Origin of the sequence: Streptomyces sp. NPDC046925 (assembly GCF_040644915.1) — a bacterium.
In the GTDB taxonomy this organism is placed as follows: Bacteria; Actinomycetota; Actinomycetes; order Streptomycetales; family Streptomycetaceae; genus Streptomyces.
This window is the reverse complement of sequence record NZ_JBEYWZ010000009.1, coordinates 108,083-220,758: the sequence shown is the minus strand read 5'-3', so window position 1 is coordinate 220,758 and position 112,676 is coordinate 108,083. Positions and strand designations below refer to the sequence as shown.

Annotated in this window: 101 protein-coding genes, 1 pseudogene and 1 riboswitch (2 of these 103 running past the window's edge); of the genes and pseudogenes, 49 read left to right on the top strand and 53 right to left on the bottom strand. The window is 71.0% G+C overall.

The features are described from left to right. The 4 genes from ABZ906_RS31350 to ABZ906_RS31335 form a co-directional block, all read left to right on the top strand. On the top strand, positions 1 to 801 hold the 3' portion of the coding sequence (locus tag ABZ906_RS31350) for an MBL fold metallo-hydrolase (protein ID WP_361388466.1). Its footprint begins 114 nt before the window's first position; the window shows 801 of its 915 coding nt (coding positions 115-915); its start codon lies beyond the left edge, outside the window; its stop codon occupies positions 799 to 801. A 354-nt stretch (positions 802 to 1,155) separates the two neighbouring features. After that, on the top strand, positions 1,156 to 2,274 hold the full coding sequence (locus tag ABZ906_RS31345) for a substrate-binding domain-containing protein (protein ID WP_361388463.1): 1,119 nt from the start codon (positions 1,156 to 1,158) through the stop codon (positions 2,272 to 2,274). 73 nt (positions 2,275 to 2,347) lie between these two features. Then, the gene (locus ABZ906_RS31340; protein WP_361388460.1) at positions 2,348 to 2,755 is read left to right on the top strand and encodes a TOBE domain-containing protein; all 408 of its coding nucleotides are present in this window, start codon (positions 2,348 to 2,350) and stop codon (positions 2,753 to 2,755) included. A 185-nt stretch (positions 2,756 to 2,940) separates the two neighbouring features. After that, positions 2,941 to 3,435, top strand: a complete 495-nt coding sequence (locus ABZ906_RS31335) for a molybdopterin-dependent oxidoreductase (protein WP_361184584.1) — start codon at positions 2,941 to 2,943, stop codon at positions 3,433 to 3,435. Here the strand turns inward: ABZ906_RS31335 and ABZ906_RS31330 are convergent. Continuing rightward, the gene (locus tag ABZ906_RS31330) at positions 3,416 to 4,300 is read right to left on the bottom strand and encodes a LysR family transcriptional regulator (protein WP_361388457.1); all 885 of its coding nucleotides are present in this window, start codon (positions 4,298 to 4,300) and stop codon (positions 3,416 to 3,418) included. The two genes, ABZ906_RS31335 and ABZ906_RS31330, sit on opposite strands and share 20 nt — an antisense overlap. Before the next feature lie 229 nt (positions 4,301 to 4,529). Here ABZ906_RS31330 and ABZ906_RS31325 point away from each other — a divergent pair, with 229 nt between their 5' ends. Continuing rightward, on the top strand, positions 4,530 to 5,282 hold the full coding sequence (locus tag ABZ906_RS31325) for a sulfite exporter TauE/SafE family protein (protein WP_361388454.1): 753 nt from the start codon (positions 4,530 to 4,532) through the stop codon (positions 5,280 to 5,282). Here the strand turns inward: ABZ906_RS31325 and ABZ906_RS31320 are convergent. Further along, positions 5,214 to 6,248: an AraC family transcriptional regulator gene (locus tag ABZ906_RS31320; RefSeq protein ID WP_361388451.1), complete on the bottom strand. Its 1,035-nt coding sequence runs from the start codon at positions 6,246 to 6,248 to the stop codon at positions 5,214 to 5,216. The two genes, ABZ906_RS31325 and ABZ906_RS31320, sit on opposite strands and share 69 nt — an antisense overlap. 433 nt (positions 6,249 to 6,681) lie before the next feature. On the opposite strand from ABZ906_RS31320, the gene ABZ906_RS31315 reads away from it, so the two are divergent. Both ABZ906_RS31315 and ABZ906_RS31310 read left to right on the top strand, forming a co-directional pair. Beyond that, positions 6,682 to 7,197, top strand: a complete 516-nt coding sequence (locus ABZ906_RS31315) for a lytic polysaccharide monooxygenase auxiliary activity family 9 protein (RefSeq protein ID WP_361388448.1) — start codon at positions 6,682 to 6,684, stop codon at positions 7,195 to 7,197. Between the two features lie 140 nt (positions 7,198 to 7,337). Further along, complete coding sequence (locus ABZ906_RS31310; protein ID WP_361388445.1) at positions 7,338 to 8,516, top strand: serine hydrolase domain-containing protein; 1,179 nt, start codon at positions 7,338 to 7,340, stop codon at positions 8,514 to 8,516. Positions 8,517 to 8,538: 22 nt separating this feature from the next. Here ABZ906_RS31310 and ABZ906_RS31305 read toward each other — a convergent pair whose 3' ends face one another. Together ABZ906_RS31305 and ABZ906_RS31300 are read right to left on the bottom strand one after the other, a co-directional pair. Next, on the bottom strand, positions 8,539 to 9,579 hold the full coding sequence (locus ABZ906_RS31305) for a DUF6745 domain-containing protein (protein WP_361388442.1): 1,041 nt from the start codon (positions 9,577 to 9,579) through the stop codon (positions 8,539 to 8,541). Positions 9,580 to 9,651: 72 nt separating this feature from the next. Beyond that, a complete protein-coding gene (locus tag ABZ906_RS31300; protein WP_361388439.1) occupies positions 9,652 to 9,978 on the bottom strand; it encodes a hypothetical protein in 327 nt (108 codons plus the stop codon). A gap of 226 nt (positions 9,979 to 10,204) precedes the next feature. Between ABZ906_RS31300 and ABZ906_RS31295 the strand changes: the two genes are divergently transcribed. From ABZ906_RS31295 to ABZ906_RS31275, 5 genes are read left to right on the top strand one after another with little or no spacing between them, the layout of a single operon-like run. Beyond that, positions 10,205 to 11,167 carry an STM4015 family protein gene (locus ABZ906_RS31295; protein WP_361388436.1) on the top strand — a complete coding sequence of 321 codons (963 nt, stop codon included), beginning with the start codon at positions 10,205 to 10,207 and terminating at the stop codon, positions 11,165 to 11,167. Positions 11,168 to 11,192: 25 nt separating this feature from the next. Next, entirely contained in the window at positions 11,193 to 12,437 is a 1,245-nt protein-coding gene (locus ABZ906_RS31290; RefSeq protein ID WP_361388433.1) for an STM4014 family protein, read from the top strand. Positions 12,438 to 12,474: 37 nt separating this feature from the next. Further along, a complete protein-coding gene (locus ABZ906_RS31285) occupies positions 12,475 to 13,281 on the top strand; it encodes an STM4013/SEN3800 family hydrolase (protein ID WP_361388786.1) in 807 nt (268 codons plus the stop codon). After that, complete coding sequence (locus tag ABZ906_RS31280; protein ID WP_361388430.1) at positions 13,278 to 14,639, top strand: STM4012 family radical SAM protein; 1,362 nt, start codon at positions 13,278 to 13,280, stop codon at positions 14,637 to 14,639. The genes ABZ906_RS31285 and ABZ906_RS31280 overlap by 4 nt, the downstream gene beginning before the upstream one ends. Before the next feature lie 50 nt (positions 14,640 to 14,689). Continuing rightward, a complete protein-coding gene (locus ABZ906_RS31275; protein WP_361388783.1) occupies positions 14,690 to 15,577 on the top strand; it encodes an STM4011 family radical SAM protein in 888 nt (295 codons plus the stop codon). Positions 15,578 to 15,606: 29 nt separating this feature from the next. Here the strand turns inward: ABZ906_RS31275 and ABZ906_RS31270 are convergent, their stop codons facing one another. From ABZ906_RS31270 to ABZ906_RS31235, 8 genes are all read right to left on the bottom strand, one after another. Then, complete coding sequence (locus tag ABZ906_RS31270) at positions 15,607 to 16,647, bottom strand: ATP-binding protein (protein WP_361388427.1); 1,041 nt, start codon at positions 16,645 to 16,647, stop codon at positions 15,607 to 15,609. Positions 16,648 to 17,049: 402 nt separating this feature from the next. Beyond that, entirely contained in the window at positions 17,050 to 17,337 is a 288-nt protein-coding gene (locus ABZ906_RS31265; RefSeq protein WP_361388424.1) for a hypothetical protein, read from the bottom strand. Between the two features lie 299 nt (positions 17,338 to 17,636). After that, positions 17,637 to 18,047, bottom strand: coding sequence for a hypothetical protein (locus tag ABZ906_RS31260; RefSeq protein ID WP_361184621.1), 411 nt, complete (start codon positions 18,045 to 18,047; stop codon positions 17,637 to 17,639). A 129-nt stretch (positions 18,048 to 18,176) separates the two neighbouring features. Beyond that, positions 18,177 to 21,035 (bottom strand): NHLP bacteriocin export ABC transporter permease/ATPase subunit, encoded by a 2,859-nt coding sequence (locus tag ABZ906_RS31255; protein WP_361388421.1) that lies wholly within the window; start codon positions 21,033 to 21,035, stop codon positions 18,177 to 18,179. 1 nt (position 21,036) lies between these two features. Further along, positions 21,037 to 23,319: an NHLP family bacteriocin export ABC transporter peptidase/permease/ATPase subunit gene (locus ABZ906_RS31250; RefSeq protein WP_361388418.1), complete on the bottom strand. Its 2,283-nt coding sequence runs from the start codon at positions 23,317 to 23,319 to the stop codon at positions 21,037 to 21,039. Next, positions 23,316 to 24,122, bottom strand: a complete 807-nt coding sequence (locus ABZ906_RS31245; RefSeq protein ID WP_361184628.1) for an HlyD family efflux transporter periplasmic adaptor subunit — start codon at positions 24,120 to 24,122, stop codon at positions 23,316 to 23,318. Before ABZ906_RS31245 ends, ABZ906_RS31250 begins: the two co-directional genes overlap by 4 nt. 124 nt (positions 24,123 to 24,246) lie before the next feature. After that, the gene (locus tag ABZ906_RS31240; protein WP_361040187.1) at positions 24,247 to 24,474 is read right to left on the bottom strand and encodes a type A2 lantipeptide; all 228 of its coding nucleotides are present in this window, start codon (positions 24,472 to 24,474) and stop codon (positions 24,247 to 24,249) included. Positions 24,475 to 24,829: 355 nt separating this feature from the next. Then, positions 24,830 to 25,849: a TauD/TfdA family dioxygenase gene (locus tag ABZ906_RS31235; RefSeq protein ID WP_361388415.1), complete on the bottom strand. Its 1,020-nt coding sequence runs from the start codon at positions 25,847 to 25,849 to the stop codon at positions 24,830 to 24,832. A gap of 498 nt (positions 25,850 to 26,347) precedes the next feature. Here ABZ906_RS31235 and ABZ906_RS31230 point away from each other — a divergent pair, with 498 nt between their 5' ends. Continuing rightward, positions 26,348 to 26,806 (top strand): Rrf2 family transcriptional regulator, encoded by a 459-nt coding sequence (locus tag ABZ906_RS31230; protein WP_361184632.1) that lies wholly within the window; start codon positions 26,348 to 26,350, stop codon positions 26,804 to 26,806. Between the two features lie 31 nt (positions 26,807 to 26,837). Here ABZ906_RS31230 and ABZ906_RS31225 read toward each other — a convergent pair whose 3' ends face one another. Next, positions 26,838 to 27,059 (bottom strand): hypothetical protein, encoded by a 222-nt coding sequence (locus ABZ906_RS31225; protein WP_361184635.1) that lies wholly within the window; start codon positions 27,057 to 27,059, stop codon positions 26,838 to 26,840. 228 nt (positions 27,060 to 27,287) lie between these two features. Between ABZ906_RS31225 and ABZ906_RS31220 the strand changes: the two genes are divergently transcribed. The 3 genes from ABZ906_RS31220 (at position 27,288) to ABZ906_RS31210 (ending at position 30,465) form a co-directional block, all read left to right on the top strand. Beyond that, a complete protein-coding gene (locus ABZ906_RS31220) occupies positions 27,288 to 28,529 on the top strand; it encodes an acyl-CoA dehydrogenase (RefSeq protein WP_361388412.1) in 1,242 nt (413 codons plus the stop codon). Between the two features lie 121 nt (positions 28,530 to 28,650). Further along, entirely contained in the window at positions 28,651 to 29,433 is a 783-nt protein-coding gene (locus ABZ906_RS31215) for a thioesterase family protein (RefSeq protein WP_361388409.1), read from the top strand. A 210-nt stretch (positions 29,434 to 29,643) separates the two neighbouring features. Continuing rightward, positions 29,644 to 30,465, top strand: coding sequence for an endonuclease (locus ABZ906_RS31210; protein WP_361388406.1), 822 nt, complete (start codon positions 29,644 to 29,646; stop codon positions 30,463 to 30,465). A gap of 67 nt (positions 30,466 to 30,532) precedes the next feature. Here ABZ906_RS31210 and ABZ906_RS31205 read toward each other — a convergent pair whose 3' ends face one another. Beyond that, on the bottom strand, positions 30,533 to 31,510 hold the full coding sequence (locus ABZ906_RS31205; protein WP_361388403.1) for an NAD(P)-dependent oxidoreductase: 978 nt from the start codon (positions 31,508 to 31,510) through the stop codon (positions 30,533 to 30,535). Continuing rightward, the gene (locus ABZ906_RS31200; RefSeq protein WP_361388400.1) at positions 31,507 to 32,682 is read right to left on the bottom strand and encodes a lactate 2-monooxygenase; all 1,176 of its coding nucleotides are present in this window, start codon (positions 32,680 to 32,682) and stop codon (positions 31,507 to 31,509) included. The genes ABZ906_RS31205 and ABZ906_RS31200 overlap by 4 nt, the downstream gene beginning before the upstream one ends. A 133-nt stretch (positions 32,683 to 32,815) precedes the next feature. Between ABZ906_RS31200 and ABZ906_RS31195 the strand changes: the two genes are divergently transcribed. After that, positions 32,816 to 34,012, top strand: coding sequence for a helix-turn-helix domain-containing protein (locus ABZ906_RS31195; RefSeq protein WP_361388398.1), 1,197 nt, complete (start codon positions 32,816 to 32,818; stop codon positions 34,010 to 34,012). A 30-nt stretch (positions 34,013 to 34,042) separates the two neighbouring features. On the opposite strand, the gene ABZ906_RS31190 is transcribed toward ABZ906_RS31195, so the two are convergent. From ABZ906_RS31190 to ABZ906_RS31155, 8 genes are all read right to left on the bottom strand, one after another. Beyond that, positions 34,043 to 34,777, bottom strand: a complete 735-nt coding sequence (locus tag ABZ906_RS31190) for an ABC transporter ATP-binding protein (RefSeq protein WP_361388780.1) — start codon at positions 34,775 to 34,777, stop codon at positions 34,043 to 34,045. 94 nt (positions 34,778 to 34,871) lie between these two features. Continuing rightward, positions 34,872 to 35,909 (bottom strand): ABC transporter substrate-binding protein, encoded by a 1,038-nt coding sequence (locus ABZ906_RS31185; RefSeq protein ID WP_361388395.1) that lies wholly within the window; start codon positions 35,907 to 35,909, stop codon positions 34,872 to 34,874. 45 nt (positions 35,910 to 35,954) lie between these two features. Next, a complete protein-coding gene (locus ABZ906_RS31180; RefSeq protein WP_361388392.1) occupies positions 35,955 to 36,824 on the bottom strand; it encodes an ABC transporter permease in 870 nt (289 codons plus the stop codon). Next, on the bottom strand, positions 36,821 to 37,930 hold the full coding sequence (locus ABZ906_RS31175) for an LLM class flavin-dependent oxidoreductase (protein ID WP_361388389.1): 1,110 nt from the start codon (positions 37,928 to 37,930) through the stop codon (positions 36,821 to 36,823). Before ABZ906_RS31175 ends, ABZ906_RS31180 begins: the two co-directional genes overlap by 4 nt. Positions 37,931 to 38,369: 439 nt before the next feature. Continuing rightward, positions 38,370 to 39,500, bottom strand: a complete 1,131-nt coding sequence (locus ABZ906_RS31170; RefSeq protein WP_361388386.1) for an LLM class flavin-dependent oxidoreductase — start codon at positions 39,498 to 39,500, stop codon at positions 38,370 to 38,372. Positions 39,501 to 39,516: 16 nt separating this feature from the next. Continuing rightward, the gene (locus tag ABZ906_RS31165) at positions 39,517 to 40,938 is read right to left on the bottom strand and encodes an NtaA/DmoA family FMN-dependent monooxygenase (RefSeq protein ID WP_361184660.1); all 1,422 of its coding nucleotides are present in this window, start codon (positions 40,936 to 40,938) and stop codon (positions 39,517 to 39,519) included. Between the two features lie 18 nt (positions 40,939 to 40,956). Then, positions 40,957 to 42,237, bottom strand: a complete 1,281-nt coding sequence (locus ABZ906_RS31160; protein WP_361388383.1) for an LLM class flavin-dependent oxidoreductase — start codon at positions 42,235 to 42,237, stop codon at positions 40,957 to 40,959. A 78-nt stretch (positions 42,238 to 42,315) separates the two neighbouring features. Then, entirely contained in the window at positions 42,316 to 42,444 is a 129-nt protein-coding gene (locus ABZ906_RS31155) for a putative leader peptide (RefSeq protein ID WP_361388777.1), read from the bottom strand. Between the two features lie 95 nt (positions 42,445 to 42,539). After that, positions 42,540 to 42,651: riboswitch (SAM riboswitch) on the bottom strand. Between the two features lie 551 nt (positions 42,652 to 43,202). Between ABZ906_RS31155 and ABZ906_RS31150 the strand changes: the two genes are divergently transcribed. Both ABZ906_RS31150 and ABZ906_RS31145 read left to right on the top strand, forming a co-directional pair. Beyond that, positions 43,203 to 43,964 (top strand): glutathione S-transferase C-terminal domain-containing protein, encoded by a 762-nt coding sequence (locus tag ABZ906_RS31150; RefSeq protein WP_361388380.1) that lies wholly within the window; start codon positions 43,203 to 43,205, stop codon positions 43,962 to 43,964. Between the two features lie 50 nt (positions 43,965 to 44,014). After that, on the top strand, positions 44,015 to 44,536 hold the full coding sequence (locus ABZ906_RS31145) for a DinB family protein (protein ID WP_361388377.1): 522 nt from the start codon (positions 44,015 to 44,017) through the stop codon (positions 44,534 to 44,536). A 110-nt stretch (positions 44,537 to 44,646) separates the two neighbouring features. Here the strand turns inward: ABZ906_RS31145 and ABZ906_RS31140 are convergent, their stop codons facing one another. Together ABZ906_RS31140 and ABZ906_RS31135 are read right to left on the bottom strand one after the other, a co-directional pair. Next, positions 44,647 to 46,599: a M13-type metalloendopeptidase gene (locus ABZ906_RS31140; protein WP_361184668.1), complete on the bottom strand. Its 1,953-nt coding sequence runs from the start codon at positions 46,597 to 46,599 to the stop codon at positions 44,647 to 44,649. Positions 46,600 to 46,658: 59 nt separating this feature from the next. Continuing rightward, entirely contained in the window at positions 46,659 to 48,923 is a 2,265-nt protein-coding gene (locus ABZ906_RS31135; protein WP_361388374.1) for an excinuclease ABC subunit UvrA, read from the bottom strand. A 262-nt stretch (positions 48,924 to 49,185) separates the two neighbouring features. On the opposite strand from ABZ906_RS31135, the gene ABZ906_RS31130 reads away from it, so the two are divergent. Together ABZ906_RS31130 and ABZ906_RS31125 are read left to right on the top strand one after the other, a co-directional pair. Continuing rightward, positions 49,186 to 50,331, top strand: a complete 1,146-nt coding sequence (locus tag ABZ906_RS31130; RefSeq protein WP_361388372.1) for a S1 family peptidase — start codon at positions 49,186 to 49,188, stop codon at positions 50,329 to 50,331. 182 nt (positions 50,332 to 50,513) lie between these two features. Then, the gene (locus tag ABZ906_RS31125) at positions 50,514 to 51,494 is read left to right on the top strand and encodes a DUF3048 domain-containing protein (RefSeq protein WP_361184675.1); all 981 of its coding nucleotides are present in this window, start codon (positions 50,514 to 50,516) and stop codon (positions 51,492 to 51,494) included. A gap of 122 nt (positions 51,495 to 51,616) precedes the next feature. On the opposite strand, the gene ABZ906_RS31120 is transcribed toward ABZ906_RS31125, so the two are convergent. Next, the gene (locus ABZ906_RS31120; RefSeq protein WP_361184677.1) at positions 51,617 to 53,860 is read right to left on the bottom strand and encodes an MMPL family transporter; all 2,244 of its coding nucleotides are present in this window, start codon (positions 53,858 to 53,860) and stop codon (positions 51,617 to 51,619) included. Positions 53,861 to 54,228: 368 nt separating this feature from the next. Between ABZ906_RS31120 and ABZ906_RS31115 the strand changes: the two genes are divergently transcribed. Next, positions 54,229 to 55,422 (top strand): hypothetical protein, encoded by a 1,194-nt coding sequence (locus tag ABZ906_RS31115; protein WP_361388369.1) that lies wholly within the window; start codon positions 54,229 to 54,231, stop codon positions 55,420 to 55,422. Positions 55,423 to 55,599: 177 nt separating this feature from the next. Then, positions 55,600 to 56,628, top strand: a complete 1,029-nt coding sequence (locus ABZ906_RS31110; RefSeq protein ID WP_361388366.1) for a tetratricopeptide repeat protein — start codon at positions 55,600 to 55,602, stop codon at positions 56,626 to 56,628. Between the two features lie 30 nt (positions 56,629 to 56,658). On the opposite strand, the gene ABZ906_RS31105 is transcribed toward ABZ906_RS31110, so the two are convergent. The 4 genes from ABZ906_RS31105 to ABZ906_RS31090 all read right to left on the bottom strand — a co-directional run bounded on the left by ABZ906_RS31105 (position 56,659) and on the right by ABZ906_RS31090 (position 59,754). After that, a complete protein-coding gene (locus tag ABZ906_RS31105; protein ID WP_361184682.1) occupies positions 56,659 to 57,048 on the bottom strand; it encodes a PPOX class F420-dependent oxidoreductase in 390 nt (129 codons plus the stop codon). A gap of 65 nt (positions 57,049 to 57,113) precedes the next feature. Beyond that, positions 57,114 to 57,497 (bottom strand): hypothetical protein, encoded by a 384-nt coding sequence (locus ABZ906_RS31100; RefSeq protein ID WP_361184684.1) that lies wholly within the window; start codon positions 57,495 to 57,497, stop codon positions 57,114 to 57,116. A gap of 92 nt (positions 57,498 to 57,589) precedes the next feature. Then, positions 57,590 to 58,075 (bottom strand): hypothetical protein, encoded by a 486-nt coding sequence (locus tag ABZ906_RS31095; RefSeq protein ID WP_361184687.1) that lies wholly within the window; start codon positions 58,073 to 58,075, stop codon positions 57,590 to 57,592. Between the two features lie 248 nt (positions 58,076 to 58,323). Then, the gene (locus ABZ906_RS31090; protein ID WP_361388363.1) at positions 58,324 to 59,754 is read right to left on the bottom strand and encodes a helix-turn-helix transcriptional regulator; all 1,431 of its coding nucleotides are present in this window, start codon (positions 59,752 to 59,754) and stop codon (positions 58,324 to 58,326) included. Positions 59,755 to 59,982: 228 nt separating this feature from the next. Between ABZ906_RS31090 and ABZ906_RS31085 the strand changes: the two genes are divergently transcribed. The 3 genes from ABZ906_RS31085 (at position 59,983) to ABZ906_RS31075 (ending at position 63,209) form a co-directional block, all read left to right on the top strand. Then, positions 59,983 to 61,326, top strand: coding sequence for a M64 family metallopeptidase (locus tag ABZ906_RS31085; protein ID WP_361388360.1), 1,344 nt, complete (start codon positions 59,983 to 59,985; stop codon positions 61,324 to 61,326). A 55-nt stretch (positions 61,327 to 61,381) separates the two neighbouring features. Beyond that, on the top strand, positions 61,382 to 61,888 hold the full coding sequence (locus ABZ906_RS31080) for a GNAT family N-acetyltransferase (protein ID WP_361388357.1): 507 nt from the start codon (positions 61,382 to 61,384) through the stop codon (positions 61,886 to 61,888). 85 nt (positions 61,889 to 61,973) lie between these two features. After that, complete coding sequence (locus ABZ906_RS31075; RefSeq protein WP_361388354.1) at positions 61,974 to 63,209, top strand: MFS transporter; 1,236 nt, start codon at positions 61,974 to 61,976, stop codon at positions 63,207 to 63,209. Between the two features lie 4 nt (positions 63,210 to 63,213). On the opposite strand, the gene ABZ906_RS31070 is transcribed toward ABZ906_RS31075, so the two are convergent. Beyond that, positions 63,214 to 64,200: a DJ-1/PfpI family protein gene (locus ABZ906_RS31070; protein ID WP_361388351.1), complete on the bottom strand. Its 987-nt coding sequence runs from the start codon at positions 64,198 to 64,200 to the stop codon at positions 63,214 to 63,216. Positions 64,201 to 64,350: 150 nt separating this feature from the next. On the opposite strand from ABZ906_RS31070, the gene ABZ906_RS31065 reads away from it, so the two are divergent. Together ABZ906_RS31065 and ABZ906_RS31060 are read left to right on the top strand one after the other, a co-directional pair. Beyond that, positions 64,351 to 64,998 carry an HD domain-containing protein gene (locus ABZ906_RS31065; RefSeq protein ID WP_361388348.1) on the top strand — a complete coding sequence of 216 codons (648 nt, stop codon included), beginning with the start codon at positions 64,351 to 64,353 and terminating at the stop codon, positions 64,996 to 64,998. A gap of 75 nt (positions 64,999 to 65,073) precedes the next feature. Beyond that, positions 65,074 to 65,808 carry a Clp protease N-terminal domain-containing protein gene (locus ABZ906_RS31060; RefSeq protein ID WP_361388345.1) on the top strand — a complete coding sequence of 245 codons (735 nt, stop codon included), beginning with the start codon at positions 65,074 to 65,076 and terminating at the stop codon, positions 65,806 to 65,808. On the opposite strand, the gene ABZ906_RS31055 is transcribed toward ABZ906_RS31060, so the two are convergent. Together ABZ906_RS31055 and ABZ906_RS31050 are read right to left on the bottom strand one after the other, a co-directional pair. Continuing rightward, complete coding sequence (locus ABZ906_RS31055) at positions 65,795 to 66,922, bottom strand: 2-oxoglutarate and iron-dependent oxygenase domain-containing protein (protein WP_361388342.1); 1,128 nt, start codon at positions 66,920 to 66,922, stop codon at positions 65,795 to 65,797. The two genes, ABZ906_RS31060 and ABZ906_RS31055, sit on opposite strands and share 14 nt — an antisense overlap. A 50-nt stretch (positions 66,923 to 66,972) precedes the next feature. Continuing rightward, the gene (locus tag ABZ906_RS31050) at positions 66,973 to 67,863 is read right to left on the bottom strand and encodes a (2Fe-2S)-binding protein (protein ID WP_361388774.1); all 891 of its coding nucleotides are present in this window, start codon (positions 67,861 to 67,863) and stop codon (positions 66,973 to 66,975) included. 501 nt (positions 67,864 to 68,364) lie between these two features. On the opposite strand from ABZ906_RS31050, the gene ABZ906_RS31045 reads away from it, so the two are divergent. The 4 genes from ABZ906_RS31045 to ABZ906_RS31030 all read left to right on the top strand — a co-directional run bounded on the left by ABZ906_RS31045 (position 68,365) and on the right by ABZ906_RS31030 (position 74,516). Continuing rightward, complete coding sequence (locus ABZ906_RS31045) at positions 68,365 to 69,570, top strand: ATP-grasp domain-containing protein (protein ID WP_361388339.1); 1,206 nt, start codon at positions 68,365 to 68,367, stop codon at positions 69,568 to 69,570. Next, positions 69,567 to 71,381 (top strand): IucA/IucC family siderophore biosynthesis protein, encoded by a 1,815-nt coding sequence (locus tag ABZ906_RS31040; protein WP_361388336.1) that lies wholly within the window; start codon positions 69,567 to 69,569, stop codon positions 71,379 to 71,381. The genes ABZ906_RS31045 and ABZ906_RS31040 overlap by 4 nt, the downstream gene beginning before the upstream one ends. A gap of 127 nt (positions 71,382 to 71,508) precedes the next feature. Next, the gene (locus ABZ906_RS31035; RefSeq protein WP_361388333.1) at positions 71,509 to 73,317 is read left to right on the top strand and encodes an IucA/IucC family protein; all 1,809 of its coding nucleotides are present in this window, start codon (positions 71,509 to 71,511) and stop codon (positions 73,315 to 73,317) included. Then, complete coding sequence (locus ABZ906_RS31030; protein WP_361388330.1) at positions 73,314 to 74,516, top strand: type III PLP-dependent enzyme; 1,203 nt, start codon at positions 73,314 to 73,316, stop codon at positions 74,514 to 74,516. Before ABZ906_RS31035 ends, ABZ906_RS31030 begins: the two co-directional genes overlap by 4 nt. 76 nt (positions 74,517 to 74,592) lie before the next feature. Here the strand turns inward: ABZ906_RS31030 and ABZ906_RS31025 are convergent, their stop codons facing one another. Beyond that, positions 74,593 to 75,546: a D-2-hydroxyacid dehydrogenase gene (locus tag ABZ906_RS31025; RefSeq protein WP_361184721.1), complete on the bottom strand. Its 954-nt coding sequence runs from the start codon at positions 75,544 to 75,546 to the stop codon at positions 74,593 to 74,595. Positions 75,547 to 75,705: 159 nt separating this feature from the next. Next, on the bottom strand, positions 75,706 to 76,239 hold the full coding sequence (locus ABZ906_RS31020) for a DUF2269 family protein (protein WP_361184723.1): 534 nt from the start codon (positions 76,237 to 76,239) through the stop codon (positions 75,706 to 75,708). Between the two features lie 239 nt (positions 76,240 to 76,478). Between ABZ906_RS31020 and ABZ906_RS31015 the strand changes: the two genes are divergently transcribed. Beyond that, positions 76,479 to 77,417 carry a helix-turn-helix domain-containing protein gene (locus tag ABZ906_RS31015; RefSeq protein ID WP_361388327.1) on the top strand — a complete coding sequence of 313 codons (939 nt, stop codon included), beginning with the start codon at positions 76,479 to 76,481 and terminating at the stop codon, positions 77,415 to 77,417. Positions 77,418 to 77,466: 49 nt separating this feature from the next. On the opposite strand, the gene ABZ906_RS31010 is transcribed toward ABZ906_RS31015, so the two are convergent. Beyond that, complete coding sequence (locus tag ABZ906_RS31010) at positions 77,467 to 78,195, bottom strand: class I SAM-dependent methyltransferase (RefSeq protein ID WP_361388324.1); 729 nt, start codon at positions 78,193 to 78,195, stop codon at positions 77,467 to 77,469. A gap of 396 nt (positions 78,196 to 78,591) precedes the next feature. Between ABZ906_RS31010 and ABZ906_RS31005 the strand changes: the two genes are divergently transcribed. Then, the gene (locus tag ABZ906_RS31005) at positions 78,592 to 79,419 is read left to right on the top strand and encodes a hypothetical protein (RefSeq protein ID WP_361184730.1); all 828 of its coding nucleotides are present in this window, start codon (positions 78,592 to 78,594) and stop codon (positions 79,417 to 79,419) included. A 98-nt stretch (positions 79,420 to 79,517) separates the two neighbouring features. Here the strand turns inward: ABZ906_RS31005 and ABZ906_RS31000 are convergent, their stop codons facing one another. Next, the gene (locus tag ABZ906_RS31000; protein ID WP_361388321.1) at positions 79,518 to 80,201 is read right to left on the bottom strand and encodes an alpha/beta hydrolase; all 684 of its coding nucleotides are present in this window, start codon (positions 80,199 to 80,201) and stop codon (positions 79,518 to 79,520) included. Between the two features lie 141 nt (positions 80,202 to 80,342). Here ABZ906_RS31000 and ABZ906_RS30995 point away from each other — a divergent pair, with 141 nt between their 5' ends. The 3 genes from ABZ906_RS30995 (at position 80,343) to ABZ906_RS30985 (ending at position 84,135) form a co-directional block, all read left to right on the top strand. Beyond that, complete coding sequence (locus tag ABZ906_RS30995) at positions 80,343 to 82,787, top strand: polysaccharide lyase 8 family protein (protein WP_361388318.1); 2,445 nt, start codon at positions 80,343 to 80,345, stop codon at positions 82,785 to 82,787. A gap of 293 nt (positions 82,788 to 83,080) precedes the next feature. Then, positions 83,081 to 83,527: a subtilase-type protease inhibitor gene (locus ABZ906_RS30990; RefSeq protein WP_361388315.1), complete on the top strand. Its 447-nt coding sequence runs from the start codon at positions 83,081 to 83,083 to the stop codon at positions 83,525 to 83,527. Between the two features lie 80 nt (positions 83,528 to 83,607). Continuing rightward, positions 83,608 to 84,135, top strand: a complete 528-nt coding sequence (locus tag ABZ906_RS30985; RefSeq protein ID WP_361388312.1) for a GNAT family N-acetyltransferase — start codon at positions 83,608 to 83,610, stop codon at positions 84,133 to 84,135. Between the two features lie 10 nt (positions 84,136 to 84,145). On the opposite strand, the gene ABZ906_RS30980 is transcribed toward ABZ906_RS30985, so the two are convergent. The 3 genes from ABZ906_RS30980 to ABZ906_RS30970 form a co-directional block, all read right to left on the bottom strand. Further along, positions 84,146 to 84,313, bottom strand: coding sequence for a hypothetical protein (locus ABZ906_RS30980; RefSeq protein WP_361388309.1), 168 nt, complete (start codon positions 84,311 to 84,313; stop codon positions 84,146 to 84,148). A 21-nt stretch (positions 84,314 to 84,334) separates the two neighbouring features. Next, positions 84,335 to 85,210 (bottom strand): TauD/TfdA family dioxygenase, encoded by an 876-nt coding sequence (locus ABZ906_RS30975; protein WP_361388771.1) that lies wholly within the window; start codon positions 85,208 to 85,210, stop codon positions 84,335 to 84,337. Between the two features lie 265 nt (positions 85,211 to 85,475). Next, positions 85,476 to 86,324: an SAM-dependent methyltransferase gene (locus ABZ906_RS30970; RefSeq protein WP_361388306.1), complete on the bottom strand. Its 849-nt coding sequence runs from the start codon at positions 86,322 to 86,324 to the stop codon at positions 85,476 to 85,478. 263 nt (positions 86,325 to 86,587) lie between these two features. Between ABZ906_RS30970 and lpdA the strand changes: the two genes are divergently transcribed. Together lpdA and ABZ906_RS30960 are read left to right on the top strand one after the other, a co-directional pair. Further along, a complete protein-coding gene (lpdA, locus tag ABZ906_RS30965; RefSeq protein ID WP_361388303.1) occupies positions 86,588 to 87,991 on the top strand; it encodes a dihydrolipoyl dehydrogenase in 1,404 nt (467 codons plus the stop codon). 148 nt (positions 87,992 to 88,139) lie between these two features. Next, entirely contained in the window at positions 88,140 to 90,296 is a 2,157-nt protein-coding gene (locus ABZ906_RS30960; RefSeq protein WP_361388300.1) for an MMPL family transporter, read from the top strand. 18 nt (positions 90,297 to 90,314) lie between these two features. Here ABZ906_RS30960 and ABZ906_RS30955 read toward each other — a convergent pair whose 3' ends face one another. Then, complete coding sequence (locus ABZ906_RS30955) at positions 90,315 to 91,121, bottom strand: isocitrate lyase/phosphoenolpyruvate mutase family protein (RefSeq protein WP_361388297.1); 807 nt, start codon at positions 91,119 to 91,121, stop codon at positions 90,315 to 90,317. A gap of 201 nt (positions 91,122 to 91,322) precedes the next feature. On the opposite strand from ABZ906_RS30955, the gene ABZ906_RS30950 reads away from it, so the two are divergent. The 4 genes from ABZ906_RS30950 to ABZ906_RS30935 all read left to right on the top strand — a co-directional run bounded on the left by ABZ906_RS30950 (position 91,323) and on the right by ABZ906_RS30935 (position 94,251). Next, positions 91,323 to 91,739 carry a YciI family protein gene (locus ABZ906_RS30950; protein WP_361388294.1) on the top strand — a complete coding sequence of 139 codons (417 nt, stop codon included), beginning with the start codon at positions 91,323 to 91,325 and terminating at the stop codon, positions 91,737 to 91,739. Next, the gene (locus ABZ906_RS30945; protein ID WP_361388768.1) at positions 91,736 to 92,971 is read left to right on the top strand and encodes a sigma-70 family RNA polymerase sigma factor; all 1,236 of its coding nucleotides are present in this window, start codon (positions 91,736 to 91,738) and stop codon (positions 92,969 to 92,971) included. The genes ABZ906_RS30950 and ABZ906_RS30945 overlap by 4 nt, the downstream gene beginning before the upstream one ends. 14 nt (positions 92,972 to 92,985) lie before the next feature. Further along, the gene (locus ABZ906_RS30940; protein ID WP_361388765.1) at positions 92,986 to 93,687 is read left to right on the top strand and encodes an SUMF1/EgtB/PvdO family nonheme iron enzyme; all 702 of its coding nucleotides are present in this window, start codon (positions 92,986 to 92,988) and stop codon (positions 93,685 to 93,687) included. Positions 93,688 to 93,897: 210 nt separating this feature from the next. Beyond that, a complete protein-coding gene (locus tag ABZ906_RS30935) occupies positions 93,898 to 94,251 on the top strand; it encodes a hypothetical protein (protein WP_361184757.1) in 354 nt (117 codons plus the stop codon). A gap of 18 nt (positions 94,252 to 94,269) precedes the next feature. On the opposite strand, the gene asnB is transcribed toward ABZ906_RS30935, so the two are convergent. The 4 genes from asnB to ABZ906_RS30915 form a co-directional block, all read right to left on the bottom strand. After that, positions 94,270 to 96,111, bottom strand: a complete 1,842-nt coding sequence (asnB, locus tag ABZ906_RS30930) for an asparagine synthase (glutamine-hydrolyzing) (protein WP_361388291.1) — start codon at positions 96,109 to 96,111, stop codon at positions 94,270 to 94,272. A 187-nt stretch (positions 96,112 to 96,298) separates the two neighbouring features. Further along, a complete protein-coding gene (locus ABZ906_RS30925) occupies positions 96,299 to 96,787 on the bottom strand; it encodes a cupin domain-containing protein (RefSeq protein ID WP_361388288.1) in 489 nt (162 codons plus the stop codon). A gap of 159 nt (positions 96,788 to 96,946) precedes the next feature. Then, positions 96,947 to 97,582 carry a TetR family transcriptional regulator gene (locus tag ABZ906_RS30920; protein WP_361388762.1) on the bottom strand — a complete coding sequence of 212 codons (636 nt, stop codon included), beginning with the start codon at positions 97,580 to 97,582 and terminating at the stop codon, positions 96,947 to 96,949. Between the two features lie 23 nt (positions 97,583 to 97,605). Continuing rightward, on the bottom strand, positions 97,606 to 99,084 hold the full coding sequence (locus ABZ906_RS30915) for an MFS transporter (RefSeq protein ID WP_361184764.1): 1,479 nt from the start codon (positions 99,082 to 99,084) through the stop codon (positions 97,606 to 97,608). Between the two features lie 222 nt (positions 99,085 to 99,306). Between ABZ906_RS30915 and ABZ906_RS30910 the strand changes: the two genes are divergently transcribed. The 5 genes and pseudogenes from ABZ906_RS30910 (at position 99,307) to ABZ906_RS30890 (ending at position 103,451) form a co-directional block, all read left to right on the top strand. Next, positions 99,307 to 100,194: a Gfo/Idh/MocA family oxidoreductase gene (locus tag ABZ906_RS30910; protein WP_361184766.1), complete on the top strand. Its 888-nt coding sequence runs from the start codon at positions 99,307 to 99,309 to the stop codon at positions 100,192 to 100,194. A gap of 440 nt (positions 100,195 to 100,634) precedes the next feature. Continuing rightward, a pseudogene (locus tag ABZ906_RS30905) lies at positions 100,635 to 100,871 on the top strand (helix-turn-helix transcriptional regulator); the annotation flags it as partial. 123 nt (positions 100,872 to 100,994) lie between these two features. Then, on the top strand, positions 100,995 to 101,456 hold the full coding sequence (locus ABZ906_RS30900; RefSeq protein WP_361185099.1) for a hypothetical protein: 462 nt from the start codon (positions 100,995 to 100,997) through the stop codon (positions 101,454 to 101,456). Positions 101,457 to 101,567: 111 nt separating this feature from the next. Further along, complete coding sequence (locus ABZ906_RS30895; RefSeq protein WP_361388285.1) at positions 101,568 to 102,608, top strand: PhlD; 1,041 nt, start codon at positions 101,568 to 101,570, stop codon at positions 102,606 to 102,608. 54 nt (positions 102,609 to 102,662) lie between these two features. After that, a complete protein-coding gene (locus tag ABZ906_RS30890; protein ID WP_361388282.1) occupies positions 102,663 to 103,451 on the top strand; it encodes a GNAT family N-acetyltransferase in 789 nt (262 codons plus the stop codon). Positions 103,452 to 103,510: 59 nt separating this feature from the next. Here the strand turns inward: ABZ906_RS30890 and ABZ906_RS30885 are convergent, their stop codons facing one another. From ABZ906_RS30885 to ABZ906_RS30855, 7 genes are all read right to left on the bottom strand, one after another. Next, positions 103,511 to 104,065, bottom strand: a complete 555-nt coding sequence (locus ABZ906_RS30885; RefSeq protein WP_361388279.1) for a DUF1062 domain-containing protein — start codon at positions 104,063 to 104,065, stop codon at positions 103,511 to 103,513. Positions 104,066 to 104,280: 215 nt separating this feature from the next. Further along, positions 104,281 to 107,217 carry a tetratricopeptide repeat protein gene (locus tag ABZ906_RS30880; protein WP_361388276.1) on the bottom strand — a complete coding sequence of 979 codons (2,937 nt, stop codon included), beginning with the start codon at positions 107,215 to 107,217 and terminating at the stop codon, positions 104,281 to 104,283. Positions 107,218 to 107,403: 186 nt separating this feature from the next. Beyond that, on the bottom strand, positions 107,404 to 107,673 hold the full coding sequence (locus ABZ906_RS30875; RefSeq protein WP_361388273.1) for a hypothetical protein: 270 nt from the start codon (positions 107,671 to 107,673) through the stop codon (positions 107,404 to 107,406). Positions 107,674 to 107,880: 207 nt separating this feature from the next. Then, positions 107,881 to 108,435 carry an isochorismatase family protein gene (locus ABZ906_RS30870; protein ID WP_361388270.1) on the bottom strand — a complete coding sequence of 185 codons (555 nt, stop codon included), beginning with the start codon at positions 108,433 to 108,435 and terminating at the stop codon, positions 107,881 to 107,883. Positions 108,436 to 108,499: 64 nt separating this feature from the next. Beyond that, on the bottom strand, positions 108,500 to 109,897 hold the full coding sequence (locus ABZ906_RS30865) for an MFS transporter (protein WP_361184784.1): 1,398 nt from the start codon (positions 109,895 to 109,897) through the stop codon (positions 108,500 to 108,502). Next, on the bottom strand, positions 109,894 to 110,358 hold the full coding sequence (locus ABZ906_RS30860) for a MarR family transcriptional regulator (protein WP_361388267.1): 465 nt from the start codon (positions 110,356 to 110,358) through the stop codon (positions 109,894 to 109,896). Before ABZ906_RS30860 ends, ABZ906_RS30865 begins: the two co-directional genes overlap by 4 nt. A 76-nt stretch (positions 110,359 to 110,434) precedes the next feature. Further along, positions 110,435 to 111,661, bottom strand: coding sequence for an acyl-CoA dehydrogenase family protein (locus ABZ906_RS30855; protein WP_361388264.1), 1,227 nt, complete (start codon positions 111,659 to 111,661; stop codon positions 110,435 to 110,437). A 167-nt stretch (positions 111,662 to 111,828) separates the two neighbouring features. On the opposite strand from ABZ906_RS30855, the gene ABZ906_RS30850 reads away from it, so the two are divergent. After that, positions 111,829 to 112,476, top strand: a complete 648-nt coding sequence (locus ABZ906_RS30850; RefSeq protein WP_361388261.1) for a TetR family transcriptional regulator — start codon at positions 111,829 to 111,831, stop codon at positions 112,474 to 112,476. Positions 112,477 to 112,499: 23 nt separating this feature from the next. On the opposite strand, the gene def is transcribed toward ABZ906_RS30850, so the two are convergent. After that, positions 112,500 to 112,676, bottom strand: partial view of a peptide deformylase gene (gene def, locus ABZ906_RS30845; protein ID WP_361184794.1) — the final stretch only. It continues 363 nt past the right edge of the window; the window shows 177 of its 540 coding nt (coding positions 364-540); its start codon lies beyond the right edge, outside the window — the gene reads right to left on this strand; the stop codon is at positions 112,500 to 112,502.

The following is a 112,676-nucleotide window of genomic DNA, read 5'->3' as shown; positions in this document are numbered from 1 at the left end:
CAGCTCACGCCGCGCGGCTGGCTGCCGGGCACCACCGACGAGGACTGGGCCGCCCGTCCCGAATATCTGGACGACACCGGCCACCTCGCGGCGGGCATCGGCGGCCTGCTCGTCGAACACGGCGACCGCGCGCTCCTGATCGACGCCGGTTTCGGACCGCAGTCCTTCCCGGCCGAGCCGGGCAGCGCGATCGGCGCCATCCGGGGCGGCGCGCTCCTGGACAACCTCGCCGCGCTCGGCCGCAGCCCCGAGGAGATCGAAGCGGTCGCCTTCACCCACCTGCACACCGACCACATCGGCTGGGCCTGGCACCCCGCACCCGACAGCGACGCCCCGCCCTTCACCCGGGCCGACTATCTGGTGGCCGAGCCCGAATGGTCACGGCGGCACCTCCTCGAGGCGCACGGCACCAGCAAGGAGCAACTCGCCGCGCTGGCGCCGAAGGTGCGGACCACGACGGACGGCCAGGAGATCTTCCCCGGCGTACGCGTCCGCTTCGTCCCCGGCCACACGCCGGGGCACGCCGCCTACGTCATCACGTCCGGCGGGCGCGACTCCGGCGGACAGCGCCTGATCGCCTTCGGCGACGCGCTCCACTCCCCCGTCCAGATCGCCCGCCCCGAGTGGTCGGCGGCGCCCGACCACGACTCCGTGCAGTCCGCGGACTTCCGCCGCCGTCTCATCGGGGAACTGCGGGAGCCCGGCACGATCGGCTTCGGCATCCACTTCGCCGACGTGGTGTTCGGGCGGGTGGGCACGGAAGAGGGCCGGGCCGTGTGGCAGCCGGTCGACGCCTCCTGAGACAGGGGCCGCCGAGAACAAGTACGGAAGGCATGCGCCCCGCCGGCAAGGGGTCCGGGGCCGTCGCTTCTGCCACGAGGCGGCCCCCGGCCGATCCGCCGGAAGCGGGCGCGGGGGCCCCGGCCGGCCTCCGAGCAGGCGAGAGCCGTGCCCCGCGAACCCATCCGGAACTCCCATCGCGCCGCCTTGCGGACACAGCAGTTGTCACGTGTAAATGCAGGACAGTTCAAGACTGAAACGCACATTCCATTGCAATCTCGTTATGTATTGACTCCTTGACGCCGGGAACACTGAGGGGTTGGCTTTCAGCCATCTCGGACCACAACGCAGCGGTCCGATCGAGGAAGTGGGCGAATGAGAACCCGTACGCGAGAAGCCGCCGTAGCCGTTTCCGTGAGCGCTCTGGCGCTCTCGCTCGCCGCCTGCGGCAGCATCCTGGGCTCCGACGACGACGGGAAGGCGACCGAGAAGAAGGGTGACGACGTCACCGTCGGTCTGCTCCTGCCCGAGGCAGAGACCGCTCGCTACGAGAAGTTCGACCACCCCATCATCGAGAAGCAGGTCAAGAAGCTCACCAACGACAAGGGCAAGGTCGTCTACGCCAACGCCGGCGAGGACGCAGCCAAGCAGAGCAGCCAGCTCGACCAGATGGTCGCCGACCAGGTCGACGTGATCCTGGTGAGCGCGGTGGACGCCAAGAAGATCGCACCGGCGGTCAAGAAGGCGAAGGAAGCGGACATACCCGTCATCGCCTATGACCGGCTCGCGGAGGGGCCCGTCTCCGGGTACGTGGCCTTCGACAACGAACTGGTCGGCCAGGTCCAGGGCCAGGCGATCCTGAAGGCGCTGGGCAGCGAACGCAAGAACAGCAAGATCGTCATGATCAACGGTTCGCCCACCGACCCGAACGCCGCCGTCTTCAAGGAAGGCGCGCTCTCCCAGCTCCAGAACCAGGTGAAGATCGCCAAGTCGTACGACACCGTCGGCTGGAAGCCGAAGACGGCCGGCGCCCACATGACCGACGCGATCACCGAGATCGGCAAGGACAACATCGCCGCCGTCTACTCCGCCAACGACGGCATGGCGAGCGGTGCCATCAAGGCCCTCAAGGCCGCCGGTCTCACCGACCTGCCTCCGGTCACCGGCCAGGACGCGGAGCTGTCGGCCGTGCAGCGCGTCGTCACGGGCGAGCAGTACATGACCGTCTACAAGCCCTACCCCGAAGAGGCCGTCGGCGCCGCGCAGATGGCCGTCCGGATCGCCCAGGGCCGCATGGTCGAGTTCGACGCGCTGGCCGGGGACAAGTCCGACAACGCCACCACGAAGAACATCCCCTCCCTGCTGGTCTCGGTGCGCCCCCTGACGCGGGACACCATCAAGTCCACGGTCATCCAGGACGGCATCTACAAGACCGGCGAGATCTGCACCGCCGAGTTCAAGGCGGCGTGCGCCACGGTCGGCCTCAAGGGCTGAGGGCCCGGAGCTCTCGTTTTCCCCGGCGTCGCGACGCAGGGGAGATCCGTCAGAAGGGCCCTAGAGTGCGGCTGTGCCGTCGTACAGCATTGGGCAGGCAGCCGGGCTGCTGGGCGTGAGTTCGGAGACCGTTCGCCGGTGGGCGGACGGTGGCCGGCTGCGTATGGACCGGGACGGCGCGGGCAACCGCTCGATCGACGGGGTGAGCCTGGCGGCGTTCGCCGCCGGGCGTGCCGCGGGGACGCATCCGGTACCGCCGGGTGCGTCCGCCTCCGTTTCCACCTCCGTGCGGAACTCGTTCGCCGGGATCGTCACCGCGGTGAGGGTCGACGACGTGGCGGCGCAGGTGGAGATCCAGTCCGGGCCGCACCGCCTTGTCTCGTTGGTGACGCGCGAGACCGTGGAGGAACTGGGCATCGAGGTCGGCGTGACGGTGACGGCGCGCGTGAAGTCGACCCACGTCCACGTCGATCTGTCGTGAAGCCGCGCCGCCCGGCGCTCGGAGCTCGGAGCTCTTGGACGAAGGGCCGGGATTCGCTAGCCCAGTCTTCGTATCAAGCTCACAAAAGCAAGGCGAAAGCGGCCTGACGGGTCGCATCTACGATTCCTCCGAGCGGCGGCCGGGTATGACTGGCGGCAGCCATGACCGTCCGGAGGGGGAATCCGATGAGCCGACCCGGCACGTCCACCCGCACGATCCCCGTGCGTACGGGGGCCTTCGCCATGTGCGGGGACATCGAACGCCCCGTCACGCTGACCGTGGCGGACCTGCGGGAACGCTGGGAGCAGCACGAGACGGACGTGACCTTCGACTGCGCCACGAACGGGCCGCAGCGCCACACCTTCGCCGGGCCCCTGCTCCGGGAGGTCGTCGGTGACGCGGGCCCGGCGTTCGATCCCCGGCGCCGCAAGGACCGTTCGCGTTTCCTGCTGGCCGTCAGCGGCGGGGACGGTCACCACACCGTCCTGTCCTGGGCGGAGATCGACGCGGACTTCGGGGATTCGCCCGTCCTGCTCGCCACCCGCCTGGACGGTCAGGAGCTGGACGCCGTGGGGAGCCAGCTCGTGGTTCCGTCGGACCGCTGCGGGGCGCGCTACATCAGCGCGATCAGCAGCATTTGGATCGGCGCGAGCCGCGTGCTCACGGGCGGTCGTCGCTGACCGTGTCGGCAAACGCCCTGGCCAGGGGCGACAGGGCCTCCCAGCGGCGTACCGCCCAGCCGGTCCACAGCGTGGGCAGTTCCGGGATGGGGATCAGGTGCAGGTCGGGGTGGCCGGGACCGCGCCATCCCGGCAGGTCGGGGACGATCGCGTGGCCCAGGCCCAGTTCGGCGAGCAGGAGAGCGGTGTCCCAGTCGGCGACGCTGGTGTCGGAGGCCGGGCTGATGCCGCGCTCGGTGAACCAGGCGTCCAGGCGCGCGCGGGACGTGGTGCTCTCCGGGAGCCCGATGAGCTGGATTCCGGCCAGCTCGGCGGTGGTGATCAGCGGCTTCGCGGCGAGCGGGTCGTCGCGGTGGACGGCGAGGACCCAGGGAAGTTCGATGACGGGACGCTGCTCGATGCCCTTCACCGGTGTGCCCAGGGTGATCCACGCCAGGTCGAGCCCGCCCGCGATGAGGGCGTCGAAGCAGCTGCGGCTGGAGTGCGCGGTCTCGAATTCGAGGCTCACCCGGGGGTGGCGCCGGCGGAAGGCCACGATCGCGTCGGAGAGGAAGTGGCGCACGGTGGTGGCGCCGGTGGTGATCCGCACCGATCCGCCCTCGCCTCGCACCAGGTCGCTCAGCCGGCGCAGGGCGTGGTCGATGTCGCCGAGGCCGCCCGCCGCCGCGTTCTGCAGGAGCTGTCCGGCCGGTGTGGGCACGACTCCGCGCGGGTGGCGTTCGAGGAGGCTGAGCCCCAACTCCCGCTCCAGGCGCCTGATGTGCTGGCTGACCGCGGGTTGTGTGCAGGACAGTTCGCGGGCGACGGCGCTGAGGCTGCCCGTGCGGCAGACGGCGACAAAGACGCGCAGGTCGTCGAGGGTCATGAAGGGTGAAGCTACAGCTTGGGGGCCTGCAAGGAAATCCCAGGATTGACTTGGGTGTTGGGCGGGCGGGACGATCTTCTCGGGCCCAGGGCGGCAACCTGGCCGGGTCCGTCCGCCCTCCGGAGGGCGGGCGGACCCGACCGGGTGCCGACCCGTCCCCCGCGCACCTGTCTCCTCCGTCCCGGGCTGTCCGCACTCCGGTACGCCGACCGTCCCGGAAAGGCGCTCCATGCAGGCACTCGAGACAGCGGCGATAGCGGCCGCGGCCGTCGCGGCCGGCGGCATCAACGCGGTGGTCGGCTCCGGCACCCTGATCACCTTCCCCACCCTGCTCGCCTTCGGCTACCCGCCCGTCCTTGCCAACGTCTCCAACACCATCGGACTCGTACCGGGCGTGCTCAGCGCGGCCTACGGATACCGCGCCGAGCTCAAGGGCCAGCGATCCCGTCTCGTCAAGCTCGGCCTGGCCTCGCTGTTGGGCGGTGTCGTGGGAGCGGTGCTGCTCCTGAAGCTGCCCGCCGACACCTTCAGCTCGGCGGTGCCGGTGCTGATCCTGATCGCCTGCGTACTGGTGCTGTTGCAGCCGCGGCTGCAGAAGTGGCTCGCGCGGCGCGACTCCCCCGGCCGTGCGGACGGCGGCATGCCGCTGTGGGCCGGTGTCATGGGTACCGGCGTCTACGGCGGCTACTTCGGAGCGGCCCAGGGGGTGCTGCTCATGGGCCTTTTCGGGACGTTCCTCCGCGACGACCTCCAGCGTCTGAACGCCGTCAAGAACGTCCTCGCGTGCATCGTGAACGGTGTCGCCGCGGTCCTCTTCATCGCGGTGACGAGCGTCGACTGGACGGTGGCCGGTGTGATCGCCGTCGGTTCGACGCTGGGCGGCCTGATCGGCGCGCGGGTGGGCCGCCGCCTCTCACCCGCCGTGCTGCGCGGGCTCATTGTCGCCGTCGGTGTCACCGCGGCGGTCGCCGTGGCCGTGTGAGGGCGGGTATCGCGCATCGCGGGAGGCCCGGGCGGCTCTGCTCTGGCGCCGGTAGCCGCCCGGTGCCAGGCCGTACTCCCGTTTGAAGGCTTTGGCGAAGGCGAACTCCGAGCCGTATCCGGTGCGGGCGGCGACCGTCGTCAGCGGGGCGTCGGACTCGCGCAGCATGCGGGCGGCGGTCGTCATGCGCCAGCGGGTCAGATAGGCCACGGGCGGTTCGCCGACCAGCAGGGCGAACCGCCGGGCGAACGCGGCGCGGGACAGACCGGCCCACTCGGCGAGGGATTCGACCGTCCACGAGGCCGCGGGGTCGTCGTGCATGGCCGACAGGGCGGGTGCGACCGCCGAGTCGCTCAGGGCGGCGGCCCAGCCCTGCGCGGCGGCCGGGGGCTGATCGTCGAGCCAGGCCCGCAGGATGTAGAGCAGCAGCGAGTCGATCAGCGGGGGCACGATGCCGTCCGAGCCGATGCGCGGGTTCTCCAGCTCGGCGCCGAGGAGTTGTACGGCGGCGCTCAGCTCCGGATGGCGTCCGTGCCCGGTCGGCAGGTGGATGACCTCGGGCAGCCGGCGCACAAGGGGGTGCGGTCGCGCCTGGTCCAGGGGATAGCTGCCGCACAGCAGGCTGGTCTCGGCGCCCTCTCCGCCGAGCGTGAGCGAGCCGATCGGTGCGCTCCGGCGGAACTGCTCGCTCTTGCACTCCTCGGCCGGGGTCGAGGAGTGGTCGGCGAGGATGTGACCGTGCCCGCCCCGCAGGAAGATCACATCGCCGGGGTTGAGCGGAATCGGCTTCAGGTGCGGCGGCGCGTCGGGCGGCGGGACCAGCCAGCAGGTGCCGTGGAGCACCACGTGGAAGGCTGCGCCCGCGGCAGGTGGCAGGCGCAGGCCCCAGGGGGCGCGGCCGTTGGCGCGTACGAACGCCGGGTTACCGGTGCGCATCGAGGCCAGCGCCTCGGTGAGGATGTCCATCCGGCCTCGCCCTCCTGGTGCCGCGTACTGCGTACTGCGTGCCGCTTGCGGCTTGTCGCTCGTGGTGCCGCGTGTCGCCCGTCGCGGTCGGTTCGTTCAGACCGTCAGGACAATCTTGCCTGGTACGTCTCCCCCGGCGATGCGGCTGCTCTCCCTGATTCTGCCGCTCGATGACCTCGGCCCCGGGGAGATCGAATGAGTCGCATGATGACTTTCCGCCCCGGCTGCATGTCCCGTCGTCTTGCCGCGCGACCCCCTCAGCCATGCGCGCCCGGAGCCTCGCCGCGCGGCCCCATTCACAACTTCCGCACCACGCGCCTTACTTGAAGGGTTGACTGCGCTCCGACAATCAGTATGGTCTAGGCCAATGAGTCGACCGAGGCGCCCGGTTGTCTCTCGCCCCTCCTCCCCCCCCCACTCAGAGGGAACAGAGATGAACAAGAAGCAGAAGCTGGCAGCCGCTCTGGGCGCAGGATTCGCGCCCATACTCGTCCTGGCCTCCGTGACCCCGGCCAGTGCGCACGGCTACGTCAACTCGCCCCCGAGCCGCCAGGCACAGTGCGCGGACGGCACCGTGTCCTGCGGCGAGATCACCCACGAACCGCAGAGCGTCGAAGGCCCCAAGGGGCAGACGACGTGCAGCGGCGGCAACTCACGGTTCTCCGAACTGGACGACGACAGCAAGGGCTGGAAGGCCACCGACGTCGGCTCCTCCCAGGACTTCAGCTGGAAGCTGACGGCACGTCACAGCACCAGCACCTGGCAGTACTTCGTCGGCGGCAACAAGATCGCCGAGGTCGACGACGGCGGTGCCCAGCCGGGTGAGACCGTCACGCACAAGGTCGACTTCGGCGGGCTCAGCGGAAAGCAGAAGGTGCTCGCGGTGTGGAACATCGCCGACACCAGCAACGCCTTCTACGCCTGCATCGACGTGAACATCACGGGCTGAGCCATCGCGCGGGTGGTTCCCCCACACCACCCACGTCCGGTCTGCCGGGCCGCGGCGCCATCGCGCCGACGGTTCGGCGGGCCGGGCTTTTGCGTACCAAATGACGCTCGGAGCGGGGTGCGGGCTGAGAGGGTGGGCGCATGGCCGATCTGCGCAAGACTCTGGAGACGCACGTCAGCAACAGCTCCGTGGCGGGAGCGGTGGGCCTGGTCGCCCGCGGTGACCGGAGCGAGGAGGTCGCGGCCGTCGGGTCCGTCGACGTCGAGGGCACCGCACCGATGGCCAGGGACTCCATCTTCCGTATCGCGTCGCTGACCAAACCCATCGTCGCCGCCGGCGTCATGATGCTGGTCGACGAAGGCCGGATCGCCCTTGACGACCCGGTCGGGCGCTGGCTTCCCGAACTGGCGTCACCGAGCGTCGTACGCACTCCGTCCTCGCCGGTGGACGACGTGGTCCCGGCGCTGCGCCCCATCACCGTCTCCCATCTGCTCACCTCCCGTACGGGATACGGGTTTCCGTCCGACTTCTCGCTGCCCGCGCTCGCACCGCTGTTCAGCGAGCTGAAGCAAGGGCCTCCCCAGCCGCAGGCCGTCCCGGACCCGGACGTGTGGATGGCCGCGCTGTCCCGCATCCCGCTCCTGCACCAGCCCGGCGACGGCTGGCTGTACAACCTCAGCTCCGACCTCCAGGGCGTGCTGATCTCCCGGGTCACCGGAGTGCCGCTGCCCCAGTACCTGGCCGAGCGGATCTTCGAACCGCTCGGGATGACCGACACCGCGTTCTCGGTGCCGCCGGGCAAGCTCGACCGGTTCACCAGCTACTACGCGGCCGGTGCCGAGGCCGGACCCGAACGCGATCCCCGCAGCGGGCTCGAACTGCTCGACCCCGCCGACGGACAGTGGAGCACCGCGCCCGCGTTCCCGTCCGGCGCCGGCGGTCTCGTCTCGACCCTCGACGACTGGCTCGCCTTCGGCCGCATGCTGCTGGCCGCCGGAACGGCGGCGGACGGGCGCCGGCTGCTCACGCCCGAGTCGGTGCGGCAAATGACCACCAATCACCTCACCACGCCCGAGCGGGAGTCCGCCGGTCTCTTCCTCGAAGGGATGGGATGGGGCTTCGGCGGCTCGGTCGACGTCGAGGTCGTGGAACCGTGGAACGTCCCGGGACGCTACGGCTGGGTGGGCGGCACCGGTACGACCGCGCACATCATCCCGTCCACCGGCACGGTCACCCTCATGTTCAGCCAGCTGCAGATGGGCGGGCCCAGCTTCCCCGAACTGATGCGGGACTTCTGGCGGTACGCGGCCGGGTCCTGAGCCGCTTCCATCCTTTCCCGGCTCAGGTCTGGCGCTCGGGGTCATAGGCGTCCGGGTGCAGCCCGAACGTCCACGCCACACCCTCCTTGGCCGTCCTCGTGGCGGGCGGTACGCGCAACCAGTACGTACGACTCGTGCCGTCCGGCTCCGGGGTGGAGTTGACCACCTCGACCATCACCACGTCCTCGTCACCGTCGAGCCGGATCCGCCAGAGCACACCCGTCTCGTCGCGGTGCACGGGGACCGCGCCCGACTCGTCCAGATAGCGGTCGTAGCCGTAGTGCTCCAGCATCACGCGGCGCAGTTCGGCGTTGTCCTCGGCGCGGATCCGCTCGGGGGTCAGCGCGGAGAGTTCTTGCAGGAACTCGGCAGGAACCGGCATACCGCGCCACGCGTGCAGGGCGAAGCCGTCGGGGAAGGCCAGTGCGGGGCCGTCCGCGCGGTCCAGACGGCCGGCCTCGTCGCGGTGCAGTTCGGTCGGGCGCTCGCAGAGGATCGCCTCACGCTCGTAGGGCCACCACCAGCCCGCCGCGCGGGCGACCCCCGCGACGCCGTCCAGTGGACCGCCCTGTGAGGTGTCGAAGGCGCACAGCCAGGCCGCCTCGTGCTGGCCGAGCACGGCGTCGAGGAGAACGAGACGAAGGGACTGTTCGTCCTTGCGCCTGCCACCCGCCAGTTCTTCCAGCACTCCGGTGCGGATGCGGGAAGCCAGGGCCTGTGTGATGTCCCAGAGCCGGGCGCCCGTGGCGTTCCAGTGCTCGCCCCAGCCGTCCGGACCCAACTCCCCGTGCAGAGCTTCCCGTTCGGCTGCCCAGGGGCGGTTGCGCACCGCGTCGCGCACGCTGGACCCCAGAGTGTCCTTCTCCGCGGCCACCAGTCGCACGGCCTCCAGCGGAGAAGCAGTCCACCGAATGCGCTCGGGCTCGCGAAGCCCTGCCCTGCGGTAGGCGAGCCGCACCCCTGCCTCGGCCGCCGCGCGGTCGGCGGGACCGGTGGCCGCCGCCACCTGCCGCCACTCCGTCACGTCGCTCTCCACCGGTCGTACGTACTCAGCCGTCGTCATCTCGTCCGCTCCCATGTCGCTCTCTCCCGCTTCCCGTTCCCCATGCCCCGCGTCTGTCTCACCGGCGGGGCATCAGTCGGCCACCAGACGCACGGAACCCGGTACGTACTCGCGCTGGCGCACCACCCGGTACCAGCCCTTCGGCAGCGGAATCACCGCGTGCTCCTCGTGCACCACGCGTCCGCCGTCCGGCAGGTGGAGCAGCATCGGACCGAACGGGCCCGATTCGCGGATCAGTTGGCCCGGCCCCACCACGGCGTGCGCATGTCCGGTCACTTCGCCGAGGGCCAGCACGAGCCTGCCGCGGGCGTCCCGCGGCTCCTTCGGACCGTCGCCGACGTGCGGCGGCAGCGCCGACTCGGCGACGGGCACGATGAGTACATCTCCCTGCCGGTACATGGGTGTCCCCTCCCCGCGGCACGCTCTGCACCGCTCAATGAATCCGACGGTACGGCGAGGGTCTGACAACGGCCGTCGGGCAACGGCCGCACCCCGCTTTCGCGGCCCCGCGGCGGGCGTTGTCAGTGGCGCTTGGTAGAAATTCTGCACATCGTCGATCACCGCGGACACGGGATCGCCGCAGTTGGGCGCCGGTTCGGCGCCATGGCCAGGGGAGCGGGCGGACATGACCATCGGAGACAACCAGCAGCACTGGCACGAACTGCCCATCCATGAATTCCCGCAGTTCGACGAGAAGATCACGGACGAACTGCCGGCGGCCGACTCCGTGGCCTGGCGCATCGCCGTCGACTCGTACGAAAGCGAGGAGGAGTGGGAGGCCGCGTTCGCGCGGTTCGCCGAGGCCGTCGACATCACGCGGGTGCGGGCGATCATCGTGGGCGCGTGGAGCGATGTCTACGAGAACGGGCCGGACGAGGTGATCGCCGCTCTCGTCGGGGCGAAGGAGCGCATGCCCGCGCTGCGGGCCCTGTTCCTGGGCGACATCGACTCGGAGGAGTGTGAGATCTCCTGGATCACCCAGGGCTGTGTGACCCCGCTCCTCGACGCGTTCCCCGGCTTGGAGGAGTTCGCCGTGCGCGGCGCCGACGGCCTGGCGTTTCCCGCGGTGCGCCACGAGCGGCTGCGGTCGCTGACCTTCGAATCCGGCGGTCTGCCGGCCGAGGTGGTGCGCGGGATAGCCGCGAGCGACTTCCCCGCCCTGGAGCATCTGGACCTCTGGCTCGGCACCTCCGGGTACGGCGGCGACGCGGCGGTCTCGGACCTCGAGCCCTTCTTCGCGGGGACGCGTCTGCCCCGGCTTCGGCACCTCGCCCTGCGCAACAGCGAGATCCAGGACGAGATCGCCGGGGCCATGGCGTCCGCGCCGGTCGTGGCCCGTCTCGAAGTTCTCGACCTCTCCATGGGTGTGCTGACGGACGAGGGGGCGACGGCGCTGTTGTCCGGCCAGCCGCTGACGCATCTCAAGAAGCTCGACCTGCATCACCACTTCCTCGGTCAGGCGCTGAGCCTGCGCGTGCGCGAGACCTTGCAGTCCGCGGGCGTCGAGGTCGACCTCGACCCGGACGACGCGGACGAGGACGAGGAGGAGGACGGCACGGTGTGGCGCTACGTGGCCGTGGGCGAATAGCGGTCGGCGGAGAGGGGGGAACGCCATGGGGCAGGCGCCAACGCGTCCTGAACCGGGTCCCGAACCGGGTCCCGGGCTGCCGTGTCCCGGGCTGCCCGGTCCGCGGTTCGCGGTGGTCGGCAACCCGGAGAACCGCCGGGTGGAGCTGTTCACGGCGGCCGTACGGGAGGCCGGGCTGCCCGCGCCGCGTGTCGTGCCGTGGCTGGATGTGCTGCGCGACGGCGGTGCCGCCTTCGGCGCGGACGAGGTGGTGCGGCTCGAATCGCCCGGTGAGAACGCCGACGTCGACCTGGCGCTGCGCGCGATGGACGACCCCACACGGGTGGAGGGCAGCGCGCGTTGGTACGGGCGGTTCATGGCGTCCGTACGGACGTTGAGCGGGGGGAGGCGCCTCGACGATCCGGACGAACTCGGAGTGCTGTTCGACAAGCGGCTCTGCCATGACGTACTCACCCGCGCGGGCGTTCCCGTTCCGCCGTCGCCGACGTCCGGGGCGCAGGCAGCGGTGCGGGGCTGGGACGACGTACGGGCGCTGATGCGGGAGCACCGCATGCCGCGACTCTTCGTCAAGCTCGCGCACGGGTCGTCCGCCTCCGGGGTGCTCGCCGTCGAGACGGCGGGCCCCGGGCGCATCCGGGCGACCACATCCGTGGAGATGTCGGACGGGCGGCTGCACAACTCCCTTCGGGTGCGCCGCTACCGGGACGAGCGGGAGATCGCCGCGATCGTCGACGGACTCGCGCCCGACGGGCTGCACGTCGAACGCTGGATGCCCAAGGCGTCGCTGCACGCGCACGTGGCCGATCTGCGGATCGTCGTGACCGGCGGGCGGGCCACCCACGCCGTCGTACGGACCAGCAAGTCACCCCTGACCAACCTCCACCTGGGCGGGGCACGCGGCGAGTTGGCCGCCGCGATCGAGGCGGCGGGGGCTCGCTGGGGCGAGGCCCTGGACATCTGCGAGCGGGCCGCCGCCTGTTTTCCCGGCACGCTCTGCGTCGGTGTCGACCTCCTTCCCGCCATCGGCTGGCAGCGCTTCGCCGTCGGCGAGGTCAACGCCTTCGGTGATCTGCTGCCACGCCTGACGGGGCTGCCGGGCAGCGGGGCGGAGGGGCTCGACACGTACGCGGCGCAGATCGCCGCCGTACGACGACGCCCGCCGGCCCCTGCCACACCGCCCCGGGCTTCCTCCGCCCGGCACCGGGCTGTCTCCGCCGCCCCGCCCCGCTCGCCGAACCACCCCGCAAGGAACCACCATGCCCACGCCTGACACCACGAGCCCGCCCGAGCCGTCAATCGCTCCCGACATGAACGAGGTCGTCGGCCGGGACGACCTGCTCCTCGTCACCCTCGACACCCTGCGGTACGACGTCGCCGTCGAACTCGCCGCCGCGGGCCGCATCCCGCATCTGGCCCGTCATCTGCCGGGCGGCGTCTGGGAGAAGCGGCACGCGCCCGGCAGCTTCACCTACGCCTCGCACCAGGCGATGTTCGCCGGTTTCCTGCCCACGCCCGCCGCTCCGGGGCCGCATCCACGGCTGTTCGCCGCACGGTTCGCGGGCAGCGAGACGACCGCGGGGCGCACGTTCGTCTTCGACACCCCCGACCTGGTGTCCGGCCTCGCACAGGCCGGGTACCGCACGGTGTGCATCGGCGGGGTCGGCTTCTTCAACAAGCAGGGCGCCCTCGGGGACGTCCTGCCCGGGCTCTTCCAGGAGAGCCACTGGGAGCCCGGGTTCGGCGTGGCCTCGCCCACGTCCTTCGAGTCGCAGGTGGCACGGGCCGAGAAAGTGGTGGCCGAACTCCCCCACGAACAGCGCCTGTTCCTCTTCCTGAACGCCTCGGCCCTGCATCAGCCCAACTGGTTCCACACGACCGGCGCCACCCGCGAGGCAGGCGACAGCCGCGCGACGCACGCCGCCGCCCTGGAGTACATCGACCGGCACATAGGGCGCCTGTTCACCGCCCTGAGCTCGCGCCGCCGCTGCTTCGCCATCGTCTGCTCCGACCACGGCACGGCCTACGGAGACGACGGCTATACGGGCCACCGTCTCGGGCACGAAGCCGTGTGGACGGTCCCCTACGCCCACTTCTTCCTGGAGCCGTCCGCATGAGCACACCCCAGCTTCTCGACCCCACCGCCACCCGCCCGTACCAGAGCTACGTCTACGCCTACCCGCACAAGACCGCCTACCGCCCGCTGGCCGACCGACCCGAGCTGCGCACCCTGTGGGCAGCCGAGCCCAAGGACGCGCTCTCCCTCTATCTGCACATACCGTTCTGCGAGGTCCGCTGCGGCTTCTGCAACCTCTTCACCCGCATCGGTGCGCCCGGCGAGCTGACCACCCGCTATCTCGACGCGCTCGACCGGCAGGCCACAGCGGTGCGGGACGCCCTGGCGCAAGGCGAGGACGCGGCGCGGATCCGGTTCGCCAACGCGGCGTTCGGCGGCGGCACCCCCACCTATCTGGAGGCGGCGGAGCTGGAGCGGCTCTGCGACATCGCCGAGCGGCGCATGGGGGCCGACCTGCGGGCGATACCGCTCTCCGTCGAGGCATCGCCCGCCACCGCCACCGCCGACCGGCTCGCGGTCCTGGCCGGGCGCGGGGCGACGCGGCTCAGCCTGGGCGTGCAGAGTTTCGTCGATGCCGAGGCGCGGGCGGCGGTGCGGCCCCAGCGCCGGGCGGACGTCGAGGCGGCGCTCGGACGGATACGCGACGCCCGCATCCCGGTCCTCAACATCGACCTCATCTACGGGATCGACGGCCAGACGGAGCGCACCTGGCGCACGTCCCTGGATGCCGCGCTGGCCTGGCGGCCCGAGGAGCTCTATCTCTACCCGCTGTACGTGCGGCCGTTGACCGGCCTGGGCAAGCACGGCACGGCGCTGTCCGACGCGGACTGGGACGCACAGCGGCTGCGGCTCTACCGGCAGGGCCGCGACCATCTCCTGGCCGCGGGGTACGTCCAGGTGTCGATGCGGATGTTCCGCCGGGCGGACGCGCCCCCGCAGGGCGCCGACGACTACGCCTGCCAGACCGACGGCATGATCGGCCTGGGCTGCGGCGCCCGTTCGTACACCTCCTCGCTGCACTACTCCTTCGACTACGCGGTCGACCTGCGCGAGATACGCACGATCATCGACGAGTACACCGCCACCGAGGACTTCGGCCGTGCCGTGCACGGCCGCCGGGTCGACGGCGCCGAGGCCCGCCGGCGCCACCTCCTGCAGTCGCTGCTTCAAGCGGACGGCATGCCGCGGGCCGACTACCGCAAACAGTTCGGCACGGACCCCTACGAGGACTTCCCCGCCGAACTCGAACGGTTCGCGGACCGCGGCTGGCTGGAGCGGGAGGCGACGGCGGAAGTCCTGCGCCTGACACCGGAAGGCCTCGCGCACTCCGACGCGATCGGCCCCGAGCTGTTCTCCGCCGAGGTGCGGGCCGCCATGGCCGCATACGAACTGAAGTGAGCCCGCAGACCGTGTCCCTGCCCCCGCCCCTGCCCCTGATCCCGCCGGCCATGGACCTGACGATCCTCTACCGCGGCCCGCTGGCGTCGTGCGACTACGCCTGCCCGTACTGCCCCTTCGCCAAGCGCCGCGACACCCCCGAGCAGTTGCGCGCCGACCGGGCTGCCCTCGAACGCTTCACGGACTGGGCCCGGCACCAGACCGGCGACCGCCTCTCCCTCCTCTTCACGCCCTGGGGCGAGGGCCTGGTCCGCTCCTGGTACCGGCGGGCGCTGGTCGAGCTCTCCCACCAGACGCACATCGACCGCGTCGCGATCCAGACGAACCTCAGCTGCCGCACGGACTGGCTCGCGCAGGCCGACCTCGACACCGTCGCCCTGTGGTGCACGTACCACCCGGGCCAGACGCCGTACGACCGGTTCCTCACCAAGACACGCCAACTCGCCGATCGCGGCGTGCGATTCAGCGTGGGCGTCGTGGGCCTGCCCGACCACCTCGACGACGCACGACGTCTGCGGGCCGCGCTGTCGCCGGAGGTCTACCTGTGGGTGAACGCAGCGGAGGGCCACACGTACACCGACGACGAGGCGGCCCTGTGGACCGCCCTCGACCCCCTGTTCCCCTACAGCCGCCACCCGCACCGCTCAGCGGGCCTGCCCTGCCGCACGGGCGAGTCCGTCATCTCGGTCGACGGCGAGGGCACGGTCCGCCGCTGCCACTTCGTCCGCGGCGAACTGGGCAACCTGTACGACGGCTCGTACAGGCAGGCCCTGCAGCCCCGCGCCTGTCCCCTGGCGGTCTGCGACTGCCACATCGGCTACGTCCATCTGGAGACACTGCCGCTGTACGACGTATTCGCGGGCGGAGTCCTGGAACGGATCCCCGCACACCTCACTGCATCTGCCGCCGCACCATCCGGCCGCCCCACATCAACATGACGCCGCGGGTATTCGCCCCCTCCTGCTTGTCACTTCGGCGTCGTTCCATCGGCCAGACGTTGGCGGAGTTGACCGGCGACAGTCTCCTTGCCCGCCTCTGAGAGTTCGGTGGTGCCGTCAGTCGGCGGCGGTGGGACCGGCGGCTGACGTTGTTCCTCCAGAGCGGAAAGCAGGGTGTCGCGGGTAACGGTACCCAGGCCACGTCGTGCCGTGCCGACCGCAGCAAGGATGACCGCCATCTTGATGTCCCGGCCCGAGACCTCCGCGACGTCGGCGAGTTCGTCGAGCGAGACATCCTCGTGCACCGGCAGTTCGGCCGGCAGGTGAGTTCGCCAGATCAGCCGGCGGGCGGGGCGATCAGGCAAGGCGAAGTCGACGTGCAGCAGGCGGGACTCGACCGCCGCGTCGTAACTGTGCGGCAGGTTGCTGGCGAAGATCACCAACCCCTGGAAGGTGTCGAGCGCCATCAACAGCTCCGTCCGCATGGAGTTGATGGCGCTCTCCGCTGCCTGCTGGGGCTGCGCAAACCGGCGCGAGAGCAGAGACTCGGCCTCGTCGATGAAGAGCACCGCGTTCTGTTCTCTGGCCGTGGCGAACAACGCGGCGAGGTTCTTGGGGCCCTCGCCGTGATATTTGCTCTCCAGGTCCGACAGTCGGCAGGACAGGATGCGCCGCCCCAGCCGTTGCGCGATCGCATGGGCCGCCATGGTCTTCCCCGTCCCGGGCGGTCCACGGAAGTTGACCGCCGTCGAGGGGTTGGGCTCGATCGACCGCATGTTCCAGGTGTCGAAAACGAGAGGTGCTACCTCGACCAGCGAGACGCAGTCGAGCAGGCGGTTGACCGTCGCTTCCGGGAGCACGAGCTGATCGAAGGTGTAGAGCGGTTCGACCGTCGAGAAGGCCGGCCCGCGCGCCTCCGCATCTACCGAAGGATCCGACGGATCCGACGGGAACTGTGCCTGTTGGGAAGGCACTTGGCCATATCCGGCGCTGATACTGAACGCACCGGGCCTGTACCGGTCGATGACGTCACCGAGCATGGCGAACAGACGCACCCTGAACTTCACCATCTCCGCTTCCGGGACACCCGCAGGGAAGCCACTCAGGAAGAGACGCGGCGCGGACCAGGGCCTCTCGGCCTTGGCCCGCTCTCGCCGGCCGGGTTCATGTGTAGACACGGATCACACCCCCCCGACGTCCCCAGCCTGCGAACGAGTTCAGGGTCGAGTGCGTGCCCGTCCCACGTCTGGGAGGCCGTCTTCGTGCCGTACGACGTGAAGACCCCGCCGACGACGTGATAGTCCCCGGTGGCCAAGCGGCTGGAAAGGATCTCCGCATAGCCGCCTGGCACGGCCCGCGTCGAGATCCAGCTGTCCACCATGTCCCAGGTCACCTGAGCCAGTACGGCTCCGGCTGCGAAGCTGCCCGCCATCACGAGCAGGATGAGGCTGATGGGGTCCACCTGGCACCCCTCAGGTGTAGACGACGAGCCCGCGGCCCGCCGTGTGATTCTGTACGACCCCCGCGCTGGGCTGGCGCATGCTGGCGAGCGCACGCGCCTCGATCACACGGCCTGTGCCCTCGTCGAAGAAGCCTTGGACTATCCGAGTGGTCGCGGTCGCGGGGGTCTTGTCGAAGACCCCGCCGACCTTCGCGTAGTCCTTGTTGGCGATGCGCTCCGCCAGCGAGAAGGCGATCGCCCTGGCGTTCGTCGCCTTGATCCGTCCGCGCGCCTGGAACCATTCCGTGATGATTTCCACGGTGATGAATACGATCGCTACAGCGATGTACCCGAAAAAGGCGATCGCTGCGATGAGTGAGATTGGATCCATTTCCCTCTGTCCCCCGATTTTGTTCGTTCCTTTTGCTCTTTTGTTCACTTACGGCGCCGGAACCATTGGTTCAGCTCCTCTTCGTCGATCCTCAAGTCCGTACGACGCCTCGCGCGCATCCGGAGAGCCGCGATAAGCACAGCCGACGCGACAGCCAACCCTGCAACGAGACCCGCCCATCCCCACATTGATTCCTCCGACGCCGACCTGCTGGAGAACGCGGCGATCTACTCAAAGATGATGAGTTCCCGCCCGCCGAGCAGACTCTTGAGCTCCTCGTCCAGTTGCTTCGCCACCATGAACCTGCCATACGGTTCCCCGGACGGCGTCAGGCACGGCTCGTTCCCGTGGTCGACGAACAACTGGAGGCAAGGAGTCCCATAGGGAAGCCCTCGACGCACCAGGAGGGCGCCATGGTGCACCTGAGGCACGGCCGGACGCTCCTCCACGAAATAGCGAACAATCTCGTCGAAGGTGAGCGTATTGACGTGCAAGGGTCGCGGCACTTGCGCCTTTTTGATCGCTACCCTGCCGAGGAGTTGGAGAACTCCCACGATGGCCTCAGCAGCGTCCGGCGTCATCTCATCCGCTACACGGCGACGCCGCTTCGCTCGCCAAGAATGTGGATCATCAGTCATGCGCCATCATCCCCCGGAACCTGATATCCAGATGAGGAGTGTAGCGGCGAAAGCCGTTGCCTGTATCGCATTTTCCAGGCAGCTTTTAAGTACGTTCCCTATGCGGTTATTGGAGTGTGCTGGTGTGGCTCAGCTCAACTGCCGCCGCACCAGCTCGTGCAACCGACCGCCCGTGTCCGCGAGGAGCTGGGCCGGTGGTCCCTGTTGGACGACTCGGCCCTCCGACATGACGATGACGCGGTCCGCGTCGAGGACCGTGGAGAGGCGGTGGGCGATGACGACGCGGGTGGCGTTCAGGGCGCGGGTGCTGTCGATGACCGTGCGCTGGGTCTCGTTGTCCAGGGCGCTGGTCGCCTCGTCGAAGAAGAGGACGCGGGGGCGGCGGATCAGGGCCTGGGCGATCATCAGGCGCTGGCGCTGGCCGCCGGAGACCGCGCCGCCGCCGGAGATCATCGTGTGCAGGCCCATCGGCATGCGCTTGATGTCCTCGGCGAGGCCCGCCATCGCGGCGGCCTCCCACGCCTCCTCCTGCGTGAACGTCTCGGCGCCGCAGATGCAGTCCAGGATCGAGCCGGTGAGCGGCTGCGCGTTCTGCAGGACGACGCCGCACTGGCGGCGCACGGCCGCCTGGTCGAGTGCCGAGAGGTCCTGGCCGTCGTAGAGGACGTTGCCGGAGACCGGCTTGTCGAAGCCGATCAGGAGGCGGAGGAGCGTCGACTTGCCGCAGCCGCTGGGGCCGACGACCGCGACGAACTCGCCCGGCCGGATGGACAGGGACACGTCGTCCAGGACCAGGGGGCCGTCGTCCGCGTAGCGGAAGGAGAGACCGCGGGCCTCGATCTCGCCCTGCAATTCGCCCGGCTGGGTGCTCGCGCCCCGTACCTCCGGCTCCTCGTCGAGCACCGGCTTGATCTGCTCGAACATCGGCAGGACCGCGGCGGCAGAGATCAGCGCACCGGTGAGCTGGGTGACGGAGGTCAGGAGCATCGTCACGGCGGTGCTGAAGGTGAGGAACTCCCCCGCCGTGAGGCTGCCGCGGGCCGGGCCCGCGAGGAGGATGAACATGACGAGCGTGCAGAGCGGCAGATAGACGGAGTTGAGGACCGTCGTCACGTTCTTGATGCGGCCCGCGCGCTGCTGGAGCTCCCGGCTGCGCGCGAACTCCCCCGCCCAGGCCGCGTAGGCGAAGCTCTCCGCCCCGGCGACGCGGAGTTTGGGCAGTCCGCGCAGGGTCTGGAATGCCTGGTTGTTGAGCTTGTTGCTCAGTTCGACCAGGCGGCGCTGCCAGCGCAGTTCCCACAGGCCCAGGGTGAGGAACACTGCGGCGATGACGACGAGCATCCCCAGTGCGGCCAGGGCGAGCGGCACGCTGTAGAGCAGCAGCAGGACCAGGTTCATCGCGCCGATCGTGCCCGATTGCAGCGCGACGGGGCCGATGCCCGACAGGACCCGGCGGATCGCGCTGACGCCCATGGCCGCGCTGGCCAGTTCACCGGTGGAGCGCGAGGCGAAGAAGCGTGTGGGCAGCCGCAGCAGCCGGTCCCAGACCGCTGGTTGCAGTGTGCTCTCCATGCGGCCCTCCATGCGGAGGATGGTGAGGTTCTGGAGCAGCATGAACGCCGCGGAGACGATGCTGGTGATCATCACCGCCAGGGACACCTGGACGATGAGGCTCTTCTCGCCGTTCGGGACGAACACGCCGAGCACCTGTCCCGTCGCGATCGGCACGAGCGCGCCGATCGCGACCGTCACCAGACCGGCGATCGCCAGATTGCGTACGTCTGCGCCGGTGCCCCGCAGGCCGAAGAGGAACAGGCGCCACGGCGTCAGTGTCCGCTCCGGCAGCGGGCGGTAGAACATGATGCCCTGCGGTTCGAACTCGTCCGCGTTGCTCTCGTCGATGCGCATGCGCCGCCCGGACGTGGGGTGCACCGACTCGTAGCGTCCGCGCCGCCACAGCAGCGCGACCGGCTGCCCGCTGGCCGCGCGGTGCCCCACCAGCGGTCCTGTGTTCTCGCGCCACCAGCGTCCGTCGAGTCGGACGGCACGGGTGCGGATCCGCGAGGCCACCGCGACCTGTTCCACCGGGTCGATCCGGTCGCTGACCGCACCGCCCTCCGCGGCGCCGGACAGGGTGATCCCGGCTGCCTCGGCGACCAGACGGCAGGCCGCGTACGTCGCGTCGTCCCCGCCCCGTGCGTCGCTGCGGCGTGCGCCGCCCCTGCCGGAGCGGCCGATGGAGGCGATCAGCGTGCGGTCGGCCTGCTCGCGGACCGTCTCGCCCGCCTTGATGCCGGCCGCGGTGCGGTCCTCGTGGGCCCGCTCCAGGCGTTCGATCCAGCGGTCGAGCGTGGCGAGGAGGCGGTACTGCTGGTTGACCATGCGCTGCCACATGGCCGGGTCGACGAGGAGATCACCCGCCGCTTCCGCGCTGTAGGCCGAGCCGTACTGCACGCTGCCCGGCGCGACCGGCATCCACAGGATGTCGTCGTCGGTCACCACATCGTCGGCCATGGTGCGGCCGTCGAGCGGCGCCTCGAAGAGGACCCGGTGGCTGCGTCCGATGCCGAGCGCGAAGGCGTGCTCCAGGAGGCTCAGGGCCTGGTCCCCGGTGTCGTACTGGCTGGGGAACTGCTGCTCGTAGGCCCAGGTGTCGCCGTAGTCGGGGCGGTAGAGCTCGCGCAGCGGGATGCGGCGCAGCTCGCAGCCCTGGAGCGGGCGTCCGACCAGGGTGTGCTGGGGGCCTTCGACGGGGCCGAGGAGCAGGGTGCCCGGTTCGAGTCGGCCCAGGAAGTGCCAGTGGCCCTGCTGGACGGCGTCGACGGCGAACAGGTCGAGCGCGCCGGCCACGACGAGCCAGAGCACCTGCGGGCCTTCGAGGTGCACGCTGCGCAGGCCCGTGCAGTCGGCCGGGGTGCCGAGCGCGCCGAAGGCGGCGGCCACGGCGTCGTCGGTGTACGGGGTGTACTGCTCCGGTACCGAGGTCACCTCAGTGCTCCTTGACCAGGTCGGCGTAGGCTCCGCCGGCGGCGACGAGGTGTTCGTGGCGTCCGCGTTCCACGACCGAGCCGTGGTCGAGGACGACGATCTCGTCGCTGTCGCGCACGGTGCTCAGGCGGTGCGCGATGACGACGCAGGCGCAACCGCGGCGGCGCAGGTTGTCGATGATGACCTGCTCGGTCTCGGCGTCCAGGGCGCTGGTGACTTCGTCGAGCACGAGGATGCTGGGGCGCCGGACCAGGGCCCTGGCGATCTCCAGGCGCTGGCGCTGGCCGCCGGAGAAGTTGCGGCCGTCCTGCTCGACGCGGCCGTGGATGCCGCCGGGCCTGCGGGCCACGACCTCGTAGAGGCAGGCGTCCTTGAGGGCGGCGATGACGGCGTCGTCGGGGATGGAGGGGTCCCACAGGGCGACGTTGTCGCGGATGGTCCCCTCGAAGAGGAAGACGTCCTGGTCGACGAAGGAGACGGAGGCGGCGAGCGCGCCGCGCGGGATGTCTTCCAGGCGCTGTCCGTCGATGCGGATCGTGCCTTCCCAGGGGCTGTAGAGCCCCGAGATCAGCCGGGAGACGGTCGACTTGCCGCTGCCGGAGCCGCCGACGAGCGCGACCTGCTGCCCCGGTCCCACGGACACCGAGAAGCCGGTCAGGAGCGGCTTGTCGAGCGGGCTGTAGCCGAAGGTGATGTCTTCCAGGGTGACGTGCCCCTTGAGGCGCCGGGTGCTCGCCTCCGGTTCGGGACGGGAGTAGAGCGTGTCGACGGGGAAGTTCTCGACGTCCTTGAGGCGTGCGACGTCGGCGCCGAAGTCCTGGATGCGGCCCGCGACGCCGTTGAGCCGGGTGATGGGCGCGGTGAAGCGGGTGACCAGGGCCTGGAACGCGACGAGCAGGCCGATCGACAGATGTCCTTCCACCGCGCGCAGGCCGCCGATCCACAGGATCAGCGCGCTGTTGAGCGTCGCGAGGGTGGGCGCGGCGACGCCGAGCCAGGCGCTGGGCACACCCAGGCGCTGCTGCTGCTCCAGGGTGGTGGCGTGCTGGCCCGCCCACCGCCGGAAGTAGCCGTTCTCGCCGCCGGTGGCCTTCATGGTCTCGATCAACTGCAGGCCGGTGTACGAGGTGTTGGTGAGCTTGGCGCTGTCGGCGCGCAGCTTCTGGGTGCCGGTGGCGCGCAGCCGGATGACGATGCGCATCGCGACGATGTTCAGGAGGGCGATGCCGACGCCGACCATCGTGAGCTGGGGGTCGTACGTCCACAGCAGCGCCGCGTAGAGGAGGACGACGATGCCGTCGACGCCCGCGGCGGTGAGGTCGCGGGCCAGCGTCTCGGCGACCGCGTCGTTGGACGCGAGCCGCTGGACGAGGTCGGCGGGGCTGCGCTGGGCGTAGAAGGTGACGGGAAGGCGCAGCAGATGGCGCAGGAAGCGGGCGCTGCTCAGCGTGGAGGAGATGATGCGCCCGCGCAGCAGGTTCGCCTGTTGCAGCCAGGTCAGGACCACGGTGAGCGCCACCATCGCGCCCATCGACGCGAACAGGGCACCCAGCAAAGAGGTCTGATGGCCGATCAGGAACAGATCGATGTACGTGCGGCTGAGCGCGGGCAGCGCGGCGCCGACCGCGACGAGCAGCAGGCTGGCGAAGAGCGCGGCGAGCATGGTGCCCGTGGTGCCGCGCAGGCGTGCGGGCAGCGCCCGCATGACGCCGGGCCTGCGCCCTCCGCGGCGGAAGTTCTCGCCCGGCTCCAGGACCAGGACGACACCGGTGAAGCTGGTGTCGAAGTCCTCCGAGGGCACGAAGCGGCGGCCCTTGTCCGGGTCGTTGATGTGCACGCCCTTGCGGCCCAGGCGGCGCCCCGTGCCGTCGTAGACGACGTAGTGGTTGAACTCCCAGAAGAGGATCGCGGGTGCCTTCACCTCGGCGAGGGCGGCCGGTTCCATCTGCATGCCCTTGGCCGTGAGGCCGTAACTGCGCGCCGCCTTCAGGAGGTTGCTGGCCCGCGAGCCGTCGCGGGAGACGCCGCACGCGATGCGCAGCTCCTCCAGCGGGACGTGCCGTCCGTAGTGGGCGAGGACCATCGCGAGGGCAGCGGCGCCGCACTCCACGGCTTCCATCTGCAGGACGGTGGGCGTACGGACGGATCGCTGCGGCTTGCCCTTGGACGCGGGGCGCGGCGCGTTGCGGCGGCGGCCGCGCTGGGGCTCGGGGCGGTGCCTGCGACGGCCGCCGGGGGGCGGCAGCTGCTGCTGGTGCTCCGGGGAGGGGTGCGGTGCGGTCACGGAAGCAGCCAATCGATCGGGCGCTGCTCGGCGAGGTGGAAGGCGCCGGTGGCCGGGGTCATGGAGTCGAGCGCGAAGGGCGGGCCGCCGGCCGTGGACCACTTGTAGCCGGACTTGGTGCCGGCGGAGTTCTCCAACCGGACCAGGACGGCCACGGGCGGCCCTTCCTTGGTGAACTGCCCGGCCAGTTCCTTGTCGCCGAGGAACCCGCTGATCTTCTGTTCGCTCTGGGCGGCGCGTCCGATCGCCTTCACGCGGCCGCGCAGTGTGCCGTACTCCTCCGTGGGCACGGACTGGACCGTGAGGTCCACCGAGGCGCCGACGGGCACGGTGGCCGCGCTGTCCGCGGGGACGTAGAGCATCGCGAGGAGCGGGTCGTCGCTGCCCGAGACACGCTCGACGGTCGCGACGTCGGCGCCGGTGGTGACGACGGTGCCGATCCTGGCGACCAGCGTGCTCACCCGCCCGGCGGCGATGGAACGTACGACCTTGTCGCCTTGGTCCGTACGGACCTTGAGCACGGGTGCGCCCGCGGCGACGCGCTTTCCCTCTTCGGCAAGGACGCGGGTCACCTGTCCGGTGACGGGGCTCTGCAGGACGTAACTGCCCTGGCCGTGGGTGAGGATGCCGGGCGCCTTGAGTGTGGAGGAGATCGAACCGGTCACGGCCCAGACGCTCGCGGCGGCCATGACGACGACGGTGACGGCGAGGACGAGCAGGCCCTGGGGTCGGGCGTAGCGCACCGGAAGGTCGAGTTCCTCGGGCGACTGCAGCTTGGACAGGGCCTGTTGGCGGAACTGCACGGAACGCTTCCCTTACTTTGCCTGTGGCGACTGTGCCTGTGGCGACTTTGCCTGCGGCGTCCGTGAGCCCCGGAACCAATGGTTCCGGGGCTCACGAATCATGGCGTCTCAGTGAGCTGGATGCTCAGAGACCGGCGGTCAGGCCGCCGGCGAGGCCGGTGACGGCGCCGGTGTTGAGGCCGGTGACACCCTCGACGGTGCCCACGACGCCGCCGACGACGCCCGAGACCGGGGCGATGGAGTCAACGGTGTCCGTGACGTTGCCCGCGACACCGGCGACGAGGCCACCGGAGACGTTGTCGAGGTCGGCGTCGGAAATCTCGAGGGTCTCGACCTGGGGGGTGTAGTTCATGGTGTGAGCTGCCCTTCTCATGAATGGTGCAAAGGTGTTTCCAACACTGCGGAACCTGAGGTGCGAATTCCGCGGTGGCCAGGATCAAAGCACGTTCGCACGTCGCACATCCAATCGACGGAGCGGCGCCCCGCAGCACTTGCGACGACGAATCACCGCTGCGTGCAGGCATGTTCACCGCTCAGGGGCGACTCCTTCACAAGATTCACAGACGGAAATCCCGTGAGCGGAAGGACTCCTTCCAACAAAGCGGACACACGCGCATCAAAACGCGAGTTCTGTGGTCAATACACAAGAGCGCTGCGTGCAGCGGACGCCGAATAGCGTGACTGGGCTGCGCATTCGATGTGCAGGTTTATTGAAGGCGTGCTGAATCGTCGCCGAAGGGGACAGGGCGATCGCCCTCCGCGACCACACCGTCGGTGGAGGCACCGGAGGCGATCCCGTGGCCGGGCTCCGGCACCGACTCCGGGGCGAGCAGGACCGAGCGGCGGCCGTCGACGCCGACCGGCACGTCACCGTCGATGGTGACGCGGCGCAGGGTGCGCTCGTGGTCGTCGGAGTCGTCCACTCCGTAGTGCTGTGTGGCACGGTTGTCCCAGATGGCGACGTCGCCCGCGCGCCACTGCCAGCGGACCGTGTTCTCCGGACGCTCCACGTGCGACTGGAGTACGCCGATCAGGGCGCGGGAGTCGGCGCCCGTGAACCCGCTGAGCTTCTGCAGGAAGTTGCCCAGGATCAGGGTGCGTTCACCGGTCTCGGGGTGGACGCGGACCACGGGGTGCTCGGTCTGGAACTTGACCGCGGTGAAGACCTCGCGGTGCTGTTCGAGCGCCGCGGACGAGGCGCCGGGACGGGTGGCGGCGTAGTCGTAGTCGTTGGTGTGCACGCCGCGCACACTGTCGGCGAGGATCCGCAGCGGCTCGGGCAGGTCCTTGTACGCGGCCGCGGTGTTGGACCACAGGGTGTTGCCGCCGTACGGCGGGATGACCTCGGCGCGGAGGATGGAGAACGCCGGGTAGGCGGGCACGAAGGTGACGTCGGTGTGCCACTGGTTGGCGCGGCCGCCGCGTTCGTTGTCGATGCCGAGGGCGTAACGGCCGTCCACGGACGGCACGGTGGGGTGGGCGACGGGGGTGCCGAGCAGGCGGGCGAAGGCCTCGTGGCTCTCCGCGTCGAGGTGCTGCTGGTCGCGGAAGAAGACGACCTTGTGCGCGAGCAGCGCGGCGCGCACGGCAGCCACGGTCGCCTCGTCCAGGTCGCCGCCGAGGCGGACGCCGGACAGGACGGCACCGATACGGCCGCCTACTTTCTGGACGGTGAGGGCGGGGGGCGTCGGGGCGGAGGCGGGTGCGGGTGCGGGTGCGGTGGTCATGAGGGGGTCCCTTCGGTTGCGCGCGCCGCGGCGCAGCGCGCAGGGCATCGCCGTCCGGCCGGGGCCGGGCCCGGGAGGACGCGAAGACGTGGAGCGGGAACGGGAAAAGATCAACGGCCCGAGCGGCAGCCGCAGGAGCAGATGGAGATGGAGATAGAGATGAAGGCGGCGGTCAGGCCACGCGCAGACGACACGCCGCGGAAGCGAGGCGGCCCAGGTCTACGTGGAGCCGCGGGACGAGAAAGGTCATCGCGGTCATGTCCAGGAGCATGGTCGCCCGCCGAAAGCGTGGCAATACCTTCCCCGCCCGCTTCACGACCCTGCAATGAGCCCGGCGCCGGGCAACTGCTCGACGGCTGATCGGCGGCTGCTCGACCCGGCGCGACTGGCTGAGATCCGCATCGCCCGACCGGCGGGCCCACGGGTCGACCCCCGGCGACATCACCCCATGACCAGGGGCGATACGTTCCGTTCCGGGCGGTGCAGCATAATGCGGCCATGCGGATCTCAGCCAGGGCGGACTACGCGGTACGTGCCGCGCTGCAACTCGCCGCGTGCCAGGACGACGGGCCGCTGAAGGCCGAGGCCATCGCGGACGCCCAGGAGATCCCGCACAAGTTCCTCGAAGGCATCCTCAACGACATGCGGCGCGGCGGCCTCGTCCTCAGCCAGCGCGGCGGCAACGGCGGCTACCGTCTGGCCCGGCCCGCCGCCGGGATCAGCATCGCGGACGTCATCCGCGTCGTGGAGGGCCCCCTGGTGTCGGTACGCGGAGTGCGTCCGCCGGAGCTGGCCTACAGCGGGCCCGCGGAATCACTCCTTCCGCTCTGGATCGCGCTGCGGGCCAACGTCCGCCAGATCCTCGAGGGCGTGTCCCTGGCCGACGTCGCGTGCGCCGAACTGCCGCACCCCGTCACGGAACTCGCCGCCGACCCCGCGGCCTGGACGAACCCCTAGGTCCCTTCGGCCGCCGCCCACCCCCGCGCGATCAACCCCGGTTGCGCGGGTGATTGCGGGCGGTGCGTTCGTTGCCGTGTTTGTACGCGCCCGTCCAGCGGGCCATCACCAGCTGGGCATCGCCCGACTCCACCTCGGCGAGGAACTTCTCGGCCCGCGCGCCGCGCAGCGTCCCGGCCGCGCGGCCGTGATGGGTGATGGTCACGCTGCCGTCGGGGCGCTGCTCGTAGGTGAATCCAGAAGGTCTCGGCATGGTCGGATGCTAGGCATCAAGGCCGTGGTTCCGGAACCGAATTTCGGTGCGGCGCCTGGCCGGTCGGCGCAGAAGACCCTCGTTCGGCCACCCTTTGGGATCCCCTACCGAATCCCATACGGCGAGACACGCCCGTCCGCCCCTTGAACACCCACTTGTCGCGCCGGGAGTTCGTGACCAGTATTCCTATCAATCAGGTAGGGAAACTAGGAATCTGTGAGGCGTCCCGTGACAACGCTGTCCTCTTCCGCCTCGCCGCGCGTCGTCCGGGAACTCGCCGACGACCTCGCGGTCGACGCGGACCTGCGCGACCGGGCGGGCAAGCCCCCGTTCGACGAGGTCTCGCGGCTGCGCGAGGCCGGATTGCCCGCGCTCCTGACCCCGTGCCCGCAGGACGGACCCGACGCCCCGCAGGACGGATCCGACGCGGCGGACGCGAGTGGCAGCGACTGGCGCACGGCCTGTACGGCGGTCAGGGACATCGCGGCGGCGGACAGTTCCATCGCCGAACTCCTGGCGCACCACCACGCCCTGTCGTGGAGCCCGCGCCTCTTCGCCGCGCCGAAGAGCGCCGCCGCACTCGAACTGCGCGCCGTGCACGAGCAGTGGCTCTGGGGCGGCGACATCGAACTGCCGGACGCCCAGACGGGCACCGATCTGGCGCTCACCCCGACCGCCGACGGCTATGTCCTGCACGGCCGCCGCCCCCTGACCGCGGGCGTCGCCGTCGCGGACCGGCTCGTGCACCTGGCGCGGCGCACGGACAACGGGGAATGGGTGGCCGTCCACGTGAACCCGGCCCACCCCGGCGTCTCCACCGAACCCGCGCACGACCTGCTGGGCCAGCGCCTCAGCGGTGCGGGCGCCGTCAGCTACGACGACGTACCGATCGCCGCCCATCAGGTGCTCGGCGCGGTCCCCGTCGACGAGCACGAGATCTCGCCGTTCACCGCACTGGCCCCGCTGACCCGCCGCCTCCTGCTGGTCCACGTCGGCCTGGGCAACGCGGAGGGCGCCCTGTCCGAGGCCCGCGACATCAGCCGCGCTCTGCCGCGCCCCGCCCTTGTGGGGGCTCTCGACACCGGCGCGGACTGCGGGCCGCCGCCCACGGACCCCTATCTGCTGCTCGCCTACGGGGAGTTGGCGACGGCGGCGCACACGGCCGCGGCAGTGGTCGAGCGTGCCACGGAGGCGTTGGCCCATGGGCTGGAGACGGGGCCCGCGCTCGGCGCCGACGAGCGGGCCGAGATCGCGTTCCTCGTGGGCGCGGCCGAAGCGGTCACCGCCAAGGCCGCCCTGCACATCACCACCCGCATCCTCGAACTCACCGCCGACACGCCATCGCCCTCCCCTTCGGCCGACCCCGGCCTCGACAGGTTCTGGCGCAACGCCCGCGCCCTGACGGCCCACAGCTCCGCCGAGCACCGCCTGCGCGACATCGGGGAGCACTACCTCAACGGCCTGCACTAGGACCCTGGCCGTCCGTCCGCCCTCCACCCTGGCCAGTACGATCTTCGGATACCGGGACCCCGGACAGCTCAGCAGCCCGTGGCCGCCCCGTTCCGCACCCGCAAGGCCGAGAGGGGCCCCGTTGAACACCGGCAGCTACTACGAGCCCATCGACGAGCGGCGCTACAAGCCCACGCCCCACGCCGGCGGCGCCTGGGACACGGACGAGATGCACTTCAGCCCGCTCGGCGGTCTCATCGTGCACGCCATCGACCGCTACCTGGCCGACCGGCCGGACAACGGTCTCGTCATGGCCCGGATCAGCTTCGACATCCTCGGGCGCCTCGCTCTGGACGAGTGCGAGATCCGCGTGGAGAGCATCCGGCCCGGCCGCACCATCGAACTGCTCGAAGCCGTCGTGCTCATGGCCGACCGTCCGGTGGTAAGGGCCAGGGCCTGGCTCCTCGCCTCCCATGACACCGGCGCGGTCGAGGGCGGCGGCGCGGACAAGCTCACCGCGCCCGAGGAGCTCGCGCCCTGGCACATGGCCTCCGTCTGGCCGGGCGGATACATCGCCTCCGTGGACGTCCGCCCGCTGGCTCCCCCGCAGCCGGGCCGCACGACGGCCTGGATCTCCACCCCTCTCGACCTCGTCGCCGGGCAGAGCGCGAGCCCCCTGGCGTCCTTCGTCGCGCTCGTCGACACCGCCAACGGAATCGCCGTACGCCAGTCCCCCACCGAGTGGATGTTCCCCAACGTCGACCTGACCGTGCACCTGCACCGGCAGCCCGAGGGCCGGTGGACCGGGCTCGACACCACGGTGACGTTCGGCCCCACCGGACAGGGCATCACCAGCACGGTCCTGCACGACGTCAACGGCCCGGTCGGACACGCCCAGCAGATCCTCACGGTCCGGCCCCTGTAGAGCGCCCGCCCGTAAGCGCGTCCGCAGATCGACCCATTCGCCGCGCATGTCGTGTCCACGACATCGTCACAGAGTCGATGCACAACGTTCATACAGTGATGCGCCCACCCGTGCCACTCTCCCGTTGACCCACTTGTCAACTCGCGTAGAACGCGGGTCCTTTCGCAAGGATCCGCAGTGCGCGGGAAATCCGGGAGAGGACACCCCCACATGCCCGTCCCTCACATACGTCGCTGGAAACCGCTGGCCCTGACGGCCGCAGCGGTCCTCGTCGGGATCACCGTCCCGGCCGCCGCCGATGCCGCGACCACGGACCCCACTCCGTCCGCGGCGACCGCCGGCGCCTATGACGACACGTACTACAAGGACGCGCTCGGCAAGACCGGTCCGGAGCTGAAGAGCGCCCTGCACACGATAATCAGCGACCAGACCAAGCTGTCGTACGACCAGGTCTGGGACGCGCTCAAGGTCACCGACCAGGACCCGGACAACAGCAGCAACGTGATCCTGCTGTACACCGGCCGCTCGCAGAGCAAGGACAGCAACGGCGGCGACCCGGACCAGTGGAACCGCGAGCACACATGGGCCAAGTCCCACGGCGACTTCGGCACCTCGACCGGTCCCGGCACCGACATCCACCACCTGCGCCCGACGGACGTCTCGGTCAACAGCACCCGCGGCAACAAGGACTTCGACAACGGCGGCAGCGAGGTCGGCGAGGCGCCGGGCAACTACACCGACTCCGATTCCTTCGAGCCGCGTGACGCCGTCAAGGGCGACGTGGCCCGCATGATCCTCTACATGGCCGTGCGCTACGACGGCGACGACGGCTTCGCCGACCTCGAACCCAACGACAAGGTCGACAACGGCAGCGCCCCCGCCATCGGCCGCCTCTCCGTGCTGAAGCAGTGGAGCGACGAGGACCCGCCGGACGCGTTCGAGAAGAACCGCAACGACGTCATCTACGACAAGTTCCAGCACAACCGCAACCCGTTCGTCGACCACCCCGAGTGGGTCGGGGAGATCTGGTAGATCACGGCCATCGGTTGTGGCAGCGACGGCCTCCGGTCCGCTGCCACAACCCCGGGCTGACGCCGGGTCAGGACACCACGTCGCCCAGCGGCTTGCCCTCCAGGTGGCCTGCGACGTTCTGGATCGCGGCGAGGCCGATGCGTACCAGCGTCTCGCGGGTGACACCCGCGACATGCGGGGAGAGCACCACGTTCGGCGCCTTGAGCAGACGCAGGGCCGCGGTGGGCGGCTCGGGATCGAAGACGTCGATGCCCGCACCGGCCAGCGTGCCGGCTGTCAGCGCGTCGGCGAGGGCGTCCTGGTCGATGAGCGCGCCCCGCGAGGTGTTGACGACGAAGGCCGTCGGCTTCAGGAGGGCCAGCCGTTCGGCGTCCAGGAGGTGGCGGGTGTCCTGCGTGAGGGGCGCGTGCAGGGACACGTAATCGGACGTACGCAGCAGCTCTTCGAGTGGGACGTGGCGCGCGCCGCCCAGGCGGGCCTCCGTCTCCGCAGTCACCGGCCGCGGACCGGCGTACACGACGGTCATGTCGAACACGACCGCGCGGCGGGCGACTTCCTCGCCGATGTGTCCGAGGCCGATGATGCCGAGCGTCTTGCCGGACAGTTCCGTGATGGACTGCTGGAGACGGGGCAGCGCCCAGTCCGCCTCGGTGAGAGCGGTGTGCGCCGGGATCAGCTGCTTGGCGAGGGCCAGCATGAGAGCGAAGGTCTGCTCGGCGACGTTCTGCTTCTCGGCGCCGCTGGAGCCGATCGAGCAGACCTGGATGCCGCGTGCGCGGGCCGCGTCCAGGTCGACGTAGTCGAAGCCGTGGCTCGCGCACTGGACGACTTCCAGGTCCGGCGCGGCGGCGATGTGCTCGGCGGTGACGGGCGCGAGGCCGGTGACGATGACGTGCGCCGCGCGCAGGGCCGCGGGGTCCTCGTCGGCCGACTCGACGACGGTGACGTGCGCCGAGCCGGGAAGCAGCCCGGCGAGGGCACCTCCCGCCGCGCGGCCGCCCACGTGGGGCGAGACGATGGCGAGGACGTTCTTCACGGCGGTCATGCGGACTCCTCGATCAGGTCGTCGGGGGTGAGGCCGGCGGGTCCGGCGTGGCCGGACAGGGCCAGGGTGAGGTCGAGTTCGGCGAGCAGACAGCGGATCACGTGGTCGACGCCCGCCTGGCCGTCGAGGCCGAGGCCGTAGGCGTAGGGCCGCCCCACGAGGACGGCCTCGGCGCCGAGCGCGAGCGCCTTGAAGATGTCGTCACCGGTGCGGATGCCGCTGTCGAACAGGACGCTGAGCCGGTCGCCGACCGCCTCCACCACGCGGGGCAGGGCGTCGGCCGCGGCGACGGAGCCCGCGACCTGGCGCCCTCCGTGGTTGGAGACCACCACGCCGTCCATGCCCGCGTCGGCGGCGCGGCGCGCGTCGTCCGGGTGCAGGATGCCCTTGAGCACGATCGGGCCGTCCCAGTTCTCGCGCAGGAACGCCAGGTCCGGCCAGGTCTTCGCGGGGTCGGCGAACATGCCGACGAAGTGCATCACCGCCGCGTTCGGGTCCTCGTGCACCGGCTTGGCGAGACCGGCCCGGAACGCCGGGTCGCTGAAGTAGTTGGCGGTGCCCACCCCGTGCAGGAACGGCAGATAGGCCTGGTCGAGGTCGCGCGGGCGCCAGGCGAGGAGCGGGGTGTCGAGGGTGACGACGAGGGCGGTGAAGCCGGAGGCCTTGGCCCGGTCGAGGAAGCTCTTGGTGACGTCGCGGTCCTTGGCCCAGTACAGCTGGAACCAGCGCTGCCCGTCCCCCATCTCCTCGGCGACCTGCTCCATGGGGGTGCTGGAGGCCGAGGACAGGATGTACGGGACGCCGCGGGCAGCCGCCGCGCGGGCTGCGGCGGACTCGCCTTCCGGGTGCATGATCGACAGGACGCCGACGGGGGCCAGGGCGAGCGGCGCGGGCAGCCGGTGGCCGAGCACCTCCACGGACAGATCGCGTTCGTGTACGTCGCGCAGCATGCGCGGCACGATCCGGCGCCGCTCCAGTGCCTCGCGGTTGGCGCGGGCGGTGCTGCCGTTGCCCGCGCTTCCCGCGACATAGCCGACCGGGCCCGGGCCCAGCCGCTGCTCGGTCAGCTCCTCGAGGCGGGTCAGGTCGGTGGGCAGGCGGGGTACGGCGCCAGTCATGCCGTTGAGGTAGATCTCGTACTGGAAGTCCGCCCAGTTCGGCGTCGTCGTCATATGGAGGATCCCGTCCGGTGGCCGTGAGACTGCGTGCGACAGCGGGAGAGCACTGTCTACCCGACGATCCTTGCCACAGTGACAAGCCCCGTCCATGGTCGTACGCACTCTTTTCCGATGGGACTATCACCCTGTGACAAACAAGCGGGAGCACGTCCGGCAGGAACTCCTGGCCGACCCCCGTCTCGTCGAGGCGATCGTCGACGCGGTGCACGAACAGGTTCCGGCCTATACGGCGCTCGACGGCAGCAGGTTCCCCGAGGTGCGGGCCATCGCCGCCTGGGCGACGGACCGCCTCCTTGACCACTGGGCCACGGACGGCTCGATCGGCCCTGCCGATCTGCGGCGCTTCCGCGGGATCGCGGCGGCGCGGGCGGCGGACGGCCGCCCCCTTCAGGCCGTCCTGCGCGCCTACCGGGTCGCGGCCGCCGTCCTGGCGGACGAGGTCGCCGCCCGTGCGCCGCGGCTGTCCGCCGAGGACGCCTTTGCCCTCGCACAGCTCCTGCTGACCGCCATGGACACCATCTCCGAGGAGATGACGACGGCGTACGCGGCCACCAGCGAGCGTCTCTCGGGCGACCGCGACCGATCGCTCCAGCTGCTCCTGGACGACCTGATCGCGGGCCGGCACGCCTCGCTGGGCGCGCTCGGCGCGCGGGCCGCACGGCTGGGCGTGCAACTCCCCGAGCGCTACAGCCTCCTGGTGGCCGAGCCGGCGGACGCCACCGCCCTGGACGGCGCCGCGTCCGACATCTCCCTCACCACGTCGACGGCGCTGCTCTCGGCGCTCGGCGGGGGCGGGGCGCGGGGCACGTCCCTGGCGACGACGCACGGCTCGCGTGCCGTGCTGCTCGTACCGGCCGTGTCCGTCGACTCCGTGCCGGAGATCCTGCGCCGCCATGCCTGGCGCGGCTGCGTGATCTCGGGCGAGAGCCTGGACCGTGTGGCGGTCGCCCACCGGCTTGCGGCGGGCGCCCTGGACACCGCTCCCCCGCACGCCCACCACCCCGACCGGGTCCTCACCGACGCCGACGCACATGTCCTCGCGCTGCTCGCGGGCCACCCCGTGGTGAGCCCCGACCAGATCGGCCGCATCGTGCTCGGCCCCCTCGTCGACGACGCCCGGCGCCACCTCCTGGAAGCCCTCACCGCGTACATCGACACCGGTTCCGCCAATGCCGCGGCCCGCGAACTGCACCTCCACCCCCAGTCCGTGCGCTACCGCCTGCGCCGGGTCCGCGCCCTCACGTCCCGCGACCCCCAGGACCCCTGGCAGCGCCTCACCCTGGACATCGCCCGCACGATCGCGCTCGGCGGCCGGAGCGGATGAGGCCCTACCGGGGGCCGGAGCGCCAAGGCGCTAGGCGGTCGCCGCCTGCCGCGTGGCCTCCGCGAGTTCCGCGCGCAGGGCGGCGAACCGAGGGGTGCCTCGCAGGGCGGCCACGTCGGTCGTCGCCTCGCGCGGCAGCGGGACCGCCACCTCGCCGATCACACGCCCCGGCCCCGCCGCCATCACCAGGACCCGGGAGCCCAGCAGGACGGCCTCCTCCGCGGAGTGCGTGACGAACAGAACGGTGGTGCCCGTGACGGCGGCCAGGGTCCTGACCTCTTCCTGGAGGCGTTCGCGGGTGAGCGCGTCCAGCGCGGCGAAGGGTTCGTCCATGAGGAGGACCTGCGGTTCGGCGGCAAGCGCCCGGGCTATGGCCACGCGCTGCTGCTGTCCGCCGGACAGCTCCCAGGTGCGGCGCCCCGCCATGCCGGGCAGCCCCACCAGGGCGAGCAACTCCGCGACACGGGCGGCCCGTTCGGCCCGTACGACACCGTGCCGGGCCAGCGCGAAGGAGAGGTTGCCGCCCACCGTGCGCCAGGGGAAGAGGCGGGGCTGCTGGAAGACGACACCCACCTTCCGGCGCACCTCCACCGTGCCGGTGGCAGGATTCTCGAAGCCCGCCACCAGACGCAGGAGCGTGGTCTTGCCGCACCCGGACGGGCCGACCAGGACCACGAACTCGCCGGGCTCCACGGTCAGGGACACGTCCGACACCGCCGTCACCCTGGCCTTGGCCGGACCGTAACGGACGCTCACGCCCGCCACCTCGATGTCGGCGCCAGTCAGTTCACCGTCGGGAGCCGCCTCGGCCGTCTCAGCGTCCTTGGCCGTCTCAGCCCTCTCAGTCCTCTCAGTCCTCTCAGTCCGCGACACGGGACAGCTCCTTCACCGCGAGGTCCTTCTCGAACGCCGACCGGGCGGGCACCGCGTCGATGGCCTTCTGCGCCTTGAGGAAGCCGGCCGCGTCGTGCAGGCTCCCGGCCAGCTTGCCGGGGGCGCCGGGCTTGCCGAGATAGTCGGCACCCCGCTGCTGCTCCGCGGTGAGCAGCACCAGTTGGGCGAGCTGCTTCTTCGCGTCGGCGGGGCTCAGGTTCAGTTCGGCGCCGATGGCGGTGGCCGCCTTGTCCGGGTCGCTCTTGGCGAGCTTGACGGCCTGGTCCTCCGCCGTGAGCCAAGCGTCCACGATCTTGGGGTGCTTGGCCGCGAAGTCCTCGGTCACCACGCCGAGGTCGGCGGTCGGCTTGCCCTGCTCGGCGATCTCACGGCTGGTGACAAGGACCTTCCCGTCCTTCTTCAACTCGGTGAGCGAGGGCGTCCACACATACGCGGCGTCGATGTCTCCGCGCTGCCACGCGGAGAACGCGTCCTGCGGCTGCAGGTCGACGAGGCGCACGTCGGACGGCTTGAGGCCGGCCGACTCAAGCGCCGCGAGGAGCGAGTAGTGGGAGGTGGACCCGAAGGGCGTGGCGATCTTCTTGCCCTTGAGTGCCTTGACGGACCCGATGCCCTTCTTGGCGACGAGCGCCTCGTTCTCGCCGATCAGATCGTGGATCCACAGCACCTTGTACGGGATGTCCAGCGGCTCGGAGAGTCCCTTCGTGACGGGGCTGGAGCCGGCCAGTGCGAAGTCCACCGACCCGGCGATCACCGCCGTGTTGACGTCGGCGCCCGAGTCGAACTTCACCCACTTCACGTCGGCGTCCGGAAGCGCCTTCTCCAGCAGCCGGTGGTTCTTCACCACCAGGTCGGCGTTGGGTATCGACTGGTAGGCGATGCGCACCGGGGTCTTTCCGCCCCCGGTGGCGGCGTCGGCACCGTCACCGCAGGCCGTCGCGGTGAGGGCGACCAGGGCGGTCGCGGCGGCGGGCAGGGCGATGCGGCGGAGGCGAGAGGGCACGGCGGTTCCTTCGTAGGGAGACGGGGGGAAGCAAGGGGGCGGGTGTCAGACGCGGCCGCGCCACGGCACGGCGAGCCGCTCCACGCCCTTGAACAGGGCGTCGAGGACGATCCCGGAGATACCGATGGCGATGATCCCGGCGATGACGACGTCGGTCTGGTTGTAGCGCTGGGCGTCGCGGATCATGCCGCCGATGCCGGGCACGCCGTTGACCGTCTCCGCGGCGACGACCGAGGTGTAGGCGATGCCGACCGCGATCCGCACGCCGGTGAGGATCTCCGGCAGGGCGGCGGGCAGCCTTACGGAGAGCAGCAGGGCGACGGGCCCGGCGCCCAGTGCCCGCGCGGCCTCCACCAGATCGCCGGGCACCCCGCGGACGGCCGCGGCGGTCGCGGCGGCGATGGGCGGCAGCGCGGCGATGACGAGCAGCCAGATCTTCGGGGTCTCGTCGATGCCGAACCAGATGACGAGCAGGGAGAGATACGCGAGCGGCGGCAGCGTCCTGAGGAAGGTGACCGCCGGTTCCAGGACCACGGCGAGCGGTTTGACCACGCCGATGAGCAGGCCGAGCGGGATACCGGCGAGGGCCGCGTACGCGGTGCCGATGCCGATGCGGCGCAGGGAGACGCCCAGGTGCTCCAGGAGGAGGTGGCCGCTGAAGCCGCGCACGCCGTCGTGGACGGTCGACGCCTGGACGAACGCGTGCCACACGTCGCCCGGCGACGGGACCAGGACGCGCGGCCAGACCCCTGCCGCGACCACCGCCTGCCAGGCCGCGACGAGGACGGCGAGGGCCAGGAGCCGCAGGGCCGTCCAGCGCAGGGCGGCGGCGGTGACCCAGGTGTGCCGGGCGCGATGCGGTTCCGCCGCGGGCAGGGGCGCGGTGAGTGTCCCGGTGTTCTTGAGGAGGGTCATGCCGCCGCCTCCGTGAGAGCCCTGAGGCGGGGAGCGACTTCTTCGCCGATCCGGTAGGCCTCTTCGAGGTGCGGATAGCCGGACAGGACGAACTCGTCGATGCCGAGTTGCCGGTACTCGTGGAGCCGCGCGGCGACCTCGTCGTGCGAGCCGACCAGGGCGGTGCCCGCGCCTTCGCGTACGAGGCCGATGCCCGCCCAGAGATTGGGCGCGACGGTGAGGTGGTCGGCCGAGCCGCCGTGGAGGGCGGTCATCCGGGCCTGGCCGGTGGAGTCCATGCGGGCGAAACGCTCCTGGGAGGCGCGGACCGCGTCGGGGTCGAGCCCGGCGAGGATGCGGTCGGCCTCCGCCCATGCCTCGGCGGCGGTGTCGCGGGTGATGACGTGCAGCCGCAGGCCGAAGCGCGGGGTGCGACCAAGGCGTGCGGCCTTGTCCCGCACCCTGGTGATGCGTTCCGCGAGCGCGGCCGGGGGCTCGCCCCACAGGAGCTGCACCTCGGCGTGGCGTGCCGCGACGTCCTCCGCGTCCGCTGACGCGCCGCCGAAGTAGAGGGGTACGTGCGCAGCCGTGGCGGGTTTGTCGAGACGGGCGCCCTCCACCCGTACGTGGCGCCCGTCGAGGTCGACCGGTTTCCCGTCGAGCAACTCAGCTACGACCTGCATGAGTTCACCGGTCCTGACGTACCGTTCGCTCTTGGGCAGGTGGTCGCCGTACGCCCGCTGTTCGGCCGGGTCCCCGCCGGTGACCACGTTCAGGGCGATGCGATCGCCGAACAGGCGGCGGAAGGTGTCCGCCTGCTGGGCGACGAGCGTCGGCCGGGCCAGACCCGCACGGAAGGCCACGAGGAAGCCGATCCGTTCGGTGACGGCGGCGAGGGCCGGGGTCAGCACCCAGGGGTCCACGCAGCCGAGCCCCACGGGGGTGAGGAGCTTGGAGAATCCCGACTGCTCGGCGGCGCGCGCGACTTGGGCGAGATAGCCGAGGTCGGCGCCGCGTCGGGTGGCGGTGGCGGTACGGCCCTGGACGGCGGTGACGCCGCCGGGGTCGCGGCCGTCGCCGCCGGTGGGCAGGAACCAGTGCAGCACGGGGGCGGCAGGGGAGGACATGCTGGGGCACCTCGGAGGGGAGCGGACACGGGCGGCCCCGCCCCTCGTGCCGGGCACGGGGGCATGGCCGGATACCCCGGGAGTCCAGGGATGTGTCCGGAAGGAAGAGATCAGGAGCGGCGACGGCCGACGGCCACCCGGAGGGCGTCGTCAGCGGCGGGAGATGTCGTCAGCGGGGGCTCAGGCTCGGTGGAGCACTCAGCAACAGGCCGCGCGACAACAGGAGATGGCCCGACACAGCATCCCCGAGACACGCAGAAGGTCCACGTGGCGGCGGGATACGAGGGCGGGGTTCATGCGTGCATCCTGACCGGGACGCAGTGCCACCGACAAGCGGGTTCCGCCATGTGGACAGCAAGGTCTCGCATCCCGGCATGTCTGTCCGGCCTGCGCGTCGCTGGTGTCCGCCGGGCGTGGGGGCGCCCGGCGGACGGTCCTGTCACCTGCGGCGCCGCCACTCCTGTGCGAGCAGTTCGTAGGAGCGCACCCGCTCGGCGTGGCCGTGGGTGATGGTGGTGATGAGCAACTCGTCGGCCCCGGTGGCCTCTTGGAGCTGTTCCAGGAGGTCCGCCACGCGTCCGGGGGAGCCGGTGAACTGGGTTTCGGTGCGGTCGTCCACCAAGGCGCGGTCCGCGTCGGTCCAGACATGCGCGCGTGCCTGGGCCGGCGTGGGGTACTGGATGGCGCCCTCGGCCGTACGGATGCTGCGGACCCAGGGTCCGTAGCCCGCGGCGAGTTCACGGGCGGTCTCGTCGTCCTCGGCGACCACGACGTCCGCGGAAACGCTGACGTAGGGCTTGTCGAGCACGTCGGAGGGCTTGAACGCGGCACGGTAGCCGTCCACGGCTTCGAGCACCGTGCCCGGACTGACGTGGTAGTTCGCGGCGAAGGGCAGGCCGCCCCGGCCCGCGACGTCCGCGCTCTGGCCGCCGCTGCTGCCCAGGATCCACACCTGGATGTCGGCGCCCTCGCCGGGGACGACATGTGCCTCGATGCCGTCCGCCGATCGGTACGTGCCCGCCAGGAGCGCCAGGATGTCGTCGACCTGCTCCCCGTAATCCTGCGACGTGGCGTTCGGCTGCTGGAGCAGCTTGCGCTGGAGGGCGACGCGGGGCGATCCGAGCAGATGCTCGTAGGAGAACCGGGGCGGGATGCGCAGGCCGTTGGGAGCGCGGCCGTCGACGACCGGCGTCGCGGGGGGCGGCGCGGCGGCGGGTGTGGCGGGGGGCTTGCCGCCGGAGCGGCCGAGGCCCAGGTCCAGGCGTCCGGGATGCAGCGCGTCGATCAGGCCGAACTCCTCGACCGTGGCGAGGGCGGTGCGGTGACCGAGCTGTACGGCACCTGCACCGAGCCGGATCGTCGAGGTCGCGGCGGCGGTCAAAGCGAGGACGACCGCGGGGGACGTACCGGCCACGCCGGGGTTGAGGTGGTGTTCGGCGAACCAGTAGCGGGCGTAACCGAATTGCTCGGTCTGCCGGGCCAGGTCGACGGAGTTGTGCAGCGCCTCGGCCGCGGTGGAGCCGGACGAGATCGGGACCAGGTCGAGGACGCCGAGAGGGATGGCAGGCATGTGGGTGATCTCCTCCTCAGCGGTGGGCGGACGCGGGCTCGGGCGCGGGCAGGGACTCGGGGCCGGGGATGCTCGCCCCGGCGTCGGGGTGAGCGAGCCCGAGGTGGTCGCGCAGGGTCGTGCCCTCGTACTCCGTACGGAACACGCCGCGCTCCTGGAGCAGCGGGACCACGGTGTCGGCGAAGGCGTCGAGGCCGCCGGGGGTGATGTGCGGGACGAGGATGAAGCCGTCGGACGCGTCGGCCTGGACGAAGGAGTTGATCGTCTCGGCGACGGTGGCCGGGGAGCCGACGAAGGACTGGCGGTTGCCGGTCTCGATGACGAGGTCGCGGATGGACCACTTGTTCGCTGCCGCGAGCTCACGCCATTCGCGCGCGGTGGCCAGCGGGTCGCGGTACATGCGCACTTGGGCGCGCCCGCGGGCGACGGTGTGCTCGCCGAGGTCGGGGTCGATGTCGGGCAGCGGTCCGTCCGGGTCGTACGCGGACAGGTCGCGGTTCCAGACGAACTCCAGGTGCTTGATCGCCGTTGCGCCGCTGACCTGCTTGCGCCGCACCTCGCGGGAGAGTTCCTCCGCCTCGGCGTCCGTGTCCCCGAGGACGAAGGTCGCGGCGGGCAGGATGAGCAGCTGGTCGTGGGTGCGGCCGTGGCGCGCGAGGCGTCCCTTGACGTCCGCGTAGAACGCCTGGCCTTCCTTGAGCGTGCTGTACCGGCTGAAGATCGCGTCGGCGCCCGCGGCCGCGAACTCGCGCCCCTCCTCGGAGTCACCGGCCTGGAAGATGACGGGTCGCCCCTGCGGGCTGCGCGGGACGTTGAACTGCCCCTGGATGTCGAAGTGCTGTCCCTGGTGGACGAAGGCGCCCGCCTTGGCGTCGCGCAGGAAGGTGCCGCTCTCCCGGTCGGCGGCGATCTCGTCGCCGCGCCAGGAGTCGAAGAGCTCGTTCGCCGTGCTGAGGAATTCCTTCGCCCTGGAGTACCGCTCCTCCTGCGGGAGGAATCCGCCGCGGCGGAAGTTCTCGCCGGTGAAGGCGTCCCAGGAGGTCACGACGTTCCAGGCGGCGCGCCCGCCGGAGAGGTGGTCGAGGCTGGCGAACTGGCGGGCCACCTCGTACGGCTCGTTGAAGGTGGAGTTGATGGTGCCGGTCAGGCCGAGGTGTTCGGTGACGGCGGCGAGCGCGGTGAGGACGGTGAAGGTGTCGGGCCGCCCGACGACGTCCAAGTCGTAGATCTCCCCGCCCTGTTCGCGAAGGCGCAGCCCTTCGGCGAGGAACAGGAAGTCGAACTTGGCGCGCTCGGCGGTGCGGGCGAAGTGCGCGAAGGAGCTGAACTCGATGTGGCTTCCGGCTTCGGGATCGCTCCATACGGTGGTGTTGTTGACGCCGGGGAAGTGCGCCGCGAGGTGGATCTGCTTGAGCGGCTTGTCCGGTGACTTGCTCATGTCGGGGTTCCTTCCGGCTCAGGCGGTGGCGGCGTAGCGGCTTGCGGGGCGGGCGAGGCCGAGCAGGCCGCGCAGGGTGTCGGCCTCGTACGCGTGCCGGAAGGCGCCGCGGCGCTGGAGTTCGGGCACCAGGCCCCGGGTGATCGCCGGGAGGTCGTGACCGGCGACGGCGGGGCGCAGCCGGAATCCGGTGAGACCGGCCTGCTGCAACTCCAATAGCAGATCGGCCAGTTGAGCGGGAGTGCCCGCGAAGATGCGGGCGTCGCTGGTGTACGGGTGACCGGCGAGGGCGTCCAGACGCTCGCGGCGGGCCGCGGCGGCGGCCGGGTCGTCGTCGAGGAACACCACCAGGTCGCCGAAGAGGTGCAGGGGCTCGTCGGTGCGCCCGGCGGCGTCCTGCTCGGCACGGACCGCGGTGACGATGGCACGCGCGTGCCCGGCGTCACGCGGGGTGACGTATCCGATGTCGGCGGAGCGGCCGAGGAGCCGGAAGGGGGCGTCGGTGGGGCCCTCGTGGGCGAGCGCGCTGACGACGGGCCTGCCCTGCGGCGGCCGGGGTGTGATCGAGGGGCCCTTGACGCTGAAGTGCTTGCCCTCGAAGTCGATGTAGTGCAGCTTGTCGCGGTCGATGAAGCGGCCGGTGGCGACGTCCCGGATCTCCGCGTCGTCCTCCCAGCTGTCCCAGAGGCGGCGCACGACCTCGACGTAGTCGGCCACCTCGTCGAAGAGGTCGAGGGTCAGCTCCCGTACGTCCGCTCGGCCGAGGTCCTCGACGCCGTCGAGGGCGGGAAACGTACGGCGCCCGAAGTGCGCGGCGTCGTTGCGGCGCGCGGACACCTGCACCCGCAGGCCCGCGCGGCCCGTGCTCACGTAGTCGAGCGTGGCGATCGCCTTGGATATGTGGAAGGGCTCCGTGTGGGTGGTCACCACGGTCGGCACAAGGCCGATGTGGCGGGTCAGCGGCGCGACACGGGCGGCGACGAGGACGGCGTCGAGGCGCCCTCGCACCTGGTCCGTGCGTCCGTCGGGTTCGGTGAAGTGCGAGGACTGGAGCCCGAGCGCGTCCTCGATGGTCACGAAGTCGAGCAGGCCGCGTTCGGCCTCGGTGATCAGATCGGTCCAGTACCGGGCGGTGAGCAACTCCCCCGGCCGGGCTACCGGTTCACGCCAGGCGGCGGGGTGCCAGCCCGCGCCGTCGAGCGCGACGGCGAGGTGCAGCGGGGCACCGGAGGGTGAAGAAGAAGACGGGGAGGAAACGGATTGAGCGGATGAATGGGGCAGCGCAGATGATGACGACACGAAAGGTGTGCCTTCCTGATCGACCGTACGAGATCACCGGCCCCTCGGCTCCGAGGGTGCGGCGGCGGGGTGACGGGGTCAGGAACAACAGAGCGCGCCGGCGACGCGCTGCAGATCGATATGCGGCCGGGAGTACAGGTGGACCCGCGGGCTCGGGGCGATCGCCTTGACGCGCGGGGCGGCTGAGGCGGACCACGGCCGGGGCATCGCGGGCGACACATGCGAAACGTGCGACACGTGCGGCACCATCGGCACGTCCCCCACCTCCGCCCTTCCGGCCCGGCGGGCCAGGGGCCTCGCCGGTCTCGCGCTTGCGGACCCTGATCGGGCCCGCCTGGTCCTCACCTGGAGCACCCCGCCGCGTGGGAGGGTTGCCGGTCAGCAAGCCAGGGCTTGACGCTGACACTCGTAACCTGCTCGGGACGTTACGTGAGGCCGGAGCGGTGCGCAATGCCCGTGGATCATGGGCGTGCGCACATCTTTGTCCGTGCCTCGGTGGCCGTCCTTCTCAGGCACAACCGTCGGGCTCCTGCTTCTGTTCCGCTTTCCGGCCGCGAGTTCTCAGGCCGCGAGTTCTCAGGTCACGTGAGCTCTCCGGCCTTCTTGACGGCACCGGGCACCCGCACTCAGACTTCCCGGGACGGTAACGGGCCTCGACGGCAGGGCTGGTGGACATGTCCAGGGCGGTCGGTGAGAGGAACAGCAGCCGGCGGCCTCTTCTGTCCGCGCCCCGGCCCCGCCCCCGCGTTCTGACCAGACGCCTGCACATCGACCTGCTGCGCGTGTGCAGCGCCTCGGTGCCAGCCTTCTGACGTCCGCGCGTACGAGACGTACCAGACACACAAGACGTACGCGGTGACGAAGCGTCATCTCTGCGGCCCTCTGCGGCCCCACCTCACCCTCTCCCCCGCTGTGCCACCGGCGCCGAGCGCGCGGTCGGCGCCCCTTCGCCTGTCTGGAGAGCCATGCCCGAGATCACGTCACAACGCCCCCGCCACGTCGTCCTTGAGGAGCCCCGCTCCCCGCACGGCACGCGCCCCGCTCCCATCCGCAGCCGCATCGGCGCCGATCTCGCCGGCGGCTTCTACCCGGCGCCCCACCGCTATCACCTGTACCTCTCGGCAGGGTGTCCGCACTCCTTGCGCGTCTCGATCACGCTCGACCTGCTCGGGCTCAGGGACTCGGTCACCACGACGCTTCTGGCACCGGACGCCCCGGAAAGCAGCGCCGCGCTCGACGCCCTGCACCGCTGCTACGAAGCCACCGAGCACCACTTCGACGGCCCGCTGACCGTTCCCGCCCTGTGCGACCGCTGGAGCGGGCACGTCGTCAGCAATCACACGCCGGACATCCTGCGCGACCTCGCCTGCCGCCTGGCCGCACACGGCAGCGGCCCGCTCCATCCCCTGCGCCCGCCGTCCCAGGCGACCCGGATCGACTCCTGGCACGACCTGCTCGCAGGCCCTCTCTCCCCCGCGACGCTGGACCGCCTCGACAGCCGCCTGGCCGCCCACCTCTACCTCGCGGGCGACGAACTGAGCGCGGCGGACGTGGACGTGTGGGCGAAGCTGGTCCACCCCGCCCCGGACGAAGTCGGGGCCGAGCCCACTCACGCGTACCCGCACCTGCGCGCGTACGTCCGCCGCCTGCACGACCACCCGGCCTTCCGCACCCACCACCCTCGTACCGTCGCCCCGGACCGGCGGTGGTCGGACGCCCCCGCCTGAGACGCGAAACCCCTTTCTCAAGCCGAGCGCCCCTGTGCCAGGGTCACCTGATGAACGATTCCCGAGGCGTCCTGCTGCGCCGGCAGTTCGATCTGACCTGGTCCCTCTTCGAGTACCACCTGGAGCGTCTCGAGCCCGGGGACTTCCTGTGGGAGCCCGCGCCGCTCTGCTGGACGGTGCGGCCCGACGGCGACGGAGGGTGGGTGCCGGACTTCGCGGAGACCGAGCCGGACCCCGTTCCCGTACCCACGATCGGCTGGATCAGCTGGCACATCGGCTGGTGGTGGGGCGTGACGATCGACCACGCGCGGGGGCACGTGCCGCGGGAGCGGACCGAGGTCGCCTGGCCGGGCGAGGGCGAGGCGAGCGTCGACTGGCTGCGGGACCTGCGTACGGACTGGCTGGCGGTGCTCGACCGGCTCGACGACGTCGACCTGGACGCCACCGCCCCGTTTCCCTGGCAGAACGACCCCGAACACACCGTCGCCGACATGCTCGGCTGGGTGAACTCCGAGCTGATGAAGAACGCCGCCGAGATCGGTCAGCTCCGCATGCTGCACGCCGCACGGTAGGGGCGCTCGCACGGCGCCCCACGACGCCCACGGGCCCCACGCCCACAGGCCCCGCGCCTACGGCAGGATCGGGCGTGGCCGCGGCACGCGCTCCGCGGCCACGCCTGAGTTCACCAGATCCGGACGCGCTCCGCGCGGTCCAGCCAGAGGCCGTCGCCCTGCGTCGTCTCGAACGCCTCGTGGAACTCTTCGAGGTTGCGGACGATGTTGGCGCGGAACTCGGGCGGCGAGTGCGGGTCGATGGTGAGGTACTGCTGCTCCTGCTCCTTGCGGCGCTTGGTGCGCCAGCAGTAGGCCCAGCTCATGAAGAGCCGCTGCGAGCCGGTCAGGCCGCCGCTCGTGGGCATCGGGGCGCCGTCGAGCGCGATGCGGTACGCCGTGTGCCCGATCGTCAGGCCGCCCAGGTCGCCGATGTTCTCGCCGACCGTCAGCGAGCCGTTGACGAACTCGTCCGGCAGGTTGCGCGGCGAGAAGGCGTCGTACTGCTTGACCAGCGCCTTCGACTTCGCCTCGAACGCGGTCTTGTCGGCCGCGGTCCACCAGTCGTTGAGGTTGCCCGCGCCGTCGTACTGCGCGCCCTGGTCGTCGAAGCCGTGGCCGATCTCGTGGCCGATGACCGAGCCGATGCCGCCGTAGTTCTCGGCCGGGTCGGCGTCGGGCGAGAAGAAGGGCTTCTGCAGGATGCCCGCGGGGAAGCAGATCTCGTTGGTGCCCGGGTTGTAGTAGGCGTTGACCGTCTGCGGCAGCATGAACCACTCGTCGCGGTCGACCGGCGCGCCGATCTTGGCGAGCTGCCGGTCGGACTCGAAGGCGTCCGCCGCCTGCGCGTTGCCGAGCAGGTCGCCCTCGGTGACCTCGAGGGCCGAGTAGTCGCGGAAGGTGTCGGGGTAGCCGATCTTGGGGCGGAAGGTGGCGAGCTTCTCGTAGGCGCGCTCCTTCGTCTCGTCCGTCATCCAGTCCAGGCGGGCGATCGACTGGCGGTAGGCCTCCAGGAGGTTGGCGACGAGGTCGTCCATCATCGCCTTGGAGCTCGGCGGGAAGTGCCGCGCCACGTACTCCTTGCCGACGGCCTCGCCGATGGACCCCTCGACGAAGGCGACCGCCCGCTTCCACCGGGCGCGCAGTTCGGGGGTGCCGTTGAGGGTGCGGCCGTAGAACTCGAAGTTGTTCCGCACGAACGCGTCCGTGAGGTAGGGCGCGCACGAGCGGAGCACCCGCACCAGCGTCCAGTCGCGCCACTGCTCGATCGGCACCTCGGCCAGGGCCGTGGACAGGTGGGCGAGGTAGGACGGCTGGCGGACGCAGGTCTCGGCGATGGTGGCGTCCGAGCCGCCGAGCCCCTCGGCGTAGCCGCGCCAGTCGAACTCCGGTGCAAGCTCGATCAGTTCGTCCAGCGTGGTGAGGTTGTAGGTCTTCTGCACGTCGCGCGTCTCGGCGCGCTCCCAGTGGCCCGCGGCGAGACGGGTCTCCAGGTCGAGGACCGTCTGCGCGGCCTCGGCGGGAGAGGCGTGCTGGCCGAGCGTGAGCAGTTCGGTGAGGTAGCCGAGGTACTTCTCGCGGATCTCGGCGAACTTCTCCTCGCGGTAGTACGACTCGTCGGGCAGGCCGAGCCCGCCCTGGAGGACGTTGAAGAGGTAGCGGTCGGAGTTGCGGTCGTCGGAGTCGATGTAGGAACCGAACAGACCGGAGCCGCCGGTCCGCTCGAAACGGCCGAGGAACGCCGCGAGCTGCCGGGTGTCCCGCAGCCCCGCGACGGCGTCGATCAGGGGTTGCGCGGGGGCGAGCCCGCGGGCGGCGATCGTCTCCTCGTCCATGAACGAGGCGTACAGCGCGGCGATCTTGCGCGCGTCATCCGAGCCGGCGCCGTCCGCCGCCAGCTCCTGGATGATCACCTTCACTTGTTCCTCGGCCGTGTCGACCAGCTGCACGAAGGGGCCCCAGCTGGAGCGGTCCTCGGGGATCGGCTCGGTCTCGAGCCAGTGGCCGTTGACGTGGCCGAACAGGTCGTCCTGGGGTCGGATCTCGGGGTTCATGCCCGCGCGGGCGTCATCCAGCATGCTCATTCACGCACCCTACGCGGACACCGTGCCCGAGCACGATCGGCTTACGGCTCCGGCCTGCCTCAGCCGGCGACGTACTCCCGCAGATGCCGCGCCGTCACGGTCCGCGCCTCGGCCACCAGGGTCGCGGGCGTGCCGGTGAACACCACCTGCCCGCCGTCGTGCCCGCCGCCGGGCCCCAGGTCGATGATCCAGTCGGCGTGTGCCATCACCGCCTGGTGGTGCTCGATGACGACCACCGAGTTGCCGTCGTCGACGAGCCGGTCGAGCAGCGCGAGCAGCTTGTCCACGTCGGCCAGGTGCAGTCCGGTCGTCGGTTCGTCCAGGACGTACGTCGACGACTTCTCGGCCATGTGGATGGCGAGCTTGAGGCGCTGGCGCTCACCGCCGGAGAGGGTGTTCAGGGGCTGTCCGAGCCGCAGATAGCCGAGCCCGACGTCACTGAGGCGGCCGAGGATGGTGTGCGCCTGGCCCGCGGGGAAGAAGGCGAGCGCCTCGGCGACGGACATACCGAGGACCTCGCTGATGTTCTTGCCGCGCAGCCGGTAGGCCAGGACCTCCGCGGTGAACCGCTCGCCCTCGCACGCCTCGCAGACCGACGCCACCCCGGGCATCATCGCCAGGTCGGTGTAGATGAGCCCGATGCCGTTGCACTTGGGGCAGGCGCCCTCGGAGTTCGCGCTGAACAGGGCCGCCTTGACGCCGTTGGCCTTGGCGAACGCGGTACGGATCGGGCCGAGCAGCCCGGTGTAGGTCGCCGGGTTCGAGCGGCGCGAGCCGCGGATCGGCGACTGGTCGGCGACGACCACGCCCTCCTGCCCGGAGAGGTAGCCGTGGATCAGCGAGCTCTTGCCGGAGCCCGCGACGCCGGTGACCACGGCGAGCACCCCGAGCGGGACGTCGACCTCGACGTCCTTGAGGTTGTGCCGGTCGGCGCCTTTGATGGACAGCTGCCCCTTGGGCACGCGCACCTGCTCGCGCAGCCGGGCCCGGTGTTCCAGATGCCGTCCGGTCAGCGTGCCCGACGCGCGCAGCCCCGCCACGTCGCCGGTGAAGCAGATCTGCCCGCCCGCCGTACCGGCCGCGGGGCCGAGGTCCACCACGTGGTCGGCGATCGCGATGACCTCGGGCTTGTGCTCCACGACGAGCACCGTGTTGCCCTTGTCGCGAAGGCGAAGGAGCAGGTCGTTCATGCGCCGGATGTCGTGCGGGTGCAGGCCGATGGTCGGTTCGTCGAAGACGTATGTCACGTCGGTGATGCTGGAGCCGAGGTGGCGCACCATCTTCACGCGCTGTGCCTCGCCGCCGGAGAGCGAGCCCGATGTGCGGTCCAGGCTCAGATAGCCGAGGCCGATCTCGACAAGGGATTCGAGCAGTTCGCGCAGGCTCGCGATCAGCGGCGCGACGGCCGGGTCGTCGAGGCCGCGCACGAACGCGGCGAGATCGCTGATCTGCATCGACGAGCAGTCGGCGATGTTTTGGCCGTCGATCCTCGACGACAGCGCTGCGGCGGTCAGGCGGGTGCCCTCGCAGAGCGGGCACCGGGCGAAGACCACGGCCCGGTCCACGAAGGCCTTGATGTGGGATTGCAGGGAGTCGCGGTCCTTGGCGAGCCAGGTCCGCTGCATCTTGGCTATCAGGCCCTCGTACGTGAAGCCGTTCGAGCCCACCTTCACCTTGGTCGGGGCCTTGTGCAGGAGGTCGGCCCACTCCTGCTCGGTGTAGTCCTTCAGCTTCTTGTCCGGGTCGTGGAAGCCGGAGTTGACCATGATCTGCCAGCTCCAGGAGTCCACCGCGTAGTACGGCACGGTGATCGCCCCCTCGTTCAGCGAGAGCTCGCGGTCCACGAGCCGGTCGACGTCGACCGTGGAGGCCTCGCCGGTGCCCTCGCACTGGGGGCACATGCCTTCGGGCAGGTTGAAGCTGAAGGCGCCCGACGTCCCGACGGACGGTACCCCGAGGCGGCTGAAGATGATCCTGAGCATGGTGGAGGCGTCGGTGGCGGTGCCCACCGTGGAGCGTGAGTTGGCGCCCATCCGCTCCTGGTCGACGACGATCGCCGCGCTGAGATTGCGCAGCCCGTCCACGTCGGGGCGGCCCTGACTCGGCATGAACGACTGGATGAACGCGGTGTACGTCTCGTTGATGAGCCGCTGCGACTCGGCGGCGATGGTGCCGAAGACGAGCGAGGACTTCCCGGAGCCCGAGACCCCGGTGAAGACGGTGAGCCGCCGCTTGGGGATGTCGAGCGAGACGTTCCGCAAGTTGTTCTCGCGGGCGCCTCGTACCTGAATCACGTGGTGGCTGTCGGCGGGTGTGACCGTCACTGATGCTCCTTGGCCTGAACCGGACTGAAACCGGACTGAACCGGACCGAAGGAAAAGCGTACACCGTACCCAGTCGTACGCGTACACCGTACCCAGTCCCGGACCGGCATCAATTTTCCGACACCAATTGCCTGCCGTTGGCGCTTAGTTGGTATGGACATGACCGCCGGGCCGCTCTTATGCTCCGCCTGAACTCAACGTGAGAGCGCTCTCATCACCCTGTTCCTCCCCACCCCGATGGAACGACAGAAAGGGCACTGCCATGAGACGCAGAACCGGAGTCCGCATCGCCTTCTCCTCGATGCTCCTGGTCGGCACCTGGGCAAGCGCCTCGCTCACCTCCACCGCCGGCGCCGCCCCCGCACCCACCCCCGCCCCTGCCTCCGCGGGCATGCTCACCGCCATGCAGGACGACTTCGGGCTCACCGAGGGCCAGGCACGCGAGCGCCTCGCCTCCGAGAAGACCGCGATACGCGTCGACCGCGCGGCACAGCGGGCCGCCGGATCGACGTACGCCGGCTCCTGGTACGACGCGAAGACCGGCAAGCTGACCGTCGCCACCACCAGCGCGGCCAAGTCCGAGGCCCTGCGCGAGACCGGCGCCACCGTCCGCGTGGTCCGCCACAGCGAGAAGGAACTGAACGCGGTCAAGGCACGCATCGACGATCTGTCCGCGCCCAAGGGCGTCAGCAGCTGGCACGTCGCGCCGCGCAGCAACAAGGTCGTGGTGAACGTCGTCGCTGCTCAGCAGAACGACAACGATGTCCAACGCTTCGTCGACCGCGCCCGTAAGGCGGGCCCCGTCCAGGTCGCGACGGTCGACAAGGCCCCCAGCACCTTCGCCGCCGGAACCGTCGGCGGCGACCCCTACTACACCGGCAACGTCCGCTGTTCCATCGGCTTCTCGGTGCACGGAGGGTTCGTCACCGCGGGCCACTGCGGGCAGACCGGCGCCGCCGTGCGCGGCTGGGACAACTCGGCCATCGGCAACTTCCGGGGCTCTTCGTTCCCCGACAACGACTACGCCTGGGTCAGCGTGGGCAACGGCTGGTGGACCGTCCCGGTGGTCCTCGGCTGGGGCACCGTCTCCGACCAGCTCGTCCGCGGCTCCAACGAGGCACCGATCGGCGCCTCGATCTGCCGCTCCGGTTCCACCACGCACTGGCACTGCGGCAACGTGCTCGCCAAGAACGAGACCGTGAACTACAGCCAGGGCGCCGTCCACCAGATGACCAAGACCAGCGTGTGCGCCGAAGGCGGCGACTCCGGCGGCTCGTTCATCAGCGGTGACCAGGCCCAGGGCGTCACCTCCGGCGGCTGGGGCAACTGCAGCGGCGGCGGCGAGACCTGGTACCAGCCGATCAACGAGATCCTCAACCGCTACGGCCTCACCCTGCACACCGCCTGATCGCCACGGAATGCGCGCCGGACCCGCGGGAGGGCCCGGCGCGTACGCCGCCGTGGTGAGTCCTGGCGGCTGGATGGCCCTATGGCGGTTCACCGCCGGCGCACCGGAGGAAGGACTGCGGCTGCCACTGCCAGGAACGACTGGTCCCGCAACCGCGTGTTCGGGACGAACGGAGCACCGCGATGACAGCAGGGTCTGCCGGAACCAGGCGCCGCACCCGCATCGGCACCAGACTCCTCGCCACGCTCGCCGTGGGCGCGCTCACCATGGGGGCCGCGCATGAAAGCACACCGGCGGACACCGCACCACCGGGCGACCGGTCACCCTTCACCGGCCGCGCGGCACAGAAGGGCCCGGTGCTCGCGGTGAAGTTCGACAACGCGCCGAGGGCTCGCCCGCACCACGGTCTCGCGCAGGCGGACATCGTCTATGTGGAGAAGGTCGAGGGCGGCATGAGCCGCCTGATGGGGGTGTATTCGAGCCGCCTGCCCCGGGCCGTCGGCCCGGTGCGCAGCGCACGGGAGTCCGACATCGAACTGCTGCGCCAGTTCGGGCGCCCGGCCCTCGCCTACTCGGGTGTGCGCACCTCGCTCAACAAGGTGCTCAAGGAAGCACCGCTGTACGCGCGCCCGTTCGGCCGCTTCCCCGGCGCCTACTTCCGCAGCGGCAACCGCCCCGCCCCGCACAATCTCTTCGTCCGCCCCGAGTCCGCCCTGCGCACGGCCCCCAAGGCCAGCCACCCCGGCGACATCGGCTTCCGCTTCGGCCCGGCCCCGGCCGGCGGCACCCCCACCGCGGCGCGGACCGTCCGCTACTCCGGGGCCAGCCACACCTTCCGCTGGTCGTCCGGCGAGCGCCGCTGGCTCGTGTCCTTCGACGGGGCCCCGGCCCGCAGCTCCTCGGGGGCGCGGCTCGGCGCGCGGACGGTCGTGATCCAGCACGTGGACATGCCGCCGTCGCGCTACAAGGACGTCAACGGCGCGGCGACCCCGTACATCAAGACGGTCGGCAGCGGACGGGCGACCGTGCTGCGGGGCGGCAAGGCGTACAAGACCCGCTGGAAGCGGTCGAGCGCCGAGGACGGCACGACTTTCACGCGCGCCGACGGCCGGCCGATGCCCTTCGCGCCCGGCCAGGTCTGGATGGTCTTCGCGGACCGCTGAGCCGCCCCGGCGACAGCCGCGACAGCTGGCCGGACAGGCGTCAGCCCGGTGACCATGGTCGGTCACCGGGCTGACGGGGTTCATGCCTGACGGAGCATCATGCCTGACGTAGCGTCAGGGGCTCAGCCGCGTACGGGCTCCAGCTCCCGGTCCGTGTCTTGGTCGTCCCGGTCGTCCTGGCGAGCCGTCGGGAAGTCGCCGAGCTGCTTGTGCAGCTTCTCGCCCTCCACGTCGACGTTCGGCAGCGCGCGGTCCAGCCACTTCGGCAGCCACCACGCCTTCTTGCCGAGCAGGGCGAGCACGGCCGGGACGATCGCCATGCGGACGACGAAGGCGTCGAAGAGGACGGCGATGGCCAGACCGAAGCCCATCATCTTGATCATGTCGTCGTTCTCCATGATGAAGCCGGAGAAGACGCTGATCATGATGACCGCCGCGGCGGCGACGACCCGTCCGCCGTGCGTGAAGCCGGTGACGACGGCCTCGCCGGGGCGCGCCCCGTGGACGTAGGCCTCACGCATGCGGGTCACGAGGAAGACCTCGTAGTCCATCGCGAGACCGAAGACCACGCCGATCATGAAGATCGGCATCATGCTCATGATCGGGCCCGGCTGGTCCACGCCGACGATGTCGGCGAGCCAGCCCCACTGGAAGACCGCGACGACGGCGCCGAGCGCGGCGGCCACCGAAAGGAGGAAGCCGAGCGCCGCCTTGAGCGGGACGAGGACCGAGCGGAAGACCAGCATCAGGAGCAGGAAGGCCAGGCCGACGACGAGTCCCAGGTAGGGCAGGAGCGCGTCGTCCAGGGTCTGCGAGAAGTCGATGGTCATGGCGGTCGCACCGGTGACCAGGACTTCGGAGCCCGTCTTGTCGCCCAGACCGTCGACCGTGGAGCGGATCTCCTTGACCACGCCCTCGGTCTTGTGGTCGCTGGGACCGGTCTTCGGTACGACGTTGAAGATCGCGGTGTCGTCGGACTTGTTGCCGTTCGCCGGTGTGACCGCGGCGACGCCGTCGATCTTGGCGATCTCCTCGCCGACCGTGCCGGCCGCCGCGGCGGCGCCCTTGTCCTTGTCGGTGTCGACGGTGACCATCAGCGGGCCGTTGAAGCCGGCGCCGAAGGACTCGGACAGCATGTCGTACGCCTTGCGCTGCGTGGTGTCCGGCGCCGACGTGCCCTCGTCGGGCAGGCCGAGCTCCAGGCTGGTGGCCGGTACGGCGACCGCGCCCAGGCCCACCACGGCGAGCAGCAGGACCGGGACCGGGCGGCGCAGCACGAAGCGTGCCCAGCGGGTGCCCAGCTTCGGCTTGGCATTCTCGTCCCGCAGCTCGCTGACGGGCTTCTTGCGGTCCTTGCGGCGCAGCACCTTCTTGCCCGCGAAGCCGAGCAGCGCGGGGATCATGGTGAGGGCGATGAGCACGGCTATCGCGACCGTGCCGGCCGCGGCCAGGCCCATCTTGGTGAGGATCGGGATGTTGACGATCGCGAGGCCCGAGAGCGCGACGATGACGGTGAGTCCGGCGAACACCACGGCGGATCCGGCGGTCCCGGTGGCGCGGCCCGCCGCCTCCTCCGGCTCCCGGCCGTCGGCGATCTCCGCCCGGTAGCGGGAGACGATGAACAGGGCGTAGTCGATGCCGACGGCGAGGCCGATCATCATCGCGAGCGTGGAGGTCGTGCCGGAGAGGTCGAGGAGGCTGCCGAGGGCCGCGATGCCCGAGACGCCGATGCCCACGCCGATGATGGCGGTCAGGAGCGGCATGCCCGCGGCGACCATCGAACCGAAGGTGATGATCAGGACGACCGCGGAGACCGCGATGCCGATGAGTTCGGCGGAGCCGCCCATCTCCTGCTCGGCCATGACGGCGTCGCCGCCGGTCTCGACGGTGTAGCCATCCTTGCGGGTGTCGTCGGTGGCCTTGGTCAGCGCGTCACGTGACTTGTCGGTCAGCTCCTGGGCGGCGACCTTGTACGTGACGGACGCGTACGCGGTGGTGCCGTCCTTGCTGACCGCCTTGGCCTTGAAGGGGTCGGCGACCTCGGCGACCTGCGAGCCCGCGCCCAGCGTCTTGACCAGCTTCTCGACGTCGGCCTTGGGGCCTGATTCCGTCAGCTTGTCGCCCTCGGGGGCGCGGATGACGACCCGGGCCGTGGCGCCCTCGGCGCTGGCCGCCGGGAACTTCTCGTCGAGGAGGTCGAAGGCCTTCTGGGACTCCGTGCCCGGCATGGAGAAGGAGTCTTCCGGCGGTGCGGGGGCGGCCGACGCGGAGAAGCCGACGCCGGCCAGCAGCACCACCCACATCAGTGCCACATAGCGGCGTCGCCGGAAGGCGAGGCGGCCCAGTTTGTAGAGGAACGTAGCCACGGCGAAGGGGCTCCCGTCGGTTTCGGCAGGCAGGGTGACACCCCCCGCGGCACGATCAGCGCACGTCAGGGCGGTCAGCAGATTTCCTTTCAATAGTCCGGGGCCCCGCCGTCCCGGAAGTCAGACTCAGAGCCGGACTCTGAACCCACGGGCGCTGTACTGCCGCGCGCGCCGGGTCATCCTCCGGGAGGAGATGTGGTCAGGATGTGTAGACCCCACATCGCGCCCTTGATCACCGGAGGCTTCACCTCCGTACCGTGGGGCACCTGTTCACCGCAGAACAACTCGCCCTCATATCACCTCAATAGGAGAGATAAGGTGTCGAGTCAGCTCTCAGATACTTGTCATCACCATCCAGGAGAACCTTCGTGACTCTTGCCACCGCGCCGTCTGAAGCCGCCGAATCGCCCGAGGCCGCCGACCCGTCCGAGGCCACCCCGGCGGACGCCCCCTCGGCGGTTCCGACGGACGCCGACGCCTCGGATGCCCCCGTCTCGGACGCCGGCGCCTCGGACAGCCCCGCGCCGGTCCCGTCGGACGGCGTGCCCGAGTCGGTGGCCCGCGACGCCCGCGACTTCGGTGCGTACGCCCGCACCGGCGGCTGGACCTTCGCCCTGATGGTCGCGCGCAGCGTGCGCCCCGGCGGGCAGGGCGCCGAGGAGACGCCGAAGGTCTCGGCGAAGGAGTTCAGCGAGTTGGCGGGCTGCTCGGCCGAGCGCGTCATGCGGTACTACAAGGCGTGGGACAAGGCCGCCGACGACGGTCTTGTGCCCCACTTCGAGGCCCTGGCGCCCGGCGAGGACATCGAGCTGCCCGACTCCGACGTCTGGCTGACGTACTACGCCTCGCGCTCCAGCGCCCTCACTCCCCGCGGCACCGCGATCACGGAGGCCGCCGAGGCCGAGGGCATCCGCCCGACCAAGGCCCTCGAGGTCGCCGAGAACCCCACCGCGCTGCGGGCCGCGATCCTCGCCGACCCCACGACCGCCGAGGCGGCGCGGCGCGCGCTGATGGACCGGCTCGACGAGGACCCGGCGCTGCGCACCGGGCTCGTGCGCGACATCGTCCGCACCGACGACCTCAAGAAGGCGGTCGCGGCCGAGGCCAAGGCGGGCGACCGCGTCGACTACGTACGCCAGATCGTCGACAAGGGGCAGGTCAAGACGCCCGCGGGCCAACTCATCGAGGCTTCGGCGGAGCTGAAGGAGGAGGCCGAGCGCCATCTGTCCCTCATCGACGAGCTGGACGAGGGCGAGGACTCCGGCGAGTGGGCCCGCGAGGCGTACGACACCGTGAAGGACCTGGTCGCCCAGACCGTCCAGAGCGACCCGCAGCTGCGGGTGCAGGAGCGGCGCGCGAAGTTCTACAGCAGTCTGCAGAAGGCGACGAAGGTCTTCGAGGAGCTGACCTTCGACGACGCCGACGACGCCGACTTCTACGAGGACGACATGGTGCGGCGCCTGGAGGATCTGCAGCAGTCGATCGCCGCGTGCATCACGGCGCTCCAGGCGGCGACCGCGGGCTCCACCGGTTCCGAGGCCACCGCCCCGGAGCGCGGCTGACGATCGCCGGGTCTCCCTCCCCGTACATCCCGATGATGACCATGGACTCGTCCGTAGCCCTTGAGTCGTACGGAATGACCCATACGCGGAGGGATTCGCCGCACCCCGCCCCGCTCGTAACTTCTTGATCAACGTACGGAGACCGGCGTACGGAGTTGATCGAGAGGTCATGGATCTATGCACGGCAAGGCATTCGCGCCCGAATACCAGGGCGAGCTGGGGGCGGCACTCGGGGTGAACTCCTCCTACGAGGAGGTGCTTTCGGCGGCGGGCCGCGCCCTTTCCGAGGCGGACACCGCACTGGAGAGGGCGCGGGCCGGGCTCGCCCTGGCCGAGGCCAACCGGCGGCTCGGCCAGGTGGACGACGCGGGCACCGCCTGGCGGCAGAGCTATCGCAGCGCACGCGTCGCGGGGGAAGCGGGCGCCATGGCCTGGGCGCTGTGGAGCGGCGGTACGCTCGCCCGCCAGTGCGGCCAGCTGCGGCTCGCCCGGCGGCTGCTCTCCTGGGGAGTGGAGCTGGCCGCCGGCAGCGGGGAACGGCTCGCGCACGGCTACGCGCTCGCCGGGCTCGCCGAGACCGGCCGCATCCAGGGGGACTACGCGGCGGTGGCCGCACTCCACGAGCAGCTGCTCGAACAGGGCCGCGAGCACGGGGAAGCGCGGCACATGGTGTGGGCGATGTCCGGCATCGCCCAGATGCGGCGGAACACCGGGGACTACGCCGAGGCGCTCGAGCTGTTCGAGGAGTGCGTCCGGATCGCGACCGACGCACACGACGCACGGGGGCGTGCCTGGTCGCTGCGCGGGGTCGCCGACGTCCGCTCGCTGCGGGGCGAGGCGGAACAGGCGCTCGCGCTGCTCACGGAGGCGGAGGTCATCTGCCGGGCCATGGACCTGGCCGGTGCGCTCGCCTACAACCACAAGATGCGCGGCAACGTCCTGTACCGGGACGGGCGTTACGAGGCGGCGCGCGAGATGTACGCCGTCGCCCTGGAGGAGTTCGACGGCATGCGGGAGCCGCGCGGTGTGGCCCTGTCCCGGCTCGGCCTTGCCAAATCGCGCGCCCGCCTGGGCCGCGACCGCAGCGAGACGCTGGCCGAACTGGCCGAGCTGGAAGAGGACTTCGCGCGCATCGGACTGCGGGGCGCACGGGACGGGGTCATCGCGTTCCGGCAGGAGATGGATGCCGAGCCGAGCATGACGTGACGTGACGTCATGTGACGTGACGCGGGGGCGTCACCCGGCCGTCGGTGTGATGCGGATGCCCACGGTCCCGCCGGTGCCGCGCCGGAGCTTGCTGCCGAACAGGGTGAGACGGCCGACCACGCCGTACTTGCGCGCGATGAGGGTGCGGTATCGCGCCGTCGTCTGCGGATCGCAGATCTCGGCGGTGGCGGGGATCTGCTCGCCGGTCGGGTTGCCCCGCACGTCGCAGGGGCCGACCAGGACGTCGGCGCGGTTGCGGATCCGCTTGACCTTCCAGGAGTCCGCGGGCGTCCAGACACCGAGCGCGGCGCCGTCCTCGACGACCCAGACAGGGGTCGGCACCGGGGTGCCGCTCTTGCGGTAGCTGGTGACCAGCAGATACTTTCCGGCGCCGAGCTCCGCTTGCGCTGCCTCGTCCACCTGACTGCTCCAGACGTCGTCCTGATGCGTGCTGACTCGAATTCGATCAGCCTACGGTGCGGACGCTACTGGTGACGGCCGGCCACGGCCTCGAACAGGTCCCAGCCGTCCGTCTCCCGCACCGCGGGGTCATCGGGACGCCACCCGCGGGCCGTCGCCGCGTCGAGCAGGGCCCGCGCGGTGCCGGGCTCGTGCAGGTTCAAAAAGCGACTGCCCTCCGCGATGCCCACCGCCCCGGAGTGGAGGAAGCCGTCGGGCACGAGCTTGCCCGCGCCCTCCCGGAAGAGGATGCGCAACCGCCCCCGTGTTCCGGACAGCCGGATCGAGAGGACCTCGCAGCAGTCTTCGTAACCTCCCTCGACCGGTACGCGGTGGGAATGGCCCACGGACCAGAGGAAGACCTGCCCGTCGACGACGAGGCGCCGGGGCTTCTTGTCATTGCGGGGCATCAGCAGACCGTAACGCCTCCGGGGCCCGTAAAGCCTCCGGGGCCCGGAAGGATCCGGGCCCCGGAGGCTTGGGCCGTGCGGGGGTGTGCCGGTCAGGCGCCCCACGTGCCCTGGTTCACGGCGCAGTTCCAGCCGTTGCCGTGGACCTTGAACTTCACCTTGTAGGACCTGGTGTTCAGCAGCCGCGACTCGACCCGGACCCCGAGGCTGGCCTTGCCCGCCAGGCTCTTGTCGTAGACGGAGACGGTCTTCGAGGTCTTGTGCGTGACCTTGCCGCCCTTCGCCTTCGCCGTGCCGAAGCGGACGTTCTTGACGTTGCTGACGGTGAAGGTGACCTTCTTGAACGTCTTGGTGCTCTTGTTCTTGAGGCCGAAGTAGAGGCCGTCGCCCGTCACCCAGCCGCCCGATCCGATGTGGAAACGGGAGGTGTAGACGATGTCGATCGGGCAGCCGGAGCTCTGCGCCGACGCGGTCGACGCCTTGGGCGCCTTCGGTCCGTCCGCGGCGGAAGCGGAGCCGGCGAGGCCGAGCTGAGCGGCGGTGAGCGCCCCTGCCGTGGCCAGTACTGCGGTGGTCATGCGTGCGTGCTTCATCAGGCTGTTGCCTTTCCCCCTGCGGCCCTGCCGGGCCAACTTTCGACATGGTGCGATGCGTTCGCACAAGGCGGTACTCGTCCCTGTGACGCCCGTATTTTTAGCAGGCGGAGGGACATGAGATGACATCAGTTGCGTGAGTGCACGGCACCGTGACAAAAGCCGGACAATCGCTCAGTCGAACGGAATTAGGACTTCCGCGCTCGGCCTTGTGACCAGGTCATCGGCGTCCTTCACATCGGCGGCGGCGCGGGCGCGGGTCCCAGCGTCGTCGTGCCCGGGGTGGTCCGGTGGGCGAGGCCGGTGCGGTAGGCGTCGAGCGCGGCCTCCGTCCGGCCCGTGCGCCGGAGCAGATCACCGAGGAGGCAGCACAGGCCGGCCACGTCCCCGGCCGCACCCGCGCGTTCGAGCAGCGGCAGCCCGGCGCGGTAGTGCTCCTCGGCGGCCTTGGTGTCACCGCACTCCTCCGCGATGAGACCGAGCAGCCGGTGCGCGGCGCCCACGTGCACCGCACCGCGCCCGGCCCGCAGCGCCGGGGCCCCCGCGGGACCTTCGAGTCCTGCGGGTCCGGCGGGTCCGGCAGGTCCGGCTGCCTCGTCGGCCAGCAGTGGTCTCAGGAGGGCCTCGGCCTCCCCGGCCCTGCCGCGCCGGCGCAGCACGTCCGCCAGTTCCACCTCGACCTGCGCGGCGAACAGCGCGGCCCGCTTGGCCGTGAGCATGTCGTGTGCGGTGCGCAGTTCGCTCTCGGCGCGTTCCAGGTCGCCGTTCTGCGCGTGCACATAGCCGCGCATCCAGTGGCAGTGGGCGAGTTCGGTGCGGATGTGCAGCTGCCGGTAGAGCTCCTGGGCTCTGGCGAGCGACGCGTCGGCCTCGGCGATACGCCCGCGGGCGATGAGTGTGCGGGCCACCCCGCGGTGCATCCCGGCGAGCAGCGCCGGATCGTCCACGCGGGGCGCGAGCGCGAGGGCGAGTTCGGCGGCGTGCGCGGCGCGCTCCGGTGCGCCCATGTCCATGTACGGGGCGATGGACGCCGAGTACAGCAGGAGCAGCGCGTCGGGGTCGTGCAGGCCCGAGGCGTTGAGCTGGTCGAGAGCGGTCTCCAGGAGATGGCAGGCGTAACGGAGTTCACCCGTGAGGCGGTGCGCGTTGGCGCGGCCGCGGATGGCGGGTACACGGCGGGGCAGCGGCTCGTCGGCGAGCAGCCGCTCCACCGAGGCGAAGCACTCGTGCGCCTCGTCGAGATCACCGGACTCCAGGAGGCATTCGCCGAGCCCGAGGAGCGCGGCAGCCTGCTCCCCGGGCAGCGCGTGCTCGACGGCTTCGGCGCACAGGGCGCGGAAGAGAGCGGCGGCATCTTCGGGGTCTCCGGTGGCCAGGGCGCGCCGTGCGTCGGTCAGACGCAGGCGCAGCTCGGCGGCGAGCCGGGCGGGGCGGCCCGTCGCAAGCTCTTCGGGAGTGACGCCGAGGCGGTCGGCCAGGTGCCGCAGGGCGGCCTCGGAGGGTCTCACCTTGCCCGACTCCAGGGTGGAGACGTACGCGGGGGTGTACGCGGGTTCGGCCAACTGCCGCTGCGTCAGGCCGCGTTCCGTGCGCAGCCGCAGGACGCGGCGTCCGATCGCCGCGGGATCGTCGAGCCGCCCGGTCCCAGATCCGCTCTCCGTCATCTCTTCCTCTCCCGGTCCGAGCCGAGCCCAACAGGCCGTCCAGGCGCGGTCGTTGGCAGTCGAATGGCCTGAACCCGGCTTTCTCTGCTTCCCCTTGCGCCTCGGGCATTGCCTGGCTTCCCCGCAGCCCCTACATTGAACCGCGCCTTAAGCTCCCTTAACCCCCCACTTATGTCGCGGACTTGCCGTCCCCTCCGGCCCTCCGCGCAGACCTCCGGGAGATCTTCCATGCGTAGACACGCATCCCACATATCCCGCACGCGTCTCACCGTGGCCATCGGTGTCGTCCTGACGGCGGCGCTCGCCGCCACCGCGCCGATCGCCGCGGGCCAGGGCCTCGACGGTCACGCCCCGGCCGCCCCGAACGCCGGGAGCGCCGGCTCCGCCGACCACGTCGAGGTCGAGTACTTCACCGGACCCGGCAGCCACCCCCGCCGTACGGAGGTCCCCGCCTCCTCGCCGCTCACCAGGAAGGAGCAGTCCACGATCAAGAACGACGGGGACGTCCTGCCGATCGTGGAGGCCGGAGCGAGCGACACCAAGGTCGACGTCGTCTTCATCGGCGACGGGTACACCGCGTCGCAGCAGGAGGACTTCCACGCCGACGTGCGCACGAAGTGGAAGGAGATGGCCGCAGTCCAGCCGTACGCCGAGTACGAGGACCTCTTCAACGTCTGGGCCGTCGACGCGCACTCGCAGCAGTCCGGCGTCTCGGGCGACCCGACGAGCGACGTCCGCAAGAACACCGCCCTGAACTCGGCGTTCTTCTGCGACGGCATCGAGCGGCTGCTGTGCGTCGACACCAACAAGGTCGAGGCGTACGCGAGCAAGGCCGCCGACCCCGATCTCGTCATCGTGCTCGGCAACTCCACCAAGTACGGCGGCGCGGGCTACAACGGCATCAGCTCGCCGTCCGGGTACGACGGCATAGGCACCGCCTCTTCCGACCATCCCGACTCCGACCAGGTCGCCGTCCACGAGACCGGCCACTCCTTCGGCAAGCTCGCCGACGAGTACTGGTACGACGAGAGCACCTACACCGGCCCCGAGCCCGGCGAGTCCAACCTCAGCAAGCTCAGCGCCGCCGACATGGCCGCGCAGAAGACGAAGTGGCACCGCTGGCTCGGCCAGGACTCGCCCGACGGCGGCAAGGTCGGCGCGTACGAGGGCGGCGGCTACCACGGGCACGGACTCAACCGCCCCACCGAGGACTCGATCATGCGGACGCTCGGCCGCGAGTTCAATCTGCCCGGACGTGAGGCGATGATCGCGGGCTTCCACCAGCACGCCCCCGTCCTCACCGGCGTCACACCCACCGACCGGAAGGTGAGCGGCACCGAGCGGATGCGCGTGCGGGCGTCTTCCCACGCGCGGGTGCGCTGGTACGTCGACGGCCGCGAGGTACGCGGCGCGCGGGACGCGAGCAGCGTGACCCCCGGCTCGCTCGGTGTACCCGCGGACGGCCGCGCGCACACCGTCACCGCACGCGCCACCGACCCGAGCAAGGCGGTCCGCGACCCGGAGCTGCGGAAGCTGATGACCGGCTCGCTCAGCTGGCAGGTCACGCGCTGACGCAGCGAAGGACCCGCCCCGCACCGCCCGGCGGTGACCAGGGGATACTTCGGCCATGACCACGCACGTGAACCAGTCGCGCCGGGCCGCGGCGCCCCTCCCCGGATGGGCGCTGCGGGCCGCGCGGCACGCCGATCTGGAGACCATCGTCGAGCTGCGGGCGATCGTGATGCGGCCGGATCTGGAGCGGCTCGGCCGGTTCGACGAGCACCGGGTGCGCCAGAGACTGCGGGACGCCTACATACCCGGCGACACCTGGGTCATCGTCGTCGACGGCGCCTTCGCGGGGTGCGTCGCCCTGCGGTCGGCGCAGGACGGGCAGTGGCTCGAGCACTTCTTCCTCGATCCCGCTCTCCAGGGCCGGGGCCTGGGCTCGGCCGTGCTGCGTGAGCTGCTCGACCGGACCGACGCCGAGGGAGCCGTCGTGCGCCTGAACGTCCTCCAGGGCAGCCAGGCCCAACGCCTCTACGCGCGCCACGGTTTCACCGTCGAGAGCGAAGACCCGGTCGATGTCTTCATGGTGCGCCGGCCGGGAGATTGGCCCACACTCACGAGCCGCTAACGGCCCACGGGCCGGACCACTTGCCTCGTTAGCCTCCCCTCATCCGCGAAGAAGCGGCCCGCCGGCCGCACGATGAGGGGGCATTGTGCCGATCGAGATCCTGCCGCGCTCCGGAGCACCGCGCGTGCTCGCCCTCGCCCAGCTGAGCAACTCACTGGGCGACAGCGCCTACTACGTCACGTCGGCCCTGTACTTCACCCGCGTCGTCGGCCTCTCCCCCACCCAGATCGGGCTCGCGCTCACGATCGCCTGGGCCATCGGCTCCGTGGCGGGTGTGCCGCTGGGCGCGCTCGCCGACCGGAGGGGGCCGCGCGGCGCGGCGGTGCTGCTCGCCCTGGCCACCAGCGCGTCGGTCGCCTCCTTCTTGTTCATCCGCTCCTTCGTCGCGTTCCTCCTCGCGGTCTGCCTGTACGCCGTCGCCCAGTGCGGGCTCGCCGCGGCACGGCAGGCGCTGCTCGCGGGACTCGTGACACCCGCGGCGCGTACCGGAGTACTGGCCCACCTGCAGTCCACGCTCAATGCCGGGCTCGCCGTCGGTGCCGCGCTCGGCGGCCTCGCCCTGCACCACGACACGCCCGCGGCCTACCTGGGCGTCTTCGCGCTGGACGCGGTCAGTTTCCTGCTCTGCGCCGTGGTGCTGCTGCGGCTGCCGGCGGTGGCGAAGTCGGCGGCCCGCGGGAAGGGCGAGCCGCGTCTTGCCGTGCTCCGCGACCGGCCGTACGCCGTCATCACCGCGCTCAACGCGGTCCTGCTGCTGCGGATGCCGCTGCTGAGCCTCGCCGTTCCGCTGTGGGTGGTGGACCGGACGAACGCGCCGGGGTGGCTTGTCTCGGCGCTCTTCGTCCTCAACACCCTTGCGGTGATGGCCTTCCAGGTCCGCATGGCCCGCGGCGTCAGCGGACCGCGCACGGCCACGCGTGCGGTCCGCGCCTCCGGCATCGTCATGCTCGCCTCGTGCGCGGTCTTCGCCTTCTCGGCCGCGGGCCTCGAACCGTGGTTGACGGTGGCGGTCCTGGTGGCGGGGGCGGTGCTCCAGGTCGTCGCGGAGATGCAGCAGTCCGCGGGCTCCTGGCAGATCGGCTTCGACCTGGCGCCCGCCCATCAAGTGGGCCAGTATCAGGGCTTCTTCGGCACCGGGATCCCCGTCGCCCGCACCCTCGGCCCGCTCCTGCTCACCTCGCTGCTCGTGGTGTGGGGCGTTCCGGGCTGGCTGCTGCTGGGCGGGATGTTCCTCGCGGCGGCCCTGGCGACGGGTCCCGCGGTGCGGTGGGCCGAGCGCACGCGCGAGGCAGCCCACCACCGTGTTCCGGCGGACGCCTGAGGGCTCACGCACCCGCCCGTGTCGTGCGGAAGCGTGCCGCGTACGCGGACGGTGTCGTCCCCAGGTGGCGGGCGAAGGCCCTGCGCAGCGTCTCGTCGCTGCCCAGGCCGCTGCGTCCGGCCGCGTCGGTGACGCTCGCGCCGCTTTCGAGGAGCATGCGGGCGGCTTCGAGCCTGAGGGACTCCACGTACGCGGCCGGGGTGGTGCCGAGCTGCCGCGTGAACAGGCGGGTCAGATGCCGGGGGCTCACGGCGGCCCGCCCCGAGAGGACCGCGAGCCGGTGGTCGGCCGCCGGGTCGGCGGCGATGGCGTCCAGGAGCGGGCGCAGCACCGGATGGCTGGTCGCCGGGGTGCGTGAGGCGGCCGAGAACTGGGACTGTCCGCCGGGCCGCTGCAGGAAGACCACGAGGTCACGGGCGACCCGCCGGGCGGTGTCGGGGCCGTGGTCCTGCTCCACGAGCGCCAGGCAGACGTCGATACCCGCGGTGACCCCGGCCGAGGTGAGGACGGGACCGTCCTGGACGTGGATGGCGTCGGGCGTGACGGTGATCTCGGGGTACAGCCGGGCAAGGCGCGCCGCGTGCTCCCAGTGCGTCGTCGCCCGGCGCCCGCGCAGCAGGCCCGCCGCGGCGAGGGCGAACGCGCCGGTGCAGACGGCGGCCACCCGCCCCGACCCGCCGGCCAGTTCGGCCACGAGGGCGACGAGGTCGGGCCGTTCGGCGAACGTGACGAGCTCGGCGTGGCCGGGGACGACGAGCGTGTCGGCGCCGCCCGCGTCGGCCGCCGGCAGGTCGGCCGCGATCCGCAGCCCTGTGGAGGTCCTGACGTCCCGCCCGTCGGGGGTGCAGACCCGCACGGTGTAACGGCCGCCGGTGTAGCGGGCCGCGGTGTCGAAGACCTCCAGGGGCGCCGCGACATCGAGGAGGCGTACGCCGTCGAAGGCGAGGACGCAGACGTGGTGGGGGCGGGGTCCGTCCGGCTGTTCGGGCACGGGACCACGGTAGCGGCAGCGCGTGTCCTGATGTGTGGGGTGCCTGTCCACAGGGACATGGCCGCGGGCACGTGGATCGAGCAGGCTGGTGCCAGCAGCAGACAGGGGTCCGCATCCCTGCCCCTCCTCCGCCACGACAGGAGCCACGCCATGACCGTCCACGCGTCGTCCGCCGCCGGAGTGTCCGTGCCGGACACGAAGCTGGCCGCCGCGGCCACCGAGCTGGTGCGGGACACGACGAGCGAGCTGATCTACCACCACTCCCGCCGTGTCTTCTGGTTCGGCAGCCTCCAGGGCGGCCGGCGGGGGCTGAGCTTCGATCCCGAGCTGCTCTACATCGGCGCGATGTTCCACGACCTGGGCCTGGACGAGCGGTTCCACGACAGCGGTCGCCGCTTCGAGGTGGACAGCGCCGACGAGGCCCGCGGCTTCCTGCACGCGCACGGCGTGCCGGAGGACAGCGTGCGCCGGGTGTGGACCGCCATCGCCCTGCACACCACTCCGGGCATCCCCGAATTCATGGAGCCGGAGGTCGCCCTCGTGACCGCCGGGGTGGAGTACGACGTGCTCGGCATCGGCTACGACGACCTGACCGCCGAGGAGCGCGCGGAGATCACCGCGCTGCACCCCCGCCCCGACTTCAAGCGGCGGATCCTCGAGGCCTTCACCGAGGGCATCGCGCCCAAGCCGGAGACCACCTTCGGAAACGTGAAGGCCGACGTCCTGGAGCACTTCGTTCCCGGCTTCACCCGCGGCGACTTCGTCGAGGTCATCCAGAAGTCCCCCTGGTCGGAGTAGACCGGGGAGCCGCACCGGAAACCGAGTGTCAACTCGGGGTTGACGACCTCTCGCCTGTCAACCTACCGTTGACACATGACGCAGCCCACCCACCCCATCCGCCTTGACGACCTGATCCAGGCCATCAAGAAGGCCCACCCCGAAGAAGCACTCGACCAGCTCTCCGACGCCGTGATCGCAGCCGATCACCTCGGTGATGTCGCCGACCACCTGATCGGCCACTTCGTGGACCAGGCGCGCCGCTCGGGCGCCTCGTGGACGGAGATCGGCAAGAGCATGGGGGTCACCCGGCAGGCCGCCCAGAAGCGGTTCGTGCCCAAGGACCCCGGCGAGATGTCGGACCTCGACCCCCGGCAGGGCTTCAGCCGCTACACCGAACGGGCGAGGAAGGTGGTCATGGCCTCGCAGGAGGAGGCCCGCGCCGCGGGCAACGACCAGATCGGCCCCGGCCATCTGACGCTCGCCCTCCTGACCGAGCCGGACGCGCTCGCCGCCAAGGCCCTTGTCGCACAGGGCCGTTCGCTCGACGCGATCCGCGAGAGCGTCACCGATTCGCTGCCGCCCGCGGTCGGCGACGTACCCGACCTCATCCCGTACGACGCCGGGGGCAAGAAGGTCCTGGAGCTCACCTTCCGCGAGGCGCTCCGGCTCGGCCACAACTACGTCGGGACCGAGCACATCCTGCTCTCGCTCCTGGAGGCGGAGGACGGCAAGGGCACGCTCACCGCGCTCGGAATCGACAAGGCCGCAGCGGAAGCGCACATCACCGAGGCCCTGGAGGCGATCCGCGCCTCCGTCAACCAGGGGTGACCGAGGCGGACCCGTCCGCGGGACCGCCCTCACCCACCCCGTACCCCGCGGCCGCGCGCACCCGCGCCGCCTCCCGGACGGCCGCCGCGTTCGCCTTGCCCTGCCGGGACCCGGCCAGCTTCGCCTTGATGTGGTCGCGTACGAGAATCGGTTCGTAGGCGAGTTCGTCGTCGCCACCGAGATGGCCGGGCAGCGTGGCGATGACCGCGTCGACGTTGCCGTCGTGGAAGTACGCGGCGGACCGGCGCCGGACGATGCCGCCGTCGACGATCGGCGGCTTGACCCGGTGCAGCGTGGACATCCAGCGATCGTTGGTGAGCCGGGCGGTGAGGTCGCCGAGGTTGACCAGGAGCGCGCCGTCGACGGGCGACACGTCGTGCCAGGCCCTGTCGGTGCCAAGGACCTGCAACCCGGCGACCTGGTCCGCCCACAACACGGTGACCAGGCCGAAGTCGGTGTGCTCCCCCATCCCCGTCAACTCGCCGTCGAGCCGGACGGAGCCCTCCGGCAGGGCGTAGTTGTTCATGCGCAGTACGTCGATGGAGTGATCGGTCAGCGACTCGAAGAAGCCGGGAGGCTGCCCGAGCGCGTCCGCGAAGATGCGGGTCAGGGTCCGTGCCACCCGGCCGGCCTCGGCGAAGTAGCCGAGCACCGCCGGTTCGAAGCCCGCCACCTGCGCGGGCCAGACGTTGAGGCCGTAGTCGTCCTCGGACAGATCGAGCCCGGGGAACGAGCGGGCTTCGGTGCCGATGTTGAAAGCCTCGAAGAAGTCGTTCATGTGTCCGGCGGACTCCACGCCCAGGCTCAGGCTGAGGGATTCGCTGCGGGGCGGGCTGTAGCCGCGGTTGGCCCCGGTCACCCGGTAGCTCCTCTTCGTCTCCAGGGGCAGGCCGAAGAACCCGTCCACGGCAGCGCTCAGGCCCCGCAGCGTCGTGTCGGGAATCCCGTGGCCGAGGATCTGGACGAAGCCGACGCGTGCACACGCATCGTCCATCTCCCCGGCCACACGGGCCCGTTCGCTCTCCGGGCCGTCGTCGACGTATGACCTGATGTCGACGACGGGAACCTCGAAGGGGGCGGCCGGTGAGGACGGCTCGGTCGTGGACGGGGACATGGGCGTCTCCTGACGTGAGCTGGGGCTACGCCAGATTCCCTATCACGGATTCACTGCGCGGTTTCCGACGGCGCATCGGCCGGCGTCATGTCCGCCTCCAGCCTGCGCAGCCGCTCCGCGTCGCAGACGCGCGGGCAGGTGCCGCACGCCTCGGCGGCGGGCAGCGTGTAGTACAGGCAGCACCCGAGGCGGGTACGGGTCGGGTGCCGCTCGCCGTCACGGGTCGTCAGATGGCGGAAGGCGGCGCCGCCGGGGAAGGGCGCGACGGGGCCCGGAAGGAGCGCGTCGACCGCGCGCAGCGCCTCGTCCTCCTGCCCGAGCATGCGTCCCAGGTACCAGATGCCGGAGACGAGATCGTCTCCGGCCATGCCCCACAACACGCGCCGTCCGCGCCGCGCTTGGGGTCCGATGGCGGTGAGCAGGGGGCGTATGTGCGCGACGACCGCGGCGCGCAGTTCGGCGCGCAGCGACTCCTCGTCGGGGAAGACCCGCGTTCCGGGCAGTCCGGCCGCCGGGTCGTCCGGGAAGCAGGCGAAGGAACCCGGCACGATCTCGAAGGCGCCGGTCTCCAGGTGGACGCGGACGTCCTGCGGGCGGATGCGCGGCACGCGCCGCTCCAGGTACCAGGCTCCGCTCATCAGCAGCGAGACCGACCAGAGGTAGCCGTGCAGGGCGCGGGACGCGGCGACGTCCGGGCGGGGGGTGTGGTCGTGGCCGGAGCGGATGCGGGCGGCCTCCGCCGCGACGAAGGCTTCCAGGGCAGGTTGATGTGCCGTCAGCTCGGCGCCGGTGACCCACCCTTGCCCCGCGCTCGAACCGGGTTGCGCCACGGTGACGTCGAGCGTCGCGCAGTGCGCGGCAAGACGCCGGTAGGTCGTGGCGAGCAGGGCGGCGGGGCTCAGGGCGGTGGCGGTCGGCGCCAGGTCCGGGGCCACGGTCAGCGGCACTCGTAACTCCTTGGAAGGCAGGTCCATAGATCGTTCGCCGGTGGAGCCATCCACCGGGAACTAGGTAAGGCTTACCTTATTTTTCTTCAATTTGCCGCATCGGGAACGGCGCGTCGCGCGTCACGATTTCGCGAGTGACCCCGCCCTCACGGCGAGTTGACATCGTTAGGCATACCTAACCTAAACTCTCGTCCCGTGTCCAAGATCGCCCGGGCCGTCCCGCCAGACAGCCTCTTCACGCGACGGACCCCTCTCTGTGCCCTGCATCCGACGCGGCCCGTGGAACGCGTCCCACCCCGGCAGGACCCGGCAGAAGGGCGCCCCGTCCGGCCGCGGAGCACGTCCTCGCCGACGTGGCCGGGGCGCCGGACGCCGAACCGGCCGCGCGGCGAGCGTCCCCGCATGGGTCTGTTGCGGGCAAGTCCTTCCTGAGGTCCGCCCCTACGCTCCTCCTCCACACATCCACCTCCGCTCGCACCCGGAAGTGAACGCACCATGCGGCTGTACGTCCTTGCCCGCAACCCCACCGACTCGGTCACCGAAGGCTTTCTGCCCGCCGCGGGCAGGCTCGGCCTCGACGTCACCCTCCTCACCGATCAGCCCGATGCCCACCGGCGCGCTCCCGCACCGCGGTCCCTGAGCACCCTGGAGATCCTTGACTGCGACGTGCGCGACTTCCGCGCCGTCATCAGCCGGATCTCCGCGCACCACTCCCCCGGCGCGGTCTTCACCAACAGCGACCACCTGCAGACCCAAGCCGCCCTGGCAGCGGAGTACTTCGGGCTGCCGGGCAAGGACTGGCGTACGGCGCTGCGCACCAAGGACAAGGCGCAGATGAGGCGCCACCTCGCGGCCGCGGGCGCCGACGCCGTCTGGTCGGCGGAACTCCCCGCGGGGCAGGATCCGTCCGTGCTCACCGCGCTCGACGTGCCGTTCCCCTGTGTGGTCAAGCCGCGCGAGGGCGTGGCGAGCGAGGACGTGGTCCTGGTCGAAGGGCCCGGTCAGCTGGCGCGGCGGTGCGCTGAGATACAGGCACGGCGACCGGGAGCGGCGCTGGTGATCGAGGAGTACCTGGCCGGGGAGTTGTGCACCCTGGAGACGCTCGGCGACGGCCGGGTCCGGCATGTCCTGGGCGGATTCCGTACGGAGGTGTCGCCGCCGCCCCACTTCATCGAGGAGCGGATGACGTTCGTCCCGGCGCATCCGGAACCGGTGACGGCGCAGGTGCTTGCACAACTGGACGCATTGGGTGTGGGCTTCGGCGCCTGTCACACGGAGTTCGTGGTGGCGGCGGGACGAGCACGGCTCATCGAGGTCAACTACCGCGCCATCGGCGACCAGTGCGACCTTCTCCTCGCCCAGCTCCTGGACATCCCGCTCTTCGAACACATTCTGCGTACGCATATGGGCCAGCCGCTCCCGGCGGATCTGGGCGCGAGGACCGACGGCCGGGCGCGGCTCGACTACCCCTGTGCGCGGAGTGCCGGAACCCTGACGGCCGCGCCGCCCTCATCCGAAGAGACGGTCGACGGCGTACGGCTGACGTACCGTCCGCTGCGCGAGATCGGCGAGCGGCACGAACTCCACGGGACCAACCGCGACTTCCTCGGCGTGGTGCGCGCCACCGGCACCGATCAGGCCGCGGTGGACCGGGCCGTGGCGGACTTCGTGGCGGGGCATCACTGGGAGATCACACCGTGACGGACCTCGCGGTCGGCGTCGAGGGCGGGCTCCTGTTACGCGTACTCAGTGCGCTTCTGCGCGAGGACGTGGTGGGCTGGCGCACCCGGAGCAGCGTGGTGCGGGAGGCGGACGGCTCGTGGCTGAGGCTGCCGGTGCCTGTGCCGGGGCCTGTGCCGGTGCCTGTGCCGGGCTCGCACGGCGACGCCCTGCTCATGCCCGTATGCCCGGACGGCTACCAGGGGACGTACGCAGCAAGGCTCCCCCTGCTGCGGAGGGAGTCGGACGGGGCGGAACTCACCGACGCGGGCGGCATCCTCCGCGCCCTGCGTGATCTCGCCGACCCCGTCGACCGCGGCGGCTTCGACGCCTTCGCCGCGGAGTGCGGGCAGGCGCTCGACGCCATGCGGCTGCACGCCGGGACGAGGAGCGAGACGGACGCCCTGCTCACCAGGTGCTACGGCGGTGATCCCGGCACCTGGACCGGGCTCGGCGGCGGGCTCGCCCACGACACGCTCGCCGCGCGCGCGGATCACCCCGTGTATCCGACCTCGCGCGGCCGCTCCGGGCTGTCCGCCGACCAACTGCGCGCGTACGCACCCGAGTTCCACCCGACCTTCACGGTGCGGCAGCTCGCCCTGCCCCGCGAGGCCGTCGCCGTCGTCGGCGGCAGCAGCGACAGCGACGCATGGCTGTCGCCCGCCGCAGCGGGCGTGCCCGGACTCGAAGGCAGCCATCTCGTACTCCCCGTGCACCCCTTGACCGCGGACGGACCCCTGCGGGACGCGCTGCGGGAAGCGGGGCTCGGCGGGCGGGCCCGGCTCGTCGAGGGACCCGGGCCTGATGTCGTACCGACCCTGTCGATGCGTACCGTCGCCCTCTCCTCCCGCCCCGCGGACCACCTCAAGCTGCCCCTCGCCACCGCCACACTGGGCCTGCGCAATCGCCGCACCATCAAGCCGGGCACGCTCGTCGACGGTGCCGCGGGCCAGCGTCTTGTCGAAGCCGTCATCGCCCGCGAGGCCCGGTTCAGGGACGTCGTCCTGCACGCGGACGAGACCCGTTTCGCCCACGCCGGGCATGAACTCATCGCCGTGCTCCTGCGCCGCTACCCCGCCGGCCTCGACGGTTCCGCCGTCGTGCCGATGGCCGCCCTGCTGTGCCCGGCACCCGGCACAGACCGCCTGGTGATCGACCACCTCGCCGAACGTTTCTACGACGGCGACCCCCTCGCACTCCTGGATGCCGTGCTCGCCCTCCTCTTCGACTGGCAGACCACCCTCTTCGCCCACGGGATCGCCCTGGAGTCGCACCAACAGAACATCTCGCTGGTCCTGGACAAGCCCGCCCGCGGGGGCGGCGACCGCCGGACCCGGCTGCGACTGCTGCTCAAGGACAACGACGGACCGCGCGTCAACCTCGCCCGTCTGCACGATGTCATGGGTCAACAGGCCCTGGACGGTGCAGAGTTCGATGATGCGAGGATCTTCGTCGACGGAGACCGGCCCGTGCTCGATCTCTTCACCACCATCACCCTCCACCTCTGCGCGGGCTCCTACGCCTTCGGTCTCGCCCGGCACGGCCGCGCCCCGCTGCCGCGACTGCTCGATCTCGTGCGCGACCGGCTCGCCGAGGCCGTCGAGCGGCTCGGCACAGGCCCCGGGGAGCCCGGCGCGCTCCTGCGCACGCACGTCCTGGACGCGGCGGAGCTGCCGGTCAAGGCGATGGTCACCGCGGGCACCCTGCTCTCCAAGGAACGTTCCGGGGCCGCCGACATCAACAAGCACTACACGACGGGCCCCAACTACCTGCGGCGCACGGGGCCTTCATGACGGCCACCACCGCACCGTCGGGGAACACACTCGCCCGACCCGGCCTCGCCGCCCCCTGTGCCCCCTTGGCCGCCGCCGTTCCTCCCGCCCTGTTCCGCCGCTCGCCCCGCATCCGCTGGAGCCGTTGATGTCCCTGCCGACCGGCACGTTCGCCGCACCGTCCGCCCTGCCCGCCGAGCCCGCCGCCCTGCCCGGCGCCGACCGGGCGGTGACGCACACCCTCCTCAACTGCCTGCTGCGCGAGGTCTCGGGGCCCGAGCACCAGACCGCCGTCGTCGACGGCGCTCTTCTGCTCCGGCTGCCGCGCCGCGGGGTGCTGCTGCGCGTCGCGCTGCGCCGTGCGTCGCTCCTGGGCGCCCATCGCTTCACCGGCCCGGTGACCGAGCAGCGGAACGGCCGCTGGGCGGAGGTGGACTGGCCGCGCCTCGCCGAGTACACGCATGCCGAGCTCTCGCTGCGTACCGGCGTGCGCAACGAGGAGTTCCTGGCGCAGATCGCCTCCAGCCATGAAGGCGTGAGCGCCGGACTCGCCGCCCGTCGGGCGCACACCACAAGAACAACCCACGCCGCGCCTTCGGCCCCCGCCACGGAATCGGGCCCGAAGTGGCTCGCGGACTACCTCGCCTCCGAGCAGTCCCTGCTCTTCGGCCACCGCTTCCACCCCACCCCCAAGGCGCGCGGCGGCGACCTCGCCGACTGGTCCGCGTACGCCCCCGAGACCGCGTCCGTCTTCCCGCTGCGCCACCTCGCCGTACGGGACCACCTCATCGCCGAGGAGTCGGCGCGGCCGGACGCCACTGCCCCGCTCGACCGCCTCGGGAGCGTGCCGCACGGCTATCGCCTCCTTCCCCTGCACCCCTGGCAGTACGACCTGCTGCGGGGACATCCGGGACTGCGCGCCGCTTTGGGCCGCGAGGACGTGATCGACCTGGGGCCCGGCACCTCCCCCTTCGCGGCCACCGCCTCCGTGCGCACGCTGTACGACGGCGACACCTTCCTGAAGTTCAGCCTCAACGTCCGCATCACCAACTGCCTGCGCAAGAACGCCAGTTACGAGCTTTCGGGCGCCGTGGCGCTCACCCGCGTCCTCGAAGGCGCCCTGGACGACCTGGCCGCCCGCTTCCCCGGCAGCGCCGTGCTCCGCGAACCCGCCTACCGCAGCCTGGCCCTGCCGGGACCGGACGGCCGACCCGACCTCGCCCTCCTGGAGGGCTTCGGCGTCATCGTCCGCGAAGGCCTGGCAGCACGCCTCCTGCCCGGCACGACACCGCTGCTCGCCGCGGCCGTCGCGGACGAGTATCCGACGGGGCCGGGTCATATCTCCCGTCTCCTCGAAGGCGCGGGGCCGAAGCGGGCCCTCCAATGGTGGCGTACCTACCTGCGGCTCCTGCTGCCGCCGGTGCTCGCCGCGTACTTCGACCACGGCCTGGTGCTCGAACCGCATCTGCAGAACGTCCTCGTCTGCGTCGACGACGACGGCATGCCCGCCCGGGTGCTCTTCCGTGACCTGGAGGGCACCAAGCTCGTGCCCGAGCGCCACGCGAAGACCCTGGCCGCGCTCCCGCCCGAGGTCGCGGGGCCGCTGACGTACGACGCGCAGCGCGGCTGGGACCGCGTCGTCTACTGCCTCCTCGTCAATCACGTGGCCGAACTGCTCGCCGCCCTCGCCGATCTCCACCCGCACACCGAGCCCGCCCTGTGGTCCGAGGTCCGGGCTGCGGTGCAGGAGTTCGCCGACCGGCACGGCTGTCCGCCCCGGCTCAGCGCCCTGCTCGCCGGAGTGCCGCTGCCCGCCAAGGCCAACCTGCTCACCCGCTGGGAGCGCAAGGCCGACCGGGACGCGGGTTACGTCCGTCTCACCTCACCCTTCACGCTCGCCGAGCACGTACGGGACCTGGGTCCGCGTACCGAAGCACCCTGGAGCGCCGCCGGATGACCGACCCCACCCCCGCCGTACGTGACCGCGCCCTCGGCCTGCCTCCCGAGGAGCTGCCCGCCTACCTCTACGACCTCGCGGCCCTTGACGCGCATGCCGCCGCCGTGCGCGCCGCGCTGCCCCGCCAGGTCGAGCTCTACTACGCCGCCAAGGCCAACCCGGAGCCGGAGATCCTGGCCGCGCTCGGCCCGCACGTGCAGGGCTACGAGGTCTCGTCGGGCGGCGAACTCGCCCATGTGGCCAAGGCGGTGACCGGACACCCGCTGGCCTTCGGCGGACCCGGCAAGACACCGGACGAGATCACGGCCGCCCTTGAGCTGGGCGTGGCCCGCTTCCACGTGGAAAGCGCCTACGAACTGCGGATGCTGGGCGCGCTCGCCGCCCGCGTCGTGCCGCACACCCGGGTCGGCGTGCTCCTGCGGTTCAATCTCGCCCTCGACGACGCCTCCCTGACGGGCAGTTCCCTCACGATGGGCGGTCGCCCCACGCCTTTCGGCATCGATCCGGCCGAAGCCGACTCCGTGGTCACCTCGTTCACCGACGGCAGCCTGCCCCAGCTCGATCTGCTCGGCGTCCACGCCCACTTGGCCAGCGGCCTCGACGCACCACGGCAACTGGCGGTCGCCGAGACCATGGTGACCTGGTCGCAGGCGCTGGCCCTACGGCACGGCATCCGGCTCGCGGAGGTGAACGTCGGCGGCGGGATGAGCGTGGACTACACCGCCCCCGGCGCGCTCTTCGACTGGGCCCGGTACGGCGAAGGCCTCGCCCGGCTCTGCTGGGCGCACCCCGGACTGACGCTCCGCATCGAGCCGGGGCGGGCACTGAGCGCGTACTGCGGCTGGTACGCCACCGAGGTCCTGGACGTGAAGCAGAGCCACGGCGAGGAGTTCGCGGTGGTGCGCGGCGGCACCCACCATCTGCGCACCCCCGCCGCCAAGGGCCACGACCAGCCCTGCACCGTGCTTCCGGCGCGCGAGCCGTGGCCGCACCCCTGGCCGCGTTCCGAGGCGCGACAGGACCGGGTGACGTTCGCCGGACAGTTGTGCACCCCGAAGGACGTCCTGTCCCGGCGGGTTCCGGTGGCGGGGCTGCGGGCCGGGGACCGGGTGGTGTTCTCGATGGCGGGCGCGTACGCGTGGAACATCTCGCACCACGACTTCCTCATGCACCCCCGGCCGGGCTTCCACTTCCTCTGACTCCGGCTACGGCTCCGGCTCCGACTCTGGCTACGGCTACGGCTCCACGTCTGCTTGCGCCATGGGACCCGGCCCCCTAGTAACCCCGGGACCACCGCACGACGTTGCGCAGCGGCTCTCCGGTGGTGAGCCGCTGCCAGTTGTCCGCGAACAGGTCGATGATCCGCTCCGCCTCGTCGCGTGAGCCGCCCGCGGTGTGCTGGGTGAGGATGACGTTCGGGCAGCTCCACAGCGGGTGCCCGGCGGACAGCGGCTCCTCGCGGGTGACGTCGAGGACCGCGCCGCCGAGGCGGCCCGAGGCGAGGGCGGCGACCAGGGCGTCCTCGTCGGCCAGGGTGCCGCGTCCCGCGTTCACGAAGACCGCGCCGGGTCGCAGTTGCCCGATGCGCCGCCGGTCGAAGAGGTCGGCGGTCTCGTCGGTGCCCGGCAGCAGCCCCACGACGATGTCGAACCCGGGCAGCGCGGCGTCGAGTTCCTGCGGAGTGCGGATGTCGCCGTCGCCCCGTGCGAAGTGCGCGACGGTACAGCCGAAGGGCGCGAGGAGTTGGGCGAGGCGCAGGGCGATGGTTCCCCTGCCCAGGATGAGGACGTTCGCGCCGCTCAGGAGCCGCAGGCCGGGCCGGACGTCGAGCTTCGACCAGGACTCGTCGGCGCGGAGCCCGGCCAGCACGTCGACACCGCGGTAGAGCGCGAGGATGCCCGCGAGGCAGGTCTCGGCGACGGGGTCGGCGAAGAGGCCGCCGAGGTTGGTCACGGCGAGGCGCTGGCCGAGGACGGGCCAGTCGAGGCGTGCGTAGCGGTCGATGCCCACGGACGCGAGTTGCAGCCAGCGCAGGTTCGGCGCGTTCTCCAGCCAGTCCGCCCGGGGGTTGCCGAGGGCGAAGTGGGAATCGGAGAGGACGCGGGCGTCGTCGGGCGAGCCGGAGTCCGGTTCGGTGAACCAGACCGGGCCCGGTGCGATGTCGCGGATCCGCGCCTGTTCGTCGGTGTCGAGCGCGAGCTCCACGTACAGGAGGGCGTCCGGTGGCATACCGGCCCGGTCTAAGGCCTGCTGAGCGTGTGGTGCACGGACCATTCCTGATACCCCCGTGGTAAGGAAAGCGCTGGTGAACGCACGTTCACCGAACTTAGGGCTTGTGCCGCACGAGGGTCAACAGTGATCTGTGCGCCGCGAGCGGGCGCCGGGAGGTCAGGCCCCCGTCGTGGAGCCGGGCCTGATGATCATGAGGACGGTGACGGTGGCCCAGAGGAGGTTGAAAATGCCGGTGTACATCGCCAGCCGGGCGCCGGCGCGCTCCCCCACGGCCACCGCGCCCGTCCCGACGGCCAGTTGACCGCCTGCGCCGCCGTCTCCCTCCCGGCCCCCCTCGCCATCCCCCGTCCCGGTCACCGCTTCGAGCGCCGCCTCCTGGCGCGGCAGGACGAGCACGATGAGCACCGCGGCCGCGGCCATCGTGAGGATGATCGAGGCGATCAGCCAGGCACTGCCGAGCACGCCCAGGCTGCTGGCGGTCACGAGCCCGGTGACGGGGACGGCGACGCCGACGAACGCGTACACCGAGCAGATGCGCTGCAGCAGGCGCAGCGAGGCGACGGCCGCCCCGTCCTGCGGATCGGCCTGTGCCCGGCGCAGGGCTGCGGGGAACATGCTGGCGGCCACGGTGACCGGGCCGACGGCGAGGATGGCGGCCAGTACATGGAGCGTCAGGAAGAACTTGGTCACGGCAGGGGTCCTCGGACTTTCGGAGATCGGTTTCCCGGGGAACGGCGGAGATCTGGCGGCTCCCGACCGGGACCCGGCCGCCGAGATTAGTCAGCGCTCGGGCCTCCCGACAGTGGCATTAGTGACAGGCTTCGCACAGATACCGCCATGGGCTCTTCGTCCAGCTCGTGCGGTACGGAGAAGCCGTAGCCCCTGCATTCGCGCTTGGCGGGATGACGACACTGCCGTACGTTTCCGCCATGCATACCGTGGCCGTCCTGGCGCTGGACACCGTCATCCCGTTCGACCTGTCCACGCCCATCGAGGTCTTCAGCCGCACCCGGCTGCCGGGCGGGCGCCCCGGCTACCGCGTGCGTGTCTGCGCCGCGGCGCCGCAGACCGACGCCGGTCTGTTCACGATCCAGGCGCCATGGGGTCTTGAGGGGCTCGCGGACGCGGACACGATCATCGTGCCCGGCACCTCCGACGTGTCCGGACCCGTCCCGGACGCGGTGCTCGACGCGCTGCGGGACGCGGCGGCCGACGGCACCCGGATCGCCTCGATCTGCGTGGGCACCTTCACGCTGGCCGCGGCCGGCCTCCTGTCCGGGCTGCGCGCCACCACGCACTGGATGGCCGCGAGCAGGCTCGCCGAGTGCTACCCCGACATCGACGTCGACCCCGATGTCCTCTACGTCGACAACGGGCAGATCCTGACGTCCGCCGGGGCCGCCGCCGGACTCGACCTGTGTCTGCACCTGATCCGCCGGGACTACGGGTCCGCCGTCGCCGCGGACGCGGCCCGGCTCTCGGTGATGCCCCTGGAACGCGAGGGCGGCCAGGCCCAGTTCATCGTCTCCGAGGCGCCGCCCACACCGCAGGGCTCCGAGCTCGAACCGCTCCTGCTGTGGCTGGAGGAGAACGCGAAGCGCGAGCTCACCCTGGAGGAGATCGCGGGGCGGGCGGGCATGAGCACCCGCACGCTGCTGCGCCGCTTCCGCGAGCAGACGGGCAGCACGCCGTTGCAGTGGCTGCACCGCACCCGTATCCGGCAGGCCCAGCATCTGCTCGAAACGACGGGGCACTCCGTCGAACGCATCGCCGACCAGGTCGGCTTCGGCTCACCCACCGCCTTCCGCGACCGCTTCAAGCGCGTCGCCGGTGTCAGCCCGCAGGCCTACCGCAGGGCGTTCCAGTGACCCGGGACGCCGTCCGTCGCGTCGCTCAGAGCGCCGCTCAGAGCGTCGCTCAGACCTTGCGTGCCTCGACGAGGCACCAGTGGGGGCTGCCGTCACCGCGGCGGCCCAACTCCTCCAGCGGACGCAGCCGCATCGTGAACCCGGCCCGGAGCAGGTCCTCGAGCACACCGCGCAGCGGGAAGGTCCGGTAGTACATGACGAACGACGGTTTCCACAGCAGATTCCGCACCCGCATCACCCCGTCGAAGCCGAGCAGCGCCCAGTACAGCGGCGACGTCATGCGCTGCGGCGCGCCGACCGGGAAGGCGAAGACCCCGCCGGGCCGCAGCGCCCCGTGAACCTCCGCGAACAGCCGCGGCCGTTCGGCGGGCAGGAAGTGCCCGAACGCCCCGAAGCTCACCGCCAGGTCGAAGGCCCCCGTAAAGGGCAGCGCACGGGCGTCGGCCCGCACCCACTCCACCGCGGGCCCGCCGTCCCGTGGCTCGACGGCGGCCTGCGCCCGGGCCAGCATCCCCGCGCTGAAGTCGACGCCGGTGACCCGCTCACGGCACAGCGGCAGCAGCGTCTCGACGCCCGCGCCGGTGCCGCAGCAGACATCGAGGCCCGCGTCGAACGGTCCGAGGCCACGCAGGGTGTCCGCGACCGCGTGCAGCATGCGGTCGGGCGTACGGAACGGGGTGTGGTCGAACTTCGGGGCCAGCAGGTCGTAGCCGTCCTCGATGGAGGAGAGAGCCTGCACGGCCAGTTCGCGGAGCGTGGGTCCCTGGGAGGTGAACACCGTGCCCACCCTAGTCAGGGGCGGGACGACAGGGGCTCGACCATGGACAAACCGGGGCATATCTTGGTAATGGCAGGGCGTGACCACCGAGAGGGACTCCACCTGAGCTTCGCCCTCGTGCCGCCCTTCCTGGTGCGGGCCGATCCCGGAACGACCGGCCGCGGCATGGGCCTGGTCCCAGCCGTTCGGGCTTGAACCAGCGTCGGAGGTGTTCCTGACCGGCAGCGGATCAGCGGGCTTCGACCAGCGTTCAAACATGGAGGGCCCGGACGGTTCCACGGACTTCCGACCGCCGCTGTGGCCGGTTACCGCCAGGAGGTCTACCGGGTTGAGCCAGGGGTCGTATAGACGTATCGCGGCCGTAGATCCCGCCACTCAGCACGAGGAGGCATGCTCATGACCGGTGCCCGGACCACCACCGCGGCAGGCAAGACCCGGTTCGACGACATATACGACGAGGACGATCCCCGCGCGTACTTCCGCACGCTGGCCCCCTTGCGGTACGAGATACCGCAGCAGGCCCGCGACGTCTTCCGGCGCACGCTCGCCCAGCGGTCCGCGGTGCGCGGCACCCGCCTCCCCGTCACGGTCCTCGACGTCTGCTGCTCCTACGGGATCAACGCGGCGCTGCTCAACCACGACCTCACGCTCGCCGACCTCTACGCGCGCTACACCAGCGCCGAGACGGCCGCCCTCACGCGCGGTGAACTCATCGAGTCCGACAAAAAGTTCTACGCCTCGCGGCGGCTGGCGGACGCGGTGCCGGTCATCGGTCTCGACACGGCGGGCAACGCCGTCCGCTACGCCCTGGAGGTGGGGTTGCTCGACGAGGCCTATGCCGAGAACCTCGAGCGTCACCCGCCCAGCGACGCACTGCGCCACGCCGTGGGGCGCGTCGGCCTGATCACGGTCACCGGAGGCATCGGTTACATCACCCACCACACCTTCGACGCGCTCCTCGACGCGACGCGCATCCCGGTGTGGGTGAGCGCGTTCGTCCTGCGCACGGTCCCCTACACGGAGATCCTCGCCGTCCTGGACGCCCACGGCCTCGCCACCGACACCGATCCCGAACGGACCTATCCGCAGCGGCTGTTCAGCGACCCCGCCGAGCAGGCCAGTGCCGTGGAACTGGTGCTTGAGGCCGGTGACGACCCCACCGGCCTCGAGGCCGACGGCCGCTATTACACCCGCCTGCACCAGTCACGGCCCCGGCCCGCATAACCGCCGGCGGACGCGGCGCGGGGGCGTGGCCGAAAGCCAGGCCCCCGCACCACGGCGTCGGACGCTCGGGACGGACGCCCGGGTCTCGGCGTAGCCGCTCAGCTCGTGAAGAACTCGCTGACCCGCGCCGCGAACTTCTGCGGGCTCCCCTCGTGCACCAAGTGCCCGACCGGCATCGTGATCACCCGGCAGTCGGGGATCGCGGTGGCCATGTCCGGGATACGCTCCTGCGGCATGGTGCTGTCCGGGCCGCCCGCCACGATCAGGGTCGGCGCGACGATCTCGCCGAGCCGCTCGGCCCACTCCGGGTCGGGGTCGAAGATCTGGGCGCGGACCGCCGGGGAGACGGGCCAGTCGAAGTCGATGGCCCCATCGGGGCCCGGCGCTTCGACCCAGTCGCGCGGATAGGGCGGCGGCGTCTCCTCCAGGACGAGGCGTTCCACGCGGTCGGGGTGCTCCTCGGCGAGCAGGTACGCCACGACCCCGCCCATGGAGTGCCCGACGACGCCGACGCGGTCGAGGCCCAGTTCGTCGAGGAAGCCGAGCACGTCGTCCCGCATCAGCTCGACCGAGTACTCGTCGGGCCAGTCGCTCTCCCCGTGTCCGCGCAGGTCGAGCGCGTACACCCGCCACTCCTGGCCGAGCGCCTGCCCGACCTGCTCCCAGGTCTCCGATGAACCGCCGAGCCCGTGCAGCAGCACGACAGGCGCTCCGTACGAGTCGCCCCAGGTCCGATAGGCCAGGCGTACGTCGCCCACATCCACCACTGCGTGATCGCTCATGCCCCTGACGCTACAGCGCGTCGACCGAACCATTGAGCAGTGGCCTGGACCCATGCTAGAAAGCGCTTGCTCTCCTCGCCTCCGCCCCCTCACGCGCCCCTCAAATCACTCCCCTCCCCTCCCTCCACCATCGGAGACCCCATGCACTCTCCTTGGTCCCGCCGTGCCTTCCTGCTCAGCACCGGCGGCTCCGCGCTCGCCCTGACGGCCTCGGGGATGCTGCCCTCCGAAGAGGCGGCAGCGGCGGTGGCCGCCGACGCGTACGCGGCGCTGCGCACCAAGTGGGCCGCCTTGATACTCGGCGAGGGTTTCTCCCCCACGGCCGAGCCCTTCAAGAGCCGCCTCGCCGCACTCGGCGCCACCGCACGGGAGTTGCGCGGCACCATGGCCCCCGCCGCGGGGTCTCTGTGGCCCGACGCCTCGTACGCCGACCCCGATCCGGACACCGACCAGGAGTCGTACGGCTACTCGGCGAACGTGGTGACCGGCTACAGCAGGCTGAGCACCATGGCACAGGCCTACCGCCAGGAGGGCACGGGCCTGACCGGCGACGCGGGCCTGAAGGCCGACATCCTCACCGGCCTCGACCACCTCTACACGCAGGTCTACAACGAGAACCAGGCGCGGTTCGGCAACTGGTACAGCTGGCAGATCGGCGCCCCGCAGCACCTCCTCGACGTCTGCGTGCTGATGTACGACCAGCTTTCGGCGACCCAAGTGGACAACTACTGCAAGGCCGTCGACCACTTCGTGCCCGACTCGGCGGTGGGCAGCTACACCGGTACGAGCACCGGCGCGAACCGCGTCGACCTGTGCCGGGTGCTCGCGCTGCGCGGGGTCGTCGGCGACTCCGCCGCGAAGATCGCCCTTGCCAGGGACGCCCTCTCCCCCGTCTTCCCGTACGTGACGAGCGGGGACGGTCTCTACACCGACGGCTCGTTCATCCAGCACACCACCGTGCCGTACACGGGGTCGTACGGATCGGTGATGCTCGGCGGGCTCGGGATGCTCTTCGCCCTGTTGCGCGGATCCGGTTGGGAGGTCACGGACGCCAAGAAGCAGATCGTCTTCGATGCCGTGGAGAAGGCGTGGGCACCGTTCCTCTACAACGGCCTCGTCATGGACGGCGTGGCGGGGCGGGCGATCAGCCGCGGCCTCTCCGCCTCCGACGCCACCAGGACGCAGGCCGACGACCACCGGCGCGGCCACCCGATCATGTCCGCCGTGGTGCTCCTCGGCCAGGGCGCGAGCGCCGCCGAGAACGCGCGCTGGCGCGGCCTGGTCAAGGGCTGGATGCGGCGCGACTACTACAGCCCGCCGCTGAGCGATTCCTCGCTCGGCCTGACGGGCCTGGCCCGGCTGCAGGACGTCGAGGACGACGCTTCGGTGACCGCGATCGCCGAGCCCACGGGCCATCGCCTCTTCCCCGACATGGCCCGCGCGACGCACCGACGCCCCGGCTGGGCGGCTTCGATCAGCATGGCCGATCCGCGCATCACGTACTACGAGACAGGCAACGGCGAGAACCTGCGCGGCTGGCACACCGGCTCCGGAATGCTCTACTGGTGGGGCGACACCTACGCCAACGGCCAGTACAGCGACGCCTTCTGGCCCACCGTCGATCCCGGCCGGCTGCCCGGCATCACGGCCTCGCGCAAGGTGCTCGCGGACGCGGCGGGCGGCGACTGGGGCGCGTCGATGCCGGACGTGAAGTGGGTGGGCGGCGCGACTGACGGCGGGCGCGCCTCCATCGGTCAGTACTTGAAGGGCTTGCAGAGCACCCTGCGGGCGAAGAAGTCGTGGTTCTGCCTGGACGACGCGATCGTGTGCCTGGGCGCGGGCATCGTCTGCACGGACGGCGCGGCGGTCGAGACGACCGTCGAGAACCGCAACCTCGGCCCGACGGGCACCACGTCCTTCCAGGTGGACGGCGCCGCCAAGCCGACGACGACGCCCTGGTCGGCGACCCTCACCGGAGCCAAGTGGGCGCACATCGGGGGCCACGGCGGCTATGTCTTCCCCGGCGGCGCGACGGTCAAGGCACTGCGCGAGGCGCGTACGGGCAAGTGGAGCGACATCAACAAGGGCGGCGCCACGACCGCGATCACCCGCAAGTACCTCACGTTGTACGTCGACCACGGCACCGCCCCGACGAACGGGACGTACGCCTACGCCCTGATGCCGGGCGCGAGCGCGGCACAGACGGCGGCGCGCTCGGCGGACACCGGATGGCTCCGGGTCCTGGCCAACTCCGATGACCAGCAGGGGGTTTCCGTGCCCTCGCTCGGCTTCACCGGGGTCAACTTCTGGTTCGGCGGCACGGTGGGCGAGCTCACCGCGAGCGCGCCCTGCTCGGTGCAGATCAGCGAGAAGAGTGACGGCACCGCGGTCATCTGCGTCAGTGACCCGATGCGCGCGCAGACCTCCCTGACCCTCACCTGGCGGCGCGCCGTCTCCGCGGTGACGGCCAAGCCCGCCACGGTCACGTCTGCGGTCACGGGCGCGTCCCTGAAGCTGACCTTCGGGAATCTGAGCGGCACGAGGGGCGCCAGTCAGCGGATCACCGTGAAGCTGGGCAGCTCTTAGCACCGATGCTTTCCGGTCGACCCTGGATTCCGGTAGAAAATCAAAAAATCTGTTGCCGCAGGTCAGACGGTTGTTCTGGGTTGCACCACCACCTCCGGTCCACATGTTGGACAGCGCGAGCGCCCTGTCCACCTTCCCCCTTCGCGCACGCTGAGCTGCTCGAACATCATTTGAGTGACCGCTGAGCGGACACAGGCATCCGGAAATCGACCATACATTTGGTGCTCACTCTCCGCACCGGCAAGACTCCCGTACGCAATCAGGAACACCCCCCGCATCAAAGGAGAGTTGACGTGCGTTTCTTCCTCAAGACGGTGGGCGCCACCGCTGTCGTGGCCGCCTGTGTGATGTCCGGAACCGCCGGCACGGCGCAGGCCCAGCCGAAGGCCGCCGCCGCCGGCCTCTACGCGCCCTCGTCACTGGTCCTCGCCGTCGGCCAGGGCGAAGAGGCGGACACCGCGACCATGCAGCGCGCCGTGACCCTGACCTGTACGTCCAAGGAGGCCTCGGGCAGCCACCCCTCGGCGTCCGCAGCCTGCGCCGAACTCCAGTCGGCCAACGGCGAGTTCGCCCGCCTGGTCGGCAAGACGCCCGGCATGGCCTGCACGAAGGAGTGGAAGCCCGTCGTGGTCACCGTGGACGGCGTCTGGCAGGGCAGACGAGTCGCGTGGTCCGCGACCTTCGGCAACACCTGCGAAATGCAGGCACGCCTGACGGGCGGCGCGACCCTCACGTTCTGATCCCGCCCGCCGCACGCCTTGGACGCCGCCCCGAGCGACGTCCAAGGCACTGCCCGTGGCGCGCCCGGCTACCCTGACGCATGACCAAGATCCACGCCCGGGACATCAGCACCGCCCGCCTCGCCCTCGTACCTCTTCAGGTCGAGCATGCCGACGAGATGGCCGATGTGCTCTCCGATCCCGCCCTGCATTCCTTTATCGGCGGAGCTCCGGACGATGCGCAGGCCCTTCGTGCCCGTTACCGGCGGATGATCGGCGGGGCGCCCGATCCGGCGGTCTCCTGGTGCAACTGGGTGCTGCGGCTGCGTGACGAGGGGGCTCTGGCCGGGACGGTGCAGGCCACGATCGGGCCCGGTGGTGACGGCGGGGCACTCGTCGCCGAGATCGCCTGGGTGGTGGGAACTCCCTGGCAGGGGCGGGGTTTTGCCGTGGAGGCGGCCCGCGGTCTCGTCGGGTGGCTGGCGGAGCAGCCGGACGTGCGCGGCGTCATCGCGCACGTCCACCCTGATCACCGGGCCTCGGCCGCCGTCGCCACCGCCGCGGGACTTGTCCGCACGGATCAGTGGCACGACGGCGAGGTCAAGTGGCAGCGGGAATTCGGGAGTTGACTGCGTTGCCTCAGCGGCGGACGCGGAACGTGCCGCGGCGGACGCCGCAGTACCCGTCGTCGTTGCCCGTGTCGTCGGGCCACCTCGTCAGCCGCAGTCGCGCCCCGAGGCCTTCGAGCACCGCGTCGGGGACGTGGATCGGCTCGGGAGTCGAGGGGAAGCGCGCTGCGGCTGACATGAGGGTCCGTCCGCGAAAGGGTCAGTACGGGCGGTCGCCCGCGATCGCGACCCGCTCGGCCACGCGACGCTGCGGGGCGTAGTCGTCGACCGCGTAGTGCTGGGTGGAGCGGTTGTCCCAGAAGGCGACGTCACCCGCCTGCCAGGTGAACCGCACCTGGTACTCGGGGACCTGCGCCTGGCGCACCAGGTAGCCCAGCAGCCGGTCGCTCTCGGCGCGCTCCATGCCCACGATGTGCGTGGTGAAGGAGGTGTTCACGAAGAGCATCTTGCGCCCGGTCTCCGGGTGCCTGCGCACGACGGGGTGGGTGACCGGCGGGAACTGCTCCTGGAGCGGGATCAGCTTCTCGGGTCCGTAGAAGCGGACGAAGCCGGGGATGAAGTCGTGCACCGCCTGCGCTCCGTCGATGCGCGCCTTCACCTCGTCGGAGAGGTTGTCGTACGCGGCCGCCATGTCCGCCCACATGGTGTCGCCGCCCACCGGCGGCACCTCGCGCAGCTGCAGGACGGCGCCCAGCGCGGGCTTCTCGCGGAAGGTGACGTCGGCGTGCCAGACGTTCTCGTACGTGGGGGTGGCGCTGCCGCCCTTGTCGAACCGGACGACGTCCTCGGCCGAGCCGCGCGCGAGCAGCGGATTGGTCTCCAGCTCGCCCCAGTTGAGGGCGAAGGCACGCTGCTGCTCGGAGGTGATGTTCGCGCCCCGGAAGAAGAGCACCTTCCACTCCAGGAGGGCGCGGTTGAGCTCCTCGCGCAGCGCCGGGGTCAGCGGCCGCGCGAGGTCGACGCCGCGTATCTCGGCGCCGATGATGCGTCCCTGCGGGACGACGTCGATCAGTTCGTAGGGGCGCTCTTCCCAGCCCTCGGGGACGCGGCGCAGGGTGCGGCGGCCCTCGTACATGCCGTCGGCGGGAACGCGCGCGTCACGGAGCGCGGGAGACGCGGCGGACTCGGGAGACGCGGACGGGACGGCAGGGGTAATCACAGCCATGGTGATCCTTCGGTCGTGAGTGAACGGGTGGCGTCACGGAGTGGGAACTCCGGACGGCTTGAGCCGGATTCCCGGGCAGCTAGCGACCCGATCGCTCGCACCCGCGCCGCCACGGGACCATGAAGGTCCGCTCGGCTGCGGTCAGGTGCTGGATCATGCAGGCCATTGTGTATGGCTATGCCTTGCGGAGCAAACCCCCGTACTCGTAGATCCCCTTGTTGTGCTCGGTGGCTCCCAGATAGGGGGCCAGGTCCTCGTGGACGGGGGCGAGCGGCGGCTGGTCCTCGTCGGGGCGCCAGTCGACCAGATTCACCAGGCCGGGCTCGACCGGCACCAGCCCGTCGAGGAGGGCGTCGACCTCGGCCGGGGTCCGCGTCTGCCAGGGCACTCCGCCGCCGGAGATGTGCGCGCTCATCGCGGCGCCGCGGGCCGGGTCGTCGGCCACGACCTGCGAAAGGCCGAGGTAGCTGCCGGGCACGGCCCGGTCGATGATCGTGCGCAGCACGCTGCGGGGGCCGTCGGCATCGGTGAGGTGGTGGACCACCGACAGGAAGAGCACCGCGACCGGCTCGTCGAAGTCGATGAGGCGCAGCACGTCGGGATGGCCGAGGATCGCGTCCTGTTCCCGCATGTCGCCGTGGATGACGGTGGTGGTGGAGTCGTCGGCGAGCAGCGCCCTGCCGTGCGCGAGGACGATCGGGTCGATGTCCACGTAGACGACACGGGTGTCCGGTGCGAAGCGCCGTGCGACCTGATGGACGTTGTCGTCGGTCGGCAGTCCGCAGCCCATGTCGACGAACTGGCGGATCCCCGCCTCCGTCAGATGCCGTACGACGCGGAACAGGAACTCGCGGTTCTGCCGGGCGATGTCCACGCACTCGGGGAAGTCGGGCAGTGTCCGGAGCAGGAATTCGCGGTCGACCGCGTAGTTGTCCTTGCCGCCGAGCATCCAGCCGTAGGCACGTGCCGACGTCGGCACGTCGAAGGGTATGGACGATCTTGTCGACAGGTCTTCTGCGGCCACAGCGCGTTCTCCGCCTCTCCCGGGGGACGTGGTTCCTGCTTCGTCACGGCGACACTATCCCCCGGACCACGGCCGGGTGAACCCGGTACCGATCACCAACACCCCTGCCCACGGGGGCGGTTGGGGAAAAGGCCCGGAACGGCCGGCATGACATCCGACACCCACCCGCCCGGGAGGCGTCCGGATGGCGCATGATCGGACGTGCGCGCGTCACGTACCACCCGATACGCACCACCGGACGTACCACCAGAGAGGACCTCCCCATGGAAGACCGCTTCGACGTCGTCGTGCTCGGAGCAGGACCCGGCGGCTATGTGGCCGCCATCCGTGCCGCCCAGCTGGGCAAGCGGGTAGCGGTCGTCGAGGAGAAGTACTGGGGAGGTGTCTGCCTCAACGTCGGCTGTATCCCGACCAAGGCGCTGCTGCGCAACGCCGAGCTGGCGCATCTGTTCACGCACGAGCAGAAGACGTACGGCATCAAGGTCGACGGGAACGTGTCCTTCGACTACGGCGAGGCGTTCAACCGCAGCCGCACGGTCGCGGACGGCCGGGTCAAGGGCGTCCACTTCCTGATGAAGAAGAACAAGATCACGGAGTTCGACGGCCGGGGCACGTTCCTCGACGCGAACACCCTCCAGGTCGCCAAGTCGGACGGCAGCACGGACACGATCACGTTCGACAACTGCATCATCGCCACCGGCGCCACGCCGAAGCTGCTGCCCGGCACGCGGCGCTCCGAGCGCGTCGTGACGTACGAGGAGCAGATCCTCGCCGACAGCGTGCCGCAGTCCATCGTGATCGCGGGCGCCGGCGCCATCGGCATCGAGTTCGCCTATGTCCTGCACAACTACGGCGTGAAGGTCACCATCGTCGAGTTCCTGGACCGCATCGCACCCCTGGAGGACGCGGACGTCTCGACGGAGCTGGCCAAGCAGTACCGCAAGCTCGGCATCGACGTGAAGACCTCCACGCGCGTCGAGTCGATCGACGAGTCGGGCCCGCAGGTCAAGGTCACGGTGACCGGCAAGGACGGCAAGCAGGAGGTCCTGGAGGCGGACAAGGTCCTGCAGGCCATCGGCTTCGCCCCGAACGTCGAGGGCTTCGGCCTGGAGGCGACGGGCGTGGCGCTGACCGAGCGCGGCGCCATCGACATCGACGGGCGCGGGCGGACGAACGTCCCGCACATCTACGCCATCGGCGACGTCACCGCGAAGCTGATGCTCGCGCACACCGCCGAGGCCATGGGCGTCGTGGCCGCCGAGACCCTCTCCGGCGCCGAGACGATGGAACTCGACTACCCGATGATCCCGCGCGCCACCTACTCCCAGCCGCAGATCGCCAGCTTCGGCTGGACCGAGGCGCAGGCCAAGGAGAAGGGCTTCGACGTCAAGGTCGCCAAGTTCCCGTTCATGGCGAACGGCAAGGCGCACGGCCTCGGCGACACCACCGGCTTCGTGAAGATCATCAGCGATGCACGGTACGGCGAGATCATCGGCGCCCACCTGATCGGCCCGGATGTCACCGAGCTGCTTCCCGAGCTGACCCTGGCCCAGCAGTGGGACCTGACCGTGCACGAGGTCGCGCGCAACGTCCACGCGCACCCGACGCTCGGCGAGGCCGTCAAGGAAGCGGTGCACGGCCTGGCCGGGCACATGATCAACTTCTGACGGCAGCCGGGCGCCCCCGGCCCTCCCCGGCACGCCCCGGCCCGCCCCGCCCTTGCGCCGAACGGCTCAAGTGGCGGGGCCGCCCCGTCCGGAAGATCCTTGGTCAGAACGCGCCGTTACGCCTCGGGGGCGAGGGAGGCAGCAGCCGATGTTCTCTGGCCTGGGTCGATTCGTGGTCCGTCGCCCGTGGTGGATCATCCTGGCGTGGATCGTGGCGGCCGGCGCCGTGATCTCCCTGGCGCCGAAACTCACCTCAAGCAGCGACGAGGCGAGCTTCCTGCCGGACCACTACGAGTCCATCCGCGCGGCGGACGTGCAGGAATCGGAGTTCCCCAAACAGCAGAACGTCGGCGCGATCATCGTCTTCCAGCGCTCCGACGGCGGAACGCTGACGGCGGCCGACTCCGCGGACGTCGCCCGTATCTCCAAGGACCTGCAGGCCAGGAAGATCTCCCAGGTGCAGGCGGTCGTACCGGGCGCGGTCTCGCCCAACAAGCTCGTGCAGACGTCCGTCGTCGCGATGCCGAAGATCACCGACCCCGAGGACACCGCTCAGCAGGACGCGGTCAAGGACCTGCGGTCCGATCTGGGGCCCGAGCTGAAGGGCACGGACCTGTCCGCCGGGATCACCGGCTCCGCCGCCCAGGCGCTCGACGAGAGCGACGCCTCGGAGCGCGCCGGACTGCTCGTCGGGGTCGGCACGATCGTGATCATCATCGTGCTGCTCCTGGTGATCTTCCGGAGCCCGATCATCGCGCTGCTTCCCGTGGTCCTGATCGGCCTCATCTCGCCGATGGCGACCGGTCTGATCGCCTCCGCGAACAAGGCCTTCGACATGAAGGCCGACTCCTCCATCCAGGAACTGCTCACCGTCGTCCTGTTCGGCGTCGGCACGGACTACATCCTCTTCCTGCTCTTCCGCTACCGAGAGGCGCTGCGGGCGGGCGAGGACCCCAAGGGCGGCATGGTGCACGCCGTCGAGCGGGTCGGCGAGGCGATCACCTCGGCGGCCGGCGCCGTCATCGTCGCGTTCGCCGCCCTGACGCTCTCCTCGCTCGGCATGCTGCGCTCCATGGGCCCCGCCCTGGCCATCGCGGTCTTCGTGACGCTCCTTGCCGGGCTCACACTGGTCCCCGCCGTCGTCTCGCTGCTCGGCACGAAGGTGTTCTGGCCCTCGAAGTCGTGGCAGAAGGAGCCGCAGGGCACCGGTTTCGCACGGCTCGGCACCTCCATTGCCCGCAAGCCCGCCGTCTGGGCCCTGGTGTCGGCGCTGTTCATGGGCGCGCTCGCCCTCGGCGCCCTCGGCTACCGCGCCAACTTCGACCTCGCGGGCTCCTCGCTGCCCAAGGACAAGGAATCGATGGTCGCCCTGGACAACCTCCAGAAGGGCTTCCCCGCGGGCTCCACCGACCCGACCTCCGTCTACCTCACCTCCAAGGACGACGGCCCGCTCCCCGAAGCGCGCACGGCCGCCTTCCGGGCACAGCTGGCCGACGTCAAGGGCGTGGGCAAGGTCTCCGCCGCCCAGCCGAGCAAGGACGGTACGACGGCGTCGTTCTCCGTGATCCTCTCGGACCCTCCGGCCTCCGACCGGGCCCTGGAGACGGTCAAGGACCGGCTGCGCCCCACCGCCCACCAGGACGCGCCGCCTGGCACCGAGGCACTGGTCGGCGGCACGACGGCGGTGTACGTCGACATCAACAAGGCCGTGGACCGCGACTACTCGGTGGTCTTCCCGGTCGCCGCGCTCGCCATCATGGTCATCCTCGGCCTGCTGCTGCGCAGCTTCGTGGCTCCCTGGTACCTGATGCTCTCCGTCGCCCTCGGCTTCGGCGCGACCCTGGGCGCGACCTCGCTGCTCTTCCAGCAGATCGGCAGCCAGCCGGGCCTGATGTTCATGCTGCCCGTGATCATGTATCTGTTCGTCGTCGCCCTGGGCACGGACTACAACATCCTGATGGTGTCGCGCCTGCGCGAGGAGGCCCGCGAGGGCCGCACCCCGCACGACGCCGCGGGCACGGCGGTGCGCCACTCGGGCCCGACGATCGGCTCGGCGGGCGTGATCCTCGCGGGCACGTTCGCGACCCTCATGCTCGCGGGCAACTCGACGCTCTCCCAGATGGGCTTCTCCCTCTCCTTCGGCATCCTCATCGCCGCCTTCGTCATGGCGATGATCTTCACGCCCGCGCTGACGGCCCTCATCGGGCACGCGGCGTGGTGGCCGGGGCACGGGGACGAGAAGCGCGAGCCAGGCGAACGGCGGGACGAGAGCGGCCCGTCGGGTGCGGGCAGCACGCGAAGCTAGCGCGCCATGGACACCGCCCTACGCCCCTTCGCCGTACGCCGCGGAGAGTGCCTGAGCGTCCGCGTACGAAGGCAGGTCGTCCGGCACGGCGCCGCCCCCGCCGATCGAGTGTGCCGCCTCGACGGCGGCGTGCAGTGCGGCGCGGAAGAGCAGCGAGCCGCTGCTGACCCGGCGCACGCCGAGCTCCGCGAGGCGCCGGTAGGTCAGGGCGCCGGGCGCGAAGAGGATGTTCAGCGGGACGTCGAGCACGCCGTCGACGAGTGCCGCGATGGCCTTGCCGTCCTGGAGGCCGGGGACGAACAGGCCGTCGGCGCCCGCCTGTTGGTAGGCGGCGGCCCGGCGTTCGGTCTCCTCCGCTCCCCCGGCGCGCAGCCAGTAGGTGTCCGTGCGCGCGTTGACGAACAGGTCGGGGGCGCTCTCCTTGACGGCGCTGATCAGCTCGCACTGCGGTGCCGTGCCGGCCAGCGTCCCGTCCGGGCGCCCGTCCTCGATGTTCACGCCCACGACGCCCGCGCGGGCCAGTTCCGCCGCGAGCTCCGCGACCTCGTCGGGCCGCTCGCTGAAACCGCCCTCGATGTCCACGGTGATCAGCGCGGGCAGCCGGGCCAGGCCGCGGGCCAGGCGCAGGGTCTCCTCGCGTGTGCCGCCGGTGGCGTCCGCCTTGCCCGCGGCTGCCGCCACGCCGAGGCTGGTGGTGCCGATCGCCGAGAACCCCGCGCCCACGAGCGCGGCGGCGGACGCGTGGTCCCAGGCGTTGGGCAGGAGGAGGGGTTCGCCGGTGCGGTGCAGGGCGCGGAACTGGTCGGCTCGATCTGCGTGGGTCATGCCCGGACGGTAGCCCCGCGACGGTTCGTCGACCACCGAAACGTCCTGCTGGAAGGGGGTGCGCGGCAGCCCCCTCAGGCCCCTCGAAAAATTGCCGGGAAATTCTTCCGGCGTGATGTCGAGAACAGGTGGCCGGCCCCGACGTCCCCTGTGAGAGTTGCCCACAAGGGGTGACCACCGCACAAGTCGAGGAGAAACGTCATGAAGTACCTGGTGATGGTCCAGGGCACGCAGGCGGACTACGAGGCGCAGAGCGGCAAGGCGAACGCGACCAGTCCGGCGTGGGGGGAGAAGGACCTGCAGGCGATGTTCGAGTTCATGGGTGCGCTCAACAACGACCTGGCCGAGTCCGGTGAGCTGGTCGACGGACAGGGCCTGTCCGAGCCCGCGCAGACCCGCCTGGTCGACGTCGACAAGGAAGGCCGCCCGGTCATCACGGACGGTCCCTACGGCGAGACGAAGGAAGTACTCGCCGGTTACTGGGTCCTGGAGTGCGAGAGCCTGGACCGCGTCACCGACATCGCCAACCGGATCCAGCAGTGTCCGGTCCCCGCGGGCTCGCCCCTCTACCCCGTGGTGATCCGCCCCATCATGGGCGGCCCCGAAGACGCGTCCTGAACGCCACATCCGCGACCGAGGACCTGCTGCGCCTGCACGCGCCGCAGGTCCTCGGCGCGCTCGTACGCCGGTACGGGCACTTCGGCGAGGCCGAGGACGCCGTGCAGGAGGCGCTGCTCGCCGCCGCCCGGCAGTGGCCCGCGCAGGGCGTGCCCGACAACCCGCGCGGCTGGCTGATCAGGGTGGCGTCGCGGCGGCTCATGGATCAGCTGCGCAGCGACGAGGCGCGGCGCAGGCGCGAGGAGGAGGCCGCGCAGCTGTCGCCGCGGGACGCCTTCACCGCGCCGCCGCCGGGCGAGAGCCGTGCCCCCTCCGAGGACGACACCCTGACCCTGCTCTTCCTGTGCTCCCATCCCGCGCTGAGCCCGGCCGCGCAGGTCGCGCTGACGCTGCGCGCGGTCGGCGGCCTGACCACGGCCGAGATCGCCCGCGCCCACTTCGTGCCCGAGGCGACGATGGCGCAGCGGATCAGCCGGGCGAAGGCGAAGGTCAAGGGGGTGCCCTTCGAGCAGCCGCGCCGAAAAGACCGTGACCAGCGGCTCGCGGTGGTGCTCCAGGTGCTCTACCTCATCTTCAACGAGGGCTATACGGCGACCTCCGGCGACGCCCTGCACCGCGCCGACCTGGCGCGTGAGGCGATCCGTCTCGTCCGGTCCGTGCGCGGGCTGCTGCCCGAGGACGGCGCGGTGACCGGGCTGCTCGCGCTGATGCTGCTCACCGAGGCCCGCAGCGCGGCCCGCACCGGCCCCCACGGGGAGCTGATCCCGCTGGACGAGCAGGACCGCGCGCGCTGGGACCGGCGCGCGATCGAGGAGGGCTCCGCCTTGGTCGAGAAGGCCCTGTCCCAAGGCCCCGCGGGCGCCTACCAGTTGCAGGCGGCGATCGCCGCGCTGCACGACGAGGCGCCGCGCGCCGAGGACACGGACTGGCCGCAGATCCTCGCCCTCTACGACATCCTCGTGCGCCGCGCTCCCGAGCCCATGGCCGAGCTGAGCCGGGCCGTGGCCTTCGCCATGGTGCACGGGCCGCGTGCCGGGCTCGCCGAAGTGGCTTCGCTGGAGGACCGGTTGGCGGGCCATCACCGGCTCGACGCGGTGCGCGCCCATCTCCTGGAGCGTGCGGGCGACACCGAGGCGGCCCGCACCGCGTACCAGTTGGCGGCCAAGCGTACGCTGAGCATCCCCGAGACGCGTTACCTGCAGATGCGTGCGGCCCGCCTGCTGTCCACTTGAGTACGGAGAACGAGATGATCGGCGTCCCGGCGGGAAAGGTGACGCTGACGGACCGGCGTACGCAGCGCAGCTGGACGGTCGACGTCGCGGCATACGACCTGGCGCCGTTCCCGGTCACGCAGGAGCAGTACGAGCGCGTCACCGGTGCGCGGCCGAGCAGCGCGACCGGCGCGCGGCTGCCCGTGGAGGGCGTTTCCTGGCTGGACGCGGTGCGGTTCTGCAACGCCCTGTCCCTGCGGGAGGGCCTTTCGCCCGCCTACCGGCTCGGACCTGATGCCGAGGGTGCCGAGGGTGCCGAATGGGACACGGCCGCCGACGGCTACCGGCTGCCGACCGAGGCCGAGTGGGAGCACGCCTGCCGGGCCGGTACGGGCGGTGCGCGGTACGGGCCGCTCGACGCGATCGCCTGGTACGGCTCCAACGGCTCCGGGCGGATCCACGAGGTGGGCGGCAAGCAGGCCAACGCGTGGGGCCTGCACGACATGCTGGGCAACGTGTGGGAGTGGTGCTGGGATCTCTACGACCCCGAGGTCTACGGCACCTATCGGGTCCTGCGGGGCGGCGGGTGGTTCGACGAGCACTGGAGCTGCCGGGCCTCGGTGCGGCGCCGCAGCCACCCGACGTTCCGGATCGACGATGTCGGGTTCCGTGTCGCGCGCTCCCGGGGCGCCGACGGGGCACCCGTGAACGACTCCGGCACGCCGTCAGGCACGTAACGCAGCTCACATGAACAGGGCCCCGACCTGGGAACACCGAGGGTTGGTTCATCGTTGAACAGTACGTAGGTCCCGACCGCGATTCCCCCGTCCGGCCGGGGCCTACATTTATTTCCGACCGTTCATGTCCATTCCGTTCCGTTTCACGCCTTCGAGCGCGAATATGCCAACCGCACCGCACGGCGCACCTCCGGACGGCATCATGCGCTCATGGACGGTGCCAAGCCTGTGCAGGTCTTGTTCACGCCCGACGAGTACGAAACGGTCCTGCGGAACGCGGACCAGCTCGGCCTCCCGGTCGATGAGTTCATACGCCGGGCCGTGATCGTCGACGCCACGCAGCCCCCCTGCCCCGCCGACGCCGCACAGCCGCCCTGCCCCACCACCGGTGCCCGGCGCGGCTCCGGAGCGCCGGCGCCCGTGCCGCCCGTCCGCCGGAGCCCCGGCGCCGGCGGCACTCCCGCACTCCAGCGCTTCCTGGACACGCTCGCGGCCACGGTGGAACCCGGCGCCGACGAGCAGGTGCCACCGCAGCCGACGGTCCGCAGCTGCTCCGGGCAGTGACACCCGCAGCAGCGGCCCTCAGGCCAGGGAGATCTCCGGCTTGTAGAGCTCGAGCCAGATCGCCAGATCGAGCGTGCGCTCGAGGCCGCGCCGGGACGCCTGGGTGATCTGCGGTACGTCGCGTCCCGCCGCCCGCGCCACCCGGTCCCGGTCGACGAGGTCGAAGACCGGGTGGGCGGGCTGGCCGAGCAGGTCCTTGACGTGCTCCTGGAGGGCGACGGCGTACTTGGGGTCCTGCGTGGAGGGATAGGGGCTCTTGACGCGGTCGTACACCGAGCGCGGCAGGACGTCCGCCGTCGCTTCCCGCAGGAGGGTCTTCTCCCTGCCGTCGAAGGACTTCAGGGACCAGGGCGCGTTGTAGACGTACTCGACCAGGCGGTGGTCGCAGAAGGGCACCCGCACCTCGAGGCCGACGGCCATGCTCGCGCGGTCCTTGCGGTCGAGCAGGATGCGCACGAACCGGGTCAGGTGCAGATGGCAGACCTTCCGCATCCGGAACTCGAAGTCGCTCTCGCCGTCGAGGCGCCGGATCCCGGCGACCGCCGTGTCGTAGCCGCTTTGGATGTACGCGGGCAGGTCGAGGGCGTCAGTCAGGTCCGGGCGCAGGACGTCCGCGTCGTCGCCGAAGTGCTCGGCGAACCGCACCAGCCAGGGAAAGGTGTCGGCGTTGCGGGCGTCTTCGTCGAAGAACTGCAGGTAGCCGCCGAAGACCTCGTCCGCCGACTCCCCCGAGAGCGCGACCGTCGAGTGTTCCCGGATGGCCCGGAAGAGGAGGTAGAGCGAGGCGTCCATGTCGCCGAAGCCCATGGGCAGATCGCGGGCGCGGATCATCTTGGCCCGTACCTCGGGGTCGGCGAGGGCGTGCGAGTCCAGGACGATGTCGCGGTGATCGGTGCCGGAGGCCTTGGCCACGTCGTGCACGTAGGGCGTGTCCGGGGTGGGGCGCAGCTCGTCGGCGACGAAGTTCTCGCTCTGGCCGACGAAGTCGACGGCGAAGCTGCGTACGGTCTCGCCCGTCTCGCCCAGTTGACGCGCGGCGATCGCGGTCATCGCCGAGGAGTCGAGGCCGCCGGAGAGCAGGGTGCAGCGCGGCACGTCCGAGACGAGCTGGCGGCGCACGATGTCGTCGAGGAGCTCGCGCACCTTGGCGACCGACTCCTCGCGGCCGTCGGGGTGCGGGCGCGTCTCGAGGCGCCAGTAGGCGTGGCGGCGCAGGCCGCCGCGGTCGACGGTGACGACGGTGCCGGGCTCGACCTCGTTCATGCCGTCCCACACGGCGTGACCGGGCGTCTTGACCATGGTGAAGAGTTCCCGCAGACCGTCGGTGGTCACCCGGGCGCGGGCCAGCGGGTTGGCGAGGATCGCCTTGGGTTCGGAGCCGAACAGGACGCCGTCCGGGGTCTCGTAGTAGTAGAAGGGCTTGATGCCCATCCGGTCGCGGATCATGACGAGCTTGTCGTGCCGTCCGTCCCACACCGCGAACGCGTACATGCCGTTGAGCCGTTCGGCGACCGCCTCGCCCCACTCCAGATAGCCGCGCAGGACGACTTCGGTGTCGGATTCGGTGGTGAACCGGTGGCCGCGCCCGGTCAGTTCGCGGCGCAGTTCGGTGAAGTTGTACGTCTCTCCCGAGTAGACGAGGGCGACGGTGCCGCGCGGCGTCCGCGCGGTCATGGGCTGGCGCCCTCCGGGCAGGTCGATGATGGCGAGCCTGCGGTGCCCGAGTCCGGCGGGGCCTTCGATCCAGGTACCGCGGTCGTCGGGGCCGCGGCAGGACATCGTCTCGGTCATCGCGTCCAGGGTGCCGGACACGGACCGCAGATCACGGTCGAAGGAGACCCAGCCAGTAATGCCACACATGCGCAACCTCCTGCTTCACGCCGCCTGCGAGCCGTCACCCCGAGAAGTAGGTGTAGCTAGCAGCTATGTGGTGAGCGTGCGCCTCCCTGTTGCGTACGGTCAATGGGCCGGTAACACGGAACGGCACATTCCGGCCAACGGCAAAGACTTCCCAAAAGGGGCTCTCACCTGCGCTTTTAGGCTCGCTTTAGGAAGTGCTCTCGACCGGTCCTTGCCCGTGCGCGCCGGCTCGGTCCGCCAGCCGGAAGTCCGCGTAGTCGAAGCCGGGTGCGACGACGCAGCTCACCAGGACCGGCTCGTCGCCGGTCGGGCGCGCCGCCTGCCATACGCCGCCCGGCACCAGGATCTGCGGGCGCTCGCCGTGCTCGATACCGGGACCCAGGCGCATCGGGGCCGCGCCCTCCACGGGAAGGTCGCCGTCGCCGCCCAGGCGCAGGTCCAGGGGGCCGCCGCGGTGCCAGAGCCAGATCTCGTCGGAGCGCACCACGTGCCAGCGGGACTCCTCGCCCGGGCAGAGCAGGAAGTAGATGGCGGTGGCCGCCTTGCGCGTGCCGGGGTAGCCCGTGGGCGTGAAGGAGTGGTCCGGGGCCCAGGTCTCCACGAACCAGCCCCCTTCCGGGTGCGGCTCCATGCCCAGCTCGCGCGCCAGGTACGGGGGTTCCTTCGCCTCGCTCATGCGTGCTCTCCGTTCCGTCGGCGGCTCGGCCCTCGGCTCTCGGCTTCGGCGCACACGGCGCGACCGCACGGCCGACGATACGCAGCCGCGGCGACGCGTGCGCCGTACGCGCCCCGAGAGGTAAGTGCCGAGAGGTACGGGCTCGCGGCGCACGGAGCATCACTGAGGCGTGAGGAAACCCTGCACCACGGGCGCGTACCGCGCGGTGATCTCGTCGATGGGCGTGTCCCGCACCCGGGGTCCGCGGGCTATCCCGTACATCACGCCCAGACCGAGCAGCGTGCTCACCGCGAGTTCGGCACGCACGCCCGCGTCCGGCCCCGTGAGGCGTTCACCGAGGCGGTCGACCACCTGGGCGCGGAAGTTGGCGCGCAGGGTGTCGCCCTGTTCGCGGTGGAGCGGGGCGAAGACGATCCGCAGGATGGGGTCGGCGCCGTGCTCGGCCTGCCCGGTCAGCAGATGACGGACCATGTGGTGGCCGAGTCCGGCCAGGGGCGCGTCGAGCAGGGCCTCGGCGTCGGCCTCGAAGGACATGACGCGCGCGAAGAGGGCGTCCTTGTTGCCGAAGTACTTGAGGATCAGCGGGGCGCTCACACCGGCCCGTTCGGCCACCGCCTTGAGCGTGATGTCGGCGTGTGCGTGCCGGGCGAGGAGATGGCGGGCGGCGCGGATGATGGCGGCCTTCGTCGCCTCGGCGTCGCGGCGGGCGGGCCCGGTGTCGCCTGCCCGGGGTTGCGGTGCTTGAGGTTGCGGTGCCCGGGATTGCGGTGCCGTGCCGGAGGCCGGTGCGGTCATGGCGTCAGAGGTGTTCAAGGCGTTCAGCTTCTCCCTTCCATGGCCGTCTCCTGCGCGGGTCCCGGCCGCCCGGCGGTCGGCGCCGGGCCGTCGGATGCCTCGTCCGAGGGTATGGCGAGGGCCGTGGCACAGGCGACGAGTGCGATGGTCCCGGCCATCGCGAAGGCCAGTTGATAACCGGGCAGGGTCGGTACCGGCACCCCGTCGAGCGTGCTGGTGTGCCGGACGAGCACGGCGGCGACCGCGGCGCTGCACACGCTCTGCCCGATGGTGCGCATCAGGACGTTGACGCCGTTCGCGGACGCGGTCTGCGCGAGGGGCACGGCCCGCAGGATCAGGGTGGGCAGGGCCGAGTACACGAACGTCGTCCCCGTCGAGACCACCGCGGCCCCCAGCACGATCACCCACAGGTCACGGCTGTCGACGATGCGCACGACGTAGCCGAGCGCCATGACGGCGGCCCCGATGGCCAGCGTCACGCGGGCCCCGTGGGCGGTGGAGACGCGGGCCGAGACGGGCGAGAGCACCAGCATGATCAAGCCGTTGGGCAGCAGGCAGAGGCCGGTCGCCACGATCGACAGGCCGAGGCCGTAGCCGCTGGCGACGGGCGCCTGCACCAGTTGGGCGGTGACCAGCGAGTTGGCGTAGAAGGCGAATCCGGCCAGGAGCGCCGCCACATGCGGCAGCGCCACCCGCCGGCCGGAGGCCAGGCGCAGGTCCACCAGGGGCTGCTTCGACCGGAGTTGCTGGCGCCACCACACGGCGAGGACGACGGCGGCCCCGGCGAACAGACCGAGCACGGGAGCGCTGCCCCACCCCCACTGCCCGCCCTGCGACACCGCGAGCAGCAGACAGACGAGCCCGGCGGCGAGGCCCAGCGCACCTCCTGTGTCGAAGCGCCCCGGCGAGCGGACCGGCGACTCCCGTACGGTCCACCAGGCGAGGGCGAGCCCGGCGGCGCCCAGCGCGCTCGTCGCCCAGAACATGGCGTGCCAGTCCGCGTACTGCACGATCAGCGCGGCCAGCGGCAGGCCGAGCGCGGCCCCGATCCCGACGGTCGAGCTCATCAGGGCCACCGCCGAACCGGTCCGTTCCGGGGGGAGTTCGTCCCGCAGGATGCTGATCGACAGCGGTACGACGGCCGCCGCCGCGCCCTGCAGCGCGCGGGCCGCGATCAGCAGCCGGATGTCCGAGGTGAGCGCGCAGAGCGTCGAGCCCACGGTCATCAGGCCGAGCGCGGCGAGCAGCACCCGTCGTTTGCCGTACATGTCGCCCGCACGGCCGAGCACCGGCGTGAGGACGGCGCCGGCCAGCAGGGTGGCGGTGACCAGCCAGGACACGGCGCCCGGTGAGCTGCCGGTCAGGCGCGGCAGGTCGGGGAGCAGCGGCACGACCACGGTCTGCATGACCGCCATGAGAATGCCGCCGAAGGCCAGGACCGGAACCGTCAGGCGGGAGCGTATGCCCGCGCCGTCCGCGGAAGATATCGGGACGAGCTTCATGATCTCTCCAGCACCGGCGCAAAGTCCAGAGAAGTGAAGGAAGGGCGAAGCGAAGTGAATATGAATTCACCATAGCGGGTGAATGGGCTTTCACCACCCCCTTGTTCGGAATCGAGATCCAGCCATGCATGACGCGGACTCCACGGCGAAGTGCGGCCAACTGCCTTGCGCGCACTGGGCGTCGCCATCCCCGGCGGTATGGAGTCAGCCATAATGCCGTTCATGAAGAGACTGCGAATTGGGCTGGTCGGCACGGGCTCCTGGGCCTCGTCCACGCACGCTCCGGCGCTCGCCGCGCACCCGGACGTGGAGTTCAGCGGGGTGTGGGGGCGGCGCTCCGAGGCGGCGTCCGCGCTCGCGGCGGCGCACGTGACCACGGCGTACGCGGACGTGGACGACCTGTTCGCCGCGAGCGACGCCGTGGCGTTCGCCGTGCCGCCGGACGTGCAGGCGCCGCTGGCCGCGCGGGCCGCGGCGGCGGGCTGCCATCTGCTCCTGGACAAGCCGGTGGCCACGAGCGTGGCCGCGGCACGTGACCTCGCGGCGGCGGCGGAGGCGGCCGGCGTGGCGTCCGTCGTCTTCTTCACGCTGCGCTTCGCCGGGCCGACGTCGGCCTGGGTGGCGGAGCAGGCGGCCACGGACGACTGGTTCGCGGGGCGCGCCGACTGGTACAGCTCGTTCTACGCGCCGGACGGGTCGAGCCCGTTCTCCTCGCCGTGGCGGGCGCAGCGGGGCGGCTTGTGGGACGTCGGCCCGCACGCCCTGTCCGTCCTGATGCCGGTGCTCGGCGATGTCACGGCGGTGACGGCGGCGGCAGGCCGCGCGGACCTGGTGCATCTGATCCTGCGGCACGGCAAGGGGGCTTCGAGCACGGCGACACTGAGTCTGACCACGCCGCCGAAGGCGTCGGGAGTGACGGTGGAGTTTCGCGGCGAGACGGGAACGGCCTCGATGCCGTCAGGGGGCGGGGCGCTCGACGCGTTCCGCTCGGCGGTCGACGCGCTCGTCGAATCGGCACGATCCGGCCAACCGCACGCATGTGACGTGCGATTCGGGCTGCGCGTGACGGAGATCCTGGCGTTGGCGGAGAAGCAGCTCTCCGCGGGCTGATACTCGCGGGTCCGCCCGGTATGACTGCGGGCGGCCGGTACCGTGGCCGCTACGTAATGGCGAGTGACGGCACCGGCCGCAGCCAGTGGGCCCAGGAACCGGTTCGGGAAGTCGCGCCGTACGTGCCGAGTGCGACGTTTCCGACCACACACATCGGAATACGAACAACCGATCCATACTCTTCCCGCAACGGCCCAGTAGGCCTAGGGGGTACCCGGCGCCGAGGAATTTCAGCCAATTTCCAGCTCCCCGGACAAGATGCCCCACACTTGTGTCCGCGTGCCCACCGACGAGGTAACTCCCAGGTCGGCGGTCCCGCTTCGTCCATGATGCAGCATCGACTGATCGTTTTTCTTCGGGCAATCTTTACTACCAAAGCTGGTGAGAATATTTAGACTGCTGATGCTCAACTCGGCGTGCACCAAGAGGGATTACCCACCATGAACAAGACGGCGCTCCGCGCTCTGCTCCGCGAACGACGCGCCCTCATTGCCCCCGAATCACATGGCTTCAGCCGCCCCACGGGCCAGGGGCGACGGGCCCGCGGCCTCTCCCAACATCAGGTCGACCAGCTGTTGCACCGGGCTATCGGGACGTATCACCGCCTGGAATCTGGCAGTTATCCCAATCCGCCCGCCTCGCTTTTGCGTGATGTCGCGCTGTTGTTCGGGCTCAATGAGCAGGAGTGGGTCTCCCTCTGTCGTTTCGCTCTGCTGCAGGAGCCTCCGGGGCCACTCCATCAGTCCTCCGGCAAGGAAATCCCGGGAGTCTGGCAGGAGGCGGTCGAGAGCATCGGGCACATGGCCTACGTCACCGACGCGTCCTGGGACATGCTCGCCTACAACGAACCGTTCGCCGAGTTGTTCGCCCACGGGGCCGTGCCCGGCAACACCATGCGATGGATGCTCCTCGACCCCGACGGACGCCGGTCCCTGACGAACTGGCACACGGCCTGGGCCCCCATGGTCCTGCCACAGCTGCGTGCCGCGCTCGCGGCACGGCCGGACGACGAGGTCCTGCGCCAGATAGAGAAGGAAGTCCTCGAAGACCCCGAAGCCGCTCCTCTCTACGGGGCCGGCTCCCTCGTCTCGCACCCGGACGGCGACGAGCGCCCCCTCTACCACGCCCAGCAGGGGCCCGGCTGGCTGACCATGTGCGCGGCGCAGCCCATGACGGCGCCCGGCGCCCGGCTGATCATCATGGTGTTCCATCCCGGCGAGAAGCGCGCCCACACGCGCGCCCCCATGTTGCGGGCTCGCTGACCGGCCGTCACGCCCTCACAGACTCCGGCTGCCGGAGGGGGATCAATCCAGCGCGGTGAAGTACGTTGTGCCGCACGCCCCCCACCTCCGACCAGCAGTGGGAGTAGCCTCGTGCCCGCCTACGTCTCAAGACCCAAGACCGTCTTCGGCGACCACAAGGTCACCACCGCTGAGATCGCGGACGACATACGTGCGCACCATCCCGACCATCCGCGGCTCGCCGCCATTCTCCGTGTCGTGGGCAACTGCGGCGTCCACACCCGCTACTTCACACGCCCCCTCGACACCCCTTGCATCACGGGCACTGCCGGTATCACCGAGCGGGCCGAGACCGCGTTCCGGGACGCCGTCGACATGGCCGAGCGTGCGGCCCATGCCGCCCTGGATGCCGCGGGCCTCGCCCCGGCGGACATCGACGCGATCGTCACCGCGCATGTCACCGGCTGGGCCGTGCCCAACCTGGACGTGCATGTCTCCGCCCGCCTGGGACTGCGCCCCACCGTCCGGCGCATCGCCCTGACAACGTTGGCCTGCGCCGGTGGCGCCCAGGCACTGCTCCGTGCCGCCGACCTCGTGGCCGCCCGCCCCGGCAGCAAGGTCCTGGTGGTCGCCTCCGAGGTCATCTCCACGATCTACAACCACGCCGACTCGACGATCGAATCGATGATCTACAAGGCGCTGTTCGGAGACGCCGCGGCCGCGGCCATCGTCACCGACGAACCCTCAGGGCCCGGGATCGCGATCGACGACAGCTTCGAGTACGTCCTGCCGGACAGTCTCGACCGCTACCAGGGGCGGATCGCCACCGACGGATTTCACTTCGACTCGACCAAGAAGGCCCTCACCGCCGCCGACGACGTGCTGCCCGCCGTCATGAACTGGCACGGCCCCCGGGCCCCCGACTTCGCCGTCATCCACCCCGGCAGTCCCCGCATCATCGCCGACACCACCGAGGCCCTCGGTCTCGCCCCCCACGATGCGCGCCACTCCACCGAAACCCTTGCCGACGAGGGCAACCTCGGCGGCGTCAGCGTCCTGAGGGTGCTCGAACGCACCCACGCCGCCGCCCCCGCCGACGGCGCCCGCGGCATGATGGTCGCCTTCGGGCCCGGCTTCGCCACCGCGGCGCTGCGCTGCCACTGGCAGAGCTGACCCCCGCCCGGTAAATCAGTTGCCGCGCACCACCCCCGCTGCTGAAGTGCCCGCATGGATCACGAAGCGGTATGGGCGGCGTACGACCGGCAGATCCGGCGCGAGGCGCGGACGGACAGTCCGGGCGCGCGCGTCGAGCGGGCCGGGGCCGTCGTCCGGCAGACCGGCGCCGAGCACGACTGGAACGGCGTCCACTGGGCGGACATCGACGAGACCACAGCGGACGGCGTCATCGCCGAGCAGGTGCGGTACTACACCTCTCTGGGGCGCGAATTCGAGTGGAAGCTGCACTCGCACGACCACCCTGCCGACCTCGCCGACCGGCTGCGGGCGGCCGGATTCGTCCCCGAGCCGCCGGAGACCGTGATGGTGGCCGAGGTCGCGGGACTGTCCACGGAGCCCGAACTGCCCGAGGGAATCACCCTGCTGCCGGTGACGGACGCGGCCGGCGCGCGGCTGATGGGCGACGCCCACGACGCGGCGTTCGGCCAGGACGGCGCGGGACTCGGCGAACGGCTCGCCACGCGGGTCCTCACCCAGCTGACCGAGACCCCCGATGCCGTCGTCGCGGTGGTCGCGATGGCGGGCGACGTGCCCGTGTGCGGGGCACGCATCGAGTTCTGCCCCGGCACCGACTTCGCGGGCCTCTGGGGCGGTGGCACCGCACCGCAGTGGCGGGGCAAGGGCATCTACCGCGCCCTGATCGCGTACCGCACCCGCATCGCCGCCGAACGCGGCTACCGCTACCTCCAGGTCGACGCCACCGACGACAGCCGCCCGATCCTGCAACGCCTGGGCTTCGCACCGCTGAGCGTGACCACGCCGTACGTCTACCGGCCCTGAGGGGCGCCGGCAAACGTACGGCCACGGCCGCGGCTTCAGCGGATCAGCGCATCAACGCATCAGCGCTTCAACGTGAAGGTGAAGTCGCCGGAGAGCTTGCCGCCCAGGCGGACCGCCGACACGAGATTCCCCTCGGCCAGCAGTCTTTCGACCTCCGCCCGCGGGAGTCCGAACCCTTCGGCGATCAGCCGAACCGGCCGGACAGGGACCCGCGCCGCGAAACGGACCGAGACCTCGATCGCCTCGCCCTCCCCCGGTTGGTCCGGGCCGCCGCCGGTATCCAGGCGCCAGGCGCCGTCCCAGTCGAGGGCGATGCGGTTGCGGCGCCGCAGGGCCGGGTCCTGGAGCAACTCGGCCGCCAGAGCGGGGTCGTTGTCGTGCATCCGGTCCAGGAGCGCGGGCCGTACGGAGCGCACGTTCGCCCGCTCCAGGACCGTGACCTTGGTGGTGTCACCGCAGACGGTGCACAGCGCGAGGAGCCAGGCATCGATGAGCTTGTGATGGGCGTTGACACGGAATTTTCCGTTCGCCTCGAAGCGCCCGGAGCCGCAGCCGTGGCAGCGGCGCAGGACGATCGGCAGGCAGGTGGGCATGACCACCCAGATTTTGAGCACAGAAGTACACCGGTTCCAGTGAGAAGTCCGCAGCAGGAAGAAGCGCGGCGCACAGGCGCGACGCGCGACACATCAGCACTCGGGAGGTCTCACTTGGTGTACAACGGCACGTCCTTGCCTCGGCGGTGTGGCTCGGCAGCACCGTAACGGGGCACGGACGCGTGCTTCCACCGGATTTCCGCGTGCGTGATCAGCGGGTGGTGATCAGCGGGTGGTCAGTGGCCCCGCTCGGCCAACCGGCCCTCCAGCTGCGCCAGTTCCCTGTCGATCCGGTGGTTCTCGAAGGCACGGATGTCCGTGAAGATCCGCACCGCCTGTCGCAGATCCACCGCGGCTTCGGCCTCGCTGCCGTTGATCAGGAGGCAGTGTGCGGCGCCGTGGTGGGCGCGCCCCTGCTCCAGCGGGCTCTGCACCTGCCGCGCCGCCCTGAGGGCCGACCGGTGCCGGGCGAGACCGCCGATCGGGTCGGACGTGGACAGCAGCAGCTCGCCGAGGTGGTTGAGCACCTCGGCCTGGCCCAGCCGGTCACCGAGGTCCCTGAACCGCTGCAAGGAGTCCTCCAGGCCGCGCTGCGCTCCGGCCGGATCACCGAGAGCGTCCTTGACCAGGGCGCGTCCGGCCTTCACGTTGGCCTGGCCCAGCGGATGGCCGATGCGTACGAAGATCTCCTCGGCCCTTTCGAATCGCTCGTCGGCCGCCTTGTAATCCGTGCGGTCGTGCGCGGTCAGCCGAAGAATCGTGCCCAGCTGCTGGAGGGCGTTGGCCTGGCCGAAGGGGTGATGGACCTGCCTGAATTCCCTGAGCGCCTCGCGGAGCAGCTCCGCCGCGCGCTCGAACTCACCGGTCAGCCGCAGCACCACGCCGAGGTGGCTCAGTGCCTCGGCCTTGCCGAAGGGCCGCCGGTGCCGGCCGTACAGTGCGGCCGACTCCTCGAGGTGCCCGGCGGCCTCCCCGTACTTGCCCTTCAGGCGCAGCGCGATGCCGAGCCCGTCCAGGGCCTCGGCCTTGCCCAGGCTCTCGCCGAGCTCGCCGTAGATCTCCACGGCCTTCTTGGAGTGCCGTGCCGCCAGGGACAGCTGGCCCGTCACGCGCAGGACCGAGCTGTACACCTCCAGGGCGTTCGCCTGCCCCTGGCGCACCCCCAGTTCCTCATAGACGGCCAGGCCCTCGCAGGCGGCGTCGCGCGCGAGTCGGTACCGTCCGATCAGGCGCAGGGCCCTGGCCAGGTGCAGCTGGCTGTTGGCCTCGCCGATCCTCGATCCGAGTCCGCGATAGCGGGCGAGGCAGTCCCTGAACTGCCCCTCCGCACTTGCCGCCTCGCCCTTGAACAGCTCGACGAGGCCCAGCGAGTCCAGTGCGTTGGTCTCGCCCAGTTCGTCGTGCATCTCGGAGCAGAGTTCCACGGCGCGCTTCGCCAGCGCCTCCGCCTCCTCCGGCCGTGTCATCCGCAGCAGATCGCTCAGCTGTTTGCAGACATCGGCCTCGCCCAACTGGTCCTTGGCCGCCCGGAAGGCACTCAATGCGACGCGGATCTGGTCCTCGGTGCCCGCGTCGTCCGTCATCCACTTGGCGTGCCCGCGCAGGGAGTGCGCCTCCGCCTCGATGATCCTGGCGGTCTCCGGGTCCGCCCTCGGCGAAGGGTGCCGCGACGTCTCGTCGCAGAGTGCGAGCACCGCGCGCAGCAGCTCGTCCACCGCCTCGTAGTCCGGCAGCCGTTCGGCGCGCCGGAAGTGCAGGTTCGCCTTGTTGAACAGCGCCCTGGCCTGCCCGAGGGCGTCTCCGGACGCGCGGGCCGAAGCCACCGCACGGTCGTGCAGTGCGATCCCCCGGTCCCAGGGCCCCCGCTGGCGCAGGAACTCCGCCATGGCCGCGGCCAGGCGTACGACACGTTCGTACTCCGCCGTCTCGCCCTTCTCGTAGGCGTATTCGGCGCAGGACAGCAGATTGGGGCACTCGGAGCGCAGCCAGGCCGCGGCGTCGGCCCGGCTCGTGAGGGGCGGGTGGCCGTACGCCGGGGCGGGGACCGGGCCTGCCGGGCGCGCCCGGCGGTCGAAGTGGCGTCCGGCCATGTCCGCCGTGTACTCGTAGAGATCGAGCAGCCGGGCCGTCGCCGCGTCCCGGACCTCGGGCGGGTCGACCTCGAGGGCCCGCGCGTACACGTGATCGCGGACGAGCTTGTGCATCCGGTAGCGGTCGGCGGCGCGTTCCGTCAGGAGGTGGCCGCGGTAGAGGTGGTCGAGGCGTTCGTCGGCCTCCTCCGCGGGGATGCCGCCCAGCGCCGCCGCGGCGTAGCGGTCGCACTCCACTCCGGGGTGCAGCGCCAGACGGCGCAGGAAGTACTTGGATTCCGGGGGCAGTTGGTCGTACCAGAACAGCAGGGTCTGATCCACGCGCCTGGCCCAGTCGCCGCCCTTGACCATGCCGGGCCGCGAGACGAAGTCGTCCCGCAGCTTCGCGATCGTCCAGGTCCTGCGCTGCTTGAGCACATTGGCGAGGACGGCGAGGGCCAGCGGCAGCCGGCCGCACAACTCCACCAGTTCGGCCACGGCGGCGGCGTCCGTCCGAGCGGGCCTGCGGTCGGCGAGGGCGAGGAACAGCCGTGCCGCCTCCTGCGGTCCCGGCACGTCGAGGAAGACGAAATCGTCGACCAGGTCTCCGCCGAGCTGCTTGCGGCTGGTGATCAGGACCAGGCAGTCGTCGGAGTTCGGTGCGATCGCTTCGACCTGCTCCTCGTCCGCGTCGCCGAGGATCAGGAGCAGCCGCTTGCCGGACACGTGCACACGCCACTGCTCGACGAGGCCCGCCAGGTCCCTGGCTACGTCCCCCTGGTCCATTCCGCAGGCCCTGAGCAGCCCGGCCACGGCGTCGTAGGGATGGACCGGCCAGGGGCACGAGGCGCGCAGGTCGATGTAGAGGCATTCGTCGAAGTCGTGCACGAGGTTCCGGGCGGCCTCCGCGACGAGGGTGCTCTTGCCGACGCCGAGCATTCCGTAGACCGCGCGGACGGGGCAGCTGCGCGTGGCGCCTCCGGCGTCCATCAGCCTGCGCAGCTCTTCCTCGCGGCCGATGAACCTGCTGACGCCTTTCGGCGCGGACTTCTGCACGGTGAGGGGCGGGGACTGCTGCACGACGAGAATCGGCTCAGAGGACATGGATCCCTCCCTCGGCAGACACCCCATACCGGGGTAAGCCACGCTACGCCGGGCGGTGGCCGGACCGGCGGGCTCCGCGGTGTGCACTCCGCTCGCATTCGCGGACGAGGCAGGTGCGGACGTCCGTACGAAGCCGGGTACGCGCCGGACGGGCCGCCGGACGCCCCTGCCGGGAGCGCCGCGGCGCTAGACGGAGAGGGCCTTGGAGGCGTCGACGACGAAGGTGTCGAGTGCCTCGGTCACCGCGTCCGCCCTGGCGTTCCACGACGCCTCGCTCGCCGCTCCGGTCGGCCGGTGTCCCGCGGCGGCGAGCCGGTCAGGGCCCTCGATCCGGACGCTCCGCTGGGCCTCCCTCGTGCGCGCATCGAGGTGCCGCACGTGATCTTCCAGGTCCGACAGGTGATGCAGGCTCGTCGGCCGTCCGGCCCACAGGTGTCCCTCGAGGCCGGCCTGCACCGCATCGGCCGCTCCCAGCACCCTCTCGACCGCCTGCAGGCAGTCCGCGTACGCCTCGCGGCGTGATTCGCGGCTCTCCCTGCTCCACCCAGGCCACCGTGGCCGCCGGGCGCGGTCGCGGCGATCGTCAGCGGGCCCTGCATGAGGGGCAGTGTCGTGCGGGGACGGCAGGACGTCAGGGGTGATTGCCGGCCACATCCGCAGCGGCTAGAGCAGCTTCGCGATCGCCTCCGCGGTGTCCGTCTCGCCGAGCCTGGGGAAGATCTTCTCGATGCTGTTGCGGTGTGCGTCGGCGTCCATGTCGGTCACGGCGTCGACGGCGACCGTCACGTGATAGCCGTGCTCGTGCGCCGAGCGGGCCGTCGACTCGACACCGATGCTCGTCGCGATGCCGGTGACCACGATCTGCGTGACCCCGCGGCGGCGCAGCTGAAGGTCGAGGTCGGTGCCGTAGAAGGCGCCCCACTGCTGCTTGGTGACGACGATGTCGCTGTCCCGGCGGCCGAGTTCGGGCACCAGGTCCGCCCAGTCGGCGGGCACCTCACCGCGGCGGGCGGGGCCCTCGGTGCGTCCGGGGGCGGGAGTGTCGCCGGTGACGCGGACCAGGACGACGGGCAGACCGCGCTCGCGGAAGGCGTCGGCGAGGTACGCCGACCGCTCGACGATCTCCGCGGACGGGTGGGCCGTGGGCAGGGCGGTGATGCCCTTCTGGAGGTCGACGACGACGAGGGCCGTGGTGGGGTCGAGGGTGGTGGCAGTCATGGCTGGGTTCTCTTTCTTGCGTGGGTCTTGCGTGGGTCGTACGGGGATGGGGCCGGGGAGTCGCTCAGGTGCGGGCGCGCAGGGCCCGGTCGGTGAGGGTCAGGGCGACCAAGGCGAGCGCGAGGACGGCGCCCACCGCGCCCATGAGGTGCAGTCCGGCGTCGTCGGCGCGCTGCCCGTAGGCGAGGCCGATCAGGCCGGACGCGGCGATGGCGCCGATGTACTGGGCCGTGCGCTGCAGCCCCGCGGCGGAGCCGATCGCGTCGGCGGGGGCGAAGCTCTGCACGGCGGCCTGGTTGCCGGTGCCCATCAGGCCCTGCGGGATGCCGAAGCAGGCGCCGGCCAGGAGCAGCACGGCGAGCGGTGTGCCGCCGGAGGTGAAGAAGAGCAGGGTGCTGCCCACGACGAGCAGGACGGCGGCGACGGACAGCGGGGCGCGGATGCCCTTCGTGCGGGCGCCGAGCAGCGAACAGGCCAGCGCGGCCAGGGACATGGGCAGCATGACGAGCCCGGTGTGCAGGGAGGAGAGGCCGCGGGCCTCTTCCAGCCACTGGGTGAAGCCGTACATCACGCAGTACACGACGAGGTAGCTCAGGCCGTGCCGCAGGTAGGTGCGGGCCAGTGCGTGGTTGCGGCCGAGCATGCGCAGGTCGATGAAGGGGCGCGGGTGGCGCAGCTGCCACCAGGTCAGCACGGCGGAGAGCACCGCCACGGGGGCGAGCAGCCACCACAGGGGGTGCGCCAGGTCGAGCAGGAAGACGACGAGGCAGGTCAGCGCGGAGCTGAAGAGCAGTATCCCGAGCGGGTCGAGCGTGCTGGCGGCGCGGCCCTTCTCGCGCGCGGCGCGTGGTCCGTCCGCCGGTATCCAGCGCAGCGCGCAGCCGAAGGCGACGAGTGCGACGGGGATGTTGACCGCGAAGATGCCGCGCCAGCCCGCGGTCGCGACGAGCAGCCCGCCGAGGGTGGGGCCGATGGCCGCGCTGCCGAGCCCGGCGAAGGAGAGCCGGCCCAGGACGGTGCGCGGCGTGGGCGAGCCGAGCCTGCGGGACTCGTCGCGCAGGACGGCCATGGCGGCGGGGTAGGCCGCCGATGTGCCGATGCCGAGCAGCAGGCGCGAGACGAGGAGCCAGAGAAATCCGGGGGCGAGCGCGCCCACCAGGCCGGAGGCGACGACGACCACGAGTCCGCCGAGGAAGACCCGGCGCGGCCCGATGCCGTCGGCGAGTTTGCCGAGCACCGGCTGGGAGACGGCGCTGGCGAGGTAGAGGACGGACACGAGCCAGGCGGTGTCGGCGGCGCCGACGCCGAACTCGTGGCCGATCGCCACCAGGGCGGTGGAGATCATCGTGGTGTTGAGCGGGTTGAGCAGCGAGCCGAGGAGGAGGGGCGCGGTGAGCCGTGCCCCGAAGGCGGGACGCTCGCCCGCCGCGGGGCGGGCCGGGGCGTCCGGCTTCGTCCTCACTTCTGCACCAGCCGCTCCAACAGCACGATGGCATCGGCCAGTTGGCGGCGCTCGGCCGGGTCGAGCCCGTCGGCCAGGACCGTCGAGAGCCAGTCGTGCTTGGCGGCCCGCATCTCGGCGAGGGTGCGGTGCCCCTCGTCGGTCACGGAGACCACGGACTGCCGCCCGTCGTCGGGGTCGGGGGCCCGCTCGACGAGCCCCATCTCCTCCAGGGCGCCCACGGTCAGCCGCATGGACTGGGGCCTGACCAGTTCCTCGCGGGCCAGGGCCGCGGTGGTGGCGGGGCCTCCCCGGTCGAGGCGGGCGAGCACGGAACGCTGGGTGGGGCTGAGTCCGGTCGCCGGTGTCACGCCGCGCAGGCGCCGCACGAGCCGCCGGACGACGTTCGACAGATCGGCGGCGATCTGCTCGGGTGCCGCGTCGCCCTGTCCGGGGGTCGCGTCGTCAGAGGGTGCGCTCATGTGGGCCACCGTACGAGATAGACAGGCAACCTTGCAAGGCTGCCTGTCTATCTCCTCTGTCGCGTACTACACCGCGCTAGCGGATCGGCATCCCCGACAGCGTGCGGGCGATCACCAGACGCTGGATCTCGCTCGTGCCCTCGAAGATCGTGTAGATCGCGGCGTCGCGGTGCATGCGCTCCACCGGGTACTCACGCGTGAAGCCGTTGCCGCCGAAGATCTGCAGCGCCTGGGCGGTGACCTTCTTGGCGACCTCGCTCGCGTAGAGCTTCGACATGGAGCCCTCGGCGGACTCGAACTTCTTGCCCGTGCTCGCCATCCACGAGGCGCGCCAGACGAGCAGACGCGCTGCGTCGATCTGCGTACGCATGTCGGCGAGCTGGAAGGCGATGCCCTGGTTGTCGATGATCGGGCGACCGAACTGCGTACGCGTCTTGGCGTACTCCAGGGCCTCCTCGTACGCGGCGCGGGCCGTGCCCACGGCCATGGCGCCGACCGCCGGGCGGGACGCCTCGAAGGTGGCCATCGCGGCGTTCTTCACGCGCTCGCCGCCCTTCTTCGCGCGCTCGCGCGACCGTGCGAGGCGCTCGTCCAGCTTCTCCTTGCCGCCGAGCAGGCAGTGGCCGGGAATGCGCACGTCCTCCAGGACGACCTCGGCGGTGTGCGAGGCGCGGATGCCGTGCTTCTTGAACTTCTGGCCCTGGGAGAGGCCGGGAGTGTTCGGCGGGACGATGAAGGAGGCGTGGCCCTTGGAGCCGAGTTCGGCGTCGACGACGGCCACGACGACGTGGACGTTGGCGATGCCGCCGTTGGTCGCCCAGGTCTTGGTGCCGTTGAGCACCCACTCGTCCTTGGCCTCGTCGTAGACGGCGCGGGTGCGCATGGCCGCCACGTCCGAGCCCGCGTCGGGCTCGGAGGAGCAGAAGGCGGCGACCTTGACGTCGTTCACGTCGCCGTACATCTGCGGGATCCAGGTGCCTATCTGCTCCTCGGTGCCGTTGGCCAGCACGCCGACGGCGGCCAGGCCCGTGCCCATGATGGACAGGGCGATGCCCGCGTCGCCCCAGAAGAGCTCCTCGGTCGCCATCACGATGCCCAGGCCCGTGGGGTCGAAGAACTGCTGGGCGTAGAAGTCGAGGGAGTAGATCCCCAGCTTCGACGCCTCCTGGATGATGGGCCAAGGAGTCTCTTCGCGCTCGTCCCACTCGGCGGCCGCAGGCCGGATCACGTCAGCGGCGAACCCGTGGAGCCAGTCCCGGACCTCCTTCTGTTCGTCGTTGAGCTCCATGGTGAACTCGGCCATGACCCCTCCAGGACCTGCGATGCAGACATACGTTACTTGCGGTAACTGGAGTCTGTTACCGGCCGGTAGCCGATGTCAACTCCCGGCCGCCCGTTCGATGGCCACCGACCGCGGGGTGTTACGTTGCGCGTGCGTCACGCAATCGCCTGGGCGGGGAGAGAATCGCTATGGAGACCACCACACAGCAGACCGATCAGCAACGGTCTGCCGAGCGCCGGCGGCGCGAGCTACTGGAGGCCGCCGACCGTGTGGTCCTGCGCGACGGGCCCGGCGCCTCGATGAACGCCATCGCCGCCGAGGCCGGCATCACCAAGCCGATCCTCTACCGCCACTTCGGCGACAAGGGCGGCCTGTACGCCGCCCTTGCCAAGCGGCACACCGACGCCCTCCTGGACTCCCTGCGCGCCGCCCTGGACGCCCCGGCCGAGCGCAGGGAGCGGGTCGAGCAGACCCTGGACACCTACCTCGCCGCGATCGAGGCCCGCCCGCAGGTCTACCGCTTCCTCATGCACCCCTCGGACGGCGCCACCTCCGGCGAGCAGGGCTTCGACGTGGGGCTGCACTCCGCCCCGGTCCTGCGCCGCATGGGCGAGGAGCTCGCGCAGGTCATCGAGGAGCGCGTCGACCTCGGTCCCGGCAGCGCCCAGCTCGCGCGCGTGTGGGGCCACGGCATCGTCGGCATGATGCACGCCGCCGGTGACTGGTGGCTGGGCGAACGTCCCTGCCCACGCGCCGAGTTGGTCAGCAGCCTGGCCGACCTGCTGTGGGGACGCCTCGCCGCCGCGGGCGACCGCATCGGCGGCCCCGGCTTCTGACTTCTGAGGACCTACCGGGGAGGTCAGCTGCTCCAGGGCGCCCTGGCGGCGGCCCGCAGCACCCTGCGCCGCCGCCAGCCCGTGACGCGATCGGTGTAGACGCCGCCCTCCAGGTGATCGCACTCGTGCTGCAGGCAGCGCGCGAACCAGCCGGTCCCGTGCACCCGCACCGGCTCCCCCAGCATGTCGACCCCCTCCAC

Bases quoted from the DNA above. Each gene is read 5' to 3' on its own strand.
- ABZ906_RS31320 (WP_361388451.1), bottom strand. From the start codon at position 6,248: ATGGACATCCTCACCGAGGCGCTGGCCTCGATGCGCACCGGTAACCCG.
- ABZ906_RS31330 (WP_361388457.1), bottom strand. From the start codon at position 4,300: ATGACCCTCGACGACCTGCGCGTCTTTGTCGCCGTCTGCCGCACGGGC.
- ABZ906_RS31335 (WP_361184584.1), top strand. From the start codon at position 2,941: ATGAGCCGACCCGGCACGTCCACCCGCACGATCCCCGTGCGTACGGGG.
- ABZ906_RS31180 (WP_361388392.1), bottom strand. From the start codon at position 36,824: ATGACCCTCCTCAAGAACACCGGGACACTCACCGCGCCCCTGCCCGCG.
- ABZ906_RS31305 (WP_361388442.1), bottom strand. From the start codon at position 9,579: ATGACGACGGCTGAGTACGTACGACCGGTGGAGAGCGACGTGACGGAG.
- ABZ906_RS31060 (WP_361388345.1), top strand. From the start codon at position 65,074: ATGACGCAGCCCACCCACCCCATCCGCCTTGACGACCTGATCCAGGCC.
- ABZ906_RS30955 (WP_361388297.1), bottom strand. From the start codon at position 91,121: ATGACCCACGCAGATCGAGCCGACCAGTTCCGCGCCCTGCACCGCACC.
- ABZ906_RS30950 (WP_361388294.1), top strand. From the start codon at position 91,323: ATGAAGTACCTGGTGATGGTCCAGGGCACGCAGGCGGACTACGAGGCG.
- ABZ906_RS31095 (WP_361184687.1), bottom strand. From the start codon at position 58,075: ATGACCACCGCAGTACTGGCCACGGCAGGGGCGCTCACCGCCGCTCAG.
- ABZ906_RS30900 (WP_361185099.1), top strand. From the start codon at position 100,995: ATGGCCTACGTCACCGACGCGTCCTGGGACATGCTCGCCTACAACGAA.
- ABZ906_RS31230 (WP_361184632.1), top strand. From the start codon at position 26,348: ATGCGGATCTCAGCCAGGGCGGACTACGCGGTACGTGCCGCGCTGCAA.
- ABZ906_RS31225 (WP_361184635.1), bottom strand. From the start codon at position 27,059: ATGCCGAGACCTTCTGGATTCACCTACGAGCAGCGCCCCGACGGCAGC.
- ABZ906_RS31175 (WP_361388389.1), bottom strand. From the start codon at position 37,930: ATGTCCTCCCCTGCCGCCCCCGTGCTGCACTGGTTCCTGCCCACCGGC.
- ABZ906_RS31025 (WP_361184721.1), bottom strand. From the start codon at position 75,546: ATGCCACCGGACGCCCTCCTGTACGTGGAGCTCGCGCTCGACACCGAC.
- ABZ906_RS30915 (WP_361184764.1), bottom strand. From the start codon at position 99,084: ATGAAGCTCGTCCCGATATCTTCCGCGGACGGCGCGGGCATACGCTCC.
- ABZ906_RS31280 (WP_361388430.1), top strand. From the start codon at position 13,278: ATGAGCACACCCCAGCTTCTCGACCCCACCGCCACCCGCCCGTACCAG.
- ABZ906_RS30855 (WP_361388264.1), bottom strand. From the start codon at position 111,661: ATGGCCGAGTTCACCATGGAGCTCAACGACGAACAGAAGGAGGTCCGG.
- ABZ906_RS30920 (WP_361388762.1), bottom strand. From the start codon at position 97,582: ATGACCGCACCGGCCTCCGGCACGGCACCGCAATCCCGGGCACCGCAA.
- ABZ906_RS31005 (WP_361184730.1), top strand. From the start codon at position 78,592: ATGACCGGTGCCCGGACCACCACCGCGGCAGGCAAGACCCGGTTCGAC.
- ABZ906_RS31270 (WP_361388427.1), bottom strand. From the start codon at position 16,647: ATGGTGAAGTTCAGGGTGCGTCTGTTCGCCATGCTCGGTGACGTCATC.
- ABZ906_RS30880 (WP_361388276.1), bottom strand. From the start codon at position 107,217: ATGTCCTCTGAGCCGATTCTCGTCGTGCAGCAGTCCCCGCCCCTCACC.
- ABZ906_RS30870 (WP_361388270.1), bottom strand. From the start codon at position 108,435: ATGACTGCCACCACCCTCGACCCCACCACGGCCCTCGTCGTCGTCGAC.
- ABZ906_RS31035 (WP_361388333.1), top strand. From the start codon at position 71,509: ATGTCCCTGCCGACCGGCACGTTCGCCGCACCGTCCGCCCTGCCCGCC.
- ABZ906_RS30980 (WP_361388309.1), bottom strand. From the start codon at position 84,313: ATGTCAGCCGCAGCGCGCTTCCCCTCGACTCCCGAGCCGATCCACGTC.
- asnB (WP_361388291.1), bottom strand. From the start codon at position 96,111: ATGTGTGGCATTACTGGCTGGGTCTCCTTCGACCGTGATCTGCGGTCC.
- ABZ906_RS31295 (WP_361388436.1), top strand. From the start codon at position 10,205: ATGACCATCGGAGACAACCAGCAGCACTGGCACGAACTGCCCATCCAT.
- ABZ906_RS30860 (WP_361388267.1), bottom strand. From the start codon at position 110,358: ATGAGCGCACCCTCTGACGACGCGACCCCCGGACAGGGCGACGCGGCA.
- ABZ906_RS31030 (WP_361388330.1), top strand. From the start codon at position 73,314: ATGACCGACCCCACCCCCGCCGTACGTGACCGCGCCCTCGGCCTGCCT.
- ABZ906_RS31130 (WP_361388372.1), top strand. From the start codon at position 49,186: ATGAGACGCAGAACCGGAGTCCGCATCGCCTTCTCCTCGATGCTCCTG.
- ABZ906_RS31165 (WP_361184660.1), bottom strand. From the start codon at position 40,938: ATGAGCAAGTCACCGGACAAGCCGCTCAAGCAGATCCACCTCGCGGCG.
- ABZ906_RS31200 (WP_361388400.1), bottom strand. From the start codon at position 32,682: ATGACGACGACGCCGAACTGGGCGGACTTCCAGTACGAGATCTACCTC.
- ABZ906_RS31170 (WP_361388386.1), bottom strand. From the start codon at position 39,500: ATGCCTGCCATCCCTCTCGGCGTCCTCGACCTGGTCCCGATCTCGTCC.
- ABZ906_RS31090 (WP_361388363.1), bottom strand. From the start codon at position 59,754: ATGACGGAGAGCGGATCTGGGACCGGGCGGCTCGACGATCCCGCGGCG.
- ABZ906_RS31080 (WP_361388357.1), top strand. From the start codon at position 61,382: ATGACCACGCACGTGAACCAGTCGCGCCGGGCCGCGGCGCCCCTCCCC.
- ABZ906_RS31145 (WP_361388377.1), top strand. From the start codon at position 44,015: ATGAACGATTCCCGAGGCGTCCTGCTGCGCCGGCAGTTCGATCTGACC.
- ABZ906_RS31085 (WP_361388360.1), top strand. From the start codon at position 59,983: ATGCGTAGACACGCATCCCACATATCCCGCACGCGTCTCACCGTGGCC.
- ABZ906_RS31310 (WP_361388445.1), top strand. From the start codon at position 7,338: ATGGCCGATCTGCGCAAGACTCTGGAGACGCACGTCAGCAACAGCTCC.
- ABZ906_RS31240 (WP_361040187.1), bottom strand. From the start codon at position 24,474: ATGAACTACACCCCCCAGGTCGAGACCCTCGAGATTTCCGACGCCGAC.
- ABZ906_RS30910 (WP_361184766.1), top strand. From the start codon at position 99,307: ATGAAGAGACTGCGAATTGGGCTGGTCGGCACGGGCTCCTGGGCCTCG.
- ABZ906_RS31205 (WP_361388403.1), bottom strand. From the start codon at position 31,510: ATGACCGCCGTGAAGAACGTCCTCGCCATCGTCTCGCCCCACGTGGGC.
- ABZ906_RS30940 (WP_361388765.1), top strand. From the start codon at position 92,986: ATGATCGGCGTCCCGGCGGGAAAGGTGACGCTGACGGACCGGCGTACG.
- ABZ906_RS31110 (WP_361388366.1), top strand. From the start codon at position 55,600: ATGCACGGCAAGGCATTCGCGCCCGAATACCAGGGCGAGCTGGGGGCG.
- ABZ906_RS31285 (WP_361388786.1), top strand. From the start codon at position 12,475: ATGAACGAGGTCGTCGGCCGGGACGACCTGCTCCTCGTCACCCTCGAC.
- ABZ906_RS31055 (WP_361388342.1), bottom strand. From the start codon at position 66,922: ATGTCCCCGTCCACGACCGAGCCGTCCTCACCGGCCGCCCCCTTCGAG.
- ABZ906_RS31300 (WP_361388439.1), bottom strand. From the start codon at position 9,978: ATGTACCGGCAGGGAGATGTACTCATCGTGCCCGTCGCCGAGTCGGCG.
- ABZ906_RS30960 (WP_361388300.1), top strand. From the start codon at position 88,140: ATGTTCTCTGGCCTGGGTCGATTCGTGGTCCGTCGCCCGTGGTGGATC.
- ABZ906_RS30890 (WP_361388282.1), top strand. From the start codon at position 102,663: ATGGATCACGAAGCGGTATGGGCGGCGTACGACCGGCAGATCCGGCGC.
- lpdA (WP_361388303.1), top strand. From the start codon at position 86,588: ATGGAAGACCGCTTCGACGTCGTCGTGCTCGGAGCAGGACCCGGCGGC.
- ABZ906_RS31260 (WP_361184621.1), bottom strand. From the start codon at position 18,047: ATGACTGATGATCCACATTCTTGGCGAGCGAAGCGGCGTCGCCGTGTA.
- ABZ906_RS31045 (WP_361388339.1), top strand. From the start codon at position 68,365: ATGCGGCTGTACGTCCTTGCCCGCAACCCCACCGACTCGGTCACCGAA.
- ABZ906_RS31235 (WP_361388415.1), bottom strand. From the start codon at position 25,849: ATGACCACCGCACCCGCACCCGCACCCGCCTCCGCCCCGACGCCCCCC.
- ABZ906_RS31140 (WP_361184668.1), bottom strand. From the start codon at position 46,599: ATGAGCATGCTGGATGACGCCCGCGCGGGCATGAACCCCGAGATCCGA.
- ABZ906_RS30850 (WP_361388261.1), top strand. From the start codon at position 111,829: ATGGAGACCACCACACAGCAGACCGATCAGCAACGGTCTGCCGAGCGC.
- ABZ906_RS30985 (WP_361388312.1), top strand. From the start codon at position 83,608: ATGACCAAGATCCACGCCCGGGACATCAGCACCGCCCGCCTCGCCCTC.
- ABZ906_RS31015 (WP_361388327.1), top strand. From the start codon at position 76,479: ATGCATACCGTGGCCGTCCTGGCGCTGGACACCGTCATCCCGTTCGAC.
- ABZ906_RS31100 (WP_361184684.1), bottom strand. From the start codon at position 57,497: ATGCCCCGCAATGACAAGAAGCCCCGGCGCCTCGTCGTCGACGGGCAG.
- ABZ906_RS31290 (WP_361388433.1), top strand. From the start codon at position 11,193: ATGGGGCAGGCGCCAACGCGTCCTGAACCGGGTCCCGAACCGGGTCCC.
- ABZ906_RS30995 (WP_361388318.1), top strand. From the start codon at position 80,343: ATGCACTCTCCTTGGTCCCGCCGTGCCTTCCTGCTCAGCACCGGCGGC.
- ABZ906_RS31150 (WP_361388380.1), top strand. From the start codon at position 43,203: ATGCCCGAGATCACGTCACAACGCCCCCGCCACGTCGTCCTTGAGGAG.
- ABZ906_RS30975 (WP_361388771.1), bottom strand. From the start codon at position 85,210: ATGTACGAGGGCCGCCGCACCCTGCGCCGCGTCCCCGAGGGCTGGGAA.
- ABZ906_RS30935 (WP_361184757.1), top strand. From the start codon at position 93,898: ATGGACGGTGCCAAGCCTGTGCAGGTCTTGTTCACGCCCGACGAGTAC.
- ABZ906_RS30925 (WP_361388288.1), bottom strand. From the start codon at position 96,787: ATGAGCGAGGCGAAGGAACCCCCGTACCTGGCGCGCGAGCTGGGCATG.
- ABZ906_RS31125 (WP_361184675.1), top strand. From the start codon at position 50,514: ATGACAGCAGGGTCTGCCGGAACCAGGCGCCGCACCCGCATCGGCACC.
- ABZ906_RS31000 (WP_361388321.1), bottom strand. From the start codon at position 80,201: ATGAGCGATCACGCAGTGGTGGATGTGGGCGACGTACGCCTGGCCTAT.
- ABZ906_RS31275 (WP_361388783.1), top strand. From the start codon at position 14,690: ATGGACCTGACGATCCTCTACCGCGGCCCGCTGGCGTCGTGCGACTAC.
- ABZ906_RS31315 (WP_361388448.1), top strand. From the start codon at position 6,682: ATGAACAAGAAGCAGAAGCTGGCAGCCGCTCTGGGCGCAGGATTCGCG.
- ABZ906_RS31210 (WP_361388406.1), top strand. From the start codon at position 29,644: ATGCCCGTCCCTCACATACGTCGCTGGAAACCGCTGGCCCTGACGGCC.
- ABZ906_RS31155 (WP_361388777.1), bottom strand. From the start codon at position 42,444: ATGCCCCGGCCGTGGTCCGCCTCAGCCGCCCCGCGCGTCAAGGCGATC.
- ABZ906_RS31065 (WP_361388348.1), top strand. From the start codon at position 64,351: ATGACCGTCCACGCGTCGTCCGCCGCCGGAGTGTCCGTGCCGGACACG.
- ABZ906_RS31345 (WP_361388463.1), top strand. From the start codon at position 1,156: ATGAGAACCCGTACGCGAGAAGCCGCCGTAGCCGTTTCCGTGAGCGCT.
- ABZ906_RS31325 (WP_361388454.1), top strand. From the start codon at position 4,530: ATGCAGGCACTCGAGACAGCGGCGATAGCGGCCGCGGCCGTCGCGGCC.